The organism is Caulobacter sp. DWP3-1-3b2 (assembly GCF_049896325.1).
Taxonomy (GTDB): Bacteria; Pseudomonadota; Alphaproteobacteria; order Caulobacterales; family Caulobacteraceae; genus Caulobacter.
In genome coordinates this window covers 1-113,039 of sequence record NZ_JAFCUB010000002.1, presented here as the reverse complement: position 1 = coordinate 113,039, position 113,039 = coordinate 1, and the positions used below count along the sequence as shown (strand labels likewise).

The 113,039-nt window shown below is 65.8% G+C and carries 104 protein-coding genes, 1 tRNA gene, 2 pseudogenes and 1 riboswitch (1 of these 108 running past the window's edge); of the genes and pseudogenes, 46 read left to right on the top strand and 61 right to left on the bottom strand.

From position 1 onward, the window contains the following. Nucleotides 1-264 carry the beginning of a phosphoribosylformylglycinamidine cyclo-ligase gene (gene purM, locus ACP7AG_RS01940; protein ID WP_426029605.1) on the bottom strand. 774 nt of this gene lie to the left of the window's left edge, so 264 of the gene's 1,038 nt are visible here — the first part of the coding sequence; it begins with the start codon at nt 262-264; the stop codon falls past the left edge of the window. Nucleotides 265-376: 112 nt separating this feature from the next. Between purM and rnd the strand changes: the two genes are divergently transcribed. Together rnd and ACP7AG_RS01930 are read left to right on the top strand one after the other, a co-directional pair. Further along, nucleotides 377-1,549, top strand: a complete 1,173-nt coding sequence (rnd, locus tag ACP7AG_RS01935; protein ID WP_426011425.1) for a ribonuclease D — start codon at nt 377-379, stop codon at nt 1,547-1,549. Nucleotides 1,550-1,621: 72 nt separating this feature from the next. Further along, nucleotides 1,622-2,224, top strand: coding sequence for a hypothetical protein (locus tag ACP7AG_RS01930; RefSeq protein ID WP_426029604.1), 603 nt, complete (start codon nt 1,622-1,624; stop codon nt 2,222-2,224). A 29-nt stretch (nt 2,225-2,253) separates the two neighbouring features. Here ACP7AG_RS01930 and ACP7AG_RS01925 read toward each other — a convergent pair whose 3' ends face one another. The 7 genes from ACP7AG_RS01925 to ACP7AG_RS01895 form a co-directional block, all read right to left on the bottom strand. Continuing rightward, nucleotides 2,254-3,744 carry a Ppx/GppA family phosphatase gene (locus ACP7AG_RS01925; RefSeq protein WP_426029603.1) on the bottom strand — a complete coding sequence of 497 codons (1,491 nt, stop codon included), beginning with the start codon at nt 3,742-3,744 and terminating at the stop codon, nt 2,254-2,256. Between the two features lie 80 nt (nt 3,745-3,824). Further along, a complete protein-coding gene (locus tag ACP7AG_RS01920; protein WP_426011428.1) occupies nt 3,825-4,283 on the bottom strand; it encodes a hypothetical protein in 459 nt (152 codons plus the stop codon). After that, nucleotides 4,280-6,505, bottom strand: a complete 2,226-nt coding sequence (locus ACP7AG_RS01915; protein ID WP_426029602.1) for an RNA degradosome polyphosphate kinase — start codon at nt 6,503-6,505, stop codon at nt 4,280-4,282. The genes ACP7AG_RS01920 and ACP7AG_RS01915 overlap by 4 nt, the downstream gene beginning before the upstream one ends. A gap of 216 nt (nt 6,506-6,721) precedes the next feature. Then, nucleotides 6,722-7,432, bottom strand: a complete 711-nt coding sequence (locus ACP7AG_RS01910) for a chromosomal replication initiator DnaA (protein ID WP_426029601.1) — start codon at nt 7,430-7,432, stop codon at nt 6,722-6,724. 157 nt (nt 7,433-7,589) lie between these two features. Next, on the bottom strand, nt 7,590-9,377 hold the full coding sequence (locus tag ACP7AG_RS01905; protein ID WP_426029600.1) for a recombinase family protein: 1,788 nt from the start codon (nt 9,375-9,377) through the stop codon (nt 7,590-7,592). A gap of 18 nt (nt 9,378-9,395) precedes the next feature. Next, the gene (locus tag ACP7AG_RS01900) at nt 9,396-9,581 is read right to left on the bottom strand and encodes a hypothetical protein (protein ID WP_426029599.1); all 186 of its coding nucleotides are present in this window, start codon (nt 9,579-9,581) and stop codon (nt 9,396-9,398) included. Between the two features lie 248 nt (nt 9,582-9,829). Continuing rightward, nucleotides 9,830-10,372, bottom strand: a complete 543-nt coding sequence (locus ACP7AG_RS01895; protein WP_426029598.1) for a hypothetical protein — start codon at nt 10,370-10,372, stop codon at nt 9,830-9,832. 1,513 nt (nt 10,373-11,885) lie between these two features. On the opposite strand from ACP7AG_RS01895, the gene ACP7AG_RS01890 reads away from it, so the two are divergent. From ACP7AG_RS01890 to ACP7AG_RS01880, 3 genes are all read left to right on the top strand, one after another. Further along, a complete protein-coding gene (locus ACP7AG_RS01890; protein WP_426029597.1) occupies nt 11,886-12,986 on the top strand; it encodes an alpha/beta hydrolase in 1,101 nt (366 codons plus the stop codon). A gap of 228 nt (nt 12,987-13,214) precedes the next feature. Continuing rightward, entirely contained in the window at nt 13,215-13,736 is a 522-nt protein-coding gene (locus ACP7AG_RS01885) for a DUF2840 domain-containing protein (RefSeq protein ID WP_426029596.1), read from the top strand. Continuing rightward, entirely contained in the window at nt 13,733-14,167 is a 435-nt protein-coding gene (locus ACP7AG_RS01880; RefSeq protein ID WP_426029595.1) for a ribbon-helix-helix protein, CopG family, read from the top strand. The genes ACP7AG_RS01885 and ACP7AG_RS01880 overlap by 4 nt, the downstream gene beginning before the upstream one ends. 11 nt (nt 14,168-14,178) lie before the next feature. On the opposite strand, the gene ACP7AG_RS01875 is transcribed toward ACP7AG_RS01880, so the two are convergent. Beyond that, the gene (locus tag ACP7AG_RS01875; RefSeq protein ID WP_426029594.1) at nt 14,179-16,212 is read right to left on the bottom strand and encodes a DUF3363 domain-containing protein; all 2,034 of its coding nucleotides are present in this window, start codon (nt 16,210-16,212) and stop codon (nt 14,179-14,181) included. Nucleotides 16,213-16,571: 359 nt separating this feature from the next. On the opposite strand from ACP7AG_RS01875, the gene ACP7AG_RS01870 reads away from it, so the two are divergent. Genes ACP7AG_RS01870 through ACP7AG_RS01860 form a run of 3 tightly spaced genes read left to right on the top strand, consistent with a single transcriptional unit; the run spans nt 16,572 to nt 21,756 of the window. After that, complete coding sequence (locus ACP7AG_RS01870) at nt 16,572-20,036, top strand: tetratricopeptide repeat protein (protein WP_426029593.1); 3,465 nt, start codon at nt 16,572-16,574, stop codon at nt 20,034-20,036. Beyond that, the gene (locus ACP7AG_RS01865) at nt 20,033-20,497 is read left to right on the top strand and encodes a response regulator (RefSeq protein ID WP_426029592.1); all 465 of its coding nucleotides are present in this window, start codon (nt 20,033-20,035) and stop codon (nt 20,495-20,497) included. Before ACP7AG_RS01870 ends, ACP7AG_RS01865 begins: the two co-directional genes overlap by 4 nt. Further along, nucleotides 20,494-21,756 carry a response regulator gene (locus ACP7AG_RS01860; RefSeq protein ID WP_426029591.1) on the top strand — a complete coding sequence of 421 codons (1,263 nt, stop codon included), beginning with the start codon at nt 20,494-20,496 and terminating at the stop codon, nt 21,754-21,756. Before ACP7AG_RS01865 ends, ACP7AG_RS01860 begins: the two co-directional genes overlap by 4 nt. 253 nt (nt 21,757-22,009) lie before the next feature. Here ACP7AG_RS01860 and ACP7AG_RS01855 read toward each other — a convergent pair whose 3' ends face one another. Next, nucleotides 22,010-23,263: a TraB/GumN family protein gene (locus ACP7AG_RS01855; RefSeq protein WP_426029590.1), complete on the bottom strand. Its 1,254-nt coding sequence runs from the start codon at nt 23,261-23,263 to the stop codon at nt 22,010-22,012. 635 nt (nt 23,264-23,898) lie between these two features. On the opposite strand from ACP7AG_RS01855, the gene ACP7AG_RS01850 reads away from it, so the two are divergent. From ACP7AG_RS01850 to aspS, 4 genes are all read left to right on the top strand, one after another. Next, complete coding sequence (locus ACP7AG_RS01850; RefSeq protein ID WP_426029589.1) at nt 23,899-24,621, top strand: hypothetical protein; 723 nt, start codon at nt 23,899-23,901, stop codon at nt 24,619-24,621. Next, complete coding sequence (locus ACP7AG_RS01845) at nt 24,618-26,885, top strand: hypothetical protein (protein ID WP_426029588.1); 2,268 nt, start codon at nt 24,618-24,620, stop codon at nt 26,883-26,885. The genes ACP7AG_RS01850 and ACP7AG_RS01845 overlap by 4 nt, the downstream gene beginning before the upstream one ends. A gap of 1,455 nt (nt 26,886-28,340) precedes the next feature. Beyond that, nucleotides 28,341-29,069, top strand: coding sequence for an EcsC family protein (locus tag ACP7AG_RS01840; RefSeq protein ID WP_426029587.1), 729 nt, complete (start codon nt 28,341-28,343; stop codon nt 29,067-29,069). 778 nt (nt 29,070-29,847) lie between these two features. After that, nucleotides 29,848-31,653: an aspartate--tRNA ligase gene (gene aspS, locus ACP7AG_RS01835; protein ID WP_426029586.1), complete on the top strand. Its 1,806-nt coding sequence runs from the start codon at nt 29,848-29,850 to the stop codon at nt 31,651-31,653. Nucleotides 31,654-31,719: 66 nt separating this feature from the next. Here the strand turns inward: aspS and ACP7AG_RS01830 are convergent, their stop codons facing one another. From ACP7AG_RS01830 to ACP7AG_RS01820, 3 genes are all read right to left on the bottom strand, one after another. After that, nucleotides 31,720-32,649: a pentapeptide repeat-containing protein gene (locus ACP7AG_RS01830; RefSeq protein WP_426029585.1), complete on the bottom strand. Its 930-nt coding sequence runs from the start codon at nt 32,647-32,649 to the stop codon at nt 31,720-31,722. Between the two features lie 98 nt (nt 32,650-32,747). Beyond that, nucleotides 32,748-33,239: a pentapeptide repeat-containing protein gene (locus tag ACP7AG_RS01825; protein ID WP_426029584.1), complete on the bottom strand. Its 492-nt coding sequence runs from the start codon at nt 33,237-33,239 to the stop codon at nt 32,748-32,750. Between the two features lie 100 nt (nt 33,240-33,339). After that, nucleotides 33,340-36,087, bottom strand: a complete 2,748-nt coding sequence (locus ACP7AG_RS01820) for a ribonucleotide reductase (RefSeq protein WP_426029583.1) — start codon at nt 36,085-36,087, stop codon at nt 33,340-33,342. Between the two features lie 219 nt (nt 36,088-36,306). Here ACP7AG_RS01820 and ACP7AG_RS01815 point away from each other — a divergent pair, with 219 nt between their 5' ends. Both ACP7AG_RS01815 and ACP7AG_RS01810 read left to right on the top strand, forming a co-directional pair. Then, nucleotides 36,307-36,702, top strand: a complete 396-nt coding sequence (locus ACP7AG_RS01815; RefSeq protein ID WP_426011440.1) for an NADH:ubiquinone oxidoreductase subunit NDUFA12 — start codon at nt 36,307-36,309, stop codon at nt 36,700-36,702. A gap of 1 nt (nt 36,703) precedes the next feature. Beyond that, nucleotides 36,704-37,375 (top strand): DUF2155 domain-containing protein, encoded by a 672-nt coding sequence (locus ACP7AG_RS01810; protein ID WP_426029582.1) that lies wholly within the window; start codon nt 36,704-36,706, stop codon nt 37,373-37,375. Here the strand turns inward: ACP7AG_RS01810 and aat are convergent. From aat to ACP7AG_RS01790, 4 genes are read right to left on the bottom strand one after another with little or no spacing between them, the layout of a single operon-like run. After that, a complete protein-coding gene (gene aat / locus ACP7AG_RS01805) occupies nt 37,312-37,965 on the bottom strand; it encodes a leucyl/phenylalanyl-tRNA--protein transferase (RefSeq protein ID WP_426029581.1) in 654 nt (217 codons plus the stop codon). The genes ACP7AG_RS01810 and aat overlap by 64 nt on opposite strands. A gap of 14 nt (nt 37,966-37,979) precedes the next feature. Further along, nucleotides 37,980-39,323 (bottom strand): acetyl-CoA carboxylase biotin carboxylase subunit, encoded by a 1,344-nt coding sequence (gene accC / locus ACP7AG_RS01800; protein ID WP_426011443.1) that lies wholly within the window; start codon nt 39,321-39,323, stop codon nt 37,980-37,982. Between the two features lie 5 nt (nt 39,324-39,328). Further along, nucleotides 39,329-39,826, bottom strand: coding sequence for an acetyl-CoA carboxylase biotin carboxyl carrier protein (accB, locus tag ACP7AG_RS01795; protein WP_426011444.1), 498 nt, complete (start codon nt 39,824-39,826; stop codon nt 39,329-39,331). 43 nt (nt 39,827-39,869) lie between these two features. Further along, complete coding sequence (locus ACP7AG_RS01790; protein ID WP_426029580.1) at nt 39,870-40,313, bottom strand: type II 3-dehydroquinate dehydratase; 444 nt, start codon at nt 40,311-40,313, stop codon at nt 39,870-39,872. Between the two features lie 80 nt (nt 40,314-40,393). Here ACP7AG_RS01790 and thiS point away from each other — a divergent pair, with 80 nt between their 5' ends. Both thiS and ACP7AG_RS01780 read left to right on the top strand, forming a co-directional pair. Next, entirely contained in the window at nt 40,394-40,594 is a 201-nt protein-coding gene (gene thiS / locus ACP7AG_RS01785) for a sulfur carrier protein ThiS (RefSeq protein WP_426011446.1), read from the top strand. Between the two features lie 57 nt (nt 40,595-40,651). After that, nucleotides 40,652-41,464 (top strand): thiazole synthase, encoded by an 813-nt coding sequence (locus tag ACP7AG_RS01780; RefSeq protein ID WP_426029579.1) that lies wholly within the window; start codon nt 40,652-40,654, stop codon nt 41,462-41,464. A gap of 99 nt (nt 41,465-41,563) precedes the next feature. Here the strand turns inward: ACP7AG_RS01780 and ACP7AG_RS01775 are convergent, their stop codons facing one another. From ACP7AG_RS01775 to ACP7AG_RS01760, 4 genes are all read right to left on the bottom strand, one after another. Then, nucleotides 41,564-41,911 (bottom strand): hypothetical protein, encoded by a 348-nt coding sequence (locus tag ACP7AG_RS01775; RefSeq protein ID WP_426029578.1) that lies wholly within the window; start codon nt 41,909-41,911, stop codon nt 41,564-41,566. Between the two features lie 828 nt (nt 41,912-42,739). Beyond that, nucleotides 42,740-43,237, bottom strand: a complete 498-nt coding sequence (locus ACP7AG_RS01770; RefSeq protein ID WP_426029577.1) for a hypothetical protein — start codon at nt 43,235-43,237, stop codon at nt 42,740-42,742. Between the two features lie 87 nt (nt 43,238-43,324). After that, nucleotides 43,325-43,969, bottom strand: a complete 645-nt coding sequence (locus ACP7AG_RS01765) for a DsbA family oxidoreductase (protein WP_426029576.1) — start codon at nt 43,967-43,969, stop codon at nt 43,325-43,327. A 66-nt stretch (nt 43,970-44,035) separates the two neighbouring features. Then, a complete protein-coding gene (locus tag ACP7AG_RS01760) occupies nt 44,036-45,361 on the bottom strand; it encodes a diguanylate cyclase domain-containing protein (RefSeq protein ID WP_426011451.1) in 1,326 nt (441 codons plus the stop codon). 208 nt (nt 45,362-45,569) lie between these two features. Here ACP7AG_RS01760 and ACP7AG_RS01755 point away from each other — a divergent pair, with 208 nt between their 5' ends. Together ACP7AG_RS01755 and ACP7AG_RS01750 are read left to right on the top strand one after the other, a co-directional pair. Next, the gene (locus ACP7AG_RS01755) at nt 45,570-46,697 is read left to right on the top strand and encodes a CaiB/BaiF CoA transferase family protein (protein ID WP_426011452.1); all 1,128 of its coding nucleotides are present in this window, start codon (nt 45,570-45,572) and stop codon (nt 46,695-46,697) included. 232 nt (nt 46,698-46,929) lie between these two features. Continuing rightward, the gene (locus ACP7AG_RS01750) at nt 46,930-47,880 is read left to right on the top strand and encodes a YihY/virulence factor BrkB family protein (protein WP_426011453.1); all 951 of its coding nucleotides are present in this window, start codon (nt 46,930-46,932) and stop codon (nt 47,878-47,880) included. Here ACP7AG_RS01750 and ACP7AG_RS01745 read toward each other — a convergent pair. The 4 genes from ACP7AG_RS01745 to ACP7AG_RS01730 form a co-directional block, all read right to left on the bottom strand. Next, nucleotides 47,852-48,085: a sulfurtransferase TusA family protein gene (locus ACP7AG_RS01745; protein ID WP_426029575.1), complete on the bottom strand. Its 234-nt coding sequence runs from the start codon at nt 48,083-48,085 to the stop codon at nt 47,852-47,854. The two genes, ACP7AG_RS01750 and ACP7AG_RS01745, sit on opposite strands and share 29 nt — an antisense overlap. After that, on the bottom strand, nt 48,078-48,815 hold the full coding sequence (locus tag ACP7AG_RS01740; protein WP_426029574.1) for a pseudouridine synthase: 738 nt from the start codon (nt 48,813-48,815) through the stop codon (nt 48,078-48,080). The genes ACP7AG_RS01745 and ACP7AG_RS01740 overlap by 8 nt, the downstream gene beginning before the upstream one ends. Further along, entirely contained in the window at nt 48,812-49,729 is a 918-nt protein-coding gene (locus ACP7AG_RS01735) for a class I SAM-dependent methyltransferase (RefSeq protein WP_426029573.1), read from the bottom strand. The genes ACP7AG_RS01740 and ACP7AG_RS01735 overlap by 4 nt, the downstream gene beginning before the upstream one ends. A gap of 20 nt (nt 49,730-49,749) precedes the next feature. Continuing rightward, nucleotides 49,750-49,839, bottom strand: a tRNA-Ser gene (locus ACP7AG_RS01730). Nucleotides 49,840-50,011: 172 nt separating this feature from the next. Between ACP7AG_RS01730 and ACP7AG_RS01725 the strand changes: the two genes are divergently transcribed. The 5 genes from ACP7AG_RS01725 to ACP7AG_RS01705 are packed head-to-tail and all read left to right on the top strand — an operon-like array spanning nt 50,012 to nt 54,240. After that, nucleotides 50,012-50,977 carry a septal ring lytic transglycosylase RlpA family protein gene (locus ACP7AG_RS01725; RefSeq protein ID WP_426029572.1) on the top strand — a complete coding sequence of 322 codons (966 nt, stop codon included), beginning with the start codon at nt 50,012-50,014 and terminating at the stop codon, nt 50,975-50,977. A 42-nt stretch (nt 50,978-51,019) separates the two neighbouring features. Then, the gene (gene tmk / locus ACP7AG_RS01720) at nt 51,020-51,646 is read left to right on the top strand and encodes a dTMP kinase (RefSeq protein WP_426011458.1); all 627 of its coding nucleotides are present in this window, start codon (nt 51,020-51,022) and stop codon (nt 51,644-51,646) included. A 2-nt stretch (nt 51,647-51,648) separates the two neighbouring features. After that, entirely contained in the window at nt 51,649-52,653 is a 1,005-nt protein-coding gene (locus tag ACP7AG_RS01715) for a DNA polymerase III subunit delta' (protein ID WP_426029571.1), read from the top strand. A 4-nt stretch (nt 52,654-52,657) separates the two neighbouring features. Beyond that, nucleotides 52,658-53,437, top strand: a complete 780-nt coding sequence (locus ACP7AG_RS01710) for a TatD family hydrolase (protein ID WP_426029570.1) — start codon at nt 52,658-52,660, stop codon at nt 53,435-53,437. Beyond that, nucleotides 53,434-54,240, top strand: coding sequence for an MBL fold metallo-hydrolase (locus ACP7AG_RS01705; RefSeq protein ID WP_426011461.1), 807 nt, complete (start codon nt 53,434-53,436; stop codon nt 54,238-54,240). Before ACP7AG_RS01710 ends, ACP7AG_RS01705 begins: the two co-directional genes overlap by 4 nt. 18 nt (nt 54,241-54,258) lie before the next feature. Here ACP7AG_RS01705 and ACP7AG_RS01700 read toward each other — a convergent pair whose 3' ends face one another. From ACP7AG_RS01700 to ACP7AG_RS01580, 25 genes and pseudogenes are all read right to left on the bottom strand, one after another. Continuing rightward, nucleotides 54,259-54,456: a hypothetical protein gene (locus ACP7AG_RS01700; protein WP_426029569.1), complete on the bottom strand. Its 198-nt coding sequence runs from the start codon at nt 54,454-54,456 to the stop codon at nt 54,259-54,261. Nucleotide 54,457: 1 nt separating this feature from the next. Next, nucleotides 54,458-54,640: a hypothetical protein gene (locus ACP7AG_RS01695; protein WP_426029568.1), complete on the bottom strand. Its 183-nt coding sequence runs from the start codon at nt 54,638-54,640 to the stop codon at nt 54,458-54,460. Continuing rightward, nucleotides 54,637-54,843, bottom strand: coding sequence for a hypothetical protein (locus ACP7AG_RS01690; protein ID WP_426029567.1), 207 nt, complete (start codon nt 54,841-54,843; stop codon nt 54,637-54,639). The genes ACP7AG_RS01695 and ACP7AG_RS01690 overlap by 4 nt, the downstream gene beginning before the upstream one ends. Before the next feature lie 122 nt (nt 54,844-54,965). Then, a complete protein-coding gene (locus ACP7AG_RS01685) occupies nt 54,966-55,214 on the bottom strand; it encodes a hypothetical protein (protein WP_426029566.1) in 249 nt (82 codons plus the stop codon). Between the two features lie 662 nt (nt 55,215-55,876). After that, nucleotides 55,877-56,545: a response regulator gene (locus ACP7AG_RS01680; RefSeq protein WP_426029565.1), complete on the bottom strand. Its 669-nt coding sequence runs from the start codon at nt 56,543-56,545 to the stop codon at nt 55,877-55,879. 329 nt (nt 56,546-56,874) lie between these two features. Beyond that, nucleotides 56,875-58,026 carry a DSD1 family PLP-dependent enzyme gene (locus ACP7AG_RS01675; RefSeq protein ID WP_426029564.1) on the bottom strand — a complete coding sequence of 384 codons (1,152 nt, stop codon included), beginning with the start codon at nt 58,024-58,026 and terminating at the stop codon, nt 56,875-56,877. Between the two features lie 13 nt (nt 58,027-58,039). Further along, nucleotides 58,040-58,162 carry a hypothetical protein gene (locus tag ACP7AG_RS01670; RefSeq protein ID WP_426029686.1) on the bottom strand — a complete coding sequence of 41 codons (123 nt, stop codon included), beginning with the start codon at nt 58,160-58,162 and terminating at the stop codon, nt 58,040-58,042. A 510-nt stretch (nt 58,163-58,672) separates the two neighbouring features. Continuing rightward, nucleotides 58,673-59,290 carry a hypothetical protein gene (locus ACP7AG_RS01665; protein ID WP_426029563.1) on the bottom strand — a complete coding sequence of 206 codons (618 nt, stop codon included), beginning with the start codon at nt 59,288-59,290 and terminating at the stop codon, nt 58,673-58,675. A 308-nt stretch (nt 59,291-59,598) separates the two neighbouring features. Continuing rightward, nucleotides 59,599-59,850, bottom strand: coding sequence for a hypothetical protein (locus ACP7AG_RS01660; RefSeq protein WP_426011470.1), 252 nt, complete (start codon nt 59,848-59,850; stop codon nt 59,599-59,601). A 330-nt stretch (nt 59,851-60,180) separates the two neighbouring features. Further along, a pseudogene (locus tag ACP7AG_RS01655) lies at nt 60,181-60,270 on the bottom strand (winged helix-turn-helix domain-containing protein); the annotation flags it as partial. Between the two features lie 106 nt (nt 60,271-60,376). Continuing rightward, a complete protein-coding gene (locus ACP7AG_RS01650; protein WP_426029562.1) occupies nt 60,377-61,645 on the bottom strand; it encodes a class I SAM-dependent methyltransferase in 1,269 nt (422 codons plus the stop codon). Then, a complete protein-coding gene (locus ACP7AG_RS01645; protein ID WP_426029561.1) occupies nt 61,642-62,763 on the bottom strand; it encodes a glycosyltransferase family 4 protein in 1,122 nt (373 codons plus the stop codon). The genes ACP7AG_RS01650 and ACP7AG_RS01645 overlap by 4 nt, the downstream gene beginning before the upstream one ends. Next, nucleotides 62,763-63,995 (bottom strand): hypothetical protein, encoded by a 1,233-nt coding sequence (locus ACP7AG_RS01640; RefSeq protein WP_426029560.1) that lies wholly within the window; start codon nt 63,993-63,995, stop codon nt 62,763-62,765. The genes ACP7AG_RS01645 and ACP7AG_RS01640 overlap by 1 nt, the downstream gene beginning before the upstream one ends. Before the next feature lie 62 nt (nt 63,996-64,057). Continuing rightward, entirely contained in the window at nt 64,058-64,339 is a 282-nt protein-coding gene (locus tag ACP7AG_RS01635) for a hypothetical protein (protein WP_426011474.1), read from the bottom strand. A 74-nt stretch (nt 64,340-64,413) separates the two neighbouring features. Beyond that, nucleotides 64,414-65,088: an ABC transporter ATP-binding protein gene (locus ACP7AG_RS01630; protein ID WP_426029559.1), complete on the bottom strand. Its 675-nt coding sequence runs from the start codon at nt 65,086-65,088 to the stop codon at nt 64,414-64,416. Then, a complete protein-coding gene (locus ACP7AG_RS01625) occupies nt 65,085-66,404 on the bottom strand; it encodes a TolC family protein (protein WP_426029558.1) in 1,320 nt (439 codons plus the stop codon). Before ACP7AG_RS01625 ends, ACP7AG_RS01630 begins: the two co-directional genes overlap by 4 nt. After that, a complete protein-coding gene (locus tag ACP7AG_RS01620; RefSeq protein WP_426029557.1) occupies nt 66,401-67,306 on the bottom strand; it encodes an HlyD family secretion protein in 906 nt (301 codons plus the stop codon). The genes ACP7AG_RS01625 and ACP7AG_RS01620 overlap by 4 nt, the downstream gene beginning before the upstream one ends. Before the next feature lie 8 nt (nt 67,307-67,314). Next, on the bottom strand, nt 67,315-68,445 hold the full coding sequence (locus ACP7AG_RS01615; RefSeq protein WP_426029556.1) for an ABC transporter permease: 1,131 nt from the start codon (nt 68,443-68,445) through the stop codon (nt 67,315-67,317). Then, nucleotides 68,442-68,867: a hypothetical protein gene (locus ACP7AG_RS01610; protein ID WP_426029555.1), complete on the bottom strand. Its 426-nt coding sequence runs from the start codon at nt 68,865-68,867 to the stop codon at nt 68,442-68,444. Before ACP7AG_RS01610 ends, ACP7AG_RS01615 begins: the two co-directional genes overlap by 4 nt. After that, on the bottom strand, nt 68,864-69,976 hold the full coding sequence (locus ACP7AG_RS01605; protein WP_426029554.1) for a GNAT family N-acetyltransferase: 1,113 nt from the start codon (nt 69,974-69,976) through the stop codon (nt 68,864-68,866). The genes ACP7AG_RS01610 and ACP7AG_RS01605 overlap by 4 nt, the downstream gene beginning before the upstream one ends. Beyond that, the gene (locus tag ACP7AG_RS01600) at nt 69,969-70,805 is read right to left on the bottom strand and encodes an alpha/beta hydrolase (RefSeq protein WP_426011480.1); all 837 of its coding nucleotides are present in this window, start codon (nt 70,803-70,805) and stop codon (nt 69,969-69,971) included. The genes ACP7AG_RS01605 and ACP7AG_RS01600 overlap by 8 nt, the downstream gene beginning before the upstream one ends. Continuing rightward, entirely contained in the window at nt 70,802-71,170 is a 369-nt protein-coding gene (locus tag ACP7AG_RS01595) for a permease (protein WP_426029553.1), read from the bottom strand. Before ACP7AG_RS01595 ends, ACP7AG_RS01600 begins: the two co-directional genes overlap by 4 nt. Then, nucleotides 71,167-72,075: a hypothetical protein gene (locus ACP7AG_RS01590; RefSeq protein ID WP_426029552.1), complete on the bottom strand. Its 909-nt coding sequence runs from the start codon at nt 72,073-72,075 to the stop codon at nt 71,167-71,169. The genes ACP7AG_RS01595 and ACP7AG_RS01590 overlap by 4 nt, the downstream gene beginning before the upstream one ends. 7 nt (nt 72,076-72,082) lie before the next feature. Further along, nucleotides 72,083-73,480 (bottom strand): aspartate aminotransferase family protein, encoded by a 1,398-nt coding sequence (locus tag ACP7AG_RS01585; RefSeq protein WP_426029551.1) that lies wholly within the window; start codon nt 73,478-73,480, stop codon nt 72,083-72,085. 14 nt (nt 73,481-73,494) lie between these two features. Further along, nucleotides 73,495-74,172 (bottom strand): MtnX-like HAD-IB family phosphatase, encoded by a 678-nt coding sequence (locus ACP7AG_RS01580; protein WP_426029550.1) that lies wholly within the window; start codon nt 74,170-74,172, stop codon nt 73,495-73,497. A 229-nt stretch (nt 74,173-74,401) separates the two neighbouring features. On the opposite strand from ACP7AG_RS01580, the gene ACP7AG_RS01575 reads away from it, so the two are divergent. The 5 genes and pseudogenes from ACP7AG_RS01575 (at nt 74,402) to ACP7AG_RS01555 (ending at nt 79,405) form a co-directional block, all read left to right on the top strand. Continuing rightward, nucleotides 74,402-74,953 carry an RNA polymerase sigma factor gene (locus tag ACP7AG_RS01575; protein ID WP_426029549.1) on the top strand — a complete coding sequence of 184 codons (552 nt, stop codon included), beginning with the start codon at nt 74,402-74,404 and terminating at the stop codon, nt 74,951-74,953. A gap of 112 nt (nt 74,954-75,065) precedes the next feature. Next, nucleotides 75,066-76,061 (top strand): FecR family protein, encoded by a 996-nt coding sequence (locus tag ACP7AG_RS01570; protein WP_426029548.1) that lies wholly within the window; start codon nt 75,066-75,068, stop codon nt 76,059-76,061. Between the two features lie 2 nt (nt 76,062-76,063). Next, nucleotides 76,064-78,484, top strand: coding sequence for a TonB-dependent receptor (locus ACP7AG_RS01565; RefSeq protein ID WP_426029547.1), 2,421 nt, complete (start codon nt 76,064-76,066; stop codon nt 78,482-78,484). Between the two features lie 105 nt (nt 78,485-78,589). Next, nucleotides 78,590-78,709, top strand: a pseudogene (locus ACP7AG_RS01560) (IS5/IS1182 family transposase); the annotation flags it as partial. A gap of 309 nt (nt 78,710-79,018) precedes the next feature. Next, nucleotides 79,019-79,405 carry a hypothetical protein gene (locus ACP7AG_RS01555; protein WP_426029546.1) on the top strand — a complete coding sequence of 129 codons (387 nt, stop codon included), beginning with the start codon at nt 79,019-79,021 and terminating at the stop codon, nt 79,403-79,405. A gap of 135 nt (nt 79,406-79,540) precedes the next feature. On the opposite strand, the gene ACP7AG_RS01550 is transcribed toward ACP7AG_RS01555, so the two are convergent. From ACP7AG_RS01550 to ACP7AG_RS01540, 3 genes are all read right to left on the bottom strand, one after another. Continuing rightward, the gene (locus tag ACP7AG_RS01550; RefSeq protein ID WP_426029545.1) at nt 79,541-81,103 is read right to left on the bottom strand and encodes an alpha-N-arabinofuranosidase; all 1,563 of its coding nucleotides are present in this window, start codon (nt 81,101-81,103) and stop codon (nt 79,541-79,543) included. Between the two features lie 74 nt (nt 81,104-81,177). Further along, on the bottom strand, nt 81,178-82,980 hold the full coding sequence (locus tag ACP7AG_RS01545; protein WP_426029544.1) for an IlvD/Edd family dehydratase: 1,803 nt from the start codon (nt 82,978-82,980) through the stop codon (nt 81,178-81,180). 271 nt (nt 82,981-83,251) lie between these two features. Further along, nucleotides 83,252-83,980 carry a FadR/GntR family transcriptional regulator gene (locus ACP7AG_RS01540; RefSeq protein ID WP_426029685.1) on the bottom strand — a complete coding sequence of 243 codons (729 nt, stop codon included), beginning with the start codon at nt 83,978-83,980 and terminating at the stop codon, nt 83,252-83,254. Between the two features lie 343 nt (nt 83,981-84,323). Here ACP7AG_RS01540 and araD1 point away from each other — a divergent pair, with 343 nt between their 5' ends. From araD1 to ACP7AG_RS01525, 3 genes are all read left to right on the top strand, one after another. Then, a complete protein-coding gene (gene araD1, locus ACP7AG_RS01535; protein ID WP_426029543.1) occupies nt 84,324-85,316 on the top strand; it encodes an AraD1 family protein in 993 nt (330 codons plus the stop codon). Nucleotides 85,317-85,576: 260 nt separating this feature from the next. Continuing rightward, nucleotides 85,577-87,103 carry an aldehyde dehydrogenase (NADP(+)) gene (locus ACP7AG_RS01530; protein ID WP_426029542.1) on the top strand — a complete coding sequence of 509 codons (1,527 nt, stop codon included), beginning with the start codon at nt 85,577-85,579 and terminating at the stop codon, nt 87,101-87,103. A 164-nt stretch (nt 87,104-87,267) separates the two neighbouring features. Beyond that, complete coding sequence (locus ACP7AG_RS01525; protein ID WP_426029541.1) at nt 87,268-88,416, top strand: aldose epimerase family protein; 1,149 nt, start codon at nt 87,268-87,270, stop codon at nt 88,414-88,416. A 352-nt stretch (nt 88,417-88,768) separates the two neighbouring features. Here ACP7AG_RS01525 and ACP7AG_RS01520 read toward each other — a convergent pair whose 3' ends face one another. From ACP7AG_RS01520 to ACP7AG_RS01500, 5 genes are all read right to left on the bottom strand, one after another. Further along, entirely contained in the window at nt 88,769-89,563 is a 795-nt protein-coding gene (locus tag ACP7AG_RS01520; RefSeq protein WP_426029540.1) for a polysaccharide deacetylase family protein, read from the bottom strand. A gap of 9 nt (nt 89,564-89,572) precedes the next feature. Beyond that, entirely contained in the window at nt 89,573-90,418 is an 846-nt protein-coding gene (locus ACP7AG_RS01515; protein ID WP_426029539.1) for a glycosyltransferase family 2 protein, read from the bottom strand. A 143-nt stretch (nt 90,419-90,561) separates the two neighbouring features. Next, on the bottom strand, nt 90,562-92,913 hold the full coding sequence (locus tag ACP7AG_RS01510) for a TonB-dependent receptor (protein WP_426029538.1): 2,352 nt from the start codon (nt 92,911-92,913) through the stop codon (nt 90,562-90,564). Nucleotides 92,914-93,100: 187 nt separating this feature from the next. Further along, complete coding sequence (locus ACP7AG_RS01505; protein ID WP_426011497.1) at nt 93,101-94,069, bottom strand: FecR family protein; 969 nt, start codon at nt 94,067-94,069, stop codon at nt 93,101-93,103. A gap of 94 nt (nt 94,070-94,163) precedes the next feature. Continuing rightward, entirely contained in the window at nt 94,164-94,682 is a 519-nt protein-coding gene (locus ACP7AG_RS01500; RefSeq protein WP_426011498.1) for an RNA polymerase sigma factor, read from the bottom strand. A gap of 178 nt (nt 94,683-94,860) precedes the next feature. On the opposite strand from ACP7AG_RS01500, the gene ACP7AG_RS01495 reads away from it, so the two are divergent. After that, nucleotides 94,861-95,328, top strand: coding sequence for a hypothetical protein (locus tag ACP7AG_RS01495; RefSeq protein ID WP_426029537.1), 468 nt, complete (start codon nt 94,861-94,863; stop codon nt 95,326-95,328). A 51-nt stretch (nt 95,329-95,379) separates the two neighbouring features. Here the strand turns inward: ACP7AG_RS01495 and ACP7AG_RS01490 are convergent, their stop codons facing one another. After that, the gene (locus ACP7AG_RS01490; RefSeq protein ID WP_426029536.1) at nt 95,380-96,168 is read right to left on the bottom strand and encodes a TOBE domain-containing protein; all 789 of its coding nucleotides are present in this window, start codon (nt 96,166-96,168) and stop codon (nt 95,380-95,382) included. Between the two features lie 88 nt (nt 96,169-96,256). Here ACP7AG_RS01490 and modA point away from each other — a divergent pair, with 88 nt between their 5' ends. Further along, on the top strand, nt 96,257-97,015 hold the full coding sequence (modA, locus tag ACP7AG_RS01485; RefSeq protein WP_426029535.1) for a molybdate ABC transporter substrate-binding protein: 759 nt from the start codon (nt 96,257-96,259) through the stop codon (nt 97,013-97,015). Nucleotides 97,016-97,017: 2 nt separating this feature from the next. Beyond that, on the top strand, nt 97,018-97,689 hold the full coding sequence (modB, locus tag ACP7AG_RS01480; RefSeq protein ID WP_426029534.1) for a molybdate ABC transporter permease subunit: 672 nt from the start codon (nt 97,018-97,020) through the stop codon (nt 97,687-97,689). A 191-nt stretch (nt 97,690-97,880) separates the two neighbouring features. Here the strand turns inward: modB and ACP7AG_RS01475 are convergent, their stop codons facing one another. Continuing rightward, nucleotides 97,881-98,780, bottom strand: a complete 900-nt coding sequence (locus ACP7AG_RS01475; RefSeq protein ID WP_426029533.1) for a TauD/TfdA dioxygenase family protein — start codon at nt 98,778-98,780, stop codon at nt 97,881-97,883. A gap of 92 nt (nt 98,781-98,872) precedes the next feature. Continuing rightward, nucleotides 98,873-99,388, bottom strand: a complete 516-nt coding sequence (cobU, locus tag ACP7AG_RS01470) for a bifunctional adenosylcobinamide kinase/adenosylcobinamide-phosphate guanylyltransferase (protein WP_426029532.1) — start codon at nt 99,386-99,388, stop codon at nt 98,873-98,875. Nucleotides 99,389-99,424: 36 nt separating this feature from the next. After that, a riboswitch (cobalamin riboswitch) is annotated at nt 99,425-99,624 on the top strand. Between the two features lie 108 nt (nt 99,625-99,732). On the opposite strand from cobU, the gene ACP7AG_RS01465 reads away from it, so the two are divergent. The 12 genes from ACP7AG_RS01465 to ACP7AG_RS01410 all read left to right on the top strand — a co-directional run bounded on the left by ACP7AG_RS01465 (nt 99,733) and on the right by ACP7AG_RS01410 (nt 112,167). After that, a complete protein-coding gene (locus ACP7AG_RS01465; protein WP_426029531.1) occupies nt 99,733-101,685 on the top strand; it encodes a TonB-dependent receptor plug domain-containing protein in 1,953 nt (650 codons plus the stop codon). A 2-nt stretch (nt 101,686-101,687) separates the two neighbouring features. Then, a complete protein-coding gene (cobD, locus tag ACP7AG_RS01460) occupies nt 101,688-102,674 on the top strand; it encodes a threonine-phosphate decarboxylase CobD (protein WP_426029530.1) in 987 nt (328 codons plus the stop codon). Continuing rightward, the gene (cobO, locus tag ACP7AG_RS01455; protein WP_426029529.1) at nt 102,671-103,276 is read left to right on the top strand and encodes a cob(I)yrinic acid a,c-diamide adenosyltransferase; all 606 of its coding nucleotides are present in this window, start codon (nt 102,671-102,673) and stop codon (nt 103,274-103,276) included. Before cobD ends, cobO begins: the two co-directional genes overlap by 4 nt. Then, entirely contained in the window at nt 103,273-104,118 is an 846-nt protein-coding gene (locus tag ACP7AG_RS01450; RefSeq protein ID WP_426029528.1) for an ABC transporter substrate-binding protein, read from the top strand. The genes cobO and ACP7AG_RS01450 overlap by 4 nt, the downstream gene beginning before the upstream one ends. Continuing rightward, nucleotides 104,115-105,098, top strand: a complete 984-nt coding sequence (locus ACP7AG_RS01445; RefSeq protein ID WP_426011509.1) for a FecCD family ABC transporter permease — start codon at nt 104,115-104,117, stop codon at nt 105,096-105,098. Before ACP7AG_RS01450 ends, ACP7AG_RS01445 begins: the two co-directional genes overlap by 4 nt. Then, nucleotides 105,095-105,889: an ABC transporter ATP-binding protein gene (locus ACP7AG_RS01440; protein WP_426029527.1), complete on the top strand. Its 795-nt coding sequence runs from the start codon at nt 105,095-105,097 to the stop codon at nt 105,887-105,889. The genes ACP7AG_RS01445 and ACP7AG_RS01440 overlap by 4 nt, the downstream gene beginning before the upstream one ends. Continuing rightward, nucleotides 105,882-106,838: an adenosylcobinamide-phosphate synthase CbiB gene (gene cbiB, locus ACP7AG_RS01435; RefSeq protein ID WP_426029526.1), complete on the top strand. Its 957-nt coding sequence runs from the start codon at nt 105,882-105,884 to the stop codon at nt 106,836-106,838. The genes ACP7AG_RS01440 and cbiB overlap by 8 nt, the downstream gene beginning before the upstream one ends. 28 nt (nt 106,839-106,866) lie before the next feature. Next, the gene (gene cobT, locus ACP7AG_RS01430; protein WP_426029525.1) at nt 106,867-107,901 is read left to right on the top strand and encodes a nicotinate-nucleotide--dimethylbenzimidazole phosphoribosyltransferase; all 1,035 of its coding nucleotides are present in this window, start codon (nt 106,867-106,869) and stop codon (nt 107,899-107,901) included. Further along, on the top strand, nt 107,901-108,659 hold the full coding sequence (gene cobS / locus ACP7AG_RS01425; RefSeq protein ID WP_426029524.1) for an adenosylcobinamide-GDP ribazoletransferase: 759 nt from the start codon (nt 107,901-107,903) through the stop codon (nt 108,657-108,659). The genes cobT and cobS overlap by 1 nt, the downstream gene beginning before the upstream one ends. Next, nucleotides 108,656-109,168: a tyrosine phosphatase family protein gene (locus tag ACP7AG_RS01420; protein ID WP_426029523.1), complete on the top strand. Its 513-nt coding sequence runs from the start codon at nt 108,656-108,658 to the stop codon at nt 109,166-109,168. The genes cobS and ACP7AG_RS01420 overlap by 4 nt, the downstream gene beginning before the upstream one ends. A 79-nt stretch (nt 109,169-109,247) precedes the next feature. Beyond that, nucleotides 109,248-109,958, top strand: a complete 711-nt coding sequence (locus ACP7AG_RS01415) for a DNA glycosylase AlkZ-like family protein (RefSeq protein WP_426029522.1) — start codon at nt 109,248-109,250, stop codon at nt 109,956-109,958. 109 nt (nt 109,959-110,067) lie between these two features. Then, nucleotides 110,068-112,167, top strand: a complete 2,100-nt coding sequence (locus ACP7AG_RS01410) for a DEAD/DEAH box helicase (RefSeq protein ID WP_426029521.1) — start codon at nt 110,068-110,070, stop codon at nt 112,165-112,167. Nucleotides 112,168-113,039 lie beyond the last annotated feature (872 nt).

Sequence of the window (113,039 nt, the reverse complement as noted above, 5' to 3'; positions counted from 1 at the left end):
GTCGATCCCGACCGTGGCGTGCATCTTGGCGTCGATGGCGATGCGCAGCTTGGTGCCGACCCCGTCGGTGGTGGAGACCAGCAGCGGGTCGTCATAGCCGGCGGCCCTGAGGTCGAACAGCGCACCAAAACCGCCCAGGCTCCCGTCGGCGCCGGGCCGGCGGGTGGCCTTGGCCAGGGGCTTGATGGCCTCGACCAAGGCAGCGCCTGCGTCGATGTCCACGCCGGCCTGGGCGTAGGTTAGGCCGTTCTGCTGGTCGCTCATGGGTTCGCTCTGGGTCGAGGTTGGCCCAAAGGGCCAATTTGGAAAGGAATATTGCCGCTCACCCCAAGCTTGTGCTTGCAGACTCGGGGGTGCGCGAGGCTATTAGCAGCCGATGACGACGATCACCACCACCGCCGCGCTGGCGGAGTTCTGTAATGAGTTGAAGGGCGCCCCCTTCATCGCCGTGGACACCGAGTTCATGCGCGAAACCACCTACTGGCCCAAGCTGTGCTTGATCCAGGTGGCCTCTCCGGAAACCGAGGCGTGTATCGACCCGCTGGCCGAGGGCCTTGACCTCTCGCCCTTGCTCGACATCCTGCGCGATCCCGCAGTGATGAAGGTCTTCCACGCGGCCCGCCAAGACGTCGAGATCTTCAACAATCTGGGCGCCATGCCCACGCCGCTGTTCGACACTCAGGTGGCTGGCATGGCTGCGGGCTTTGGCGAGCAGATCGCCTATGACGCCTTGGTGCGCCAGATGCTGAAGATCGAGCTCGACAAGTCCAGCCGCTTCACCGACTGGGCCCGGCGTCCACTGAGCGACGCCCAGCTGACCTATGCCGTCGCCGACGTGACGCACCTGGCCACCCTGTTCCCGATCCTGCGCGACCGCCTCGACAATGCCGGCCGCCTGGCCTGGGTTGAAGAGGAGATGAAGGCGCTGAACGATCCGGCGGCCTATGACGTCGATCCCGAAAAAGCCTGGCGTCGCCTGCGTCCGCGCAAGACCGCCCCGAAATATCTCGCCGTGTTCAAGGCCGTCGCGGCCTGGCGCGAGCGCACCGCCCAGACCCGCGACCAGCCGCGCGGCCGCATCCTGAAGGATGAGGCCATCGACGAACTGGCCACCCAGGCCCCGACCTCGCTGGAGGGGCTCAATACCCTGCGCAGCGTACCCAAGGGTTTTGGCGGCTCCAAATTCGGCCCCGACCTGCTGGCCGCGATCAAGGCGGCCCTGGCCGATCCCGAGGGCTACGCTCCGGTTCTCGACAAGGCCGGCCCGCCGCCGCCCGCCTCGGCCGGCGCCGTCGTCGAACTGCTGAAGGTTCTGCTGAAGGCCCGCGCCGAGGAAGCCGGCGTGGCCTCCAAGCTGATCGCCACCGTCTCGGACCTGGAAAAGATCGCCGCCGACGACGAGGCCAACACGCCGGCCCTGCAAGGCTGGCGGCTGGAGGCCTTTGGGTCCGACGCCCTGAAGATCAAACGCGGCGAACTGGCCCTGGTGCTGGACGGCGCGCGCGTGCGGGTCGTGGAAGTGCGCCGGGCGCCGAAAGCGGACCTGTAAGCCTTCGCTGAGTCGTATTTACCACAGCCCTTCACGCCGCCTTCATTGGCCCGGCGCGAGGATGCTGATGCAATGAAGATTTCTCAGATTTCGTCGGCGGGCGCGGGCCAGCCCGCCGCTATCGATTTCCCGGGCGGCGCGTGGGCGGCCGCCGCTGCGCTCAACGACACGACCGGCGCGGCCAGCCTTGATCAACGGCTGGGCGCCTATCACGCGCTGTCGAACCGCTGGGCGGCTGCGGGCCATGGCGAGCGCGCGGCCCTGGGCCAGGCTCTCACCGAGTCGCCCTTCGCCAAGACCGTGCAGTCGGCTCTCAACACTTTCACCCGCGCCGCCTGGGCCGGGTCCGGCGCCGCGCCGCCTGCGCCGCAGCGGCAGGCCAAGGCTGCGTTCGAGGGCCTGTCGGAAACCGACCAGACGATCGTCGCGTCTCTGCAGGTCGGCGTGCAAGGCTCGCCCCCGCCCGCCTCGGTGGACGACTATCGCGCGCGGCTGCAGAGCGACCTCGACGCCGCCCAGACGACCGACGCACGCCCGCAGGACACCGTCACGCTATCGGCCGAGGCCCTGGCGCGCCTGGCCGGCGGGAACGCGGCCGACCCGACTCCGGTCCCCGCAGACGCCACGCCGGAAATGGCCGTGGCGCTCGCGGCCTACGGCAAGGCCGCGCGCTAGGCGTCGATCCGCCCTGGCCGGCGAGACCCCTACAGCGCCAGGATCTTCAGCTTCATCCCCAGCAGCGTCGCCAGGGTGTTGGCCCGCTTGGCGGTCTGTTCGCCCAGCAGCAGGTCGGCATAGCCGGGCTCGGCGGCCAAGGTCAGGTCGCCCCGGTGGATCGTCAGGCGCGATCGGGCCAGCAAGGGGGCGCTGCGGCCCGACAGATCGCAGCCCAGGCGGATGGCCGCGCCCAAGGCTCTGGCGCGCTTCAGGCGAACCGGCGAAAGCAGGCGTTCCAGCACGCCTATCTCCGGCGGGTTGAAGGCCGTGGCGTGGCGGGCGAAGGCGGCGGCGGCCAGGAAGGCGCGCTCGGCGTGGGTCTGGCCGGCGATCGGCGCGCGCAGCACCTGCTCGAACACCAGGTCGGCGCGGTGGTCCGGGTGGAGGCGCGCGCCCAGGTCGGCCAGGCGGCAGGCGGATGAGATCAGAACCCGGTCGCGCACGTCGCCAAAACACGGCGGCAGCTCGGCGAGGGCGGGGGACAGCCAAGTATCCAGCGCCGCGCCCAGCTCGTCGGCCAGGCCCTGCCGAGCGCCCAGCGAAGCGCAGCCTTCGATCAGAGGGTCTAGCCGGCGCACGCCGGGCGGCATGGCCTCGAACAGCAGGCCTTCGCGTACGCCATAGGCGGAGATTTCGATGTGCTTGAAATCCAGGCTCTCGATCAGTTGCTCCAGCACCACGGCGGCATAGGGCAGGGTTTCCGAGCGCTTCTTGCTCATGCCCTCGATGCGGTCGAGCGAGCTGCGCGACTGGTGCGCGACCAGGCGGGCGGCGTCGAGCGCCTCGCTGCGGCTGATGCTGTACTGGTGGACCATGTGCAGCGGATAGTCGCTAAGCCGCATGTGCAGCAAGGCGAGGTTTCGCCAGGCGCCGCCGACCGCGTGGAAGGTGTCGGTCTTGAAGGCCTGGGCCACCGGGGCCAGGCGCTGGGCGGTCAGCTTGCGCACCCGCTCCAGGTCGAAGCCGTCGCTGAGGCCCAGGCTGAACGGGCCCAGCGGCAGGGTGACGCCCAGACCCGCGCCGGTCGGCTCCAGCCGGATCAGCTCCAGGCTGGCGCCGCCCAGGTCGCCGACCACGCCGGTGGCGTCGGGGGCGCCCGCCAGCACGCCCAGGGCGGCGTAGCGGGCCTCTTCCTCGCCCGATAGCACCCGCATGGTCAGGCCCGTCTCGGCCTGGACCAGCCCGACGAAGGCCGCGCCGTCCTTGGCCTCGCGCACGGCGGCGGTGGCGACGACGAAGGTCTCGGCGGGCTTGACCGCTTCGAGCACGGCGCGGAAGCGCTTCAGCGCCGCGAGGGTCTGTGCCATGCCCTCGGGGTGCAGCCGGCCGCCGACGCCCAGGTCACGGCCCAGCCCCGCCAACACCTTCTCGTTGAAGACGGTCCAGATGGCGCGGCCTTCCAGTCGATACACCACCAGGCGCACCGAGTTGGACCCGATATCGATAACGGCCGCGTCGCGCGGCGCCGCAAAAGGCATGGGAGGGGTTTAGCCTATTGGACGGGGAGGGAAAGGTGGCATGGGCAAAAAGCTCGCGCCGCTCCCCAGGGGGTCGACGACTAGGACGCGGGGGGCTTGGCGGTCTTGAACGGTACCAGCGGCACGGGATCGTTTAGGGTTTTTCGGCAGGCCCGCAGGCGCCAGCCGGCCTCGCCCTTCTGGTAATAACAGGCGCCGAAGCTGGTTGGGTGACCGTTCGCCCGCCGTCCGCCCTTGGTCATGGCGTAGCCGTGGTCGGGGCTGATCAGCAGATGCTCGATCGGCTTGGCGCGGACTGGGCAGCGGCCCCAGGAGTGACCGTGGCTCAAGACCTGCCAGCCGGGCCCGTAGATCGCCCCCGACTTGAACAGGGCGCGCTCACCCGCCTTGGCCCAGGCCAGGTCATAGGCGTCGCCGACCTGGCTGTCGCCGGGCACGCCGGGCAGGGCGAAGATCGCGCAAATCCGCGCCTGCTCGGCGGGCTTGGGTCCGCAGGAGGCGAGGGTCAGGGCGGCGAGGACAACGAGAACTCGCCTCAAGAACGGCGCGGTCCGACGTGGTCGAAGGCCTGCGGCAGGTCCTTCACCTTGTGGCCGCGGCCCGACAGGCTGGGATTGGTCATGAAATACTCGTGGGCCGAGAAGGCGCCCTTGCGATCCCAGGCGGGGTCGCGGGTGTAACGTCCTTCAGCATCGAGGGTCCAGCTCTGGGCCTCGTCATTGAGGTTGGCGACCATGATCTGGTTGAGGATCTGCTGGTGCACGGTGGGGTTCTCGACCGGCACCAGGCTCTCGACCCGGCGGTCCAGGTTACGCGGCATCCAGTCGGCCGAGCTGATGAACACCCGGGTCTGCGGGCTGGGCATGGCCCCGCCATTGGCGAAGGCGACGATGCGGCTGTGCTCCAGGAAGCGGCCGACGATGCTCTTGACACGGATGTTCTCCGACAGACCCTTGATGCCCGGCCGCAGGCAGCAGATGCCGCGCACCACCAAGTCAATCTGCACCCCGGCCTGGCTGGCGCTGTAGAGGGCGTCGATGATCTGCGGATCGACCACGGCGTTCATCTTGGCCCAGATCGCCGCCGGCCTGCCTTCGCGAGCGTTGTGGGCCTCGTGGGCGATCATTCGCAGCAAATCCGGCTTCAGCGTCTCGGGCGAGAAGCTCAGCTTCTCCAGCCCGTGCGGCTGGGCGTAGCCGGTGATGAAGTTGAACAGCTTGCCGCCGTCGCGCCCCAGGGCCGGGTCGCAGGTGAACAGCGAAAGGTCGGTATAGACCCGCGCCGTCTGCGGATGGTAATTGCCGGTGCCGAAGTGGCAATAGGTGCGCAGGGCGTCGCCCTCGCGCCGCACCACCACCGACAGCTTGGCGTGGGTCTTCCAGTCGACGAAGCCGAACACCACGTGCACGCCGGCCCGCTCCAGGTCGCGCGCCCATTTCAGGTTATTCTCTTCGTCAAACCGCGCCTTGATCTCGACCAGGGCCGTGACGTTCTTGCCGTTGTCGGCCGCCTCGATCAGGGCCGCGACGATCGGACTGTCCTTGGACGTCCGGTACAGGGTTTGCTTGATGGCCAGCACGCTAGGATCGCGGGCCGCCTGGCGGATGAACTGCACCACCACGTCGAAGCTCTCGAACGGGTGGTGAACCAGGATGTCCTTCTCGCGGATCGCCGCGAAACAGTCGCCGCCATGGTCGCGCACGCGCTCGGGAAAGCGGGCGTTGTAGGGCTTGAACTTCAGGTCCGGACGGTCGGGCGGGATCAGTTCGGCCATCTGAGCCAGGCCCAGCTTGCCGTCGACCATGATCACGTCCTCGGGCGCGGCGCGCAGGCCCTCGATGATGAAGTCGCGCAAGTCTTCGGGCATGGTGGTCTGGATCTTGACCCGCACCACGCGCCCCAGCCGCCGCCTCTTCAGCCGCGCCTCGAACTCGCGCACCAGGTCCTCGGCCTCTTCCTCGATTTCCAGGTCGCTGTCGCGGATCAGGCGGAACAGGCCCCGACCCTCGACCTCGTAGCCGGGGAACAGGTGACCGAGGAACAGGATGATGAAGCTTTCCAGGGCCACGATCCGCCGCTCGCGCTTGCGGGTCTTGGTCCCGGCCGCCTGGCTCAGCTCCCAGAACCGCTGCACCTGGCTGGGCACCGGCACCAAAGCATAGAGGTGCTTGTCGTCGGCGATCCGCCGCAGCTTGAGCGCAAGGCAAAAGCCGAGGTTGGGGATGAACGGGAACGGGTGGGCCGGGTCGATGGCCAGGGGCGTCAGCACCGGGAACATCCGCGACAGGAACAGCTCCTCGGCCCGCTCGCGGTCGGCGTCCTCGATGTCCTTGGCGTCCAGCAGCTTGAGACCCTCGTCCCACAGCTGGATGCGCAGGTCGCGCCAGATCCGCTGGTGCTCGGCCATCAGCTCGGCGGCTGCGGTGTTGATCCGCGTCAGCTGCTCGCCCGGCGTCAGCCCGTCCTGGCTGACCACCCGCACGCCCTCGCGCACCTGGCCCTTCAGGCCGGCCACCCGGACCATGTAGAACTCGTCCAGGTTATTGGCCGAGATCGACAGGAATCGCAGCCGCTCCAGCAGCGGATGGCGGCGATTGGCGCTCTCCTCCAGCACCCGCTCATTAAAGGCTAGCCACGAGGTCTCGCGGTTGAAGAACCGCTCGGGCGAGGCCAGCAGATCCTCGTCCAGCCGCAACCCCGCGAGGTCCGGCGCGGCCGGGGTCGGCGCGGCGGGCAGGTCGAGGGCGACGGCGTCGGTCATGGGGGGCTCCGGTTACTGTGTACAGAGTGACCGAGGGTAGTGACAGGAGCAAGACATTGGCGACGGTGGCTCACCCGCTTGCCCCCTACGGACCGCTTCGCGGTCGTCTTCCCCCATAGGGGGAAGAGCTCAGTCGCCGGCGCCGTACTTAAGGCTCCGCCCCCTATGGGGGCGGACAGACCGCGAAGCGGTCAGGTGGGGGCAAGTGAGTGAGCCTCAGTCCTCGTCGCCCGGAACATCCCCAAAATCCAGCACCGCCAGCGCCAGCGCCTTGTTCACCTCACGCCCCTGATCACTGGCCGCCTCGTCCAACGCCGCCACCGCCGCCAGGGCCGCCGGCGCGGAGCGGGGCAGTCTCGCCATCAGATACGGATAAAGATCCGCCGCCGGCCGGATGCCCGCCGCCTCGAAACCGCGCCGCAGCACCGCCGCCAGCACCAGGTCGTCGGGTTCCTCGATCCGGGCCACGCTCAGCGCGTTGAGCCGCGAGCGCAGGTCGGGCACGCCCGCCTCCCAGGCCACGGGCGCCAGGCGGCCGGTCAGGAGCAAGCTGCCGCCATCGACCCCGGCCATGTTGATCAGGTGGAACAGGGTCTCGTCGTCGACCAGGTCGCCGTCCGCCCGGCGATCGACGTCCTCGACCAGCAAGGGCCGGCCGCGCAGGGCCGCCAGGTCGAGCGGCGCATGCCCGCCAGTGGATTTTGGGGAGGCCGCCGCGATCACCACGGCCCCGCAGCGCCGCGCCCAGTCGCGCGCCAGGTGCGTCTTGCCCGTCCCCGCCGGCCCCACCAGGGCCAGCCGCCCCTCGGGCCAGCCCGGCCAGCCGTCCAGCGCCGCCAGGGCCTGGCCACTGGTCGGCGACGCCGCGAACGACTCCCGGTCCCAGGCGGGCGGCGTGGTCAGCGGCAGTCGCAACTGTCGGGGCAAGGCGGCGTCCGGTTGGGGTTACTCTGGTGGCGGACATATAGGGCGCGTTGCCGGGGAGGGCGAGGTGGGAGGGTGGTTTGGCTGGGGATGAGGGGCGGGGAGGTGTGGATGGAGTGTTCAAACAAAAACGCGCCTGCAATTGCAGGCGCTTAGTGATCTACCACGACAAACTGTTAGCGCTTCGGTGAGCCGTTAGCGCGTGCTTGCGAAAGCTGAGTTTGACTGGTTGTCCAATTTTCACGGACCCGGTCAAGGAGAAACAGGGACACACACCCTTTCCCCCAACGTCCGTCATTCCCGCCCGAGAGTCAGCCGAGACGGATAGCGGTCCCCCTAGAAACCCGCCAACGGCCTTGCGCCGTTGGCCTCCGTCGTCCTGAGCCCACTGGAGAAGCGTCTCGAACTCGCTGCGTAGCTCGGCGAAGATCTCGCCGCGATTGGGTCCGGGCGTGAGGATAATCTCCTTGATCACCGCCCGCAACGCCTGGGCCGCTTCGTTGCGCTCCTCGGGCTGGCTGAGCGCTTCGCTGAGCCGTTCGACCTTGCGCCGGTATAGCTCGGCCATGTTGGGGTGAAGATCGGGCACGTCGGCGACGGGTTCGGCGAGCTTGGCCTCCAACCCTTCGACCTCAGCCTCCAGCCCCTTCAGCCGCTCCATGAGCGGGCGGGTATAGCCGCCGTCCTCAATGGCGCTGACGATGCCGGCGATGGACTTGCGGGCCTTCTCCAAGCGTAGCACGTCACCCCCGCGCGTGGCGCGGCGCTGATGGTTGAGGCGATTGCTCTCCTCGATGAACGACCGCATAGCCTGGGCGATGGCGTCGGGCGTGACCAGACGCTCCTTTAGCCCTTTGAGAACCCGCTCCTCAAGACGGTCGCGGACGATGGTGCGGCCATTGGCGCAACCATTGCCAAGGGCGTTGTTGGAACAGCCGAACCGATTGCCCGATCGCTTGGCGACCGTCCCACCGCAGACACCACAGACGATCAACCCTGACAGCAGGGTCTTGGGCCGCCGCATGGCCGTTAGGGCCGAGCGGTGCTTGGCCATGTTCTCCTCGTAGACGTGGACAAGGCTGGACTGCTTGGCCCGCGCGGCGGCCCACAGCTCATCGCTGACGATCTGGAGGTGCGGCGCCATGACGTGAACCCACTCGCTCTCAGGGTTGAACCGCAGGGTGATCCGGCCGGTGTCGGGGTGTTTCATCCGGCGACGCCGGTTCCAGATCATCTCGCCGACATAGAACTCGTTGTTGATGATCCCGGAGCCCAAGGCCCGGTTGCCCCGGATCGAGGTGTCGCTCCACCGGCCGCCCCACGGCGCGGGCACGCCCTCCGCGTTCAACTCGATGGCAATACGGCGCGGGCTCTTGCCGGTGGCGTAGTCGCGGAAGATACGCCGAATGACCTGCGCCTCATCGGCGATGATCTCACGCTCGCCGGTTGAGACCCGGCCCGCCTCGTCGATGGTGCGGATGACCTTGTAGCCATAGGCGTTGCCGCAACCGACCTTGCCCGCCTCAACGCGCCCCCGGATACCCCGATGGGTCTTGGCGGCGAGATCCTTGAGGAACAGCGCGTTCATCGTGCCCTTGAGGCCGACATGCAATTCGCTGATCTCGCCCTCTGACAGGGTGACGATCGGCACACCCGCGAACCGCAGACGCTTGAAAGCGGCGGCGATGTCCTCCTGATCCCGACTGAGCCGGTCCAAGGCCTCGGCGACCACCACGTCGAACTTGCCGGCCAGAGCATCGCGGAGCAGCGCCTGAAAGCCGGGACGGAAGATCACCGTCGAGCCGGAAATTCCCGCGTCCGAATAGGTCTCGACCACCGGCCAGCCCTGCTTGTCGGCGTGCATCCGGCAGATACGGAACTGATCGTCTATCGAGTGCGGCGACTGCTTGTCGTCGGAGTAGCGGGCATAGAGCGCGACGCGGGACATGATCGAACCTCCAGGCTCTCAGGAATCGCCGTCACCGGCTGGGGCGTTGGCGGCCTCTTGAGCCGCAAGGAATTGCTCGCGAGCCATCTGCCGTCCCAGCAATCGCGCCAGGGTCATGACCACGGCGTCGAACTCGGGAGGGGTGGAAGGCTCATCGTTGGCGGGAATGATCGTCCCTGACGAGGGACGTGGGGCGTCGTCCATGCGGGGCTCCTTGGGGGCAGGAGCCAGAAGCGTTGGGCGCGTCTTGGTATCGGTCAACGCAAGGTCATCAGCCGAAACAAGGGCTTGGATCGAACTGCGGGATACGCCGGGAGGCCCGCCGGATACTGGCGGCGCCTTTGGAAACCGAAAGAGTAAATCGAGATTTTTTCCCACCAGCCCCTCAAGACGCGCCAAACCGGCAACAAACCCGGTGGCGACGCGCAGCATTCTGGGGTTCGCCCCCCAAATCACTGCGGCTCAACCCGCAACGATCCGCTGGGCGCGTAAGCCGCGCCACAGCCGGGACAGTAAGAGCGGGACAGGAACGTCCAAGCCTGTCGCACGAATGGCCAAGCGTCGCCGCGCTCGAAGTCAAGGATGCGATAGGCAATGGCAAGCTGAGCCGAAACGTCCTGAATGGTCTGGGGCGTGAGCTTGCCAAGGGGCTTCAGCGCCTCCTCGCGTACATCGCCAAGACGGCGACATTCGGCGTCGGTGGCGTCCATTTCCGGCCCCATGGGCAAAGCGCTGATCTGAGCGTCGGTTAGCCTGAAGTAGTCGAACTGGCGGACCGCCAAGGTCTCAAGCTGCGACCAGCGCGAAGCGAGGCGATCAATCTCTAGGTCCAACGCGATCCAGTTGGCGCACTGCGCGGGAATCTCGGCCGCCCCTACGGGCGCCAATCCCCGCGCAGGCCCCGCCAACGGCAACGCAGCGGTTGCGCCGATCACGGCGCGACGTGAGATGGCAGGCAGGCGCGTGCTGTCGCCCGCCTTTTGGCGCTGGCCCATAGCGTTGGTCCTGATTCAGAGGTTATGATTTTTCTATCAAATAACGCGTTTCAAATCAATAGAAAATCATCAAACGAGGTGAAAATTGTCATTCCAGCTTACGACGGCGCAAATTCGGGCAGCTCGGGCCCTCCTTGATTGGAGTCAGCCTAAACTGGCCGAGGCCTCGAAGCTGTCATTGCCCACGATCAGTAGAATGGAGGGGCCGCTCGGTCCCAGCCGCAGCACCCCGGCGAATGTTGAGGCGGTCCGTAGGGCATTCGAAGATGCTGGCGTCGTGTTCCTCGGCGCGGATGAACCAACGTCGGGTGGTGGCCTGGGCGTCCGCTTGAAGGCTTAGCTCTGCGGTTAAGCCGCAGGCGCGGAACGCGCCTGATCCGGCTTAAACCGCATGCCGAGCCCAAGCCGGGCGGAGAGCGGCCGGTCAAGGGTGCGCGAAGCGCATCGCCGCAGGCGGCGGCGAAGCCGCCCTTGAGGGGGCGATCTCCGCCCGGCACTTCCTCCGCCTAATGACCGGTGAGCCGACATTCCGAAGGGCGGCTGAGGGGTGGGCAACGGACTGATGCGCCAAATGTCGATAGACCGCTAACGTCGCCCTTATTTCGACACAGCCGACCACAAGCCTAGGTTGGGCTAGGAAGTTGGGTTGGCATGTCTGCAGTTCAGCGGCGGCGAACCCGCCAATCTCTGGTGGTTGGGCTTTCCCTTCTACTCCACCTCGCCGTTTTCGGATGGCTAGCCGATTCCGCGTCACCCAATTTTTTTGGAAACGAGCCAGTACCTGTGACCATGTCGGTCGATTTAGTTCGGCCAAGGCGCTTTGACGTGACGCCAGCCAACACGCCAGAGCGGAGAGCGCTGGCTAGAGATGAGATGCCCACCCTCGAACAATCAGCGTCAGACGGAGGGGTTCAGTTTGCCCCGCCCTCACCCTCGGCGGTCACCACCCTTGGTGGTTCTCCCGGCTCAACAGCGGCCAACGCCCCTTCGTCGAGCAAACTACAGGCCGCGCTCCACACGAGCACAAGCTGCACCAATGCAGGGGCGCGTCTGTCGCGGGATGAACGTGATAAGTGCTTGGAAAAGCTCGGACGTTTGAGCGCATCCGCTCCAAGCTACGATGCGCCGATCGATCCGGCAAAGCGGGCCTATTTCGATGAAGTCGCTGCCGCAGGACCGTCTGGTTCGGTCGTGAGGGATGCAGCCCCAGGTGCAATGACACCGGGCAGCGCAAGCGTATCGTTTTTCAAGTGTTCGGTGCCTTTCGGTATCGGCCGAAAGCCGAAGGACCGGGAGGGCACAGTTCGGCTCGGAAAATCACCTTGCGCCATTCCACTACAGGGCAGCTTCTTTACGCCCGAAGCCAGTGTCCGAAAGCGGTAGCCCGTACCGCGATGAACGTCCGACTAGTTGGTGAGCAGAAATCTCCACCGGGCCACCTTTCGGACATCAAAGACCTCCAGCTTCACCTTGAGATGCAGGAGGGGTTATGCGCAGGACCTTAGCGACTTGCTTGTCGATCGTTCTTGCGGTGCTGGCGTCAGCGGCGGTCGCCAATCCCTTAGCGGTCGTGTCAGAAGCCTCCATTAGTGAGCAGAACGCGACGAGACTCATCGTCCACTCCGACCGGTTGGGCCGCAACTATGAGGTCAGCGTTCAGCTTCCCGATGCCAAAGTCTTTCTGGCCGGCCAGAAATTGGCAGCGATTTATGTGCTGGACGGGGGCTACGAACTAGCCGGATCAAACAGCGTCTTCCTCAGCGGGCGCGCCATGATGGCGCCCGCGATCGTCGTCAGCCTTCGCCTCGCCTCCGGCCAGCCGGCTTCCCGAAACAACGACTTTACCCACCACCCCTTCACCGTGGACGGGAAAACCCTGGGCGGCGGTGGCGCGGCCTTCGAGGCGTTCCTCCTTCAGGACTTGAAGCCGTTTATCGAAGCGAGGTACCCGGCCGATCCGGCAAGTTCTGTGCTCTTCGGCCATTCGCTCGGCGGTGTATTCGCCGCCAACGTCTTCGCGGACAATCCCGACGCCTTCGCTGGCTACATCATCGGCAGCGTTGTGGTCCCGCGCGATCCCGGTCTGGTGGATCGGGTCGCCACGGCGACGTCCAGAGCGCATGGCCCGAGGGTCTTCCTGGCGGTCGGCGGCGCCGAGGACTCCACGGTCGCAGAGAAGCGCTTGATGGGGCAGGGCTTCACCGCGTTGACCGCAGCGTTCAAGGCGAAGCCGGGCATTGCACTGCAGGCCAAATCCTATCCTGGTGAGAACCACCTCTCCTACTACCCGAACCTAATGCTCGACGGGTTCCGCTTCGTGTTGCCGCCCACCGTGCCGATCGACTTGCCGTACGCGGCACTGTCCCCGGAGACGCTGGCCCGGTACACCGGCCTCTACGCGCTGCCGGATGGACGAAGCCTGACCATCAAGCCGGCGTTCAATAATCTCTTGTCGGCCCAGGTCGATGACCAGCCCGCCATATATTGGCTGCCGAATGGCACAGACCGATTCTATGCCTATACGGCCGACCTCGACGTCACCTTCGACCAGCAGGGGTTGACGCTAACGGGACGCGGCGCGAAGGCCCGCGCGGAGCGTAGACCGAACCCGTAGGCCATTTGCGCGGCCACAAAAGCAGACGTTTGAGGCGTCTTAGATGGGTCGGGTCCGGAAATCAGCCCTGCGCCTGTGACCGGACATCGGGCACAATGCCGGAAGGTTGGATAAGGCGATGGTCTATGCGTAGAGAAACCCGCCGTTTCTTTCCTATAGCCTGTCTTTCTACGACGGTGCTTCGCCGCCCCTTGAAGCCGTGAGCGTTGGGCCGACCATGGCGGTGCCATGCCCCCATCCGCTCCATCGCCGCCGACCGAAGTTCAACTGATTTGGCTCAAGGGTCAGTTTCAGCGCTGGATACGTTTCGGCCGTACCGTCGATGAACGCCTGATCGACCGCCGCCGCCGCGTCGTCTCCTTCGCCCCTGGTGCGGTGTTCGCCGTCGTCCACTGGGAAGCCGGCCAGTACGGCACGACCCTATCGCGGCTCTGGGTCCTGCGGGCCGTGGCGACCGGCGAGCCCTTCGCCCCGGTTCCTTTCGTCACCCCCGGCGCCGAGATCCTGCTGGACCTGAAGACCTGGGTGAAGGTCCATGCCGCCCTGGCCGTGATCGACGCCATCGAAGCCCAGGGCCTGCGTCCCGAACGCGTCGCCCCTGATCACTGGCGCCATGTCGGCGGGCGCATCGCCGTGGCGCAAACCCCATCGCCCTACACCCGCGTCCGTCATCGCGCTTGGCTGATGCGCAAGCGCCTGGGACTGACCGACGACAACGACCTCCTGGCGGGCGCCGGAGATCCCCGATGAAAGTCGAGACCAAGGTCTATCTACCGCCAGACCTCGCCAAGGAGCTGGACAAGACGGCCGCCCGCATGCGGCGGCCAAAGTCGGAGATCGTCCGCGCGGCGGTGGCCTCGTTCCTGTCGCCGGACGGCGCCGAACGCACCGAGGCGGCGCTGCTGCGGCGACTGGACCGGATGAACCGGCATATCGAGCGCGTCGAACGCGAGGCCCAGGTCAGCAACGAGGCCTTGGCAATCTTCATCCGCACCTGGCTGGGGACGACGCCGATCGTCACGTCAGGCGATCAAGCCGCCGTGCAGGCGCTGGGGCAAAAGCGCTACGCTAGCTTCCTTGAGGCGCTGGGACGGCGGCTTTCCAGCGGCGCGTCGCTGGCCGATCAGGCTTTCGAGTCCAATGGCGGCCAGTTCGACGAGGACGGCGCGCCCAAGGCCTGACAGGCCCCCGCTTAGATGCCAAGGCCTTGGCTTCGCCCAAGCTGCCAAGTCACGCCGCCGCCGGGTTCCATGATCCCGGCGATCTGCTGACCTCGATGCGGCTCAAGCGCCGGTCGCCACGGCACGAGGCTGAAGTCATAACTCCCCTCGATCACCGCGAACTTGCCGGACGCCAATTGAACGCTGTCTGCAAGCCGGCCCTTCACCGTCTCGCCGGCCTCTGGGACGTGGAACGGCAGGTTCTTCTCCCTGGCCAAGGCCGCCCCGACCTTGGCGACCTCCTGGCGCTCCAGGGTACGCAGAAGGTCCGGCTTGGCCCGCCACCCGCCGTCCCGGGTGTGGCTGGCGTGACCCTGGCGGACGAGTATGTCGCGGCGACGCTCCAGCGCTCGCCCGACCTCGCCGCCGAACCCGTTCGGTGCGGCCTCGGGCGGGGTCTTGCCGACCAACTGGCGATCCAGCCAGGTTGCGCCGTCGCTGCTGACTTGGCGGTCCAGGTCGAAGGCCGACAGCAACCGCACTTGGGCGCGGCGGCCCTGTGCGGCCTCGAAGGCTTCGGCGCGGGCCAGGAAGTCGTCGGGGACGCTCCAATGGTCGGCGTCCAGGCGCTCGACGACCTCGGCCCGCCGTAAGGCTTCCAACCGGCGCACATGGGACTCGACGAGATCGTCGGCGTTGGCGCCGGGTGGGAGTCGCATCTCGCCGCTCTCCAGGCGCTGGCGGTGGTCGCTAGGCCGATAGACGCCATCCTCGGCGAGGCTGGCGATGGCGCGGTCGGCTGGTCGGCTGGCCGGCCGCGCGCCGGTCTCGACGATGGAGCCAATGGGGATGGTGGTCGCCGCGTCGCCATCGACCTCGACGTGACGGACCCGGCCGTCGAGACCATCAACGATCAGGCCCATGCGGTCGTCCAGTTCATCGACCAGACGCTTGTCGATGACGCGGCCAACCTTGGGTGTCGAGCCTTCGCCATCGGTGTCGATGACCAAGGCCTCGGCCGGGCGCGATTGCCCCCGGCGGCTGAGCGCCCGGCTCATGGCCTTGATGATGTCGCCGCGCTCGCCCAGCGCCTGCAAGGTCGGCTCGATATCGTTGGACAGGGTCCAGACGCCGGGCGCGGTCTGCTCGGCCAAGCCCATGCCTTCCAGGGTCTTCAGCCGGCCAAGCCGTAAGGTGGCGTCGGCCTCGGCGCGGACCTGTCCCGAGGCCGGGCGAAGGTCGAGGGATCGGCTGGCGTCGAGATCCTGGATCATCGCCCGATCTATGCGGGTCAGGCGCTCGGCGGCGATCTCGGCCTGGAGTTGGCGCCTGACCTCAAGCTCGGTCTCTTGGCCTAGCTCCAGGGTGGCCAGGTTCTCGGCGCGGTGGCGAAGGCCGGCGGTGATGTAGTCCTGGGCGATGATCAGGTCCTTGCCCCGATCATCGACACCCCGGATGACGATATGGGTGTGCGGGTGAGCGGTGTTGAAGTGATCGACGGCGACCCAGTCCAGGCGCGTGCCCAGGTCGATCTCCATCTGGTCCATCAGCTCGCGGGTATAGGCCCGCAGGTCCGACAGCTCCGCGCCGTCCTCCGGAGCCACGATGAACCGGAACTGGCGACGGTCGCCGGCCCCGCGCTCGATGAAGGCGGCGCCATCGACATTGTCGGAGTCCGCGCCATAGAGTCTGGCCGGCTCGCCGTCACGGCTGACGCCGTCGCGGACGAGGTAGCGAAGGTGCGCGCCAGCCGCCTTGCTGCCGGCCTTCAAGCCGACGATGCGGCCCTTCACCACCACGCGGCGCGAGCGATAGCCGCTGGCATGGCGTTGGGCGGCCTGACGCTTGAGGCCGTTGGCGGCGTCCTGGCCTCGGCCGATCCGCGAGCAGCGGCCGGGGGTGTTCGGCGCCCTGGTCTTGCCGCCGGTCCGCGTCGGTCCGCGTTGTCCGCTGCCCCCACGCTTGGCGACGACGCGGCTTAGACGGCCTGCGCGGCCCACCGTTTGCCGGCCGTCGTTGCGGATGCGGCCGGGGCGCATCTCGAAATCCAGCAGGTGGTCGTCCATGGCCAAACCATGCGCCTGCTTGGCCGGGATTCAATGGCGAACGAATTTAGGGAGGGTCGTCGCGTTGAAAAAGAAACTCTCGGCGGTTTCGCCAAGACCACGCCCCAGGGGGTGTCCCCGGAAAATCCAGTGTGCAGACAATCGCATCGCGCCCACATGGGCCGGATGCTTCAATCTTGCCGTCAAGAAATTGGCTGGTTGGCTGGTTCGCGGCCGCTCTACCGAACACACGCCAGCGTCGTAAATGTGGATACTGCGTAGCTTGGCTTGCAAAGCTCCGAAATTGAGACAATCTCGATGAATCTTCAAAGAGGCACTTCGGGCGTTGCCTTGTCGTAGGGCGTAGGTCGTAGGTAGGAATGAAATCGCGAAAACGAGCTGACAAAGCCAAGCGCACGACCCTGGATGGAAGGGCCATCCGCAATGCCCTCTTCTCCTTCCCAAATCTGCGCCTCGGCTTGAGCCGGGTAAGGCAGATGCTATCTGCTAAGGAAATAGGTCCATTTATATCAGAGTACTGGCGAATCCCTTCGGTGCGTTCGCAAATCGTAAAGCTTCCCTTTCCCTCAGCCGATGCGCCAGCGACTAAAGAATATGTTCTGGCGAGGACTTCCATTGAAAAAGCACTGGTGTGGGACGCCTGCGCTTTGCGACAGTACGGTGATCAGCTTGGAAGGTTCTCTAACCTCGAGCGGGAATTCTACAACCAATTAATGGGCGGCAAATTGGCGGCTGCTGCGCTCACCCTGGACCGCATCAGCGCCGAATTCGGACAATCGAAATGGCTCATTGAACAGAAGATTCACCTTCTATCTGAAATTGGCGACATTACACAGCTCGAAGCTTTTGTGAGTTCTGTGGCTGCAAATAGCGACAATGGTGTAGCTGAACTTATAGCGTGGTTTCAATCGCAAAAGGTCGATCCTGAAGTATCAATAAGCCGATTTTACTCATATGCGGATCGGTATGCGCAGGCCATCAATGATGACTCTGGCTACGGAGCGTTTTTAAGGTGGAATATCGATAGATATCATCGCTTCGATGTTCAAAACATAACTGGGATTATCGCATTTAGCGAGACGTCGTCAGTCATAGACAGATACGTCGCACTAAAAGACGTTCTTTCACGGCTAATCGCGTTGGGTCAGAGCATCCCAGAGGTCGCTCTCCCCGACTTATCGATGCTTGCCAATGCGTTGCCTGGCAGCGATCTATCAAATATCATCGCGATTGCAGATGGAGCCCGAAAAGATACTCCTTTAGCAGAAACTGCCGAGCTTGAAATCTTCGACGAATATTCTTTGGGGCGATATGAGAGCGCGCTACAGAAGTGCCTAATCATTCTGACAAGCGAGCCGTCTAAGGCGCACCTTTACGAGATTTGTGCGCGATCATTTGGTCGTTGCGAAGATGCACCCGCGCTCGACCAGACCGCTCCTTGGGCTCGGATTGTTGCCGATATGGCAGCGATATTCCTCAGAAACTCCTCTTACGAAGAGGCGCTAAATCGCTTACAGCGCACCTCTCACGTCGCCACGGTCCCCTACGTCGTTTGGGCTACGGGTTCATTCCTGGCCCGAGAGGTTGAGCCGGACAAGGAAGATCATTGGTCGCAAGTCGATGCTCAATCGGCAGCGTGTAGCCAAACTGGATCCCCCTGGCACTGGGCGGCGCTGGATCGAGCCTTCCCCGATGCTGCAGCCTTGGGGCGCGCCTATAGATCCAATCCAAACTCTTCTGCGATCAGACTTCAAAGGGCCCTTGCGGTCCTCGCCGAGAGCGACCTGCAAGCTGCAGTCGAGCTTGGCGTACCCGAAGTGCGGATCGACATATATCGAGGCCATCTTGCGCGAAAGAGGGGCGAGTTTCGCCAGGCCGCTGAAGCGTATTCTCGCGCACTCAAGGCGAATTGTATGCCCGACCGCTTGGCTGCCGCCAAGGGCAAGGCCGTCTGCCTTCGCGCGCTCCAGGACCATACAGATGCACTGGCCCTAGTGGCCACCCAGTGCCTGGAAATCCCAACCTCTTACCGGCTGTTTGACCTTCCTGCATTGCTGCTGGAAACCGAACGCACGGGCCTTCCGGCAGCCTACTCGACCATTGCCCTTCCAATTCTATATAATATCTACAGCAAATATTATGCTGCAGACCGCGATATGAAGAAGTCGGACTCGGCCGAGGAATATGTATTTGCTAAAGGAGCCCGTTTACCTTCAGAGCTTGAAACACCCGAAGGCGAGATCGCGCTTTCGGAGCATGTATACTTTCTGCGGTATGTTTGCACGCCAAGAGCGATAGATCCTTTTATCGACCTTGAAAATACCTCAGCCGTTGAGCTTGAACGGATCGCAATCTGCCAGAAGCTTGCAGAGATCGATCCGGGCGATCTGGACGCCTACACAGATGAAATTCGCGAAATTACACGTCGTCGCATCGTGCGCGAGCGGCTAAAGCAGGTTGAAAAGAGTAAAATATTCGTCGATGTTCCAAATATAAAGCGGAATGCGGAAAAGCTACTGAAGGAGAACTACTCGCGCTTTCAGGAATCCATATCGCGCCCCGACTATGACCAGGCATTTATCGGAATGGTCAAGACGATTAGAGAGCTCGTCGGTGACAAGGAAAATATTGTTCACTTTCCAGATCATCCGATTGATGAGCGTGAGCAATCCTTCCGGAAGCTATGCGGTGAGGTCATAAATCTCCTACTTTTGAGCCAAGAGTATGGATTCAAAACATACCTAAGCACGCGCATCAAGCACGGAACTTTGGCGGCTCAACTATCAAGCCCATTTTCGCTCAACAACCTGCTTTTGGAAGCAAACGACGGCGTATACACGCAGAGTAACTATTGGCAAAAACAATTGTCGTTAGACGATATGCAGGCCGCGACGCTGCATTTGCTTATATCGGAATTTTCGCGAGACATAGATGGTATAATTGAGTCCCTCAAGGATCAAAATATCCAAATACTAAGCGATGCATTTCCGGAGGCTTGGCTGGATTTTACCTTCTTCCGCAACGAGATCCTGTTTCTGCAAGCGCAAATTGATACCGGAACTACGTTTGAGCAGTTCTTCGACATAGTGCTGACTCGGTTCTGGCGAGCCTTGAACGATAACCTGACAAATGTTCGCTCCAAGCTCGATGGAGTCGTAAAGCCCGCTTTGGCTCAAAGGTTGGACCTGTTGCAGCAGGAGGTGGTGAAGTCCCTACCTGGCGCATCGACGGCCCCGCTGCACTCAGCAATCGCAGCGGCCCGCACCGAGGCGCAGAACTCTGTTGATGTGATCATCGGCTGGTTCAAGCTGACACAGGCAGCGGATCGACCGGACTACGAGTTTGGGATCGCGGTCGATGTGGCGGCTGAAAGCATCAATAGTTGCTTTAAGAGTAAGCAGATTACTGTGGTCCGCGATATAGAGGTTAACCGCGAACTGAAAGGCACAACGCTTGAGAGCATGGTGGATATTCTTTTCATTCTATTTGAGAATGCCATCACACACTCGCATGGAGGCAGCGGCTCCACGGTGACCTTGCGTGCTGCTGGCGGGGAGAATGTGCTGCTCTTGGAAGTGGAAAACAGCGTTATTCCACAAACTGATTTCGAGCCACTAAACGTCGCCCTTCGTGAGCGTCTAGGCAAAGTCTCATCCGCATCCGGGCAAGCCATGGTCGCCCAGGAGGGTGGATCTGGATTTCCAAAAATCGTCAAAATACTGAAGCACGACCTAAGCGGCACAAGCGTTATCAGGGCTAAATTCGTAAATAGCACGACATTTAGAACTGATATTGAATTTGAGAGTGCAAGGATATTCATATGATCGTCGCAGTTATTGAAGATGATGCATTTAAGTGTGCGAAGATCATCGAATTTTTACGCGAACAACTTCCCGATGCAGAGTTCCGGACGGCCCGCTCCTACAAATCCGGACTGCGAACGGCTATATCGAGTGATCTAGACCTTATAATCTTGGATATGACCCTCCCCAGCTTTGATATTAGCGTCGATGAGGAGGGCGGGCCTCCACTTGTTTACGGAGGTCGTGAGCTCCTTCGTCAGATGAAGAGGCGTGCGGTCGCAACTCCTGTAATCGTCGTCACTCAGTTCGAGCAATTCGAGACCACCGGCGACGCCGTGACGCTCGATGAATTGACGAGCGAAATGAAAGAGGAGTTTTCGGACATACTCATAGACTCGATTTACTATAACCCCACTCAAAGTAGGTGGAGAGAACTTCTTAAATCGGCAGTGTCTATCGTGATTGAGGGGCATTCACGGTGATTTCTATCCTCATAGTTGAAGACAGACCTGAAAAACTGAAAAATATTGTAAACGCCGTTCAATCCGTACCTGGCATTGTGCAAGAGGGCATCTTTGCCGCTGAGTGCGCGCAAACGGCACGACGTTTAATGTCCGAACGGCGCTTCGACCTTCTAATCCTGGACATGCATCTGCCGCCACGGCTTGGCGATGAAGCAAGAATGGATGGTGGGCTTGAGTTGTTGCAGAGCCTGAGGGAGGGCGGCCGGTTCAAGCCGCCGTTCCATATTGTCGCGTTGACCGCGTTTGAAGAGGCGGAACGCCTTTCCAGAAGTGAAATGGAACTCCAACTCTGGAGTACCCTTGTTTACGAGGAAAACGGTGGTGGTTGGCGAGATCGGCTGCGCGCAAAAATTCGCTATCTAATAGAATCGAAACGATCTTTGGTCGAGGAGGCGTCCTCCGAGAGCTTAGTACGCCTCGCCGTTGTCACTGCGCTCGGCGAAGAGTTCGACGCGGTGATAGCCGCCATGCACGAGGTCTCTGAGCGGCAATTCCCCGGCGATCCCACGTCATACTTTGAGGGTGTATTTCGAGAGGGCGAGAAGGCCATTTCTGTTGTCGTCGCCACCAGCAACCGCATGGGCATGGCGGCGGCGGCAACCCTCACTACTAAGATTTTATCCAAGTACCGGCCGAAATATATCGCCATGGCTGGCATCGCTGCGGGCATACCAGGAAAGGTTTCGCTCGGAGATATTTTGATAGCCGACCCATCTTGGGATTGGGGTGGTGGAAAATTTGAAGTCGTAAAAGGTACGGCAAAGTTTTCCGCAGACCCAGAGCAGCTCCGCATTGATGCAAAACTTCGAGCCCTGCTCGTACGCGCGTCTAGCGATGCTAATACATTATTTCAGATTCGCAAAAACTACCGTGGGCCTCAGGTAACCTACGATTTGCGAGCGCATGTTGGAGGCGTTGCTTCTGGCGCTGCGGTGATCGGTGATGGCGCGGTGGTTGAATCAATTCGCGAGCAGAAGCGAAAAATGATTGGGGTCGAGATGGAAGTTTACGGGGTAATGGTTGCTGCGGACAATTCAGCCGACCCGAGGCCCCTAGCATTTTCGGCGAAGAGCGTGAGCGATTTCGCGGATACTGACAAAGGTGACTCAAACCGTCATTATGCTACCTACACAAGTGCTGCTTTTATCCGGGAGTTTGCGCTTAGTTACCTTTTGGATGACCTAGCGGTGAGATTTAGTCGCTTGGGACCCGCCTAAATCCTTCTCGGGAAAGGGATCGAGCAATTTCCAGAGGGACTCAAGCGTCTCGTTCTATCCACTAGGTTAGTACGCATACAAAGTAGACTTATGGCGGACTATCGCGAAGAAAGCTTAGATCTTCGCCGCGAGCAATTGTCGTTCCCGGCCAACTCCCGCCCTAAAACGACGGGGATAAACCGACGCTGGCAAAGGCCGGCCGCCTGCGCCGGAAGCGGACATGATGATCGTCTGTTCAGGGTGGATTACGGACCTAAGGCCCTTCGACTTCGAAGCCCCGCTTGCGCAACATTCGCGGCAGTCCGTCCGGCCCAGCCAAGTGTGCGGCCCCGACCACCACTAAAACGTTGTCACCTCCATTCAACCAAACATCGATCTGCTTCAACCAGCGTCGGTTTCGATCGACGATCAGGTCGCGATATTGCGCGTCAGTCATGCTGGCGCGGATGCTGGACAGCAGTCCATCTGGATCGCCCTCAAGCCAGAAATCCAGCGCCTTATCGTAAGTCACGCTTCCCGGATCATTCTCCAGCATGGCTAGCGATCTTTCGAGCGATGCGATTTGCTCAGCGCGAGATGCTCTGGATCTCGCCGTAAGTGTTTCCGCAGAGGTCTCCAGTCCCACAATGCGCGTCCCCGCTTTAGCGCTGGCCGCGATCTGCCCCTCGACTCCTTGTGCCATGGGGGCAGAACCTCGCCGTACAGACTTAATCGTCATGTCCGCGAGCCATGGTTGCATGCGATTTACGGCGGCAATCGGCAGCTTGGCCCCAATCGCGATCCGCTCCAGCCGCTCGCGTCCACGCGCGCTCATCATCGCCAACAGGCTGTCGCCTGGCGGCAAGCGGCCTTGCTCGGCCATGTGACGGACGGTGTCGTCGTCCGATGCAGCGTCGGCATGGATTTCGAATGCGATGACATCAGCGCGGGCCACCGCATCTTCCAATGCCTGGGTCCGCCAATGTATTTGAGGCGGCAGTTGGTGAACCGAGCCGAATAGCATGACCTCCCCGCCGCGGCCGCGCACTCGCCATAGGCCTGGCGCGCCGGAGCGAGGCGGCGCGGGCGCGCATCGGGCGGCTAGTTTCATTGCGGCATCGGAGCCAGGGCCAGCAAAGTCATGGGATTGGTGGGAGAGCGCCACCGTGATCCGGCTCGCGAGGCCAAGATCTTCGAACCAGCCCGTCGGCGGGTCGAAACTCGCCTGAAGAAGGGGGTCGTCGACCTTTGACACGCTGTGAGCTGTTACAAGTTTTCCATCCAATTGCACGGCGACGTCTCCGGCTGCAGAACCCCTAAGATAGTGTGTCCCCACCACGACTTGGCCGGCATCGCAGCTCAGGGTCAGTATTGTGACTTCTGAAAGACTGTCGTCGCCTTTCAGTAACAGGCCTTTTTCTGTTTCCCGCCATGAGCCACCGATAGTCGTTCTACTCTCCGCTTGGACATGGCTTCCCGAGCAGGTCCAGGCGGCGACCAGGGCGATCAGAAAACGGGCGTAAGGCATGCTCGACTCCACATCCGACCGATCAAACGTTTCACAACCTGAACGCAAGCGCCAGCACGCGTCCGAACGTCTGTAGCGGGTCGAAGTTTGCCATGGGCTTCTGGCCCGTATCCGGACCTTCAGATCACGACCGCCAGGCATTGTCGGTCTCGGTGCATTCCCGCCCTAAAACGACGGGGATAAACCGACGCTGGCAAAGGTCGGCCGCCGGCGCCGAGAGCGGACCTGCTGATCGTCTGTTCAGGGTGGTTGGCGGACATGGGCTCCAACCATTGTCAAAGTCGCCTATGCACCGTGAGCGGAACTTGGATCCGCTCCAGTACGCGGACGGTCGCCGTCTGCACGAGAATGGTGTCGTGCATTTGAACGTCAGGGCGACGCCTTTACAGGGCCGATCGTCACGCCACTACCGCTGCGCCACCCAGGGGTGAAACTCTATTGCGACAATCGCTGGAGTCGCGCATGGGTTATAGCTTAGCTTCGCCTTGGGCCGGTGGCTCGATGAGTCTGCTGACTATGGGTGGGACTTGATAAAACACGCAGAGACGGAACGCGTCCCCCACCAGCAGTCCGCCGGTCAGGGTGATATCGTGAGGCTCGAATGGCCGGAGGGATCCTCTGGTCCTACACTCGGCGTGATCATCAATGCCGATTGCGATCTTGCGAACCGCAAGACGGACGGGGTCGTCGCGATACTCCCGATCTATCCGTTCGATGACTACCTGGCGCAGTTCTGGGCCCCAGGTCATGTTGCTGAAGTTGCCGCGCAAGCCACACAATCCGTCTTGGATCTCATTGATGATGAGGACGGTTCAGCCTTGCAGGACTGGCTCAGGGACACCGATGCTGAACAGGTAGCGGATGCTTTGACACAGCGAGCAGGTTTGAAGAAGGCCCAGGCCTTGAAGCTGGTGAGCGAACTTGAGAGGCTCGCAATCTGCCTCGCTGCCGACAAGACGTTCATTGCCCGCTTCAAGGAACTCTGTCGTGCAGCGCAGAACCCTCAAGCCTATGCTCGAACACAGATCACCAGCGCAAAGAAGACGATGGGTGAGGGCCATTTTTTCATCAGCGACCTAGTCGATCATCCTGCCGTTGGGTTCGTAATCAGGATGCGACGGATCTACACCCTTCCTGATCAAGACCTGTTCACCTCCACAAGCGCGCAGCGGTCAGGCAGTGGTGGAGACCAGGCCACAGCGGTGCGTGTCGCCCGTCTGACCCCCTTATATCAGTTCAAGGTCCTTCAGGTGTTCGCCCAGCAATATTCACGCATCGGACTACCCGACGAAATCAGTGCCCTCGGCACTTTGGCGATTGATGACCTGGTCGCGACGTTCACCGGAGCTGCGCAGTGAAAGCCCTTGTTCTGACGCCAAAGACCCTCTTCCGGCTATCGCAGTTTTCGATTGAGGGGGACTGGTTCAAGGAATTCGGACTACCGGATGAAACAGGGATAAAACGGGTTGTCGTAGGCGCGATCGTCTACCTTCTCGAAAGAGAGCTGGAGACGGACGATACTCCGATCGTCGTGCTTAACCTCGGAGTCGACGGCTTGTTCTCCGACGAAGCGACGCGGGGCGCGACACTCGAGCGCATAATCACGACAGGGCGATCGATCTTCACGGATAGCGTGAGCATTCCCACCGGCTGGAAGAAGCATCACGAGGGGAGCCTCTTCTCAATGCTGGCAACGTCTCGCAACCTCGGTTGGCGCGCCAGGATTCACTTTGACATGAACCCAAGAGGTTCAAAGGATCTGTTTGGTTTTGCTCGGACGACAGACACAGTTCCATTCGGCGATATCGACCGTCATCTTGAAATCTACGATGAAGCGCGCGCTCATCTCGTCGATGCGGTGTTGTCAGTGTACGAGCCCGCTCCCGCTCCAGCCAGCTCCGGCTTGGGCATCACTCTAAGTCAGCGCCTTCCGCAGGGCTTTGTTCAGGGGGCGACGCTAGATCAATGGTACAAATCCAAGCTGACCTCCGAACAAAGAAGTTTCGTCGACAAGCCTCACGACGGTCCGGTCCGACTGCGCGGTTCGGCGGGGACGGGCAAGACAATCTCGCTGGTCATTAAGTTCCTCCGCGACGCGATCGGAGCCGAGAATGACGGACGAGCGGTCAAGTTCGGATTTCTCACCCACAGCTTTGCCTCGGTGGACCTGGTGACCTCGATTGGCGAAAGCCTCGATCGCCAAGGCCTATTCTACGGAACCGGCAAGAACGTGAAGCTGGAGGTCAGAACGCTTTATGATCTTGCCCACAAAAACCTGAACTTCGAACTCGATCAGCTCGACCCTCTCTCTCTGGACGGCCGTGAGGGGCGACGACTCCAGCTGGAGCTGATTGAGTCAGCATTGGCGGAGGTCGCCAAATCTGCTGTCGCCAGCGCGCGTTTCCAGACCATAACACCCGCCATCAAAGAACGGTGGGACGAAGCTGTCGCCAAGGCGAACAAGCGCCTCGTGGTTGAGATCATGAACGAGTTCGCCAGCGTGCTCGACGCAGAAGGCATCCGGTCGGGAGAAGAGAAGGGCGAGCGCTACGCCAAGGGGACGACGGCCCGCCCCGCTTGGCTCATGGATCTGCCGACCGAGCTCGACCGTCGCTTCATCCTAGACGTCCACAAGAGATACCGGAAATACCTTGGCGACATGAACACGCTGAGCGTCGATCAAATGATCGGCGACTTTGATTCATTCCTCGATTCCAACCGGTGGGACCGCATCCGCAATCGCGAAGGCTATGATGTTCTGTTCGTCGATGAACTGCATCTGTTCACGTCGGTCGAACGCCAGACGCTACACAAGCTGATCAAGCCTAGCTTCGAGGACGGTGGTCGCCCGCGACGCCCCCCTATCTTCATGGCCTATGATCTCAAGCAAAGCCCTAGAGACACCTTCGCCGACTATTGGGAAGGCGATCACAACCTCTTTGGCGTCTCGACCGGCCTTCAGGGGGCAGACCTAATCAAGCTTGAGACGGTCTTCCGATACACCCCTCAGATCGCAGAGTTTCTAGCGGACCTCGACGCCTCCTTCCCGGCCATCAATATCCCAGAAGAGTGGGACGCCTATTGCGGCAAGGCGGAACTAGGGAACGGTGAACGCCCCACTCTGACCGTCTTCACCGATGAAGTGACACTTTTCAGCACAGTCTTCAATGCAGCCCAGGCGATTGCGCGCTCGACACCCGGAGGCGGCCGCCGGGTGGCTGTACTCTGCGCGAGCGAAGAACAGTTCGACAAATATCTGGTCGCGGCTGCAGGGCAATTCGCCGGGAATCATATCGCGATCACCAGCCGGGAGCCGTCTTCGCAACTCCGACACGCAGGCAAGCGGTTTGTCTTCAGTATGCCGGAGTACGTCGCCGGACTGCAGTTCGACACCGTTTTCCTGATCCATGTCGATGCATCTGAGGCTCCACTCGACAGTTCCAGCGGAATGAGACGGCGCTTCGTCTCCAACATCTATCTAGGTGCCAGTCGCGCTGAAAACACACTCAACCTCATCGCCTGTCTTTCACGTGGCGGAAAGTCCGACATCCTCGATATCGCGCTCGAGCGCCACAGCCTCGCGGAACTTGCACCGCCCGTGCCGAAGACGCGCCGAACCTGAAGCCTTCCGTGCCGTAGAGCGAACGTTGCAAGCGCCTCGGCGGCTGCCCAGAAGCAGACCTTTCCAAGGTCAGCAATAAGTTAGGTTTATCCGATCAGTGAGGCCAACCCAAAGGTCTGACAGGGGTGGTGAACCGTCGTTAGGGCATGTTGTACTTCGCGTACCCAGCCCTCGACTCTCGGTAGAGGGTTGGTAGGATGACCGCCTTTACGGCGATGCGCCTTAAGCTATTGCGCTGAGGCCTTGAGGGGGCAGACGTGCAACGAATCGACGGTGCGTATCTATACAAAATGGGTGCCGTTATCCGGCCTGTCAGCAATATCGCTGAGCAAGACACAAGTACGATTGATCTATTTCTTGCGCTGTCTGCCGTTAGGCACGAAATAAAAGAATTTATACATTCAAGTGTATTCAGCGGAAGTTTAAAGACCGTCTTGAATTCGGCGAATGTTCTATTGGCTGAAATAGACAAACTGGTCCCAGAGCCAGCTTCCGACACTGATTGGTCTGAGGTAGTCCCGGGCTGGAACATTGGCAGCCTGAAAGCAGTATTCAGAACGTTTGAAGCAGTTCTTCTAGAATAACTGCAGACCTTCGCGCTCTATCATGTCGCCCCCAAGGGTGGATTGGACACGGCCTGCCTGACAGATCGTGGCGAAGCGCTATTCCCCGCCGACTTGATTAGGAAAGTTCCAGAGGCGGTTCCAGACGTTGTTGTTGGGGCGCGCTGCATGGCCTTTGGCTTATGGACGGCGATGGGGTTTCATTTCCACAGGGCCAATGAAGCAGTTCTGAGGCGCTACTATGCTTCAGTGATTGGCACTACCAAGCAACCAAAATGCCTAACCTTGGGCGCTATGATAAAATCCAAGAAAGACAATAAGGTTGGGGACGTAAATATAATCGCCGCCCTAGATAACATCCGGGAATTTCATCGCAATCCAATCGCACATCCAGACCACGCTCTGGAAACGGAAGAGGAGGCGCTAAGCTTGTATGCGGCCATACGCGCGGCGGTAGGGTACATGCTTGGCAAGCTCCCCCTCGTGGCCCCCCTTACTACGATCCCTTCAACGCCGTTGAGTTTGGCCCCGTAGGGGCGAGCCGATAGAAGGCACCCCAAGCTGGGTGTGTTCCGACAGGGTCCGCGCCCGACACCGGACATTCGACCTCCAGCCCGGCGGACATAGTTAGGGGCCGCAACGGGTCGAAGTTTGCCATGGGCTTCTGGCCCGTATCCGGACCTTCAGATCACGACCGCCAGGCATTGTCGGTCTCGGTGCATTCCCGCCCTTGTGGCGGGAACCCCTCGCGCCGTCGCACGGGCAGGGGTGGGGCGCGCCAGCGCGCCGCACCGTTGGCTGAATCAGGGGTTCCCGCCACAGGGGCGGGAATGACGGACGTCGGGGGCGCTGGGAAGATTGGTAGCTCGGCGGAGCACGCTATATTTCCTCCATGACCACGAGCCCCCAAGACCTCACCGCCTGGCGCGCCCGCATCACCCGCCCCGCCGGGCCCCTCGGCAACGCCTCTCGCGCCGTCCAGCGGCGGATCAACACCCTCATCCCGGAGAAGGTCCACGCCGCCATCACCGCCGCCATGTCGGGGATGACCAAGGCGATCCTGACCGGGGCCGACTTCACCACGGCGTCGCCGCTGCTGGGCGCCAGCCTGGAGGACCGCGAGGCCAAGGTCACAGCCGCCATCGACGGCTGGAAGACCGCCGCGGGGGCCGAGGGCGGGGCGGCGGGGCTGGGCGGGTTCGCCCTGGCCCTGGCCGATTTCCCGCTGCTGATGAGCTTCAAGTTCAAGCTGCTGGCGCAGATCGCCGCCCTCTACGGCCATGACGGCCGCGTGCTGAGCGAGCGGCTCTACATGCTGCACATCTTCGAGTTGGCGTTCTCGGACGTCGAGCACCGGATCAAGGTGCTGGCGGCCATGGACGACTGGGACGCAGCCGAGCATCCCGCAGACCTGAAGGACTTCGACTGGCGGTCGTTCCAGCAGCAGTATCGCGACCACATTGATCTCGCCAAGCTGGCCCAGATGCTGCCCGTGGTCGGCGCGCCGGTCGGGGCCGTGGTCAACTGGCGGCTGACGGCCCATCTGGGGAAGACGGCGATGATGGCCTACCGGATGCGGTGGCTGGCGACGAGGCAGGGCGAGGTGGTCCCCGCGCGCTGACGGGACACGCCCTTGCGGTGGTCCTCAACGCTCGCACGGAACCCAGGCCTGATGAGCCCGGCGGGTCGGTCGGGGACACGTCGCAAGGGCTTGTCCCCAGTCTCGCGGTGGTCAGACCCATGAAATCACTCGGCTAAATCTTTATTCCCAGCAGTCACTCCGGCCACCCGTATCCTTGTCTTACCTCGCCGCACCGGAAAGGGCGCATGGCCAGCGACCGATGCGGCGGCGGGGGGCGATCGAGCGGGACTGGGCGTGAGGGGGTTACTCACGTGTGTCCGGGGAGCCTGGCGTTGCAGGCCCCGCCCGCCGTCGGCGTCAGCTGGGGAATCGGCGTGCGTGTCTTCTGGATCCGCGTCCCCCGGCGCCGGAGCTCGTCGGAAACGGCGAACCGGTCATCCGGCTAGGCCTTAACAGGGCCGCCTACCGGACGCGGACGGATAACGATGGCGCGGAGCGATCGGCTTCGTCGAAACGGTACACACTAGACAACACTCCGGACGGTGTCCGGCGCTCCGCGACCCTTTCCACCTCTTCAGCGGCCGTCCGCGTGAAGTCCTCCCCCCGTGGCGGAGATGTCGGCGAAGCCGACGGTGGGAGGAGTAGTCGGACGATGGCCAGACCCGATCATCAGCCGCAAACCTCCCCCCACCGGTCGCTGCGCGACCGCCTCCCCCACGGGGGGAGGACTTCCGACCCAGCCCAGAATCCTTGACATCGCCGCCCCCCCATGTCCCTTTCCGCGCCTCGCAAATCGCCCCTTCGAAGACGCTTTTCCATGACGACGATGCACGCCTACCGCTCCCACACCTGCGGCGCCCTGCGCGCCAGCGACACCGGCGCCGGTGTGCGCCTGTCGGGCTGGATCCACCGCAAGCGCGACCACGGCGGCCTGGTGTTCATCGACCTGCGTGACCATTACGGCCTGACCCAGCTGGTGCTGCACCCCGAGACCCCGGGCTTCGCCATCGTCGAGCGTCTGCGGGCCGAGAGCGTCATCAAGATCGACGGCGAGGTCGTGGCCCGCGACGCCGCCGCCGTGAACCCGGGCCTGCCGACCGGCGAGGTCGAGATCCGCGTCACCGCCGTCGAGGTGCTGAGCGAGGCCGCCGAGCTGCCGCTGCCGGTGTTCGGCGAGCCAGATTACCCTGAGGAAATCCGCCTCAAGCACCGGTATCTCGATCTGCGCCGCGAGACCCTGCACAGGAACATCGTGCTGCGCAGCAAGGTCATCCAGTCGATCCGCTCGCGGATGTTCGGCCAGGGCTTCAACGAGTTCCAGACCCCGATCCTGACCGCGTCGTCGCCGGAAGGGGCCCGCGATTTTCTGGTGCCGTCGCGCCTGCATCCGGGCAAGTTCTACGCGCTGCCCCAGGCCCCGCAGCAGTTCAAGCAGCTGCTGATGGTCAGCGGCTTCGACCGCTATTTCCAGATCGCCCCGTGCTTCCGCGACGAGGACCTGCGGGCCGACCGCAGCTTGGAATTCTACCAGCTCGACGTCGAGATGAGCTTCGTGACGCAAGAGGACGTGTTCGCGGCCATCGAGCCGGTGATGCAAGGGGTTTTTGAAGAGTTCGCCAACGGCAAGCGCGTCTCGACCTATCCGTTCCAGCGCATCCCCTATCGGGAGTCGATGCAGAAATACGGCAGCGACAAGCCGGATCTGCGCAACCCCATCGAGATGCAGGACGTCTCGGAACACTTCCGGGGCGGCGGCTTTGGGCTGTTCGCCAAGATCCTCAGCGCCGATCCCAAGAACGCCATCTGGGCCATCCCGGCCCCGACGGGCGGCAACCGCGCCTTCTGCGACCGGATGAATTCCTGGGCGCAGGGCGAAGGCGCGGCGGGCCTGGGCTACATCTTCTGGCGGGCCGCCGACGAGCACGGCAATGAAGAGGGCGCCGCGGGGCCCATCGCCAAGAACATCGGCGGGGAGAAGGCCGCGGCCATCGCCGCCCAACTGGGCCTGAAGACTGGCGACGCCGCCTTCTTCGTGGCCGGCGATCCCGCCGTCTTCGCCAAGTTCGCCGGCAGCGCCCGCACCCGGGTCGGGACCGAGCTGAAGCTGGTCGACGAGGACCAGTTCCGCTTCTGCTGGATCGTCGACTTCCCGATGTTCGAATGGAACGAGGACGAGAAGAAGGTCGACTTCTCGCACAACCCGTTCTCGATGCCGCAGGGCGAGATGGCGGCCCTGGAGAGCCAGGACCCGCTGTCGATCCTGGCCTACCAGTACGACATCGTCTGCAACGGCTACGAGCTGTGCTCGGGCGCGATCCGGAACCACAAGCCGGAGATCATGCTCAAGGCCTTCGAGGTGGCCGGCTACGGCGCCGAGGTGGTCGAGGAGCAGTTCGGCGGCATGCTCAACGCCTTCCGCTATGGCGCCCCGCCCCATGGCGGCTTGGCCCCCGGCATCGACCGGATCGTCATGCTGCTGGCTGAGCAGCAAGCTATCCGGGAAGTCATCGCCTTCCCGCTGAACCAGCAGGGCCAGGACCTGCTGATGAACGCCCCTGCCGAGGCCGCCGAGCGGCAATACAAGGAACTGCACATCCGCTCGGCCCCGCCGATCAAGGTGTAGCGGAATAAAAAAGCCCTCCGGTCCATTGGGATCGGAGGGCTTCCTGATTTTCAGGCCAGGTCGGGCCTAGTATTTCGGCTCTTTTGGCGGCTTGGGCGGACTAGGGGCCCGGGGCGGCTTGGGCGGCTTGCTCAGCGCGGCGGCGGCCGCGACCACGGCGCGATGGGCCTCGGCCTGGGCGCGCTGGAAGTCCTGGCTGACCCGGATGTTTCGGTGGTCGCCGGAACAGTTTCGAACGCTCAGCCCGGCCGGCAGGCGGGTGCCTTGGTCACCGCAGGTTTCGTCGAGCTGGTCCTGGTCCAGGCCCTTGGCGCCCGACAGATCAGCCCCGCCGAGATTGGCGCCCGACAGGTCGGCGCCGCGGAAGTCGGCCCCGTTGAAGATCGCGCCGCGCAGGCCCGAGCCGTTGAACTCGGCATTTCGAAACACCGCCCGCTCGAAATTGCCGCCCATCAGATTGCTGGCGTTCAGCTCGGCCGAGGTGAAGTTCGCGCTGCGGGCGTTGACGCCCTGCAGATTGGCCCCGTTCAGCTCGCTGCTCGACAGGTTGGCGCGCTCCAGATTGGCCCCGACGAAATTGGCCCCTTGCAGCTCGGACGACGACAGGTCGACGCGGCCCAGGTCGGCGGCCTGGAAATTGGCGCCGCTGCTTTCGATGCCGGACATCTTGGCGTCGGTGAAGATGGCGTGGACGAAGTTGGCGCCGCGCATCTCGGCGCCGCGCAGGTCGGCCCGCGACAGGTCGGCGGCGACGAAGTTGGATCCGAAGAAGCTGGCGCCGCGCAGGTCGGCGCCCATCAGATTGGCCTTGGCGTAGTTGGCGCCGGTGAAGCGCGCGCCGGTCAGCTTGCGTCCCGCCAGTTCGCAGTTCACGCAGGTCCCGCCGAGCGAGATCATCCGCGGAACGTCCTTGTCCTCGACCCCGGCATGGGCTTGGGCGCCAAAGACGGACAGGGCCAGGGTCAGGGCGGCGATAGTGATCCCCAATCGGGACATCGAGACCTCCAACTCGGTCAAGAATAAGCGACCGTGTGAGTTACGATTTGGGGCCGCGAGGCGCCCAGCGCCACTTAAATCGCGGTAATGACGGAAGTTTAACGGCAGGTGGGCAGCGACAGGCCTCGCGGAAGGCGGGTCGAATCGTCGCCGCAGGCGCGGTTCAGTTGGAGCTGGGTGAGGCCTGCGGCGCGGTCCATCTCGGCGCCCGAGAAGTTGACCCCAGCCAGGGTGGCGCTCCTGAAATTGGCTCCTTCCAGATAGGCCCCGACGAAGCTGGCGTTGGTCAGGTTGGAGCCGGCGAAGCTGGCTCCGCCAAAGACGCCGCCGTAGAAATTGACGTCGCGCAGGTCGCCGGCGGCGAAATTGGTGCGGTTCATCTCGGCCAGGCTTAGATCGGCCTGCCGCAGCCGGGCGCCGGCCAGGTTTTTGCTCTTGAGCACCGTGTTGCTCAGGTCGGCCTGGAACAGGTTGCAATGCGGGCAGTTGGCGCCGGCCCGGACCTTGGCGATCTGGCTGGCGTTCTGGGCTGCAGCCGGGACCGCGAAAGCCAGGGCGGTGACGGCGAGGAGCGAGGCGATCGTTTTCATGCAGGCACGCGTCTTTCGGCGGGAAAGTCGATTAAGCATGGCCCTGCAAGCTTAAGGCCAAGCAAACGCGGGTTCCGACGGGGCGCCACCTTTGAAGGCGTTAGTTGATAATGCCGTCGCTGCCGCTCCGGCCGTTGGCCTGGGTTCCACAGCTGTCACAGACCACCAGCCCGCCCTTGCGGCTCAGCGCCAGGTCGCCGCAGGCGGGGCAAACCTCGCCGGAGGCTCCCGACGCCGGCGCTTCGTCGGTCCGGCGGCCGCCGAATGGCAGGAACACCAGGTTGTCGGGCGCCGCGCCGCGCGAGAAGCCCTTGGAGATGAATTTGCTGGCGGGCAAGGGCTCGGCCTCGCTCTCGGCGACGCCCTCGCCACGGCCCAGGCCGTCGGCGTTGAACTCGCCAGGGTCGGCATTGGCGAGGTCGTCCCGGTTCAGATAGGAAACCCCCAACTCGCGGAAAATATAGTCGAGGATCGAGGTCGCCGAACGGATGGAGTCATTGCCGGTGACCGGTCCGGCGGGCTCGAATTTCGTGAACACATAGGCTTCGACATATTCGTCCAGCGGCACGCCGTATTGCAGGCCGATCGAGATGGCGATGGCGAAATTGTTCATCAAACTGCGGAAGGCGGCGCCTTCCTTGTGCATGTCGATGAAGATCTCGCCGACCTCGCCATCCTCGTATTCGCCGGTATGCAGATAGACCTTGTGGCCGCCGACGGCCGCCTTCTGGATATAGCCCTTGCGGCGGTCGGGCAGCTTGCGGCGGGCGGGGCCGCCGCGCTGCACGATCCGTTCCACCACGCGCTCGACGATGCGTTCCTTGACCACAGGCTTGGATTCGGGGGCGGTTTCCAGGGGACGCGTCGGCTTGGCCGCCTCGACCTCGGCCTCGGGCAGGGCCAGCGCGAAGCCGATGGGCGGCGCAAGGCGGTTCAGACGCAGGGCGCGGACTCCAGCCCGGGCGGCCGCGGCCTGCAGGCGCGCGGCGTCGGCGGGGCGAGCGTCGAACGGCAGGTCCAACGGGGCCGGGGCGGCCAGGCAGGTGAAGGTCTCCACGGCGGCGATCATCGCCAGGCGGTCGGCCAGGACGGGCGTCTCAATGGCGGCGAACAGGGCGCGGATGTCGCGGTCCAGGCCCTCGCAATCGGCCAGGCGGCGGGCGCCGAGGGCGTGGCGCTCTGCGGCGTCGATCTCGACGGGCGAAAAGCCCGCGAAGGCCAAGGTGTCGAAATTCGGATCAGCGAGCGCGCTGGCGGGCGCGCCAAGCACGTCGCCGAGGAAGCCCGCGCCGATCACTGCGGGGGCGAAGGCGGCGCGCAGGCCGTCGGCGTGGCGCAGGGCGTCCTCGGCCAACTCGATCTCGTGGGCGGTGAAGCCTCGGGCCTGCAGCGTCATATGGTCGATGGCCGGCGCCTCGGTCAGGGTCCCGTGGCCCATGGCGTGGCGCCGGGCGGCGTCGAAATCGGCCCCCGCGCCGGTCAGGCAGGCATGGGCGGCGGCGCTGAAGGTCGGGATCTGAAAGCCGTCATCGGTCTGGGCGGTGGCGATCGAGGCCGCGGCGGCGGCATGGCCCAGGGGCTTGCCGCCAAGGCGCAGGGCGGCTTCGGGGTCGCTGAAGGCGCTGATCAAGCGGGCCGAGCGCAGGCCGTGCTTGCGGGCCAGGCCATGGGCCACGGCCAGGGCGGCGGCGGCTTCGGCGGCCAGCGGCGAGCGCAGGGCGGCGGCGCGCACGCGGCGCTCGGCCAGGCTGCGCAGCAGGGTCTGGCGCTCCTGGGCGAAGATCGGATCGACCCCCAGCAGGGCGGCCGCCTCGGCGCTCGCGCTCAGCGCCGCGCCGACGGCCAGGGCCCACAGGGCGGAGGCGGCGTCGCGGCCCGTGTCGGTCGCCACGGACAGGCCCTGGGCCAGCAGCCAATCGCCGACCCCCGCGAGCCCCAGTTCAGCCGGACCTTCGCCGCGTTCGAGTTCCAAGGCCGTGGCCCAAAGACCGACCACCTGGTTGAAGCCTTCGAAGTCGAAAGCTCCGTCGTGTTGGAAGGCGGTGACATCTATGGCGGCCCGGAGGGCGGCGCCCCGGGCCAGGCTTTCCGCGTCTTCCGGCGACATGGCCAGGACCAGGGCGCTGGTCTCCCAGCCGACCTGGGCGGCGAAGCTGGCCGCCTCGTCGACCGCCGCGACGGCCTGGCGCGAGGCCGAGGCGACCAGCGGGGCGGGGGGCGGGGTCTCGGGATCGATCAGGGCGGTGGAAGAAGCTCCGGCCAAGGCGATCGCGTCGAGGATCATCCGGTCGTCGGCGCCCAATTCACGAGCCCGGCGAGCGGCGCGGCCCAAGGCGGTGTTCTTGAGGGGATCGCCGCAGGCCTTGGCGTCGCCGTGGCAGCGCGCAACGGCGTCGCCGACCTGGGTCAGGGCCGCGTCCAGCCGCGCGGCGGCCCTGGCGGCTAGTTTCGTCGACCGGACCTTGGCCAGATGACCCTCGGCGAAGCGCTTGAACTCGATCTCGCTGATGTCGGCCACATGTTGCGAGGCCACCCGATCGCCGGCTGGCGTGGCGACCCCGGTCAGTATGGTGGCCAGCAAGGCCTCGCGGAAGGCCTGGGCGTCGGCCGCATCGCCAAACAGCCCCTCGTCGAGCCCGACCTGGGTCAGGCGATCAGCGTAGCGAGCGGGGCCGCCGCCTAACGGCTGATCGAGTTCGAGGGGGCCGTCCATCCAATCCAGCCAGGCCTCGACCCGGGCGTCGGTCCAGTCCCCGGGCGCGAGCACCTCGATGACGCAGTCGCTGCGTTCCAGGTCGCGCGGCTCCATCCTGGGGTCGGGGCCGGGATGTCGGGACTGAATGCGCATGAACGATTCCGCGACCTGAGCGCCAAGAATGGATCATCCTAGTTCGCTCCACAGGCGCCTTCAATAGATGTGGGGCGTCGCACCCCCTTGATCCACAAGATGTTGATGTCGCCGCGTTGCGCCCGATGCTGGACGCTGGCGGGCCGCCGACCTATAGTCCGGCCGCTTCGCCATGCTTCCCGCGTGGTGCGAGCCAGTCTGGAATTGGGTGCTGAAGCGGTGCTGAAAGCGATCTTCACGTGGTGGAACGGCGCGACCATCGGTCAGCGCTTCCATATTAGCCGTCGTGGCGTGTTCATTGGCCAGGACGACTACGGCAACCGCTATTTCGAGGCGCGTGACAACAGCGACAGCTATGACGCCCGCAAGCGCCGCTGGGTGATCTATGACGGCTATGCCGAGGCCTCCAAGGTGCCGCCCGAATGGAGCGGCTGGCTGCACTATACGTTCGACGAGCCGCCGACCACGGCGCCGCTGATGCGTCGCGCCTGGGAAAAGGATCACCATCCCAACCTGACCGGCACGATCTACGCCTGGCGTCCCAAGGGCTCGCTGGCCCGGGGCGGCGAGCGCTCGGCCGCCACCAGTGACTACAAGCCCTGGTCGCCGGAATAGGATGACCACGCCGCGGACATGGACGGGCGTCGCGGCGATGGCCGTGGCGGTTTCGCTGGCGGCTGGCGGAGCCAGGGCGTTGCAGAACGCCCCGCAGGCCCCAGTCGCTCAGCCCGCTCCCGCCGCCCCGGCGCCGATCGTCGTGCCGCCGGCCTCGCGCCCCGTGCCGACGCCGGCCCCCCAGGCCGCGCCACAAACGCCAACGGCGGTGGGAACGACCGTCGCCACCCCCGCCGTACCCGCGCCGGCCCCGACCAAGGCTCCGACGCCAGTCGCCAAACCTCCGCCCGCGTCCGCAAAACCTGTAGAGCCGGTCAAGCGCGCCCGCTCGTCCGTCGCCATCATCCAGGCGCTGGACAAGGTCACCACCGAGACCATGAAGTTCGAGGCGCCTGTCGGCCAGCCGGTCCGCTACAAGACTCTGGTGTTCACGGTCCGCGCCTGCGAGACCACCACGCCCGACGAGGACGCCCCGGACTCGGTGGCCTATCTTACGGTCGACACCCAACCCAAGGCGCTGCCAGGTCGAGTGGCGCCGGCGGGGCGGCAGATCTACAAGGGCTGGATGTACGCCAATGCGCCGGGCCTAAACCCGCTGCAGCACCCCGTCTATGACGCCTGGCTGATCGCCTGCAAGACCTCGACCCCGGCGGCGCCCGCCGCCAGCCGGTAGAAGTCCGACTGAATGTTCCAGGCCCGGCCCAGCCGCCGGCGATAGTCGGCCCGGGTGATCTCGGTCGTGCCAAACTGTTCCAGATGGTCGGTGATGAACTGGGTGTCGAGCAGGCGGTAGTCGCCGACGATCAGGCGACCGACCAGATGCACCAGCGCCACCTTGCTGGCGTCCCGGCGGGTCGAGAACATGCTCTCCCCGAAAAAACAGCCTCCATGAGCCACGCCATAGAGGCCGCCGACCATCTCGTCGTCGTCCCAACACTCGATGCTGTGGGCCAGGCCCCGCGCGAAAAGCTGGCTGTAGAGCCGCTGGATGGGGTTGTTGATCCAGGTCTCGAGGCGGCCCGGCCCCGAGGCCGCGCAGGCCTCCACCACGGCGTCAAAGGCGCTGTCGATGCGGACCTCGAAGGGATCGGCGCGGACCGTGCGCGCCAGCCGCCGCGGCACATGCACGCTGTCCAGCGGCAGCACGCCCCGGCGCTCGGGATCGATCAGGAAGATGCTCTCGTCCTGGCGCGCGTCGGCCATCGGAAAGACGCCGCGCTGGTAGCAGGCGATGAGATCATCGACTGTAAAGGCGTCGTCCATCCCGATCTCGCAGCCTAACCCTGCGCCTTGATCCAACGCTCCAGCCAGTGGATGTCGTAATCGCCGGCCAGGATGTCGGGTTGCACCAGCAGGTCCTGGAACAGCGGGATCGTGGTCTCGATGCCGCCAACCACCATCTCGCCCAGGCAGCGCTTCAGGCGCGCGATGCACTCCTGGCGGTCGCGGCCATGAACGATCAGCTTGCCGATCAGGCTGTCGTAATAGGGCGGGATCGTATAGCCGGTGTAGATCGCCGAATCCAGCCGCACGCCCAGGCCGCCGGGGGCGTGGAAGTCAGTGATGGTGCCCGGCGACGGCGTGAAGGTGCGGGCGTTCTCAGCATTGATACGGCACTCGATGGCGTGGCCTTCGAACACCACGTCGGCCTGGGTAAACGAGAGCGGCAGGCCGGCGGCGATGCGGATCTGCTCGCGCACCAGGTCGATGCCGGTGATGGCCTCGGTCACCGGATGCTCGACCTGCAGGCGGGTGTTCATCTCGATGAAGAAGAACTCGTCGTTCTCCCACAGGAACTCGATGGTGCCGACGCCCAGATAGCCAATGGCCTTGATCGCATCGACCACGACCTTGCCGATCTTCTCGCGACCGGCGGCCGGGAGGGCGGGCGAGGGGGCTTCTTCCAGCACCTTCTGGTGACGGCGCTGCAGCGAGCAGTCGCGTTCGCCCAGATGCACCACATTGCCGTGGCTGTCGGCGATGACCTGAATCTCGATGTGGCGCGGCTTCTGGAGGTAGCGCTCCATATAGACCGTGTCGTCGCCGAACGCGGCGCGGGCCTCGGCGCGGGCGGTTGAGACCGCCTCGGCGAGGTCCTCGCGGGTCTCGGCGACCTTCATGCCGCGACCGCCGCCGCCGGAAGCGGCCTTGATCAGCACGGGGAAGCCGATCAGCTCGGCCGCCGCATAGGCCTCTTCTTCGGTCGTGACGCCGCCGTCCGAGCCGGGAACGACAGGAATGCCCGCGTCCTTGACGGCCTGCTTGGCGGTGATCTTGTCGCCCATCATCCGGATGTGCTCGGGCTTGGGTCCGATGAAGGTGTAGCCGTGCGCGCCGACGATCTCGGCGAAGCGGGCGTTTTCCGACAGGAAGCCGTAGCCCGGATGGATCGCCTGGGCGCCGGTAATTTCGGCGGCCGCGATGATCGACGGGATGTTCAGATAGCTCTTGGCGGCCGAGGCCGGGCCGATACAGACGCTTTCGTCGGCCAACCGCACCCACATGGAATTGGCGTCGGCCTCGGAATGGACCGCCACGGTGGCGATGCCCATTTCCTTGCAGGCGCGGTGAACCCGAAGCGCGATCTCGCCTCGGTTGGCGATGAGGATCTTGTCAAACATGCCGATTACTCGACGATGACGAGGGGCTCGCCGAACTCGACGGGCTGGGCGTCTGCCACCAGGATTTCGACGACCTTGCCAGCCTTGGTGGCGGCGATCGGGTTCATGGTCTTCATCGCCTCGACGATCAGCAGGGTCTGACCGGCGGTCACGGTGTCGCCCACCTTGATGAAGGCGTCGGCGCCGGGCTGGGACGACATGTAGACGGTGCCGACCATCGGCGACTTGACGATGTCGCCGGCGGCGCGGGCGGCGGGCGCCTCAGCCGCCGGCGTCGCAGCGGCTGGAGCGGGCGCAGAGGCCTGGGCGACGGGCGGGGGAACATAGGTGGCGGGCTGGGCGGCCAGGGTCAGCTCGCGGGCGACCCGGATCTTCAGGCCGGCGTGCTCGACCTCGATCTCCGACAGGCCCGTGTCCTTCAGGATGTCGGCCAGCTTGCGGACCAGGCGGACGTCGATCGACGGGGTCTCGACCGGATCGGCGGGGGCCTTGGGAATGGACATGGAAGCTTACCTTGCTGTCTTTTTCAGGAGCCGGGGTGGCCGGCTAGTTGGCGCCGACCAGGCCGGCGGCGGCCTCGATCGCCAGTTCATAACTCGCCGCGCCGAAGCCGGAGACTATTCCGGTCGCAGCGAGCGAAACATAGGTGTGGCGGCGGAAGTCTTCCCGCGCCGCCGGGTTAGACAGGTGGCACTCGATGATCGGGATGTTCAAGGCCTTCAAAGCATCAAGCAAGGCGATCGAGGTGTGGCCGTATCCGGCCGGATTGATCACCAGCGCGCAGGCGTCCAATCGGGCCTCATGCACCCAATCGATCAGCACGCCTTCGTGATTGCTTTGCCTGAAGACAACGGAAAGGCCCCGAGCGGCCGCCCGCGCCTCGCAGCGCGCACGGACATCGTCGAGCGTGTCCTTGCCGTAGATCTCGGGCTCACGCGTTCCCAACAGGTTGAGGTTGGGTCCGCTCAGCACATGGATCGGTTTTAGCATTCGGCTCCCGCCGTCGATTCCGGGAGGTCTTGTATAGCCGGTTCCGCCAGGTCACAAGCAGGGCTCGCTTCGGAGGTGATATGCGGCTGCTGTTGAATGGTGAGGACCGGGCGTTCGAGGGCGTCTCGACGCTCGCGGATCTGGTGTCGGTCCTGGGCCTGGACGCCCGCAAGGTGGCTGTCGAGCGTAATCTCGAGATCGCCCCGCGCTCGACCTATGCCGCCACGGCGCTGACGGACGGCGACCGGATCGAGATCGTGACGTTCATAGGGGGTGGGTAGACGGCAGGGGCGTCCTGCGCGTTTGAAACCCGAGCCCCACAGGCGTAAACCCACCCCATGAACGCGCACGTCCCCCCCGAATCCGCCGCCGCCGTCGCTGACGCCGATACCTGGACCGTCGCCGGCCGCACCTTCACCTCGCGGCTGATCGTCGGCACCGGCAAGTACAAGGACTACGCCACCAACGCCGCCGCGGCCAAGGCTGCGGGCGCCGAGATCGTGACGGTGGCCGTGCGCCGGGTGAACCTGACCGACCCGACCCAGCCGCTGCTGGTCGACTACGTCAAGCCCAGCGAATTCACGTTCCTGCCGAATACAGCGGGCTGCTTTACCGGCGAGGACGCCGTGCGCACCCTGCGCCTAGCCCGCGAGGCCGGCGGCTGGGACCTGGTCAAGCTGGAGGTGCTGTCCGACCCCAAGACCTTGTATCCGGACATGGAAGAGACCCTGCGCTCGCTGAAGCTGCTGGTCTCCGAGGGCTTCCAGGTGATGGTCTATTGCTCGGACGACCCCGTTTATTGCCGCAAGCTGGAAGAGGCGGGCGCGGTCGCGATCATGCCTCTGGGCGCGCCGATCGGCTCGGGTCTGGGCATTCAGAACCGGGTCAACCTGCGGATCATCATCGAGAACGCTGGGGTGCCGGTGTTGGTCGACGCCGGGGTCGGCACGGCGTCGGATGCGGCCATCGGCATGGAGCTGGGCTGCGACGCCATCCTGATGAACACCGCCATCGCCGAGGCCAAGGATCCGATCCGCATGGCGCGGGCCATGAAGCACGCGGTGATCGCCGGTCGCGAGGCCTATCTGGCCGGCCGGATGCAGAAGCGGCTCTATGCCGATCCCAGCTCGCCGCTGGCGGGGCTGATCTAGAGCATTTTTCGAGCGAAGTGGTTCCGGTTCGCGTGAAGAAAAATGCGTCAAAACAAAGGTTAGAGCTCACGGCCTGACGCAGTCAGGTCGGGAAATGCTCTAGGCCTTCACGTCGAGGAACGAGCCCTGCTTCATCTCGGGGTCGTTCTCAATCTGCGCCTTGATCTGGGCCTTCAACTGATCCTCGATCTTCTGGCGAGCCTTGGGGTCCATCGCCTTCAGCTGTTCCTCGGTGAGGCCCATCTTGCCCAGCATGGCCGCGCGCATCTTCTGGGCGGGTGTCAGCTTGGCGTAGTCGAGGAAGTCGTCCTTGGCGGTCTTCGCGGGCGCGGCGGCCATGCCGAGGGCCGAGGTCGCGTCGGCCGGCTTGGCGGCTGTGACCTTGTTGATCTTCGCCAAGGTGGCGCTGGCCAGCGAGGCCAGAATGCTGGGACCGGAAATGAGCATGGGAACTCCCGCCTTGAACTCAGGCGGGGCGCGCGCTGCAAGCGCCGTGCGCGTGGACGGGGCCAGGCTTTTCAGGGGCTTAGCGTCGAGGGGCGACACTGGCGGCAAGGATCGCCTAGCAGAGTGTTCCCGGTGAGCAGAAAAGGGTCAAGCTTGGCGAATGCCGCCTTCTCCTAACGGAAAAGCGTGTCGACGCGGGTGGGTACGAAACAGAATCCATCAAAATCAACGCTCTAAACTTTCTCGATCTTTTTGACACCCACCCCCTTCTGGCGCCCGCATACTCTGCTCACCCCATCGCACGGGGAGGGACGTCGGCCGGCGACCTGACGGGCGGTAGGGGGTGGTCGAGCGGGAAGGCTTGGCCGCCGTGTCTTCTTCGGGAGACGCCCCAAGGTAGGTTCGGAGCAGGTTCGCCCCCGCGGCGACAAAACTTCGGCGCCCGGGTAGGCGGCCGTTGCCAACAGGTACGGGCTGAAATCGCCTGTACGGTCCGGAGGGTCAGCCAACCCTCCGCCCGCCGAGGGCCCACTTCGGAAGCGGGTTAAGACCCCGCGCGCCGATGGCTCTCGTCTGAAGGCCGCGCGAAGCGCTCGTCTTCGTCGAAACGGTATCAAATCTGCAAAACCTCCGGGCGGAGCCCGGGCGCTTCGCACCCTCCCCAAGCTCTTCCGCGGCGATCCGCGTGAAGTCCTCCCCCCGTGGGGGAGGTGTCGGCGCAGCCGACGGTGGGGGGCGTGATTGGATGCCGGCCAGACCTGCGATCGAAGACCCTAAACCTCCCCCGCCGGTCGCTCCGCGACCACATCCCCCACGGGGAGAGAAGTTTCAGGCCCCCGCTCGCGCCGCCTTGGCCGCCCGGGCCTGTTTGAGCAGTCCCCACGCCCGCAGCGCCATCTCAACCCGCGACACCGCGAACAGGCCCACGCCCAGCACGATGAAGCCGTCATTGAGCAACACCAGATTGACATGCCAGGCCGACGCCTCGCCCTGCAGCACGGCCCGCAACCCGAAGCGCACGACGAACAGGCCCAGCAGGAACAGGATGGCGGCGGGCGAGGGCTTGGTGTTGAGCAAATGGGTCTCGGGATCGATGGCGATCGGGATCAGCTTGCCGCGCCACCAGCCGATCGCCGCCCCGACCAAGAAGATCCCCGCCAGCCACAGCCAGTCGAGACCTTGTGGCGGAAACTGGGTGAGGGTGGCGGCCATGCCGACCAGCATGACGGCGGGCAGCACCCACATCCATTCCAGCTTCAGCCGGCGCTCGCGGTTCATGCTTCGAAAGCGCAGCGCGAAGACGACGGCCACGACGGCGATGGTCACCACCATCTGGGTGTTGGACTGGTTGATGAGACGCCCCGATATACCGGCCGCGAACGCCGCAGCTCCCCTGGCTCACACCTGTCCGCGTCAGGCCGCCGCTTCAAGCGCCCTGTCGATGGCCTGGGCGATGTTTTCGCGACTTTCGGCGCCGACGACCGCGAGGCGACCACCGAAGATCGCGAACGGCACACCGGTGATCTCACCTTGCACGGCCATGGCGTGTTCGCGAGCCACGGTGTCCTTGTCGGCGCCCTGGGCCAGCAATTGCAGGATCACCACCGGATCCATGCCAGCGGCCTCGCCGATATCCGCCAGAACCTGGGGATCGCCGATGTCGCGACCGTCGGTGAAATAGGCGGCGAACAGGCCCTCGACCACGTCGTCCTGCTTGCCCGCCCCGTGCGCCCAACGGATCAACCGATGGGCGGCGCTGGTGTTGGGCGACAGGGCGATGTCGGCGAAATTGAAGACGATGCCTTCCTCGGCTCCCGCCTCCGTCAGGGCGGCGTGCACGGCCTTCAGCTTGACCGGATCCTTGAACTTGCCGGCCATATAGGCTTTACGATCAACGCCTTGTTCCGGAAGCGTCGGGTCCAACTGGTAGGGGCGCCAGACGATCAGTGGCTCGACGTCGGGCCGCAGGGCCACGGCCGACTTTACCCGTCGCCAGCCCAGATAGCACCAGGGGCAGACAACGTCGGCGACAAGGTCGATCAGCAGGGGCTGGCCCATGGCGCGGCCTTTCGAATAACTGGCGTCGCAGGCCACGTAAGACTGCGGCCGGTCTTGGGCAAGCCTTCAGGCGCTGTCGCGTTGCAGGGCTCTAGCGGCGGCGCGTTCCAAGGCGTGGACGGCGCTTTCGCCGCTCTCGATCTGGGCCACGCCGATGTCGAACTCGCAGACGAACGGCGCGCGATCGTCGCCGGCGTCGAAGGCGGTGCAGCCGATCACCGCAGCGATCCGTTCGGCCGCCGCGCGTCCCGCCGCCTGGTTGGTGGCGGGCAGGGCCAGGGCGAAGACCTCCGGCGCCAGGCGGGCGGCGGTGTCCTCCACGCGGACCAACCGCCCAACCATCGAGCCGATCTGCGGGATGGCGCGGTCCAGCCAGCCGTTCTTGCGGGCCCAGACGGTGTCGGGCTTGTCGGCGACCCGCAGCACGCAGATCGACAGCGGTCGGACCCGTTCGCGCGCCGCCCCGGCCAGCCGCACCAGGTGGGCGGCGAACAGGTCGCGGGTGAACAGACCCGTGGCCGCGTCCATCAGGCCCGAGCTACGGGCCTTTTCCAGCGCGCCTCGGATCGACTCGCCACGCCGATAGTTGCGGGCCAACTCGATGACGCGCCGGGCGGTCTCGATTTCGGGGGTTTCGGGAGAAGCGACGTCGGACACGCCGCGATGGAAGGCCTCCGATGTGGTCACATAGCTCTCGGCCTTCAAATAGAGCAGGGCCGGGATGTGGAACAGCCGGGTGTTGCGCCGCATGCCGGCCGCGATCGACAGGGCTTCCTGCTGGTTGTCTCCGGCCCACAGCACGACGGCGTCGAAGGCCCGCTCGTGAAGATAGTCGAAGGCGGTGTAGGCCGTGAAAGCGCCGACCACGTCGGCCCCACTACGGGTCAGGGCGTTGGACAGGGCCAGGAACTGCGGCGCGGGCTCGCCGATCGCCAGGATCCGGAAGGGCTCGGCGTGGGGTTCCGGCAGGTCCAGGCGGCGGCCGCGGTCGCCGAAGGTGGCCAGGCGAAGCTCGAACTCCTCCTCGGCGATGGCGGTGCGGACCAGGGATTCCAGGCGCAGCACGGCCTGGGCCGGGTGCAGCGGCGGCGACAGGGTCAGGTCGAAGGCCTGGTGGTGGGCGTCGGTCCCGGGCTCGCCGATGGCGATGACCGGCAGGCGACGCGGAGCCACGGCGGCCTTCAGGCGACGCGACAGCGAATGGGCGTCAGGACCGGCGCTCTCGAGATCGACGATCACGGCTTCGATGTTCAGGTCGCCGAGAGCGGCGAGGGCGGCATAGGGGCCACGGGCGGTGATGGTCCGCCAGCCGAGCTTGTCGAGCCCTTCCGACAGCGGCCCAGCCCGGGAATCGTCGCGCGCAACGATCAGAATTCGGGCGTTCACCGTCAACTCAAGCCTCCGCCCCGGATACCGGTATCGCTCGACGACGCAGCGCCGTCGAGATTCGACGCCGCAACATAGCAGAGGCGGACGGCGCTCATAGGTACGCATCGCCGCAGGGGCCAAGCGAGATGGGGATCAAAACGGGACTTGCATGACGAAGGGTCAGGATCGTTCAAGTGCTACGGAAAGCCGCGAGATTCGGCAGGAGGAAGACATGGCCCAGGGACCGCTATCTGGCTTGAAGGTGCTGGAATTCGCAGGGATCGGTCCGGGACCGTTCTGCGGGATGCTGCTGTCGGACCTCGGAGCCGACGTGGTGCGCATCGACCGCAAGGGCTCGGGGCGCAGTTCGCCCGCCGACGTCACGGCCCGGGGACGCCGCTCCGTGGCCCTGGACCTGAAGTCGCCGGCCGCGGTCGAGACCTGCCTGAAGCTGATGGAAAGCGCCGACGGGATCATCGAGGGCTTCCGGCCCGGCGTGATGGAGCGGCTGGGCCTGGGGCCTGACGTCGCCTTGGCTCGCAATTCAAAGCTCGTCTATGGCCGGATGACCGGTTGGGGCCAGACCGGGCCCTACGCCAAGGCCGCCGGCCACGACATGAACTATATCGCCATCACCGGCGCCCTGGCGGCGATCGGCACGACGGACAAGCCGGTGCCGCCCCTGAACCTGGTCGGCGATTTCGGCGGCGGGGCGCTCTACCTGGCGTTTGGCCTGTTGGCCGGGGTGATCCATGCCCGCTCGACGGGTCAGGGCCAGGTGATCGACTGCGCGATGAGCGACGGCGCGGCTTCGCTGATGGCCATGTTCTACGGTTTTAAGGCCGGCGGGATGTGGGGCGAAGGGCGGCGGTCCAACCTGCTCGATGGCGGAGCGCACTTCTACGACACCTATCAATGCAGTGACGGCAAATGGATCTCGATCGGCTCGATCGAACCGCAGTTCTATCTACTGCTGCTTGAAAAGACCGGCATTACCGACCCTCAGTTCCAGCACCAGATGAGCCGCGAGGAGTGGCCAGAGCTTCACGACAAGCTGGCCGCCGTCATCGCCACCAAGACCCGCGACGACTGGTGCGCCCTGATGGACGGAACCGACGTTTGCTTCGCTCCGGTATTGACCATGGACGAGGCTCCCTCCCACGCCCACAACGCCGCCCGCCAGACCTTCGTCGAGGTGGCCGGCGTCATCCAGCCCGCGCCGGCCCCGCGTTTTTCGGCCACACCCGGCGTCATCCAGGGTCCGCCGCCCAAGATCGGCGCCGACAACGACCAGGCGCTAAGCGACTGGGGCTTCTCCGCCGAGGCGATCGGGGCGCTGCGGGAGCAGGGGGCGCTCTAGGCGAGACCTGACAGTCAGGCGCCATTCCCGTTCAGCCGCCATTCAGCCGCCGAGCCCTAGAACACACCTGCAACCGGCCGTCGCGCCACCCGTCCCTCGATGCGGCGATCGGTTCAGGTTCGTCCTGCGGAGCCCCGTCGCTTTCCCTGAAGCGGCGGGGCTTTGTGCTCCAGAACTCCGGTATCTCAGGCTTGACTTGCTTCAGCGGGATGACGCGGGCAGTTTCCGCCGAATGAAGCCACCCGCAGACCGCCTTCGCTTTCGGGATCTCGACCTCGATCCGATCCACTGGGTGCGAGAAATCCTGCGCGTCATGGGCTTGGCCCTGCAGCGGCTGTGGGGCCGCGATGTCATGCTCTATGTCGGCGGGGTTTCGTTCTTCGTCCTGCTGGCGGTGTTCCCCGGCCTGGCGATCCTGATCGGCCTTTACACCTTGCTGTTGACGCCCGAACAGGCCGCCGCCCAGGCCGACAAACTGTCCTATCTGATGCCGTCCGGCGCGCGACCGATCTTTCAGAGCGAACTGGGTCGGCTGGCCCATGCGCCGGAGCAGGCGATCTCGGCCCAGAGCGCCGTGGTGCTGGTCATCGGCCTGTATGCCGCCCACCGGGGCTTCAAGGCCTTGCTGGCCGGCCTGTCCTTTATCCACGACGAGGAGAACCAACGCGGCTTCCTGGGCTTCAACTTCATGGCCCTCGTCGTGCTGGTCTGCGCGTTCGCTCTGCTGTTCGTGATGTCGGGCGTCTTCCTGACCTTCCGCCTGCTGTCCAGCACCCTGGACCTTCGGCCGCTGGAAGGCGCCTCCTGGATCCAGAGCGAATGGACCTGGGCCAGCCTGGGCCTGATGGTCGGCATGACCCTGGTCTATCGCTACGCCATGTCGCGCGTCCCTGTCGGATGGCGCGCGTCGATCGCCGGGGGCGCGGCGGCGGCGGTGCTTTGCGTCTTCATGTCCTGGGCCAGCGCATTCTATGTCGAGCAGGTGGCCCATCTGGGCGCGACCTACGGCTCAATCTCGGCGGTGATCATTTTCCTGATCTGGCTGTCCTGGAGCGTCAATGCGGTGTTCTTTGGCGGGGCCCTGGCCACCGAGATGGAGATCGCCCTGGAAGAACGGCCAAGGGCCTTGCTCGAAGGCCCCAAGGCAGTGCTGCTTAAAGCGCCTTCGCCACCAGAAAGCTGATCGCCCCGTTCGGCGCGTCGACAACCTCAACGACTGTGGCCCCGGCGCTGGCGGCGAAGTGGGGCACGTCGATGCGCGCCAGCGGATCGTCGGCGATCAGGCGCACCTGAGCTCCAGGCGCGGCCTCTTCCAAAGCGCGGCGCAGGCGTAGGGTCGGCACCGGACAGCGGTGACCCCGGGCGTCGACCAGGCGGGCCTCAGCCATCGAACACCGCCTCGGCCTGGGCCGTGGACAGGATGCGATACCCGCCTGGCGCCAGGTCAGTCGGCAGGGAAAGACCGCCGATTCGCTCGCGATGCAAACCCGTCACGTGATTGCCGACGGCGGCGAACATCCGGCGCACTTGGTGATAGCGGCCCTCGGTGATCGTCAGCCGCGCCCCGCGCTCGCCCAGCACTTCAAGCTCGGCCGCGAGCAACGGTTTTTCTTCGCCTTCCAGCATCAGGGTTCCGCTGGCGAAGGCCGCGACCTCGGTTCCGGTCAGGGGCCGATCCAGGGTGGCGTGATAGACCTTGGGCACGTGGCGCTTAGGTGAAATCACCCGATGCAGGAAGTCGCCGTCATCGGTGATCAGCAGCAGGCCGGAGGTATCCTTGTCCAGCCGCCCGACGCTCGACAGGGCCGGGTCGCGAATCTGCCAGCGCTTGGGCAGCAGGTCATAGATCCGCTCGCCGTCCTCGCGGTGCGAACAGACCAGGCCCAATGGCTTGTGCATCAGCAAGATCAGCGGCGCGGGGGGATCGACCGGGACGCCGCGAATCTTCATTTGGCTTGGCAGATCAGCAGTGACGGCGATCTTTTGACCGGCGTCCTTGATCGGAACGCCGTCGAGCGTGACCTTGCCGCCCGAGACCAGGGCCTGGACGTCGCGCCGGCTGCCGTAGCCAAGATTGGCCAGCAGACGATCCAGGCGCGCCATCAAGGCTTTTGTCACTTGCGGGCCTCGTAGACCTTGAAGCCGCCGGCGTCGGCCACCGGGCGAACGGTCTTGAAGTGCTCGTTCAACACCGCCTCATAGGGCAGGTGGCGATTGGCGACGATCCACAGCACGCCGCCCTTGCGCAACATGGCCGCCGACGCGGTGATGAAGGCTTGGCCCAGGCCCTTGTCCTCGCCGACTGCGTCGTGGAAGGGCGGGTTGGTGACCACGAAGTCCAGGCCGGTCAACAGTTCCGCGCCGCGGCGGGCGTCGGCCCAAAGCACTTCGACCCGCAGGTCGGCGACATTGCGCTTGGTGGCCTCGACTGCCCGGCGGTCAAGGTCGACCAGGCTCAGCTTGGTGACCTTGGGCGAGGTCAGGATGGCGTGCGCCAGCACGCCGACGCCGCAGCCCAGATCGACGCCGACGCCGCTCATCGGCGGCAGGGACTTCAGCAGCAGGGCCGAGCCGGGGTCCAGCCGATCCCAGCTGAACACGCCCGGCTGGGTCCAGAGGCCGTCGCCGTCCAGACGACGCGGCGCGCCCTCGGCGATCGCGGCGTCGATCCCTGTCAGGCTCGTGGGCTTCAGGGTCACGCAGATGCGCTGGTGGCGCTTGGCGCTTTCGCCGATCGAGCACCCGAACGCCGCCAGTTCCTTGTTCATCCGCAGGCCACCACGATCCTTCGGGGCCAGGGCGGTCAAGCGCCCCTCGACCTTCAGCACGCGCAGGGCCTGGGCCAGAACATAGCGCCGCTCGGCCACGCCGGGAGGGGCCTGGATAACGATCTCGTCCAGCGCGCCTTCGGCCAGGTCGGCTAGGTCGGTCGAGTCCGTCACCAGGGGCGAGACCTGAACCGCGCCGCCGGGCACGTCGACTATATCAAGAAGCGGAGAACCATAGACGGCGACGCGAGGAATATCGGACATGAAACGGATCTCGGGAGATGTGGCGGGCAGGGTGGGATTCGAACCCACGGTGGACTTTCACCCACGGCGGTTTTCAAGACCGCTGCCTTAAACCACTCGGCCACCTGCCCGGAGCATGGGCCTATATCAGCGGTCGCGCGCCGGCTCTAGTCGATTTCCAGTCTGTTTGGTCGCACCCTGGATTAACCAGACCTCAAACCTCCTGCACGATCTTGTCACCTGAGATTGTATGGTTGGAGCGGTTTGTTGGACCTGCGGCGCGAAAGTCGAGGCGGAAGGCGCGTGCTGCGCGGACTGGCCATGGCCGCCCTGGGCTCGGCCGGGCTGGTGGCCTGCGCCACACCGCAACCGCGTCTGGCGATCCACCAGGCTCCGTCGGCGAGACCCTATTCCGGTCCACCGGCGCCCGGTTCGACCACCGGTTTGCGTGGCACCGAAAAGCCGTATCAGATCAAGGGCGTCTGGTACTATCCCAAGGCCGATCCGCGCTATGACGAGCAGGGGATCGGTTCCTGGTACGGTGAGCAGTTTCATAATCGCCGCACCGCCAATGGCGAGATTTTCGACATGGACATGCCGTCGGCGGCGCACAAGACGCTGCCGCTACCGAGCGTCGTCGAGGTCACCAATCTGGACAATGGCCGCAAGATGAAGCTGCGGGTTAATGACCGCGGGCCGTTCGTCGACGGCAGGATCATCGACCTGTCCAAAGCCGCCGCCGAACAGTTGGGCTATGGCCGAGCCGGCGTCGCTCACGTCCGGGTTCGGTACATAGGGCCAGCGGGCAAGACGCCTTTCGATGAGCGTCGAATCATCGCCGCCGCGCCGCCACAGTCTGAATCGCGTTACGCGCCGCCCACCAAGGCCCGGGTCTATGCTGGCGGTCTGCCACCAGCTCAGCCAGCCTACGGCGCGACGCCCCCGCCGAAGACCCCCGATCGGGACTATGCCGCGTCTCTTCCCATGGTCGACGCGCCCCCTGCGCCATCCGCGCCGCCCGCGCCATCCGCGCCGATCGCGACGAGCTATCGCATCCAGGCCGGCTCCTTCGCCAATCTCGACAACGCCGAGCGCGCCGCCGCGCAGCTGAGCGGAGCGGGGCGGGCCTCGATCGAGCCCGTAGAGCGCAGCCAAGGCGTCCTGTACCGCGTGGTTGTCACGGCCGGATCCGACGAGGGCGAGGCCTTCGGCATGCGCGATCGGGTCGCCGCCTTGGGCTTTTCAGACGCGACGGTTCTTCGACCTTAAAGGGGTCTGGACAAGAGGCGCGATCCGGCCGAATTGAAGCCGGTGACCAACGGTGTTTTCATCAGTTTCGAAGGCGGCGAGGGGGCTGGAAAGTCCACCCAGATCCGTCGTCTGGCCGAGCGACTGAAGGCGGACGGCGCCGACGTGGTGCTGACCCGTGAGCCGGGCGGCAGCCCCGGGGCCGAGCAGATTCGCGACCTGATCCTGAACGGCGAGGTCGATCGCTGGTCGCCGATCACCGAGACCCTGCTGATGTACGCTTCGCGTCGTGATCATCTGGAACGGGTGATACGCCCCGCTTTGCAACGCGGAGCGATCGTGCTGTGCGATCGCTTCGCCGACAGCACCCAGGCCTATCAAGGCGCGGGGGGCGACGCGCCGCTCTCGCTGATCAAGGCGCTGGAGGACCATGTCCTGGGCGGCACGCTTCCCGACCTGACCCTGATCTTCGACCTGCCCGCCCAGGCGGGGCTGGAGCGCGCCATGGCGCGAGGCGGCGAGGCGAGGTTCGAGTCCAAGGGCATTGAATTCCATGAACGCCTGGGCGCGGCCTTCCTCGAGATCGCCCGGCGCGAACCGGAGCGCTGCGTGGTCATCGAGGCGGCCGGCGATATCGACGCGGTGTGGACCGATGTCTGGAACGCCGTTTCCACGCGATTGGGTCTCTGAACGTGGACGCGCCGCCGCATCCTCGCGACGTCTTTCGCATCGACGGCGTGGAGAGCGCCGAACTGGCCTTCCTCGACGCCCTGGATCGCGGCCGGCTCCACCATGCCTGGCTGCTGACGGGGCCGGAGGGCGTCGGCAAGGCGACCCTGGCCTATCGCATGGCCCGCCGTCTGTTGGGCGCCAGGCCCGATCCCGCCTTCGGGCCGCTGGGCGCCTCGCCCACCGACGTGGTCAGCCGCCAGGTCGCCGCCCGCTCTCACCCCGACCTGATGGTGCTGGAGCGCGAGACCGACGACGGCAAGGCCCGCAAGTCGATCCCCGTGGACGAGGCGCGCCAATTGCCGGCCTTCTTCGCCAATTCGCCGGCTGTTTCGCCCTACCGGGTGGCGATCATCGACGCGGCCGACGACCTGAACGTCAACGCCGCTAACGCTGTTCTGAAAACGCTCGAGGAACCGCCGGCCAAGGCCGTGATCCTGCTGGTCAGTCATTCGCCGGGTCGGCTGCTGCCCACCATCCGCTCGCGTTGCCGCCGCCTGGTGGTGCCCGCCCCCGACATGGCAAAAGCGGCCGCCATGGTCGAGGAACGGGCGGGGGTCTCGTCACATGACGCCGATCGCCTGGCCCGCATGGCCAAGGGCGCGCCGGGACGAGCCCTGCAGCTGGCCGCTGCGGGAGCCCTGGCCGCCGACGACGCGGCCGGTGAGATCCTGCGCAAGCTGCCGGACCTGGACGAGGGCGCGTTGCTGGCCCTGGCCGACACTTTCAAGGGCGCCGAGGGCGCGGGCCGCTTCGAGTTGCTGTTCGATCGGCTGGGCGACCAGATCCACGCCATGGCCACCGGCATGGCCGGCGAGGGCGTGCCTGCGGGCCTGGACCGCTGGGTGGCCGCTTGGGAGAAGGTCATGCGCGCTCCGGGGGAGGCCGAGGCCATCAACCTCGACCGCGCCGACGTCTTTTGGACCGCGATCATGGACTTGCGCGCCGCCGCCCGAGCGGCGAACTAGCGCCATGCTGATCGACAGTCATGTAAACCTGCACGCCAAACAATACGACGAAGACCGCGACGCGGTGATCGATCGCGCTCGCCTCGCCGGCATCCAACTGATGGTGACGATCTGCGACAAGATCCCGTCCTTCGAAGCCGTTCACGCCATCGCCATGGCCCAGGACGACATCTGGTGCACGGTCGGGGCTCATCCGCACGAGGCCAAGGATCATATCGACCTGACGACCGAGCGCCTGGTCGAACTGGCGGGGCGACCCAAGGTGATCGGCATCGGCGAGACCGGCCTCGACTTCCACTATGATTTCAGCCCGCGCGACGTGCAGGCCCTCGTGTTTCGCGCCCATGTGGAGGCGGCGCGCCAGACCGGCCTGCCGCTGGTGGTTCACACCCGCGAAGCCGACGAACTCATGGGCGACATCCTTGAGGAGGAACACGCTCGCGGACCGTTCAAGATCCTGATGCATTGCTATACCAGCGGGGCGGACCTCGCGAAACGGATGGCGGCCTTGGGAGCGTGGTTCTCGGTTTCGGGTATCGCCACCTTCAAGCAGGCCCAAGACGTGCGGGACATCGTCGCCGACATGCCGGAAGGCAAGATCATTCTTGAGACCGACTGTCCCTACCTGGCGCCCGTGCCGATGCGTGGTCGGCGCAATGAGCCCGCTTACCTGCCTCATGTCCTCGACAAGCTGGCCGAAATCCGTGGCTGGAGCCGGGCGGAAGCCGAGCAACGCACCGAGGACGCCTTCTTCGCATTGTTTGACCGGATTCCTCGCCCATGACCGCAAGGCTGGAGTTCACGATCCTGGGCTCCGGCTCGTCCGGCGGCGTGCCACGCGCGGACGGCAACTGGGGTGATTGCGATCCGGCCGAGCCTAAGAACCTGCGGACGCGTTGTTCGATGCTGGTCCGCCGGCCAGGCGGGCAGGGCGCTACCGAGGACACAACCGTGGTGGTCGATACCGCGCCGGATTTCCGGTTGCAGGCGGTGAGGGCGGGGGTCAAGCGGGTGGACGCTTGCCTGTTCACCCATGACCACGCCGACCAGGCCCATGGCATTGACGACCTGCGGCCCTTCTTCCTCAACCAGCGACGGCGAGTGCCGACGCATATGGACGAGGCCACCTCGATCAGCCTGCACAAACGCTTCGACTACATCTTCGAAAGTCGCGGAGGTTATCCCGCCATCTGCGAGGCGAGACCCGTGCCGTCTTTCGGTGAGGCCTGGTCCATTGAAGGTCCGAGCGGGGCGATCCCGGTGACGACCTTCGATGTCGATCATGGCGAGATACGGGCCGTTGGCTACCGGTTTGGCGGCGTGGCCTATACGCCCGACGTGCTCGACATCCCCGACGAAAGCTGGTGGGCGCTGGCGGATCTGGACGTCTGGATCGTCGACGCCCTACGCTGGACTCCGCATCCTACTCACGCCCACGTGGCCAAGGCGCTGGACTGGATCGCACGCGCCAAGCCGCGTCGCGCCATCCTGACCAATCTTCACATCGATCTGGATTTCAACGCCCTGGCGGCGAAACTTCCGCCTGGCGTTGAGCCGGCCTATGACGGGTTGCGGTTCGAGGTCTGAGAGCCGTCGGGTCCTGAATCAGTCCGAGCCCTTGTCACCCGCCGCGAGCGCTTGAATACCGGCCGGCGTGATCACCCATCCGGCCCCGGTCCGCTCGGCCAGGCCCAACTCGGTCAAGGCGCGCGCGTCGGCGATATTGATCCAGTCGACATGCTCCCCCGCCTTTTTGCGAGAAAGGTTCGCCAAGGCGGTGAATTGGCCTGAAGACAGCGTCATTCTACTCCCCGCCTGACAGTTGACCATGAGCGGCGACGACGCGACGGCCGCTGACGCGTTCAAGCTCCTGATGCATTCGCAGGATCTGGCCGCCAAGGCTGGTGACGTCATCTTGGAATTGGGCGTTGCGGCGTTTGAGGTCGTCGTTTTCTCGGCGGATGATCTGCGCGTCATCGTCGGTCATAGGTCAGCGCCGCTTGTGTCGATCATGGGGGTGTGTCGAATCACCGCGCGAAGCAGCATCGCCCGCCGCGGTGTCAGGTCCGCAGCTTTCAGCTCCAGCCGAGCGCCCTCGACGATCTGGCCCTTGTGGCGATTGCCCAGGAAGAACGCCTCCGCCCGGATTTCCCGCGCGGACACCTTCTGCCTTCCGATGGACTCCAGCAACGCGCTCCAGGGCGTCATCCGCGGACCACATGCTCTGTCGCTCGCGGCCGTGGAAGGTCGGACATGACGTCCTTTCAGGCCAGCGATCCCGCGAAACGCGGGGCGAACACTGACGTCACCTTCTATAACGCGATCCTACCCCAATAGCTTCCGACGGTTTCACCGGGTAGGCGCCGCGCCTCCTGAAGCCGCCCGCAGCCGGCCAGGAAATTCGTCGGGCTCGCCGGGTAGCGCGCCGCCAGCGCCTTGACCGTGTCGTCCAACGTTCGGTCGCCATAGGCCGCAGCAACGGCCGTGAATAGCAGCAGGGCTTCGGGCGCGGCCTCTTCGGGCTTCAACTCGGGATAGGGAAAGCTGGCCTCGCGGCCCACTTAGGGCGCCCAGGAAACTGAACGCCGCGCGCGGGCCACGGCCGTCCTCGGTTTGATAGCGCCACAGATCAAGGTCCACGCAGCGGCCGAACTGCGCCGTGCCAACCAGCGCCTCCAGCGCGAAGCGAAGCCGGCCAACGGCGCGCCATAAGCAGGTTGCGGCCGTGAAAACCCAGGCCATTCCTCTGGCCTGAGCCCGGTCGACGATCGCAGGGATTTTATCGCGCCGGACCTAGGGTTTAACCCCATGGCGGCCAGTCTTGGTCAACGGCAATCTGGAATGGCTCGCGGTCGAGGCGTCACCCCCGATAGCCCTTGACGGCCGTGGTTTGCTCATCCCCCAAGAGCCGAGCCACGGTGGCGGGTCGAGAGCCGATCGGCGTGTCCCGACGCATGCCCGGTCGGCTCTCTCTACCGCTAATCATCGGTCACGCTGAAGATAAGGTGCTCGGACCCCATGGCCGGGCCCGGCTCGCTGTGCGCCGTTGCATCCAGGCATCTCGATGAAGCGAGGTTGGCCTTCGATGCATCGGGGGGGGGCAGCGGCGCAGCCAGTCGCTAGAGCATTTCCCGACCTGACTGCGTCAGGCCGTGAGCTCTAATCTTCTGTTTTGACGCATTTTTCTTCACGCGAACCGGAACCACTTCGCTCGAAAAATGCTCTAGACCTCGATCAGCCTGTTGCGAATGGCGTAGCGCACGATGTCGGCGAGCGAATGCGCGCCCAATTTGCGCATGATGTTTCCGCGGTGGCTCTCGACCGTCTTGACGCTGATGTCCAGCATCGAGGCGATCACCTTGTTGCTGCGGGATTCCGCTAGCAGCTGAACGATCAGCAGCTCGCGCGTCGTCAGCGCCTCCGAGCCCTCAATGACCCCGCCAAGGCCGTGTCCTCTAGGGGATGGATAGCTGCGCAGAACAGCGGCGGTTATGCCGGGACAGAAGTAGGGCTTGTGGTTCAATAGGGACGCCACGGCGGCGATGATGTTTTCCGTCGACGCCGACTTCAGTACGAACCCTCGCGCGCCGGCGCTCAGCACTTCGCGAACCAGTTGCTCGCTGTCATGCATCGTGAAGATGAGCAATTCGGTGTGGGTCTTCAGCTTCCGGACGTCTCGCGCAACGATGACGCCGCTCAGATCCGGCATGCTGATGTCCAGGATCATGACGTCGGGCGTTAGTTCCTTGGCCATCCGCACCGCGTCTCGGCCATTTGAGGCCTCACCGCAGATCGTCCACCCTGGCTGGGACTCGAGCGCCTCGCGCAAACCCGCCCTGACGATGGAATGATCGTCGGCCAGCAAGATTGTGGGCGAACTTGTCGATAGCATCGAAAACTCTCGGTGGAATAGTGATGACGCGCGTTAATTCTCTACTTTCGTTTGAAATAGATGGTGAATTCGCCGCGCAAGGTTGCAACAAGCTGCAGCATTGAGATTAGGAATCGCTTGGGGGCACATATTGGTAGGTGCAAAAGGCGTTCGATCTGGCGGGTCTCGCGGGAGACCCTTCTGTTCACCGGCGGCTTGCTGCTGCTGATCGGCTCGTTTCAAGATCTTGTCGAGTGTCCTGGCGCCGCACGCAGCACTCGCGCCACCGCCCGCGCCGCTGGCCGAACGACCGGTCGGCATCGTGATTTCCCCCTTGCAGCGGCGACCGCCTATCGCGAGCGCCCCCGGGCCGAGACGTGCCACAAGGCCACAAGGGTGTCGCCATCCACCACATGATAGGTGTCGTAGAGGTTTACGGTGGGATCGCAGTGCGGCGCGCCCAGGATCACCCGGTCGCCCAAGGCGGGCGCCGCTTGGCCTGAGGGTGGCAGGATCGCCCCGTGCTCGTCGCCCATGAAAAAATAGCGCGAGCCTTCCGGCGCGCCGCCCAGCACTTTTGGCGGTTCGGCGTCGGTCGACATGGCCTTGAAGCCCGCATCGACAGTGGCCATGCCGGGGGTGTTGGCGCTGACCACTCGGGCGTCGATCAGCAGCGACGCCTCGTAGGGACTGGCGTCCGCGCCGTCGCCGGCGATGTCGCAGATCAGGTACTGGCCGTCCATGAACACGTAGGAGCCGACCTGGAACTCGGTGAAGATTCCAAGCTCGGCGTCGATGCGGTGTGAACCCGTACCCGAGCCAGATACGATGGGCGGCGGGCCTCCAGCGGCGGTCAAGGCTTCGATCACCGAGCGGATATAGGCGCCGCGGTCCTCCAGGTTGGCCTTGCGGTCGGCGAAACTTTCGATGTGCTGCTGCATGCCGCAATAGCATTGCAGCCCGGCATAGATCAGTCCGGGCTGGCCGCCGATGGCCTCCAACAGCGCGACCGCGGCCTCGGGCGAGGCGACGCCGGTGCGGTGGATGCCCGGATCCAGATCGATCATGACCTTCAGCGGCTTCCCGGCCGCGGCGGCGGCCAGGCCGAGCGCCGCGATATTGGCAGGGTGATCGGTAACGACCATCAGGTCGGTCGTCACGGCGTTGAGGGCGATCAGGCGCGCGATGGCCAGGGTTGAAACCACGGGCGAGGTGATCAGCAGGCCGTTCGTCACCCCGCCTTCGGCAAGGGCCTCGGCCTCGCCGATCTTGGCGCAGCACAGGCCCACGGCGCCGGCCGCAAGTTGCAGCTTGGCGATGTCGACGCTCTTGTGGGTCTTGGCGTGGGGACGCAGCTTCAGACCCTTGCCAGCGGCAAACTCGGCCATGCGGGCGATATTGCGTTCCAAGGCAGGCTTGTCGATCACCAGCACCGGCGTGTTGAGATCACGACGCGAGCCTTGGGCGCCGATCAGGTGGGCGTGCAGGTCGTGGTCGGTCATGGCGCGGTTCCGATCAGAGGCCGAAAAATTCGGTCAGGTGTGTATTGGCGAACTTGCCGGTCGGGTCCCAGGTCTTGCGCGCGGCCAGGAAATCGGCGGCGCGCGGATAAAGCCTGTGGACCTCGGCGGCGGTCAGCGTGTGTCGCTTGGCCCAGTGTGGTCAGCCCGCGCCGTCGCGCAGCACCGCCTCCATCTCGGCGAAGGCTGGCCGCCAGGGCGGCTTGGCGTATTGATGGAACGAGATCGAGGCGCAGGTCCAGCGTTGAACGGGCTTATCCAGATGTCGTCACCAGCCGCGAGGCGAAACTCGAACGGAAAGCTGATCGGCAATCTGCGCTTGCGGATGTGATCGATGGACGGCATCCACCACGATCTGCGAAGAAACCCAAGGGCGCTCGAGGGCGTAAGGGGAGGGTAGGCATACCTCCTGGGCATAGTCGGGAATATATTCCTAACACCCTAGCGCGCCCGGGATTGTCCGCCTTGCCGACCAGTGAAGATAGGACAATATTCCTAACGATCCACTTTGCATACCTAGAATATAGTCCTATGGTCGACACCGACAGTCGGGCGCTAGAAGAGATTAAAATTACTCCCGAGATGATCGAGGCGGGGGCTGACGTCGTATGGCGGGCTCTCGGCGACATCATGCCTTTCGGGAGTGAGACTGGCGGAGCGACGGCAGTCGTGGTCTTTCTGGCCATGTTGCCTCTATCACCGTTAGAGCGGTGACCATGGCGTCGGCGTAGAGCGCCAGCGCTCGCGCGGTCTCGGCATACCAAGTGAACTCCTTGTGCAGGTTCTTTTGGCTTAGCTTCGAGGCTCGTGGGTTTCCTAAGAAATAGGCCGGGCCTACCTCAATCGCCTGCGAAAGATTGCCGTCCCTATCCTCAAAAATACCCACCCCCAATTCGCATGGGGCATGCAGGGCGTCGTTGCGCCGTTCCGCAAGCGTTCCCGATACATAGTCGGTCAGCCATTTGATTTCGGCCTTGGCCTTAGGTCGTATCTCCCAAACGTCCTCTTTGTTGGCGCGCAGTGCAGCTAGCAGCATTCCGCGCTGCCCTCGGTCGCTTTGCACGGAGTACCAGACGGCCATTCCCACTTGATTGTTGATGGCGGCGGCTATGCTGAACAGGACGCCCAAGCGCTCATGCAGCAGATTCCAGTAGTAAGCGACCTCGCCTACGACGCTAGTGTGCCTAGCGAAGGCGCGCTCTATGGCCTCCTGGGCGCTCATCTTTTCGCCCGCGTCCGCACTCATGCTAGCCTCCTGACATGAAAGACGATCAGCACCTAGAAGACGAAACCGCGCGCCGCCGTGACAGGTGGTCAAGCGTATGCTCGACACCCCGCCACAGCCTAAGGTGAGTCCCAAGAAGCGGAAGCCTTCCGCCGACGCTTCCGCGCCTGCCGCAAAGCCTGAAACCTAAACGTAGGCTTCGTCAGCTTGTCGGTACGTCAGGCGCTTGCCGATCGTACCTTTGGTCGCAGCGTCCGTCCGTTCCCCATCGTTGAAGCCCAGCAGGGCGCCGGTGTTGTGGCGGAACCCAAACTCAGTGACGTAAAGGTTCAGGTGCTTCTCAGAGCAGCGCTGATACACGCGACCGCGACGTGAAAGACCTTGGCTCGACGCTGGCTGAGCATCCGCTTCAGGGCGTCGGTGCTGGGATGAGCCGCGTGCCAGCCCTGGACGATCCAGGCTCGGGGCCGCAGCGCTCGCACGACATCCGCCCCCGAGGCGTCGTACATGCCGTGATGCCCCGCGACGGCGACCTCGACCGGGCCCGCGACTTGGGCGGCGGGGGTCTCGGCGTCGCGCAAAGGCGGGGCGCCGTCGAAGGTGGCGAAAGCGTGAGAATCATTGTTTGTCTACGCGCCTAAGTAATATTATCAGAAATAATGCCATGACTCCTAGCCACCGAATTTGAGGTTTCCAAGGCAAACCGCCGGCTTTCACGACGTTCCCGCTTGAGAATGTCCCAACGTACTGACGTGACTCCATAATCCATGAGAATCTCAGTCTCAGATTTTGGAGTCAGAACCCGGACCAATTGGAGTCAGTTGCGGAGTTTGGAGTCAGCCACCCCCGCGCGCCCAAAGGTTTTCGCATTCTCAGGGTTTGGAGTCTTTTGACACGCTCTCACTAACGGAATGAAAATCCCAGACGCTCTCCAGCAGCATGGTGCGGGTCACCAGCCGGCTGGCGTGGCGCATCAGATATTCCAGCAGCTGAAATTCCCGCTTCAGATAGGCGGCGGCTTTCTTGTCGTCCTCGGCCAGCAACAGCTTCATGCGATCAACCTGCCTCTATTCCCGCGGAGAGGAAGGGCAAATCGCCTAGGAGGCGTCACCAATCGCCTAGCCGCTCGCCCGAGAAGACTGCGGCTTTGCGCGCTCTCAGCGTGGCTTTCGCGTCGTTCAAATAGTCACGAGTCATCGGAACGGCGTCTTGCCGGCGGGCGAGCTGCACCTGGAACACCACGACCTGTTCGTAGCGAAAGGCTGTCTCCGACATCGCCAGATAGTACTCCCACATCCGACAGAAGCGCTCGTCGAACATCGCCACCGCCTCGTCGCGGCGGACCATGAAGGCCTCCCGCCAGGCCCGCAAAGTCTCGGCGTAGTGCAGCCGCAGCACCTCGATGTCGGTGACCACCAGGCCCGACCGCTCGACCGCCTTGAGGATATCCGACAGCGACGGCAGATGGCCGCCCGGGAAAATGTAGCGGGTGATCCATGGATTGGTGACGCTGGGCTCGTCCGAGCAACCGATGGTGTGCAACAGCATCACGCCGTCATCGGTCAGGCGCTCGCGGCAGGTTCGGAAGAAGGTCTCGTAGTTTCCCAGGCCGACATGCTCGAACATCCCGACCGAGACGATGCGGTCGAACCGGCCCTCGACCGCGCGGTAGTCGGTCAGGGCGAAGCGGGCCCGGTCCGCCAGCCCTGACGCCCGGGCCCGAGCTTCGGCACGCGCGATCTGTTCCTCGGACAGGGTGACGCCCAACACCTCCGCCACACGCGCGACGCCGGACAGATAGAGCGCCAGGCCGCCCCAGCCGCACCCGATGTCCAGCACCCGATGGTCCGGTTTCAGCAGCAGCTTGGCGGCGATATGGCGCTTCTTGGCCCGCTGGGCGTCGGCCAGGCTCTGGCCCGGATGCTCGAAATAGGCGCAGGAATATTGCCAGTCCGGATCCAGGAACAGGGCGTAGAACGCGTCGCCCAGGTCGTAGTGATGAGCGACATTGCGGCGCGATCGACGCGGATCATTGCGCTGGCGCCAGAGCTGGGTCGCGATGCGAAGGCGGTCTAACGCCCGGACGATCGGCGATGGGTTTGGCGGGCCGTCATTGTCGAGGATCAGGCTGAGGAAGTCGTAGATCGAGCCGTGCTCCATCACCAGCCGACCGTCGGTGAACAGCTCGCCGGTCCGCATGTCGGGGTCTAGCAGCAGGATCCAGACAGCAAGGTTGTCGATCAGGCGGGCGATGATCGGCTCGCCTGCGCCATCGCCGAACACCAGGCGCTCGCCGGAAGGTGCGATCAGCGTCAGGGCGCCGCGCGGGACCAGCGGCGTCAGCGCCTTGCCCAGCGCCCAGGCCGCCAGGCTCACGAGGCCAGGCTCGTGAGCGCTGTGACAGCCCGATCCCGCCTGACCGGAAGGCGGGCGAAGATCTCCGCGCCTGTTGCCGCAAAGCGCGCCTGGCCAAACCGGTCCAGCACTCGTGAGCGCGCGACCTCGCCCATCGTCGCCAGCTTGTCCGGCGCAAGCAGCAAGCGCTTCAAACCCTTGGCCAAGTCCTCGCTATCGCAGGGCGCGACGACCCGTCCCGTCAGCCCGTCCACGACGCTGTAGGGCATCTCGCCCACGGCGGTGACCAAGGCCGGCAGGCCGGTTTGCATCGCCTCGTGCACCGCGATGCACAGGCCCTCGCGCCGCGAGGGTTGCAGATAAAGATGCAGTCCGCTCAGGAACTCGCGCGGCGTGTCGCAAAAGCCGGTTAGGAACACATTGTCCAGGCCCGCCTGGTCAATCATGGCCTGCAGCCGTTCTCGCTGCGCGCCCTCCCCGGCGATGCGAACCTTGAACGGTGTCGGCGAGCGAAAGCCGGTCGCGCGCAGGTGCGCCAGGGCCTTGATCAGCACGTCGTAGCCCTTGGCGGGGTGCAAACGGCCGAGCGCGCCCAACTGAAGCGTCTCGCCTGGCCGCCAGGGCGTCGCCTGTGGCGCGCTCGCATCGGCGGCGAACAGCGGCCAGGTCGCGAGGCGATCGGCCTTCACATTCAATCGCGAGGCGGTCAGGGTCGTGACGCTCTGAGAGTCTCCGATCCACAATCCCGAAAGTCCCTGGGTCGCGCGCAGCAGCAGCCGATTAGCGGGCTTCAGGAAGGCGTTATGCTGCCAGCTGACGACGGGCACGCGGCGGCGCAGCCCGACGATCTGACCCAGCAAGGTGGCGCGGGTCAGCGAGGTCCAGATCAGGTCTGGCTGTTCCTCGGCGACGATGCGGTCGAGCCAAGCCAGGGCGTCGACCTGATCGCGCTCGCCGCCCTGCCTGACATGGACCTTGAGCCCCTGGCGGGTCATCGGCGGCAGAGCTCGGCCGTCACGTTGCGTCAGGGCGAGAATCTCAACGTCCGCGCCCTGGTCGGCCAAAACCTTGGCCACGGCCGGAACCGGGAGGGCCGCTCCGCCGCCCTCAAGGGAGTTGATCACGTAGAAGATGCGCATCAAAACGCCCCTGTTCCGATGCGCGCCGGCTCGTGTTCAACAACCGCCGATCCGATCGGCAGATCGAGCCAGGCCTGCCCCGCGAACCGCGCAACGGCGCGCGCCGCGCGCTCGGACGAGGGTTCGTCGGTTAGGTCGAAACTCTCGTCGAAGAGGGCCTCCTGGACCGGCCGCCAGACGGTCTCATGCTCCTGACGGGACTTGGTCATGGCTGCGCCCAGATCGGCGACATCCTCGATCACCGGACCCGCGCGCCAATGACCGAAGTTGGGGTCGCCGGTCCAGGCGAAACGGTGGCTATCGAGGAAGACGCACGGCCGGGGCTTGAGCAGGAACTCGTAGACCTGGCTGCTGGCGTCGCCGAGATAGAGATCGGCGCGCTGTGTGTAGGCCATGGTCGTCGAGGCCCGGCTGCCCAGGTCGATATGGATGTTGGGTGCGCGCAGGTAGCGCTCCTCGATCCGGCCGGCGCGGTCGAGCCGCAGCTTGTCGATCGTCGCCACGAACGGTCGCTCGAACAGCATGACGTGGGGGGCGAAGACCAGGTTGTGGTCATCGTGCTCGACGAACCAGTCCAGCACCTGGCGACCGGCCTCGTACCAGGACGACAGGTGTGGTGAGACGTGAGGGTTGTACAGCGCAACGGGCCGGCCGTCGTCGAGCAGCGGATGGGTCGACGCCTTCGCGGGCAGCAGGTCGAACTTGGGGTAGCCGACGATCGAGATCCTGGTCGGATCGACGCCGGTCTCATGGACCAACCGGTCGCGGATCTTGCGGCCGGAGACCAGCACATGGTCGAACCCGGCGCTGGCCTTGTCGAAACCGATGGCGCGATCGCCGGCCCCATGGCGGGTGTGGACGATCTTCAGGTCGCGAAGGCCATAGCGGGTCTTGAGGATCAGCGAGGTCTTCTCGGCGACCACCAGCACGTCGAGCGACCGAAAGAAGTCGAGGTTGTCGCTGTAGACCAGCAGTTTGGTCGCTGGCAGCACCGCCTCGGTCGTGGCGGCCAGCAGCCTGGACGTACGCCGGGTCAGGCCCAGCTCGACCAGGTCCACGCCGTGGCCGATCAGGCCCCCGCCCAACCGGATCACTTCGGCGGTTAGGCGGCGATTGGTGGTGGCCACCACGATGTCCAGGTCAGTGCCGCCGCGCGCCAAGGCCAAGGCGATCGGCAGGCTGTGGGCGATCTGATGGACCTGATCGTGGTTGAAGAGGAATCCAATGCGCATAATCCAACGACGCCAGGCCCAGGAAAACCCCTCACCGATTTTTCAACCGCAGCACGGGCTGGTCAGGCCGCTCGGCGTGGCAAGCTTGAGGGAGGCGAGACGCGGGCCTTGAGACGGTCCATCAGCGCGCCGAGCGTTGCGCAGTCGGCGCCGACGAGGTCGTCGATCTCGACATGGAAATGGTCCTCGATCTCGACCAGCACCGCCATATAGGCCTCCAGCGGCAGGCCCAGGTCGCAGATCCGGGTCGGGCGCTGCAGACCGTAGCGGCCAGTCTTGCTGGAGATCAGGTTGGCGATGTCGTCGTCTGTCAGGAAGGCGTGGGCGAAAAGGGCGTCGGTCATGGCGCGATGCTCCCGTGGAGGTCTGGCCCAATGACGCCGCACGCCCTACCGCCCCTCACCGATTTACGCGTCGCTCACGCCAGCATCCTGCCGTCTTCCATGCACAGGACCTGATCGGCCAGGTCAGCGAGCCGAGAGTCGTGGGTCACGCACACCACCGTGGCGCCGCTGGCGTGCGCCTCGGCGCGGAGGAGAGCGGCGATCTGCCGTCCGTTCTCGGAGTCCAGGGCCGAAGTCGGCTCGTCGGCGAAGATCAAGGCGGGCCGCTTGGCCAAGGCGCGGGCGATGGCGACACGCTGCTTTTCGCCACCCGACATCTCGCCGGGTCGATTGGACATCCGCCGCTCCAGACCGACCGCCGCCAGGGCCTGGGCGGCCCGTGACCTCGCCTCCCGCGCCGGTACGCCCAGTCGCCGCAGCACAATCTCGACCTGTTCGCTGGCGGTCAGGGCGGGCAGCAGATGGAAGCCCTGAAAGATGAAACCGGAATGGGCCAACCGAAAGCGGTCGCGCTGGTCGCCGCTCATCGGCGTCAAGGCGCTGCCCAGGGCCTCGACCGATCCCGCATCGGGGCTCAGCAGTCCGGAAAGAATCGCCAGCAGGGTCGACTTCCCCGATCCCGATGGGCCGGTGATCATCACCATCTCGCCGGACCTCAGGCTCAGACTGACGGGGTGCAAGGCATCAACACGCTGGACACCTTCGCCGTAGTGTTTCCGCACCGCTCCGGCGCGCAGCGACACCGTCATGTCGCTTGGCCGCCCAAGGTCAACAGCAGATCGACATAGGCCCGGGCCCGGGCGGCCTGGGCGTTGGTCAGCGCCACATCCGCGTCCACGGCGCGCGCCTCCAGCGTGGCCAGGGCGACCCCGTCCATGTCGCCGTCCTGATGCCGCGTCTGGCCCGCTCCGAACCCCGCGACCGCCTGGGTCCAGGCCTTCCTCGCTAGATGCTCGGCTGCGCTGGCGTCCTGCAGCGTGGCCAGATCCAATCGCGATTGGCCCCAGGCCTCGCCGACCGCCTTGCGATAGGCCAGTTCGGCCAACGCCGCTTCAGCCTCGGTGCCGCGCTTGCGAGCCTTGGCCGCGCCGCCGTCCAGCAACTCGTGAGACAGCCCACCGGCGACCGCCCAAGCCAAGGCTCGGACGTCCAGCAGATAGAGTAGGTCGGGATCGCCCGACCCGATCCCGGCAGTCAGCATGAAGCGGGGTCGCGACGCGGCGACGGCTTCGGCCCGACGCGCGTCGGCGGATTGCAGTCGGGCGAACGCGGCCTGGATGTCAGGACGCGCCAGCACGGCCTCGGACGAGATCGTGTGAACTGACGGGGTGACCGGGATTTCGTCGCCCGCATAGGCCGGCTCGTCGATGGGCGCCTCTTGCCCGAGCAACAGCCCCAGTCGCAGACAATCGGCCTCGACGATGTGACCGGCGACTTCAACCTCGGCGCGCGCCTGGGCCTGAGCCGAGCGGGCGGTCGTCAGGTCTCCGTCCGTGGCTGAACCCTCCAACGTCCGGTGGCGGATCAGATCCGCAGTCCGTTGGACCAGGGTCGCCTTGAGCTCGGCGGCGATCCGGTACTCCTGGTCGGCACGCAGGGTCACATAAAACCTGGCCACTTCCGCCAGCACCAGCCGGCGCGCGGCCGCGGCGTCCTGCAGGGCGGCGGTCTCATCGGATCTGGCCGCATCCAGGCCCCGCTTGAGCCGGTGGAAGAGGTCGACCTCGTAGCTGCCGAGCACCGGGGCGCCGACCCCGGAGGTGCTCGACGAGAAATCGGCGCCGCCGATCGCGGCCTCGGCGCCGATCGTCAGGTGCGGCCGACGCCCGGCCTGGGCCAGGTCGACATCGGCGCGGGCCTTCTCCAGCCGCGCCAGGGCCATGCGAATATCCAACGAGCCCAGTTCGGTGCGGATCAGCAGATCCGCCAGAACGGGATCGGCGAGATCTGGAGACCAGGGCCGCTCCAATTGTGCCGAGGCCACAGGCGCATCCATCCCACCCCTTGCCGCCGCGAACGCCATCGCGGGTGTTGCGACCAAGGCGGCGGCCAGATGCCCGATCATTGTCCTATCCTCGCCAGCACGCGCTGGCCCAGTCGCAAGGTGTTTGGCTCTTCGATGGACAGGATCAGGCGCAGCACCCGACCGTCGGCGCGTCCGCCCGGCTGGTCGTCCAGGGCCGCAGCCTCGAACGCTGGCGAAATCCTCACGACCCGCGCCTTGAAGACACGCCCGCCGCCGCTCGCATCGGTGACCCAAGCGCTGGCCCCGGGGCTGATCCGTCCGACGAAGGCTTCGTCGAGCTCGGCGCGGATGATCCGGGGGCCGTCTGGGGCCAGAACGAACAGCGGCGTACCGGAGGCGGCGACCGCAGCCGCGCCCACCGCTGCTGTTCGGCGCAGAACCAGGCCCGACATGGGCGCGCGGACGGTGCGGACGGTCCGTTCCAGCTCGGCCAGGCGCTGGCGGGTTCGCGCCACGTCCACGGCGCGGGCCGCCTCCTCGCTCTGGGCCAAGGTCAACGTCGCCGCCTGCCTGGCCTGCTCGGCCTCGTGCTCTGAAACGGCGTCCGCCGAGGCCAGGCGCGCAAGGCGCGCGGCTTCGGCCTGGGCGGCGGACGACCTGGCCTGGGCGCCGCGCCAAGCGGCTTCTCCCTGCGCGGTCTCCGCCGCGGCTTGGGCCGCCAGCAGGACGCTGCGGTCGGTGTCGAGCTGGGCCAGCACCGCCCCGCGATCGACGTGTGCGCCCTCCTCGACATTGACCTTGGCGATCAGGCCGTCACGCGGCGCGGCGATGGGGATCAAGCCCCCTTCGATGGCGACCACGCCGCGGGCCACGGCCGCAGCCGCTGGACGGTTTTGGGCGTGAGCGGCGTCAGGTCCCCGCTGGCAAGCGGTTAGCAACGCGCCTGTCGCCAGCAGGATCGGTAAAAGGACGCGGCCGGACGGCGCGTGGCGAAGGACCATGAAAAACCTCATAGAAGCAACGCGGCGGGATCGGCCCGCGCGACACGGCGCAGCGCCCAGAGACCGGAACCGAAGGCGACCAGCGCCACCAGACCGATCGCGCCCGCGACCATCGGCGCGGTCATCACCAGGGGCGTAGATGACGCAGTCGCCACCGCCGCCAGGATCGCGGCCAGGACGCCGGCCAGAAGCACGCCGGCCGCCGCGATCCAGGCGGTCTGGGCCAGGACGATGACGCGCAGGGCGCCGATGGTGAACCCCAGGGCCCGCAAGGCCGCGTAGTCCTTGAGAGAGGCGGCCACGGCGGCCGCCAAGGTCTGGCTGGTGACGATCACCGCCACCAGAATGGCCACGGCGCTGCCGAACACGAAGGCTACGCCGGCTCCTGACTCGCTCAGCCAGTAGCGGACGCTGCGATCGGCGAAGGCCTGGCGGGTCATCGACTCGAAGCCCCGCTGGCGTCCCACCTCGCGCAGATCGGCGACAGCCGCGGCGGCCTGGGTAGGATCGTTGAGCCGGGCGGTGAAATAGGCCGCGCCCTCCCCGTCACCAAGGGCGGGATCCAGCCGATGGGCCGTGGCGGCCGAGGCGATGACATTGACACCGCCCAAGGCGCGCAGCCCCTCGGTGACCCCGACGATCCGCACCCGCCGGCCGTTGATCTCGGCGAGACCCCCGACGCTCGTCTCCAGCTTGCCCAGGTCGGCGCGATCCACCAGCACCGCGTCCGGCTCGGCCAGGGCGGCGCGCAGGTCGGTCGACAGGACGTCGGACAGCACCATCGCGCCAGGCATAGGGTCCAGGCCGACAATGTAGACATTGACCATGCCGTGCCGGCCGGTGCGCCATTCGCCCGAGCCCCAATAGAAGGGCTCGACCTGGGCGATGCGCGGGTCGGCGCGGAGGAAGAGCTCGGTGGCCCCGCCGATCGGCCGGCCCAGATCGATGCTCTGCACGCCCGGAAATCCAACCCACAGGTCAGCCGAGGACTTGGTCACGTAGACGCTGGCCAGAGAGAACACGCCCAGGATCAATCCGGCCTGCAGCAGCACCAGAAGGCCGGAAAAGCCCACCGCCACGGCCGCCGGCGCGAAACGACGCCACTCGAACAACAGGGTCTTGAGCGCGATGGAGGTCATGCGTCGGCTTCCGACGCGGCCAACTCGACCGTCTTGGCGCCGCGGCCGATCAGCAGGACGCCGAGCAGGATCGCCAGGCTGCCGACCACCTGCAGCCCGCTGATAGGCTCATGAAAGACCACCGCGCTGGCGGCGATGATCAGCACATAGCTGACAGCCGACAACGGGAACGCCGCGCTGAGCGGCATCTCCGCCAACACCGTCATCCAGGCCGCGAAGGCGGCGATCTCCAGCGCCACCAACAGCCGAACGCTGGGCATGCGCGCGGCGGCGGCCAACCACGCCAGATCGAACCGCGCGTGCGCCAGTTGGTTGGCCGAGGTCTTGGCGGTGATCTGGTAGGCCAGACTGATGATCGGCAGGATGGCGAACAGGATGGCCGGCGCGAAACGGCGGCGCGGCTTGTGGATCGCGATGGTCATGCGGCCAAGCCTTCGAGCGCGTCGCCCATGAGCAGCGGCGCCAGCAGGCGTAGCGCGCCGTTGACCAGCCCATTGCGATGCTTGAAATACATGGCCACGGGGGTCAGCCGACTGCCCAGTCGCAGCTTGTCGCCCAGATTGGCCTGGCCGCTTTGATAGCGCTTCAAGCCAAGCTCGAGGCAGCGCTCCAGATTGAAGAACCAGCTGAGAAAATAGAGGTTGTGGGCGCGGCCGCGTGCGGCCTCCATGCAGAAGAACTTGTCGAGCAGGACCTCGCCGTCTTCGAGCAGCAGGTTGAAGGCTAACAGGTCATCCTCGACATAGTAGAGGGCGAACACCGCCCGGCCGGGCATGCGCTCGGCCACGGCCTTGAAGAAGCCCGGCGTCAGGGTCTCCAGCTGCGCGTCGGCCCGGGCAAGGGTCTGGCGATAGAGCGCCATGGCCCGAGGCAGGTCCGCGCCTAGCTCCACGCGCAGTTCGATCCGCACCTTGCCGCGCGACCTCAGCTTGCGGCGCATGTCGCGACGAGCGCCGCTGGACAGCCGCGCCAGATAGGTTTCGAGATCGGCGAAATCGATGGCGAGATCGGCGATCGCCTGCCCGGGCACGGCGCTGTAGCCGGTCGACGCCATGGCGCTTGACCACAGGTCGGCCTGCGCGGGATCGGCGTCCTTGACGCCCATCAACGAACACCCGGCCCTCGCCGCGTCCTGCTCGAAGGCCGAGATCAGGGCCTTGAGGACGGCGAGACGATCGGCTTCGGATAGTCCCGCCGCGAAACCGACGGTCGCGGTCTCCGCGCAAGGTGATCCCAGGCAGGCCAGCCTTGGCGTCATTACGCCCGGCGCGAGCCGACGGATCTGTTCGGCCACCTTGCGACCGCCCCCTTCGAAGGTGGTCTCGAGCCGATAGTCGGTGATGAAGGCCGGCGCTGCGCCGACCAGACGTCCGTCGCGCTGAACCAGGACATAGCGCCAGCCAAACCCCTCCAGCGCCGCGCTCTCGACCGCCCGCAGATAGTCGAAGCCTTCCAGCGCGCCGCCGAACAGGGCGTCCCAGCTGGCGCGCGGCAGGTCGTCCAGGCTAGTGAGGACACGGGTCTCAAACATGCGATCGCCGTCCCAACACCGGGTCGCCCTGGGGCTCGACGGCGCCGAAGAAGCTGGCGGTCATGGCCGCGACCACGTCGCGCTCCTGGTCGACGTGGATCATGTGGTAGCTGTCTTCCAGCAGATGCAGCCGCGTGGGCCCGCCCAAGGCGCTCTGCAGCCGGTAGGCGTTGCGCGGATGGCTCATGTCGTCGTCGCGCGCGTGCAGGATCAGGGTCGGGGTCGTGATCGCCTTGCCCATCCGCTCCAGATGCCGGCCCAGGCGATACATCTGGAACAGCGCCCCGAGCGGCAGGCGGTCGATCGCGCCCTCGATCAGGCTGTCCGGCGCGCGTTGGGCCAGGCTGCGCAAGCGTTCGTCCTTCAGACCGAACGGATGGGTCTCAGCCCAGGCCAACCGGCGCACGCCAGGGAGGTTGGCGGCCAGTTGGATCACTGGCGCGGCGACGGCGAAGCGCGGCATGTTCCAGCCGTCATATTCGAAGGTCATCGAATAGACCGCTGCGGCGCGGATGGCGGGGCGCTCGGCGGCCAACATCAGGCCCAGGGCTCCGCCGACGCAGATACCGGCCACGTGCACCGTATCGACCTCTGCGGCGAAAGCGTCATAAGAGCGGCACAGGCCATCCAGCCAGTCGCGCCATGTGGTCTTGAGCAGGGTGGCCTCGTCGACGCCGTGTCCGACCAGCAAGGGCGCGGCGACCTCGAAACCACGACGCGCCAGGCGCTTGGCCAGGGGTTTCATCTCGGCCGGCGCGCCGGTTAGGCCGTGGACCAGCAGGACGCCGTGGCCGGACTTGCCCGCCAGTCTGAGCGGTTGAACGGTCATAGCCCCGACAGCCCCACGAAGGTGACGCCGACGGCGACCAGGGCGGCGCCCGCGATCTGCATCGGGGCCAGGCGCTCCTTGAGGATCAGGGTCCCGGCCAGGGGCACGCCGGCATAGGTCAGGGTCATGATCGGGAAGGCCAGACCCAGCGGCGTGTGCTGCAGCACCAGCAGCCAGGCGATCATCTCGACGAACCAGAAGACGATCCCCAGCCACAGCACCGGCTGCAGGGCCAGGGCGGCGAGGTAGGCCGGCTTGCCCTCGGCGCCGTCGGACGCGGCCTTGAAGCTGAGTTCGCGGCCGATCTCGGTGACGATACAAAAGGCGAGCAGGCCCGCGCTGGCGGCGGTCAGGGTCGAGCTCACGACGCGAGCTCCGAAAACAACGACAGCAGCCGCAGGTTCGCCGCCTCGTTGGTCCGCGCCAGGTCCCCCGGAACGCGCCCGCGCGGCTGGTCGAGGAAGGCCTCGCCGCGTTTGAGCAGGTTCGACAGCAGGTCCGGGCCATAGCGCGGCGCGGACCAGTCTCCGACCACGTCGGCCCCGATCACGCGCGCCCGGCCCGCCACCGCGCGGATCAGACGCTCCAAGCCATCCAAGCTCAACTCGCCTTGATCCCAGTTGGTGACGGCGTCATCGGCGCGCAGCACGTCCTTGTCGATGGTGATGTAGACGGTCTGGGTCGTGATCCTGGACACCAGCAGTTCGAGGAAACCGCCCTCGCCCATCGCCGCCATGGATGGCCAGCCCTGGTCGCCGATCCGCAGGACCGGGCCGCCATCCGGGGCGCGCCAGGGGTAGAGCTCGACCCGACCTTCGGCAACCAGATCAAGATCCGCGCGCTTGGTTTCGGGACGGTCGATGTCGCCACTGCAGACGCCCACGGTGATCACCTTGGTCACGCCCGGCAGCCGCGCCGCGCGTCCGACCCAAGACCCGCAGTGAAGGCCGTTCTCGAACCGCACCCAGTCGGGGTGGTTGTCGAAGTGGACGACGGTCACGGGTCCGGCCTGCGCCCTCTCAATGGCCCGCTCGATCAGCAGCGGCGTGACGTGATGGAAGTCCCCCGAGCCGGCGAACACCATCTCGGGTCCTGGCCCGATCGGTTGCTCGCGCAGGCGATCGGCGAGCGCCGCCAAGGCCCGGGGGCGGCTCCACAGGCGTAGAGCCGGCCCCAAATCACGCGCTTCGATCGCCCGCCCGCCCGCCTGGCCAAGCAAGGCGGGTTGCTCGCCCAAGGCGCCATCCAGGTTCAGGAATACGGGACGCATGCGTTGATCAGTCGACGCAGCGACGGAGGATTGCGTCGAGCAGCTTCAGGCCCAGGTCGATTTCGCCCTTGCTGATCTCCAGCGACGGGGCCAGCGTGATGACGTTCTTGTGGTAGCCGCCGACGTCGAGGATCAAGCCGTAGCGCTTGCCGTCGACCTCGATGTCGCCCTTCATCCCTTCGGCTTCCATGCGGTTGAGCAGGGCCTTGTTGGGGGTGAAGCCGTCGGCCTCGCAGATCTCAGCGCGCAAGGCCAGGCCCAGGCCGTCCACGTCGCCGATCTGCGGCCAGCGCTTTTGCAGGTCCTTCAGGCCCTCCAGGAAGTAGGCGCCCTTCTCCAGGACCTTGGCGCCGTAATCGACCTCCGAGGTCATCCGAAGGACTTCCAGCGCCACGGCCGTGCCCATTGGGTTGGAGTTGAACGTCGAATGGGTCGAGCCCGGAGGGAAGATTTCTGGATTGATCAGCTCTTCGCGAGCCCAGACGCCCGACAGCGGGTTGAGGCCGTTGGTCAAGGCCTTGCCGAACACCAGCACGTCGGGCTGCACGCCGAAGTGCTCGATCGACCACAGCTTGCCGGTCCTCCACATGCCCATCTGGATCTCATCGACCACCAGCAGGATGCCGTGCTGATCGAGAACCTTCTTCAGCTCGATGAAGAAGTTGGGCGGCGGGATCACATAGCCGCCGGTGCCCTGGATCGGCTCGATATAGAAGGCGGCGAATTCGGCCTGGCCGGTCTTGGTGTCGAGCACGCCGTTATATTCAGTCTCGAACAGGCGGGCGAACTTGGCCACGCAGGCCTCGCCGTACTCTTCCTTGCTCATGCCCCTGGGGCCACGGAAGTGATACGGAAATTCGATGAACTGGGCGCGGTCGCTGAGGTGACCGAAGCGCCGGCGATAGCGGTAGGACGAGGTGATCGCCGAGGCGCCCAGGGTGCGGCCGTGATAGCCGCCCTCGAAGGCGAACATCAACTGTTTGCCATTGCTGGCGTTGCGCACCAGCTTGAGCGAGTCCTCGACCGCCTGGGCGCCGCCGACATTGAAGTGGACCCGGCCCTTGCGGCCGAACTTCTTCTCGGCGTCCTGGGCGATCATCGCCGCCAGCTCGACCTTCTCGCGATGCAGGTACTGGCTGGCGACCTGCGGCAGGGTGTCGAGCTGACGGTGGGCGACGGCGTTCAAGCGCGGGTTGCGGTAGCCGAAATTGACGGCCGAGTACCACATCTGCAGATCAAGAAACTGGCGCCCCTGAGCGTCGTACATGAACGAGCCTTCGCATCCGTCGAAGAACTTCGGCTCCGGCAGATAGTGCACGGTGTCGCCGTAGGAGCAGTACTGGGCCTCAAGTTCGCGCAAGGCGGCTTCGTCTAGGACTTCGGGGGTCTGTTCAGCATCGTACATGGGATAAACTCCGGTCAGATGGCGGCGCGGCGCGCCAAGCGGCCGTGGGCGGCCGCGAGCGTCGTCGTGATGGTGTGGAAGTCGGAGAATTCGTGGTGCGGCATGGCCCGCGAGCGGGCGTAGGCGGCCAGCTTGTCGCGCGCGAACAGCAGGTCGGCGCGGCTTGAGACGCAGAAGTCGGAGCGCCCGTCGCCGATGAAGACCATCAGGTCCCCAGGATCGCTGGCCCGCTCGTCGGACTTGTCCGCGACCTGGCACTTACAGACGCCCGAGCCGGCGGCGCAGCCGGCGCGCGACCAAGGCTGCTCCAGCCGTCTACCCATCTCGGCGCTGCCGACCAGATGATTGGCGATCACCGGCAGATGACCCAGGCGGTGGCGGCCCAGGATGCGAGAAATGAAACGATCGACGCCGTCACTGACCACGGTCAGCGAAAGGGCGTTGGCCTGGCACCAGGCGACGAACTCCGAAAAGCCGTCGGCCAGTTCCACGGTGTCGAGCACGGCGTCCAGCGCCGCATCGTCGCCACCGATCAGCGCGACCTGGCCTCGCATGCACTCGGCGGCGGTGATCTCGCCCCGGGTCCAGCGCTCTTCGAGCTCTTCCCAGGCCGGCTCGGCCAGACGGGTCAGGACAAGGTCGGTCGTGTCGACCTTGGCGATGGTCCCGTCGAAATCGCAAAATATCCGCATCGCACCGACTTGGCTCCAGACGCCCCCGCGCCGTTCGAGCCAATGACGCCGTGTGTACTGAGCCCCCTCATCGAATTTTCACCGGCGGCGGGGCAGCCGTTCCGAGCCTTGCCTTGAAGTCGCCGCCGCGCGATGTCTCTTGGCCCCGCCAACTCCCTCCAACCGGACCGATCGTCTTTGTGATGAACACCGACGCGTCCGTTTCGTTTTCCAGCGCCGCCTTGGCGCGGTGCCTGGCGCGGATGCGCGGCTGACCATGGAGGACCTGCAGGACCTTTCGCCGCTCGCGGCCGTCTATCTGGAGCGGCGCGAAGACACGCGGCGGTTCTTCCAGGCGCGCCTGGGCGGTCAAGCCGATGTCGAGGATCTGGTTCAGGAGCTGTATCTGAAGGTTCAGGCGGTCGCGGACGAGTCGATCGACAACCCGCCCGCCTATCTTTACCGCCTGGCCTCCAACCTGATGCTGGACCGACTGCGCCGCGCCAAGCGGGCCGGCGCGCGCGAAACCGAATGGCGGCGCGCCAACCACACCACGGTCGGCGCTCTGGATGTGGCTGAAGAGCCCGACGCCGAGAGCGCCGTCATCGCCCGCCAGCGTCTGGAGAAAATCTCCGAGGCGATGAAAACCCTGTCGCCCGTGACCCAGCAGGTGTTCCGCCTGCACAAGTTCGAGGGCCTGACACATGTCGAGACCGCGACGCGAATGGGCATTTCTCGAAGTTCGGTCGAGAAGCATGTCAGCCTGGCTCTGAGCCATCTGGTCAGCAGGGTCGGCCGATGACCGTGTCTTTTTGGCATCACCTCCTGAAGAACCGAGGAGGGACTTTTCCGGTCATGGCGTCATTGTGGCAAGCGCCCTCCCCAGCCCGGTGCCAAGGAAGCACGACCCGTCGATGACACAGTCCGTCACCACCGATTCCATCCAACAGGCGGCGAGCGACTGGTTCGCGCGCCTGCAGGGTGACGCCGGTCTGGAAGACTGGACCGCGTTCCAAGCCTGGCTCGAAGCCGACCCTGCCCACGCTGCGGCCTATGACGAGGTCGAGGCGCTGTGGATCGAAATGGAAGACTTGCCTGCCGGCGAGATCCCCGCCGCCGTTGCGCCCGAGGTCGTGGCCGGAAACGTCCTGCCGTTCACCCCCCGCCCCAAGCCGCCGGCGCGGCGCTGGGTCTGGGCCGGCCTGGCCACGGCCGCGGCGGCCGCCGCCGCCGTGGTATTGGCCGTGCTGCCGCAACTGAGCCGCTCGACCTTCACCGATTATGCGACCCAGCGCGGCGAGACCCGGGAGGTCGCCCTGGCCGACGGCACGCGCCTGACCCTGGGCGGCGCCACGACCTTGCGGGTAAGGCTGACGCACGCCGAGCGTGACGTGACCCTGGTCGACGGCGAGGCCAGCTTCGATGTCGCCCACCTGGAAAACCGACCCTTCGTGGTCGCGGTGGCTGGCCGGGAGATTCGTGTCCTAGGCACCGAATTCAACATCCTCAGCCATGATAACCGCCTGGCCGTCACCGTGCGGCGGGGTTTGGTCTCGGTATCGGGCGGGCAGCAGGGCGCTGTGCGCCTGGCCAAGGGCCAGCAATTGGTCCAATCGCCCGGCCAAGCCACCTCACTGATTCGCACCACGGATCCGAATGCAGCCTTCGCCTGGAAATCGGGCAAGCTCGTCTATCGTGACGCCTCCTTGGCAGAGGTGGTCGCCGACCTAAACCGCTACGTCGCCACGCCGATACGGGTTGATCCGAACGCCGCTTCGGTCAAAGTCTCCGGTGTGCTATTGGTTGACGAGGAAGCGGCGATGATCCGGCGTTTGGAATTGTTCGCACCGATCGTCAGCCAGCGCAGCGGCGGCGAGATCGTCCTCAAGGCCAAGGCGACCCGACGCTGACCATGCGACGCAAGTCGTTGATCCGCCGCCACGGAGCTTGGCCCTTCGTGTTGATGGCCGGCCTGGGCGCCGGGGCGGCGCACGCCGCGCCCGCCGAGAGGCCATCCGCTCCCGTGCGCCTGCAGATTCCAGCCAAACCCGTCCGTGCTTCCCTGATCGACTTCGCGCTGCAGGCGGACCTGTCCCTGGGCGGCGACCTGGAAGCCTGCGTCGGCGCCGCGCCGGCCCTCTACGGCCGGATGTCTTCTCAGACGGCGCTGGAACGGATCCTCGAACACAGCGGCTGCAACTATGTCATGCCCGACCCGCGCACGGTGGTGATCCGCAAAACCGCGCCGCCCCGGGCCCGCCCCGCTTCCGTCGTCGCTCCAACCACGAGCCTAGGCTGGGGCGAGGTCGTCGTCATGGCCCAACGCTACCCTAACCTGCCCGGCCGCACGCCGTACGCCATTTCCGTCGTATCGGGATCTACGATCGCTCGCGAGACCCTCACCAGCCTGGCCGATCTCACCGGGCAGGTCGCTGGCATGACCGTGACCAACCTGGGCCCCGGGCGCGACAAGATCCTGCTGCGCGGCCTCTCGGACGGCGCCTTCACAGGCCAGGCCCAGTCGATGGTGGCGCTCTATCTGGATGACGTGCCGATCACCTACAGCGCGCCGGACCCGGACCTGCGCCTGGCCGACATCGAGCGAGTCGAGGTCATGCGCGGCCCCCAGGGCACGCTCTATGGCGGTGGATCGTTGGGCGGGGTCCTGCGCATCGCCACGCGTAAGCCCGACCTCGACCGCTATCAAGCCAACGTCCTGGCGGGCCTGGCCTATATCTGGAACGGCGGGGTGGGCGACGAACTGGAGGCGACGGCTAACATTCCCCTCATCCCCGGTCGGGTTGCCCTGCGCGCGGTCGCCTATCGCGACAGCCAGACCGGTTACATCGCCAACCCGACCCTCGGCCTCAAGCACGTCAATGGCTCCAAGCGCGAGGGCGTGCGGGCTACCCTGCGGGCGGCGCTCTCGCCGCATTGGACGGCCACGCTGGGTCTGACCACCCAGTCGATCAACAACAGCGACACTCAATACGGCCTGCGTCGTCTGGGGCCGCGTCTGCGCGACAACGCCGTGCGCGAGCCGCACGACAACGATTTCGACGACGTCTCCCTGACCCTGGCGGGAAACGGCGGCTGGGGGCGGTTGACCGGATCGGTGTCGCGCCTGTCGCACCATTTCGACAGCCGTTATGACGCCACTTCGGTAGCGACACTATACGGGCTCCGCGGCGGCCCGGCGGCGTTCGACGAGGAAAAAGCCATTGACCTGACGGTTGGGGAGGTCACTTACGCCACGCCGAGCGAGCATCGGATTCATGGCCTGGTCGGCGCTTTCGGCTCGACCGGGGCGATCCACCTGCACAGCCTGCTACACGGGCTCACGGCGTCGGGTCTGACCGGCTACGACGAGCAGCGACGCGACAAAATCAACGAGACAGCGCTCTATGGCGAGGTCACGTTCGACGCCACCAAGCGTCTATCGGCGACCGCCGGCCTTCGCTGGTTCGACTTCCGGTTCGACACCGACTCCCGGATCCTCCAGACCACCGGCCAGCGCGTATTCAGTGGCTCGGACAACGCCACAGGCCTCTCACCCAAGATCCTGCTGAGCTACGCAGCACGGCCTGGTTTGCTGTTCTACGCCCAAACCGCCGAGGGCTACCGACCCGGCGGGTTCAATACCGCTGGCCGGATCAACCAGGCCTTCGACGTCGCCGGAGCGCCAGCGCGTCGATACCAGGCCGACGAGCTTTGGAACTATGAGCTCGGCGTCAAGCTGCGGGGCTGGGACGATCGCCTACAGGCGCGGGTCGCCTTATTCTACGCGACTTGGGAAGCGGTGCAAAGTGACCAGTACCTGGCCGACGGCACGGCCTTCACGGCCAATATCGGCAACGGAGCCAACCGGGGTGTCGAGGCGGAGGCCGCCCTGCGCCTGAACGACCAGATCGACCTGCGCGCCGCCGCCCTGCTGAACGATCCGCAGATCACCCGCCAGAACCTCGACTTCAGTTCACGCCACGACGCCAGCCTTCCTGGCGTGGCTCGGACCTCGGCCAGCATCGCCGCCGACTATCATCGCCCCCTGCCCCATGAGCTGACCCTGCGCCTGCAAGGCCAAGCGACCTATGTCGGAGCTTCTTATGTGACCTTCGACGCCGACAACATGCATGAGATGGGCGAATATCTGGGCCTTCGCGGCGTCGCCAGCCTGGAGGCCGGGGCCTGGACCCTCGCCGCGACGGTGGACAATCCGTTGGGCGCGCACGCCAACAGCTTCTCGTTCGGCAATCCGTTCCTGATCACCCGCGACCAGATCATCACCCCGCCTCGGCCGAGGACCATCGCCCTGCGAATGTCCGCACGCTTCTAGACCAGCCGATAGACCAGCCGAGGCTAGGGTCTGTGTTCAGTTAGGGGATTCCCAAATATGCGGCTGAGTGATTCATAGGAGGTCGGCTTCGAGGAGAGCTGGCTGATGCGACGCTATGGACTGCGGGACGACCAATGGGAGTGGGTCAAGGATAGTCTTCCGGGCCGTGAAGGTCATGTTGGCGGGACGGCGAAGGACAAACGGCTGACGGTCGTGTGCGCGTTATAGATTTGGAGACAGCCGGGTCGTCCGCCCAAGACGTCTGCAAGATCGGCTGGCAGGACGTGGCGCTCGGAGGCGACGGGCGGCGGGCCGTCAACGATGAGCGCGGCGCCGTCTTCCTCGATCCTGGCCGCCCCATCTCGTCGGCGACCATGGCGGTTCATCACATCGTCGATGCGGACGTCGCCGGCGCGAAGTCCTGGAAAGACGCCGCACCACCCATCCTGAAGCCGCCGGGCGGCGTTCAAGCAACGGTATTGCACGCCGCGACTGGCGGACGGCGCGCGTTGGATCTGCACCTGGAAATGCGCCTTGCGGCTCTGGCCCGACCTGCCGGGATTTTCGAACCAGATGCTGCGCAACGAGCGGATGCCCGAAGGCTTGAACCGCCAGCTTTGCCTGCCCGCTCATCGCGCCATGCCCGACGCCTATGTCACCGCCCCTCACCTGCGAGACATGCTGGACATCGTCTCGGTCGAGCAATTGCTGGCCTGGAACGACGAGCCGGGCCTGTTGCCGCGCATTCCAAAGGGGGCCAATCGCGGCAATCCCTGGTCGCGCCTGGGCGTCGATGCGCTCATCGGTTTCACAAAGGATCGTGACGTCGACATCCGATTCAGCGCGAAAATCGAGCTACGCCGCAGAGGCGAGCTTTCCGATCTTGCCTCGAAGGTCCCCGTGCAACAGAGCCTGCTCTGAGACGTCATTGGCGCCCTCGGCGGAATGAGCGCGACGCTTCCGAACCTCGATCCGAGACATTCGAGTCTCTGGGCGAGACCAGCCGGCGCCGCCTCCAGCACGGGGATGGCGGCGCCGGGCAGTCGTCGCCAGACCCTAGGTCAGGTCCAGCACGACCACGGCCTTGGCCGGCAGGGTGACGGTCAGCGTGGCGCCCTTGATCTGCGCGTCGTTGAAAGCGGCGGGCTTGACGACGTTTGGCGCGTCGAACGTGTTGTGAGCGCTCATGGTCGAGGCGGTCAGCACCCTGCCCTTCGCGCTCTTGCCGGCCACACCCGCGAGCTTGATCTTCACGGTGGCCGGCGTGTTCGGATTCAGATTCACCAACGCCACGTGCACCACGCCAGCCGTGTCGCGTCCCGCCGAGGCGCTGACGGAAGGCACGCTGTCCTTGCCCATCACATAGGCGGGGCCATCAACCTCGAGCGGCAGCGACGTCGCGCCCTGGAACGGCTTGTACAGATCGTAGACCCAGTAGGTCGGGGTCAGGACCATCCTGTCCTTGTCGGTCAGGATCATCGCCTGCAGCACATTGACCATCTGGGCGATGGCGGTCAGCCGCACCCGGTCGGCGTGCTTGTGGAAGATGTTCAGGGTCGCGGCGGCCGCCACGGCGTCGCGCATGGTGTTCTGCTGATAGAGGAAACCCGGATTGGTGCCGGGCTCGACATCATGCCAGATCCCCCACTCGTCGACGGCCAGGCCGACGCGCTTCTGCGGGTCGTACTTGTCCATGATCGCGCTGTGTTTGGTGATCATCTCGTCCATGCGCAGCGCCTGCACCATGGTGTCGGCCCAGACCTGCTCGTCGAACTTCGTGGCCGAACCCTTGATCGACCACCGGCCGCTGGGGATGGTGTAATAGTGGACGCTGATCTGGTCCATGTTCTTGGCCGCGCCGGCCATCATGGTCTCGGTCCAGCTATAGTCGTCGCTATTGGCGCCGCCTGCGATCTTCTGGGTCTTGGTTCCCTGAGGCACACGGATGAATTCGGCGAAGTTGCGATAGAGGTCGGTATAATGGGCCGCAGTCATCTGGCCGCCACAGCCCCAGTTCTCATTGCCAACGCCGAAATAGTCGAGCTTCCACGGCTGCTCGCGGCCGTTGGCGCGGCGCAGGTTGGCGATCGTCGATTTGGTGGGCGAGACCATGTATTCGACCCACTCGGCCATCTCCTGGGGCGAGCCGGTGCCGACGTTGCCGGCGACATAGGTCTTGGCACCAATGAGTTCGGCGAATTCCATGAATTCGTTCGTGCCGAAGGCGTTGGTCTCTTCGACCCCGCCCCAGCTCACATTGACCTTGGTCGGGCGCTTGTCGCGCGGGCCCACCCCCTCGCGCCAGTGATAGTCGTCGGCGAAGCAACCGCCGGGCCAGCGCACCAGCGGCACCTTGATGGCTTTCAGCGCCGCGACGACGTCGTTGCGGTAGCCCTTGGTGTTGGGGATCTTGCTGTCCTGCCCAACCCAGACACCCTCGTAGATGCCCCGGCCCAGATGCTCGGCGAACTGGCCGTACACCTCGGGCTGGATGACCGCGCCGGGCTGGTCGGCGTGCAAGGCCGCGGTGACGGCGGTCTGGGCGCTCGCGACGCCGGTGGCGAGGATCGCGATGGTGGCGCCCGCGACGAGCGCGTGCTTCAGCGTGGTCAGCTTCACGTAGTTCCCTCCAGGTTTCCCCGCCGGTTGACCGGCTCGTTGGCGTTCGCGACCGGGGCGAGGCCCCCGTCGCCTTAGTGGTTGTCGCGCGGCAGGCCCTTGGTTTGGGCGATGCGCTGGTACTTGACCGCAGGCTCCAGCACCGCACCGGTTTCCATCTGGCCGACGATGGCCCGTTGGATCTCCTGCCAGGGCGTCTGGCTTTCGGGATAGACAAAGCCCCCTGCCCGATCGAGCGCCGCGCGACGCGCGACGATCTCTTCCGGCGTCACCAGCACATCGACCCTCGACTTGCGCAGGTCGACTCGCACCCGGTCGCCGGACTTCAGCAAGGCCAGGCCTCCGCCAGCGGCGGCTTCGGGTGAGGCGTTGAGGATCGACGGCGAGCCCGAAGTGCCCGACTGGCGCCCGTCGCCGATGCAGGGCAACTGATGGACGCCGCGCTTGATCAAGTAATCAGGAGCTCGCATGTTCACGACCTCGGCCGCGCCGGGATAGCCGATCGGTCCGGCGCCGCGCATGAACAGCACACTACGCTCGGTGATGCCCACCGATGGATCGTCGATCCGCCGGTGATAGTCCTCCGGCCCGTCGAACACGATCGCGTCGCCTTCGAAGGCGTCTGGATCGTCGGGGTCGGAAAGGTAGCGATCGCGGAATTCGGCGGTGATGACGCTGGTCTTCATGACCGCCGAATTGAACAGATTGCCGCGCATGACCACGAAGCCGGCCCGCTGGACCAGCGGCTTGTCGAAGGGCCGTATGACCGCCTCGTCTTCGATGATGGCGTCCCGACAGGCGTCGCCCAGGCTTTGACCCGAGACCGTCAAGGCGTCCTCGCGGATCAGGCCTTGGCTCATCAGCTGATTGACCACGGCCGGCACGCCGCCGGCCCGGTAGTAGTCCTCGCCGAGATATTCGCCAGCCGGCTGCAGATTGACCAGCAGCGGCACCTCTTCACCATAGGTCTGCCAATCGTCGACGCTCAGCTCCACACCGATGTGGCGGGCCAGGGCGTTGAGATGGATCGGGGCGTTGGTCGAGCCGCCGATCGCTGAATTAACAACCACGGCGTTGAGGAAGGCGTCGCGGGTTAGTATGTCGGACGGCTTGATGTCCTGGCTGACCAGATCGACGATCCGAAGGCCCGTCTCGTAGGCGTTCTGTTGCCTGTCGCGGTAGGGCGCGGGAATGGCCGCCGAACCGGTCAGCGACATGCCCAGCACCTCGGTCAGCGAATTCATGGTCGTGGCCGTGCCCATGGTGTTGCAGTAGCCTGTCGAGGGGGCCGAACTGGCGACCAGCTTGATGAAACCGGCGCGGTCGATCTCGCCGGCCGCCAGCAGCTCGCGGGCCTTCCAGACGATGGTGCCCGAGCCGGTGCGTTCGCCCTTGTACCAACCGTTCAGCATGGGGCCGACCGACAGGGCGATGGCGGGAATATTGACCGTGGCGGCGGCCATCAGACAGGCTGGGGTGGTCTTGTCGCAGCCGATCGTCAGTACGACGCCGTCGATCGGATAGCCGTAGAGCGTCTCGACCAGGCCCAAATAGGCCAGATTGCGGTCCAGGCCGGCGGTCGGTCGCTTGCCGGTTTCCTGGATGGGGTGGACCGGGAATTCCAGGGCGATGCCGCCTGCCGTGCGGATGCCCTCGCGGACGCGCTCGGCCAGGACCAGATGGTGACGGTTGCAGGGCGAGAGGTCGCTGCCTGTCTGGGCGATGCCGATGATCGGCTTGCCCGACTGCAGCTCGTCCAGAGACAGGCCGAAATTCAGGTAGCGCTCAAGATAGAGCGCCGTCATGTCCGCATTGTCCGGGTTGTCGAACCAGGCGCGCGAACGAAGGGCGCGGGGCGGAACAGCGTTAGAGCTCATGACGATCCTTGGCACGGCGACACCGGAAGGGTCCGTCGCGACGTACTGACTATTGGTCCGCCACGTCAGCGGGTCAGCGACATCCGACCGTCTCATTCCAGTTCATTTGTCTGACTATACCGAGCACTCCCATGCGTCAACGCGGAGCCACGCCGCTGACAACGGCCATGAGCCGCTTTCTCAAAGGGAAGGCAGCGCCACCTATTTCCGGCCGATGGGCAATCCAAGGCAATTCACGCGGAAATCCGCCTGCGTAGCGCAGCTTGCGCGTCTACCTCTTCGGATCGATCGCCGCGCGGGTATCCTGCAGCGCCAGACTGACCAAACGCTCCATGGCTTCACGAGCCTGGTCGGGGCGAGCCGCGGCGATGGCGTCGAACACCATCCAGTGCTCGGGCATCGGATCGCGCGGCAGCTCGCGCTTGCGCTGCTTGAAGATCGTCGTCCAGCGGACGGCCGCTCCGATGCTGCTGCTCAGCGTGAACAGCGGCGCATTGCAGGTCGCTTCCAGCACGGTGTCATGGAAATCGCGGTCGGCGGCCTGGCCAGCCTCGGTGGCCAGGGTCTCGTGCTGCATCTGGATCAGGGCCTGGCGCATCCGCTCCAATTGCCGCGCGTCGCGGCGCTCGGCGGCCAGGGCGGCGGCCGCCGGCTCGACGATCATCCGCAATTCATAGAGACCCTTGAGGAACTCCTCGCTTGGCTCCGACACGAAGAGCCAGGCCAAGACCTCCGGGTCCAGCAAGCTCCATCGGGCGCGGGGGGTGACCCGGGTGCCAGTCTTCGGCCGGCTCTCGACCAGGCCCTTGGCGGCCAGGATGCGGATGGCCTCACGGTAGGCGCTGCGGGAGACCTGCAGCTGTTCGCTGGAATCGATCTCATTGTTGAGAATGTCGCCCGGCGCATATTGCCCCGAGACGATGGCCACGCCGAGTGTGCGGGCGATCGAGCCGTGGATGCGCCCCCGATGCGGCTCGCGCCCCGGATCGCCGTCGCCCATCGTGTCTTTCGTCTTTCGCACGTGCCCTCTGCTCCGCCTCGGCCCCTCGGGCGGACGGCTATCGTCCATCGCTTCCGGCCATCTCGCGGCGACACTAGGAAGACAATTTGTCTGACGACAAGAAAATTTCAGCGTCGACCACGGCCCGGCCGCGATCCGGCCAGACTCGCGAGTAACACAATGATTACGCCAGGCGACAGGTGGTGGTTCTTTACCAGGGTCGAAATTCTAAGCGTTTTTCTTTCCTGTTTTTGCGGCCTCCGCTACGGAAGCTAGTTTGACAGCTCATCTAAATTGCTATTTGTCAGACTTAATGGCGGACGGCGCGTGAGGCGGATAGAGCATGGTGTTTCGGTTCGTGCAGTTGAAGGAACCGAACCGACGAACCCTCGCCGCGGTCAACGACGCCGGCCTGGCCCGCCGCGTGGAGGTGGCCGATACGCTTTATGATCTGGCCCAGATGGCGCTTGGCGTCGGCGCCACCCTAGTCGAGGCGGCGCAGTCGAGCCCGCTGGGCGAAGAGATCGACATCCCCTCGGCGCTCGCCGATGGCCGGGTCCTGGCTCCCATCGACCATGTTGACCCCGCCCACCTCATCCTGACCGGCACGGGCCTGACCCATCTGGGTTCGGCCGAAGGGCGTGACAAGATGCACAAGGCCGCCCAGGCCGGAGAACAGCTCACCGACTCCATGCGCATGTTCCTGATGGGCGTCGAGGGCGGAAAGCCCGCCCCAGGCGCCGTCGGAGCGCAGCCGGAATGGTTCTACAAGGGCGATGGCTCGCACGTGGTCGGGCCGGGCAGTCCCCTCACCTCGCCCGCTTTCGCCCAGGACGGCGGCGAGGAGCCCGAGATCGCGGGCGTCTATCTGATCGGATCGGACGGTTCGCCCCACCGCCTGGGCTTTTGCCTGGCCAACGAGTTTTCCGACCATATCGTCGAGCGTGGGAACTATCTGTGGCTGGCTCACTCCAAGCTGCGCCAAGCTGCCCTGGGTCCCGAGCTGCTGACCGGCGAACTGCCCGCCGACGTCCGCGGCGCCAGCCGCATCCTGCGCGGCAATGAGATCGTCTGGGAAAAGCCTTTCCTGTCGGGCGAGGTCAACATGTCCCACACCATCGCCAACCTCGAACATCACCATTTCAAGTACGACCTGTTTCGTCGCCCAGGCGATATTCACATCCACTTCTTCGGCGCCGCCACCCTGTCGTTCTCCGAGGGGTTCCAGACCAAGCTGGACGACATTTTCGAGATCAGCGCCGCGCCCTTCCTCTACCCCGCCCGAAACAGCCTGGCCCAGGCGCAGCCACGTCAGGTGACGGTGCGCAGTCTGTGACGGTCTGAAAGCTCGGCATCGCGATTGAAACGTGCAGGGCCAGTTGAAACTGTCACACGGCGCCGCCAAATTGTGGACCGATGTGACCCCGATCCTTGAGGCGCCTGGCGCCGAGCCTCCCGGTCGCTACAACGCCTTCGCCAATCTGATCGCCAACCGTCAAAAGCGACGTGGATATCAGCCCGTTGCGCCACGTCCGCCGCCCCCCTGTTGGGGCGAAGGGCGTTGCGCCAGCCCTTGTGGAACAAGCGAGTATCCAAATGTCAGACGCCGCGCTGCGAGCTCTCAATCCCGCCACCAACGAGGCCTTCGGGCCAAGCTTCGTCGAGCCGGACGCGGCGGCGATCGCCGCAGCCTGCGCCGCCGCAGCGGCCGCCTTTGACGTCTATCGCGAGACCGACCTGGAAACCCGCGCGGCGTTTCTGGAGACGATCGCCAGCGAGATCGAGGCGATCGGCGACCCACTGATCGAGACCGCCATGGCCGAGACCGGCCTGCCGCAGGCCCGGCTGACCGGAGAGCGCGGCCGCACGACCGGTCAGCTCCGGCTGTTCGCGCAAGTGGTGCGGCGCGGTGATTGGATCGGCGCGCGCATCGACCCGGCCCAGCCCGACCGCAAGCCCATGCCGCGCTCGGACCTGCGCCAGCGTTTCATTCCGCTGGGTCCCGTGGTGGTGTTCGGCGCCAGCAACTTCCCACTGGCCTTCTCGACGGCGGGTGGTGACACCGCCTCGGCCCTGGCTGCGGGCTGCCCGGTGATCGTCAAGGGCCACCCCGCCCACCCCAATACCGGCGCCCTGGTCGGCGGGGCGATCGCGCGCGCTGTTGCGTCGGCCGGACTGCCGAGCGGCGTCTTCGCTCTGCTGACGGGGCAGTCGCACGCGCTGGGCGGCGCCCTGGTGCGCGATCCGCGCGTAAAGGCTGTGGGCTTCACCGGCTCAAGGGCTGGCGGCGTGGCCCTGGTCAAGATCGCCGCCGAGCGACCCGAACCCATTCCGGTCTTCGCCGAGATGAGCAGCGTCAATCCCGTGGTCCTGTGTCCGAGCGCCCTGGCGGCGCGAGCCGAGGCCCTGGGGGCGGCGTTCATCGGCTCCCTCACCTTGGGCGCGGGCCAGTTCTGCACCAATCCCGGCCTGATCTTCGCGCTCGCGGGCCCCGACCTGGAGCGCTTCACGGCTTCCGCCAGCGCGGCGCTCAACGCCGCCGCGCCGCATCTCATGCTGACCCCCGGGATTTTCGGCGCCTATGAGCAGGGTGTCGATCGCCTCGCCGGCCGCGACGGCGTCCGCCTACTGGGGCGTGGTTGCGTCGGGGACGGCGTCAACCAGGCGGTCGGCGCGCTGTTCGAGGTCGACGCCAAGACCTTCCTGAGCGACGCGGTGCTAGGCCACGAAGTCTTTGGCTCTTCCTCGCTGATCGTCCGTGTTCGGGACCTTGAGCAGCTTCAGATGCTGCTCGAAAGCCTGGAAGGCCAGTTGACGGCCACTCTGCACATGGACGCCGCCGACTCCGATCTGGTGCGGAGCCTGCTGCCGATCCTGGAGCGCAAGGCCGGGCGAATCCTGGCCAATGGCTGGCCGACCGGCGTGGAGGTGTCGCACGCCATGGTCCATGGCGGCCCCTTCCCGGCCACCTCCGACCCGCGCGGAACGTCGGTCGGCACCCGAGCGCTCGAACGCTTCCTGCGGCCCGTTTGCTATCAGGACATTCCGGGTAATCTGCTGCCGGCCGCTCTGCAGGACGGCAATCCGCTGGGCGTCGCGCGCGCGACCGACGGCGTTTTTTAGAACAGCTCTGAAGATCAGGTCGCCGATGCGCGGCGACCTGGTTGCATCGGTCCATGGTCGACTGCCGACAAGCCGGATTGCGTCTGAATTATTTGTCTGAGTATATGACCTGAAGCGACCGTTCCGTCGGTTAGAGTCGCGCAGTCCGCTCTGGAGAGGAATTCATGAAAGCTCGGCGTCGCGCCTTCTATGGCGCCATCCTGCTGACCGCCGCTGTCTTGCCGACGACCGGTCTGGCGGGGGACTACGCCCGCAGGTCGTTCGGCCAGACACCGTCTGGCGAGGCCGTCGAAGCCATCACCTTGAGCAATGGTCACGGCGTAAGCGCCACGGTGATCACCTATGGCGCGACGCTGCAGGCCTTGATCGCTCCGGACCGGAGCGGAAAGTCCGCCGACATCGCGCTGGGCTTCGCCGACGTCGGCGCCTATGTCCGTAACGCCAGCTATTTTGGCGCCTCGGTCGGTCGCTTCGCCAATCGCCTTGGCAAGGGGCAGTTCAGCCTGGACGGCAAGACCTATCAGTTGGCCCTGAACAACAACGGCGTCGCGGCCTTGCACGGTGGGACCAAGGGGTTCGACAAGGTCGTGTGGAAGGTCCAAGAGGTCAAACGTGGCCCGGTGACCTCCGTGACCTTCAGCCATGTCAGTCCGGACGGCGACGAGGGCTATCCCGGAACCCTGACCGCCACGGCGACCTATGCGCTGAACGAGAACAACGAGCTGACGATCACCTATGCCGCGACGACCGACAAGCCGACCATCGTCAATCTAACCAATCACGCCCTGTTCAACCTCGCCGGTGAGGGCGCGGCCGAGGGGGCGATGGGCAATGTCCTGACCCTGACCGCCGATGGTTATACCCCCGTCGACGCGGAGCTCATTCCGACCGGCGTAATCACCCCCGTGGCGACGACGGCGTTCGACTTTCGCGCTCCAACGGCCGTCGGTGATCGGATCCGCGACGCTGGCGACCCCCAACTGGTCATCGGCCGAGGCTACGACCACAATTACGTCCTGACGGGAACCTCCGGCGCGGCGCCGCGCCTGGCCGCCCGCCTGTCCGATCCCAAGAGCGGCCGGGGGCTGGAAATCCTGACGGATCAGCCCGGCATTCAGTTCTACTCGGGGAACTTCATCGACGGCACGACGGTCGGCAAGAGCGGGCGGATCTATCGTCAAGGCGACGGTATCGCGCTGGAGCCGCAACACTTTCCAGACGCCCCCAACAAGCCGAGCTTCGCGTCGGCGCGTCTGGATCCGGGCCAGACCTATCGGAACACAATGATTTTCAGGCTGACGATCGACAAATAGGTCCAGCCGCTTCATCCGCATCGACGGCGGCGGGGGCTATTCGACGGAATCCGGGCCGCCGCGGCATTTCCTTGGGATCGCCGGGAAAAGACATCTCGTCTGTCGGGGTTCTGGCGAGACCCGCCTAGGGAAATCCCCCGATATACCGCCGTGAGCGGCGGGGTCATTCTGCCGGCTCTTCAGACCATATTGGCTGGGAGGCAAGACGCCGTGAGCATTCTTCGAGGTTGCTCAACGGTGATCGTCAACGGCTTGAGCTACTCGCAGGTGCGGTAGCACCTGGCACGCGCCCTAATATTCGCGGACGACGGTCCAATATATCGTGGTCAATCCATCATGGTGACGCGGAGGCCTAGCCGACTTTCAGCGACGGCGTTGTCGCGGAGGCGAGCGCGCCCATGCCGACGGGGCCGCCGGCCAATGAACGGCGGCTGACCGGCTTGACCACGGGCAGCAGGGCCTCAAGGAAGCGCCATGCCGCTTCGTCATGATCGAGATGATGGGTCAACAGGCCCACGGGCTCGTCCCATAGCGTCTTGAGGCGGCGTTCGGCGAGAAGACGACGGGTTCTCAGAAGAAAGCGAACCGCGCCCCGAAAGCGGGCGCGAGGTTTCCAGCGCATGATATCCAAATGGGTGTCCAGGCGCGCCGTCGGTTCGTGCTCGTCGCGCATCTCGCCGTAGCAGGACAGCGTCAACCCCCGCAAGCGGAGCGCGGTCTTCAGGGTCGGATGGGCGTTGTTCCATGGCGGCACGAACAGGCTGGCCCTGACACCCGCGCGACGGAACACCTCGATCGCTTCGCCGAGCTCCTGGATGACGTCGGTCAGCAGGTCGAGTTCGTTGACCTCGCCCGAAGGCTGGCCAGGCGGAGCCCTGTTCTCGTGGCGGAACCCGTGGATGGCGAGTTCGACGCACGGCGTCTCGCGACAGGTCTTCGACAGGGCCGGTATGTCGCCGTCCGGCACTGCGGCCAAGGTGATGGGTGCATCGAAGCGGCGCGACAGGGCGAGTAGCCGGTCAAGGGCCGGGCCTGGCTGGCGGGCATCGTCATCCCGCCACCAGACCAACGGTCCATGGCCGCCAGCTTTCCAGCGGGCGAGCTCGGGACCGAGGATGACCGCGATCAGAAGACGATTTGGCAACATGGCGAAAGCCTAGGCCGAATGACCCAGTCTGGCGTCCTCGCTAGCGAGGCTTACCAGGGTTGAATGGCCCAATCGCACCGTGGTGAGGTCCTGGGCGTTCAAGAAGCGGATTTCGCGGGCCTTCAGGTTGGACAATAAGGGGTAGAGCGCCGCCATGACGGCGATCAGGAAGCCCAGATCGCCCTCCTTGTAACCCTTGCGCGAAACGTAGCATTTGTAGAAGCGGCGCACGCCACGGAACAGGTCGTCCCACAGGCTCTTGATCTTGCCGCTTTCCGCCAGATCCTGGCCGCGCAGCGCCGTGTAGCGATTGAGACGCTGGATCATGTCGGCGATATCATCATCGACCTTGTGCAGGATGGCGTTGCTCAAGCGCCCGCCGTAGACGCCCGTAAAAATGGTGCCGGGATGGACCCGCTCGCTCTTCCAGCTCTTCACGCCCTTGCGGAACAGTCGCGCTACCGACGAGGCGCCGAACGAGCCGCCCCAACCGTGCCGCACCAGTTGCTCGCCGACGAAATTGTCGACCGGGACTTGGTACCAATCGCCGGCCTCCGGACGGGCGACGGTCTCGCGGATCTCCTGGGCCAGCGCCGGCGGCACGGCCTCGTCGGCGTCCAACTCAACGATCCAGTCTCCTCGGCAAGCGGCTACGCCGGCTTCCTTGCGAAGGCCCTCGACGGGGAAGATGCCGGAGACGACCCGCGCGCCCATGCGGCGCGCGATGGCCTCGGTGCGGTCGGTGCAGCGATCGGCCACCACGACAATTTCATCGCAGAACGCCAGACGCGCCAGGCATTGCGCGATACGCGCTTCTTCATTATGGGCGCAAACGAGCCCCGACAGCACAGGCATTGATCTTCCCCGACCTTGGGGATCGCGGTTCCTGTCGCAATCCCGTCATGGGGTAGACGCCGCCACGGCGGGGGAACCTCATAAGAACCATCGCGTTTGCGCGCGAGGAGCTGTCGAGATATGCCCAGGTCGAAGCCTCGCCTCTAAAACGCGCGTGAAATATCCAGGCTCCACGTGCGGGGCCGCAGTGGGGTGACCTGTCGGACCTGCCCAAAGCTGAACGGATTGCCATAGGCGAAGGTGTCGCTCGAGGCGTTGGCCGGATTGGTGACCGCCAGGGTCACACCCCAATCGGCCATCGCCATTTCCGCCGACAGTCGGCCCGTCATGTAGCCCCCCATCGACGGGGAAAGTCGGCGATCGAAGGTCAATCGCGATTGGCCGACGTACTCCATCTCGGCGGTCATGATGAGCCGTCGATCGGCGGACAGACTCTTCTCGTAGCGCGCCAGTCCGCCCGCCGAGACGTCGGGGACGCCGGGCAATTCGCTCTGCGCGGCCGAAGCGAAATTGCGGTCCACCTTGCTCAGGCGTGGCCGGTTGAACAAGGCGTTCACCTCGATGGTCAGGCCTGGTCGCGGGCGGACCGTACCCTCGATCTCCAGGCCGGTGTTGCGACCGTCACCGACATTGGCGGTGTAGGAGAGTCCGGAGGGGCTTAGGTACTGGTCGGTCTGGATGTCGGTCCAGACATCATGGAACAATGCCGCGCGCAGGACCACGCGGCCTGCCAACGGGCTGACGCTGGCGCCGACTTCATAGTTGCGCAGGTGGTCCGGCTTGAACGAGCCTCGGAGCGCCGAGGGCGCGGCAAGGCCGCCAGAGTTGAAACCGCCTGACCTGTATCCCTCCGAGGTCAGCACATAAACCATTGCCTGCTTTCCAAGGGTCCTTTGCAGGGAGAACTTGGGTGAAATGCCGCTGAAGCGAGCCTTGCGATCGAGCTTGCGTGTGAGGGCGGGGGGAGCCTTGACCGCCGAAGTGGTGTGAACTTCCGTCTGAAAGGCGCGACCGCCCAGGCTGACGGTCCAACCGCCGCCCAACAGGTAGAACGCTTCCCCGTAAGCCGCCAACTCGCGGCGCCGGTCGCGGCGGGCCTCCAGATAGATCAGCCGCGACGGGTTGAACGTGGTGCGCGCCCGGAGTTCGCCGTCGCTATCTTCCAAGCTTGCTAGCCCATAGAGGCCTATCAACCAGCGGAACCGATCATTGTCGGGCGATGACAGGACAGCGTCCTCGACCAGCAGCCGGACTTTGCTTGCCTCGTCGAACAGGCCGATGTCCACGCCCCCCGCGCCGGCGCCGTTCAGCGCCGCCGTGGCGTCGAACCGGCTAGCGAACCGGTGGCGGACATAGCCTGTCGAGGACTCGAACCGTCCCCAGTCGCCGGAACCGGCGACCGTCACCGCGCCTTGCAGAAGAACGTTGTCGTGGGTTTCACGCACCTGATTGGCGCGCTTTTGTCCGCCGAGGCTGGGCGTCGTATACTGGCTATCGGTGGCGTGCAGATCCTGGTGCGCGCCGGACACCATTACGGTCCAGTTGTCGTCGAGCCGAACCGATAGCGCCGCACGCCCCCCGCTTCGGGTCGTCCGATCGACGTTGGAAAGGCGCAGATTGACGTCATCGACATAACCGCCTTCCGCATCGCTATAGAGCGCCAGTCGCAGCGCCGCTCGATCGTTGACGACCGGCAGGTTGACCACCCCCTCCAGGCGGCTGCTGGGCGAGCCCGACTCGGTGAGCGCTCCGCCCACGAGCACCGAGCCGGACCATTCGTCCAGCACGGGCTTGCGTGACACGATCCGATAGACGCCGCTGAGCGATCCACCGCCGTACAACGCGCCCTGCGGCCCGCGCAGGATTTCCACCCGTTCGATGTCGATCAGACGCAGGTCGGGGTCCGGCGCGTTGTAGGTCAGAGGAATGTTGTCGAGATAGGTGCCGACCGTCTGCTGTGTGCGCCCGGTGAAGGCGCCGTCCGACAGTCCGCGTAGCATGATCTTGTTGCGGGCCGCGCCGAGGTTGGTGGTGATGAAGCCGGCCGTCTGCTGCGAGATGCCGCGGGTGTCGACCGCGCCCGTGTCGTTGAGCTGGCCCGCGCCAATCACGCTGACGCCCCCCGCCGCCGATCCCAGGCGGGTCGGCCGTTTGGTGGCGGTGACGATCACGCTTTCAAGCAGGGAAACCGGCTCCACCACGGTGGTGACCGACGACGCGCGCGCCGTCGGTCCGCCGCGCAGGATGCTGACCGTGGCGTCGTCGAGGATCTCAAACCGGCATGGCGCGCCTGCGGTGATCGCATCCAGGGCTTGCCGCAGGCTCATGGCGCCGACGACGGCAGGACTGCGTCCAGGACAGGACGACGCCCCGCCCAAGGTCACCCGGGCCTGGACGCCCAGGTCGATCAGCGCTTCCGAACGCGCCTTGGCGGGGATCGCGATGGCGTATCGCGCCTGCGCCGCACGGGCCGCATCGGCCGAGGCCCACGTCAAGGCCAATGCGAGGGGGAAAATTAAGCTGGAGGCCAGCGCGCGCGCGGCGACGCTCGCCCTCGGAGGACCGAGGTCGCTAAATCGGCGTCGAAACGGAATATCCGCTTTCGAGGTCATCGCGCTCCAGCTCTAGACCCCTAGAGCCCAAGCTTCGCGCTTCGAACGATTCCGTTCCCGTCAGCAAGGCCTAGCGCGCCCGGATCACGATAGCGTCTTTGGTCGTCGTCGTTCGGACGGGAAGCAGATGTGACAGTCGGCCGACCATCGCATCCTGCTCATCGACGATCAACACACCGGAAAGTCGCATATCCGCCGCCTTCGCGTCAGCCAGCTTCACCGGACGAGGGAAAAGACGGTTCAGATCGCCGACAACCTGCGACAAGGGCTGGTCCCGATAGATCAGTCGGCCCTGGCGCCACCCGGAGACCTCTTCGATCGCCACGGTCGCGAGGCGGGCGTCCGCCTGGCCCTCGGCGTGCGAAAGCCCCTGCCCCGGACGCAGCCGGAAGGGGTTCGCGTCGGCGGGACGCACCTCGACCTCGCCGCGCTGGACGGCCACGGCGACCTGGCCGTCGCGATGACGGACGTCGAACGCCGTGCCCACCACACGCACCTGGGTGTCGCCCGCTTCGATCAGGAACGGACGCTTGGGGTCCTTTGCGACGTCGAAGAACGCCTGGGCGTCACCCAGGGCGACGTGGCGGGTCTTGCGTTCGAACCGCACGGTCAGGCTTGAGGCGGCGTTCAGCTCGATCCGGGTGCCGTCGTCCAGCGCAATGGTCTTCCGCTCGCCAACGCCCGTGGAATAGGTGGTTTCTTGGCCGCTCATCACACCGCTGGCTGGAACCAGCACGGCGCCGGCGACCAAGGCCGCCGCGATCGCGGCGCCGGCCGACCAAGCCCAGGCGCGATGGCTTTGGCGCAGCGGCACAACATTGTCTGTCGCAGGGTCGTCGGCCGGCGCGTGCTCGGCCAGGCGAGCGTCGAGGTCCAGGCGCTGATCGAAGGCCTGGGCGGCGTCATAGGCTTCGGCATGGACCAGCGACGCCGTCAGCCAGGCGTCGAACGCATGCCAATCGCTTTCGGTGGCGGCTTCCCCCTGTAGGCGGACAAGCCAACCGATCGCGGTTTCGATATCTGCCTGAGACCGCGTCATCGTGCTCCGCCCCGGCGCCGTGTGGCGCCCTGTGGGTAAGACGCCACCGAAGGCCCGGAACCTCCGAATCTTGTTTCCGTGCGGTTGGAGTCCCTCATGGCAGTTTCGCTATCAGCGCCTTGAGGGCGGCGCTTACATGTTTCTCGATCGAGCTACGGCTGACACCCATCTGCGCGGCGGTCTCGGCGTGACTCAGGCCTTGCAGCTTGTGCAGGGTGAAGGCCCGCGCGATGGGAGCCGGCAGGGTTTCCAGCGTGGCCATCATCACCTTCAGCCGCTGGCGACTGGTCACCACGTCCTCGGCCGAGGGCGCATCGATCGCCTGCTGGTCGCCCAAGGTGGTGACCTGCAGACTGCGCCAGCCTTCATCGCGCGCTCCGGCTCGCGCCTGACTGCGCAGACGATCGAGCATCAGATTGTTGGCCATGCGAAACAGCAGCGCGGAGCCGTCGCCTTCGACCTCCAAGTCGCCCAGGGCCTGAACCTTGAGAAACAGGTCCTGGATCAGGTCCTCGGCCTCTGCGACCGACCGCAGGCGGGCGGCGAACACGCGCGCCAGATTGGCCCGCTTCTCGCCGTACAGCCGCATCATCGGCGTGATCGATCGCGGCACGGCGGACAGAAGAGAGCTCCGGAACGGGATCGGCGACAATCCGATCGTGGCGAACGGCCAGCCTAGGCTGTCAAGGATCGACGGTCCAGTGTCGCCCAGTTGCGATTGACTCGCAACTATGGGGGCCGTAACTATTGCGGACGGTTTTGAATTTGTCGCGGGACCGTTTGGAGGCCTGATGTCCCTTTCGCCCACCACATCTCACGAAATACTCGCTCCGGCCGTCGGGGAGAGGCTGCTGCTCGGGGCTATCCGCGATTGGGCTGGCGCGCGCTCGACCGACTCACGCCCCAATCGCCGCGTGGCTCAGCCCCTGGCTTGCAAGTCGTCAGACCGTGTCGCCGGCCTGTTCATCGCCTGGATGCAAACCGTGGAAGCCGCGTTGCGCAGACCGATCCAGATCCGCTGCCCAGTCTGCGGTGGGATTTCGACTGACGAGCAACGGCTGATCGTCTCCTGCGGTCTGGCTGGAACCGCCAGCGCGTTGGGCGAGGAACTCCTCAAGCCCCTGCTCACCGACGGACGGTCGGTCATGGTCCTGTCGCGGGCCCTGAACGCCGCGCTTCGCGCCGAGGGATATCCCCTGCCCGTCAGGCTGCAGAACAGGCCAGCCGAGCATCAGGTTTCCTACCCCACTGTCCATTAAGCGCGGAAGTTTCGCCAGACGAGTTCGGCAAACCGCACGCAAACGGCGTTCCTATTCAACGGCGAGTATGATGTTGGCGGGTTCGATGATCGCCACGACTCGCGCGCCAACCGAGGGTGTGGTGGCGTTCAGTGGCACGGTCGCGACCAGGGTCTTGCCGGTGGCCAGGGACAGGCGAATCTCGCTGGCGCTGGCGCCGTCTTCGCGGTCGGCGACGAGCCCCGACAATCGATTGCCGTCCGCGCTCGAGGCGGGCTCGGCCAGCACCACGAAGCTGGACTTGATCAAGGCCACGGCCGGCTTGCCGACCCTCAGGCCCAACTCGTCCAGGCTTCGCCGTGTGATCACCGAGACGATCTCGACGCCGTCACCGAGCGAGAGGGTCACACGGGCCGTCACCGCGCCGAGCTCGATCCCCATGACTGTTCCACGCGCGGCGTTGCGAGCGCTGGTGCGCAGACCCAGACTCCAGAACAGATCACCCAGGTTCTCGCTCGGCGCGGCGAGCCCGGTCTCGAGACGCGCGAGGGCGGCGCCGATCTCGCGCTCGACGTCGCGGAAGGCCTTGATCACCGCACGGCCCCTGGCCGTGACGCTCGCGGCCCCTCCGGCCTTGCCACCCGCATTGGCGACGATCAAGGGTGCGTCAAACAGGTTGTTGAGCGCCTGCACCCCGTCCCAGGCGCCCTTGTAGCTGAGGCCCAGCTTTTTGGCGGCGGCGCTGATCGAGCCCAACTCGGCCACAGCCTCGATCAGCGCCACACGCTCCAGTCCCACGCGGGCCAAGGCGCCGCGTCGCAGGATCAGGGAGGCGCTGAGATCGCCATCGATCGACATCATGCGCCCGAGCCCCGCAAAAAACCCTCAACGTCCGGCTAAACACCGTTATGTAGTCTTGCTACATATCCCCTTGATGAGGATGCCGTCCATGCGCAACCCCCACCCCTTCCTGATCGCCGCCCTGGCTGGCGCCGTGTCGCTTATGATGGTCGCCTCAGCGCTCGCCGCCGAGACCAAGGTCGCGGTCGCCGCCAACTTCACCGAGCCCGTCAAGGAGATCGCCGCCAAGTTCGAGGCGGCGACCGGCCACAAGGTGACGCTGAGCTTTGGCTCGTCCGGCCAGTTCTACACCCAGATCGCCAATGGTGCGCCGTTCGAGGTCTTCCTGTCGGCCGATAGCGAGCGCCCGATCAAGGCCGAGGCCGGCGGTCTGGCCGTACCTGGAACGCGCTTCACCTACGCCACCGGCCGGCTGGTGCTGTTCAGCAAGACCCCGGGCCTGGTCGACCCCAAGGGCGCGGTGCTGAGGAAGGGTGGCTTCGAGAAGCTGTCGATCGCCGATCCCAAGGCCGCGCCCTATGGTCAGGCGGCGGTCGAGACCCTGACCAAGCTCAGGCTCTACAATGTGCTGAAACAGAAGATCGTCACGGGCTCGTCGATCACCCAGGCCTATCAGTATGTGCAGACCGGCGCGGCCGAACTTGGCTTCGTGGCGCTGTCGCAGGTGATCAACGAGACGGGCGGCTCGCGATGGATCGTGCCGAGCGCCGACCATACGCCGATCGACCAACAGGCCGTCTTGCTGAGGACCGGCGTCGACAACCCCGCCGCCAAGGCCTTCCTGCAATATCTGGAGAGCAAGGACGCCAAGGCCATCATCAGGCGCTACGGCTACGAGGTGAAGTGACCATGGTCGAGGTGGCGTGGCTGACGATCAAGCTGGCGGGCATCACCACGATCCTGCTGCTGATCCTGGCCACGCCCCTGGCCTGGTGGCTGGCCCGCGGCCGCTCGCGCTGGAAGGCGCCAGTCGGGGCGCTGGTCGCCCTGCCGATCGTCCTGCCGCCGACCGTTCTGGGCTTCTACCTTTTGATCGCCCTGGGCCCCCATAGCCCCTTGATGCTGCTGCTGCATCCCTTCGGGATCCGCACCCTGGCCTTCACCTTCGAGGGCCTGGTGATCGGTTCGCTGATCTATTCCCTGCCCTTCGCGGTGCAGCCGCTGCGCAACGCCTTTATCGCGGTCGGGGACGAACCGCTGGAGGCCGCCGCGACCCTTGGCGCCTCGTCGTGGAGCACCTTTCGCCGGGTCGCCCTGCCGTTGGCGCTACCGGGCTACGCCGTCGCCGCCATCCTCGCCTTCGCCCATACGGTCGGGGAGTTCGGAGTGGTCATGATGCTGGGCGGGGGCATTCCGGGTGAAACCCAGGTGCTGTCGATCGAGATCTACCGCTTGGTCGAGGCCCTGGAATGGGATAAGGCCCACCAACTGTCGGCCGCCCTACTGGCCTTCGCCTTCGTCGTGATGTTGACCCTGCTGCTGATGGAGCGTCGGGTGACAGAGCGGGATGGGCGGGGTTGAGGTTTCATTGTCAGGTGCGGCCCCCGCCCATACCAATCATCCCGGCGAAAGCCTGGAGCCAAGCAGAGCCCAGTGGTTTCGCTCAGACAAGAAAGCCCATTCGGCTTGGGTCTCGACTTGCGTCGGGATGAAGGAAGTCAAGAGAGTCAATGTGCTGTGATAATACTCTGAAAATGCTATCTATTTTGGCTCTAGCCTAACGTCAGAAACGGCGCATCCCCCTGGATGGTCACCCGTTCGACGATGCGCTCTTGAGGCCAATAGTCGAGGATGGCGTAGTGCTGGGTGGCGCGGTTGTCCCAGAACACGATGGCGTTGGCCGTCCAGCGGAAGCGGACCTGGTATTCCGGCGTCTTCACCCGGTCCAGCAAGTCGGCCAACAGGGTCTTGGCCTCATCGTCCGGCAAGCCCAGTATCCGCGTGGTGAAGACCTTGTTGACGAACAGATGTTGCTCGCCGGTCTCCGGATGGGTGCGGACCACGGAGTGGATCTGGGGTGGATAGGCCGCGCGCAATTCTGCGCGCTTGGCCTCGTCGACGCGGTAGCCATAGCTTTGAAGAATGTCGTGCTCTGCGGTCAGGGTCAGCAACCTCGCCTTCAACGTCTCGGGCAGGTCGCGATAGATCGCGGCGGTGTCTGCGAACAGGGTGTCGCCGCCCAGCGGTGGCAGGTGGCGCGCCCGCAGCACGCCGCCCATGGACGGAGCAGGCCGGAAGGTGACGTCGGTGTGCCACTTGTTGGCCGCCCGAACCAGCGGCACGATTTCCTCGCGCAACTTCATGCCGTCGGCGGCCTCGATGTGCAGAATTTCGGGAAAACCCGGGACGTGGGCGGTGACAGGATGTCCTTCCAAGTCCCCGAAATAGCGGCCAAAACGGACATGATCCTCGTGGCTGATATCCTGGTCGCGGAAGAACACCACCTTGTGGCGGAGCAAGGCCGCGCGGATCGCCGCGACACGCTGCGGCGTCAGGGGCTGACGCAGGTCAACGCCAGAGATTTCCGCGCCGAGCACCGTACCGACGGGCGTGACGGTCAGGCCCGCATAGTCGGGGGCTTCGGCTGCGATGATGGGGGCGATGGCGTTCATGGCTTCCTCCCGGAGCGCCGCTCGTCCACGCGAGCCGCGTCTTCCCTAGCCCCACCTTAGTCGCGGGATATCGGCGCTCAACGGAGTTTTTCTCACTTCATTCGCAGCGTGAGGCCGGCCACGACTAGAGTTACGTTGTCCGCCGCCTGGGCCAGCACCTGGTGCAGCCGCCCGGCTTCGTCGCGGAAGCGTCGAGCCAGGGCGTTGTCGGGCACGATGCCGAAGCCGACTTCGTTGGCCACCAGCCACAGCGCGCCGTCGAAGCCCGCGGTCGCCTCGACCAGTTCGGCGGCCGCTGCGGGGATATCCTGCTCGGTCAGGATCAGGTTCGAGAGCCACAGGGTCAGGCAGTCGACCACAACGATATCGGATGCGCTCAAGCCAGCCAACGCTACGCTCAAGTCGATCGGCGCCTCTAGGGTGACCCAGGCCTCTCCGCGATCCAGACGGTGTCGGGCGATACGCTCGACCATCTCGTCGTCGAAGGCCTGGGCGGTCGCGATCATCACCAAGCGACCACCGACGAGCGCCGCTTGCGCCTCGGCCTCGCCTTGCGCGCAGGCGCTCTTGCCGGACCGGGCTCCGCCGAGGACGAGGGTGAACGACAAGATACGCTCCGATTGACCGTGTGCGACGCAGCATATAGTGCAGCCCCTGCGACAGGTTCCTCGAAAGAGGATGAAAAGGGAACTCGGGTGTGAAGCCCGGGCTGCCCCCGCAACTGTAAGCGGCGAGCCCGCGTGTCATATGCCACTGGACGTCTTCCTCGGAAGACAACTGGGAAGGCGACGCGCACCGGCATTGACCCGCAAGCCAGGAGACCTGCCCGTCGCAGTCGTCCTTCGTCCGGCCGGGGTGCGCCGAACGATGGGGTTCTTTCCCCCGAGGCGACATCGTCAGGCCGGTCCGAATCCTCGGGCCAGCCTTCGTTGCCGCGCACGGAGGATTTGAAATGCGCCACTATTCCGTCTTGGCCGTACTGGCCGCCACCACCGCCCTCACCCTGCCCCACCTGGCGCTGGCCGCCGACACGATCGACGCGACCAACGAGGTCGACCAGATCGTCGTCACCGCCGGCCGCGCCGCCGACAAGCTGTCGGAAGTACCCGTCAGCATGACCATCATCGACGCCGAGCACCTGCGCTCGCACCAGGCCGTGGTGATCTCCGACCTGCTGTCACGCACCCCAGGCGTCACCGTCACTCGAAACGGCGGTGTCGGCGGCTCGACCCAGGTGCGTATCCGCGGCGCCGAGAGCGACCAGACCGCCGTGCTGATCGACGGCGTCAAGCTCAACGACCCCTCCTCCACCGGCGGCGGCTACGACTTTGCCACCCAGCTGGCCGGCAATCTCAGCCGCATCGAGGTGTTGCGCGGCCCGCAGTCCACCCTGTGGGGCAGCCAGGCGATCGGCGGCGTTGTCAACATGATCACCGAGACGCCCAAGGGGGCGCTCTCGACCTCCGTCGCGCTGGAAGGCGGTTCGCGCGCCACGGCCTATGGCCGTGTCGGGGTCGGGGCCGGCGGCGACTGGGGCGGCTGGCGACTGGCGGCCGGCTCCTACACCACGGCCGGGATCTCCAACTTCAACGAGACCCGCGGCGGCAAGGAGAAGGACGGCTACCACAACGCCTCGATCAGCGGGCGCCTGGATCTGAACGTCACCAGCGACCTGGCCCTGGACGCACGCGCGTCCTACGCCGCCGGTCGCAACGAGTACGACGGCTCCTCGCCTGCTCCGCCCTATGCCTTGGGCGACAGCGCCGAGTACGGCAGGACCAAGGAATTGGTGAGCTATCTGGGCGGCCGGCTGTCCAGCTTCGGCGGCGCGCTGAACAGCCGCCTGGGCTTCAGCTACACCCAGACCGACCGCGACAACTACGATCCCACCTACAGCCCGTCAAAAACCTTCGACGCCAAGGGCACCGACGGGACGCTGCAGTACCAGGGCACCTGGACCATCAACCCGATCTGGCGCGCGGTGGTCGGCGCCGAGACCGAACGCTCGTGGTTCCGCTCCATCTCGCCGCAATACGACACCGTCGCCGACCGTCACGCGACCGGTATGGACAGCGTCTACGGCCAAGTTCAGGCCAAGCCGATCGCCGGCCTGACCCTGACCGGCGGCGTGCGTCACGACGATCACGACACCTTCGGCGGCGCCACCACCTATCAGGCTGGCGCGGCCTATTCCCTCAATGCCGGCGCGACCGTGGTGCGGCTCAACTATGGCGAAGGCTTCAAGGCCCCGTCGCTGTACCAGCTGTTCAGCCCCTACGGCCCCGACGCGATCAACCGGCTGAAGATCATCCAGGTCGCCGACCTGATGCCCGAAGAGGCCAAGAGCTGGGACCTGGCCATAGAGCACACGCTGCTTGAGGGCCGCCTGCGCGGCTCGATCACCTACTTCGACCGCGACACCACCAACCAGATCGACTTCCTGTCCAACTACGACCTGCCGACCTACGGCTACTACGCCAATACCGCCAAGACGCGGGCCAAGGGGGTCGAGCTGGACGGCGCCTACGAGATCAATACGATGGTCACCGTCTCGGCCAACTACACCAATATGGACGCCACCAACCGCTCGCCGGGCGCCAACTACGGCAAGGACCTGGCGCGCCGCGCCGGCGAAACCGGTTCGGGCGACGTGACGGTCAACCTGCCGGGCGGCCTCAACGGCGGGGTGACGATGCAGTATGTCGGCCACAGCTTCGACAACGCCAGCAACAGCCGGCGGCTGAAGAGCTATGTGCTGACCGACGTGCGGCTCGCCTATCCGATCAATGACACTTTCGAGGTCTATGGCCGGGTCGAGAACCTGTTCGATCAGCAATACGAGACGCTTTATCGCTATGGGACCCTGGGGCGCGGCGCCTTCGCCGGCGTGCGAGCCCGGTTCTAGCCATGGCGACGCCGGCGGCCCTGTTGGGTCACGGCGGTCGGCTGGGCGCTGCGCGGACGGCTTTTCCGGCCGCGCCGACGCCCTGGCTGGACCTGTCGACGGGAATAAACCCCTGGCCCTATCCCATGCCGAACCTTGGGCCGGAAGCCTACTCGCGCCTGCCGGATCCGGAGGCCTTGCGGTCCTTGGAGCGCGCAGCGGCCTCGGCGTTCGGCGTAGATGATCCGGCCCGGATCGTGGCGGCGGCCGGCAGCGAGGCTTTGATACGCCTCCTGCCGCGCCTGCTGCCAGCCCGGAAGATCGCCGTCTCTGCCCAGACCTATGGCGGGCACGCCCAGGCATGGCGGTTGGCGGACGCGGACCTGACGGATGAAGCAGACCCGTCGGCTCACCTGCGGGTGCTGGTCAATCCGAACAACCCGGATGGCCGGATCGTGAAGCCCGCGCAGCTTCTCGCCTCGACCGACGGCCCGCTGATCGTCGACGAGGCCTTCGCCGACACTTCCCCCGCTTCGTCTGCGGCGGCGCAGGCCGGTGCGCCTGGCCATGAGCAGCTGATCGTCCTGCGGTCGTTCGGCAAGTTCTATGGTCTGGCCGGCGTGCGGCTGGGTTTCCTCGTTGCCGAGCCTCGTCTCGCCGCGCGCGTCCGCCAGGCGCTGGGCGATTGGCCTGTGTCGGGGCCGGCGCTCACGGTAGGGATGGCGGCCTATGCCGATCCCGCCTGGGCCGCGCAAACCCGGGCTCGCCTCGCTGCGGACGCCGCTCGCCTAGACGCCCTGCTGATCACAGCCCGGTTCGAGATCGTGGGCGGAACCGCGCTGTTCCGACTAGCCCGCGCCGCCGACGCGCCACGCCGTTTCGAGGCCCTGGCCCGCGCTGGAATCCTGACCCGACCCTTTCCCTGGGATGAGACGCTGATCCGCTTTGGCCTGCCTGGCCCGCAAGCCGACTGGCTCCGTCTGGCCCAAGCCCTGGAGACTTTCCGATGAGCGAAGATCTCAACGCCAAGCATGCCGAGGTCATGCGCGCCCTCAAGGCCGAGCGCGAGGCGATGATGGAGACCAAGACCCTCGAAAAGGGCCTGCTACTGGTTCACACCGGCGACGGCAAGGGCAAGTCCTCGGCGGGCTTCGGCATGGTGGCGCGCCACCTCGGCTGGGGCCTCCAGGTCGGGGTCGTCCAGTATATCAAGGGAAAGTGGAAGACCGGCGAGCGCCTGTTCTTCAAGAAGTTTCCCGACCAGGTCCGCTACGAGGTCATGGGCGAGGGCTTCACCTGGGACACCCAGGACCGCGCGCGCGACGTCGCCGCCGCCCAGGCCGCCTGGCTTGTTTCCCAAGAAATGATCGCCGATCCCAAGCTCGACTTCGTGCTGCTGGACGAGATCAACATCGCCCTGCGCTACGACTATCTCGACATCGACGAGGTGGTGGCGGCCTTGAAGGCCCGTCCCAACGACAAGCACGTGTGCCTGACCGGCCGCAACGCCAAACCGCAACTCATCGAGATCGCCGACCTGGTCACCGAGATGACCTTGGTCAAGCATCCGTTCGAGCAGGGCTTCAAGGCCCAGCGCGGGGTCGAGTTTTGACCGGCCTGACCCGAAGAGCCGCCGTCGGCGCCGGCCTGGCCGTCGGGCTGACGGCCAGCGCGCGCGCCCTGCCGCGCGTCGTCTCGCTCAATCCCTGCATCGACGCGGTGCTGGTCAATGTCGCCGACCGAAGCCAGATTCTGGCGCTCAGCCACTATGCCCGCGACGGCCGGCAGTCGACGATCGCCGCAGTCGCCCGAACCTATCCAATGACCTACGAGAGCGCCGAGGAGGTGATCGCCCTGCGGCCCGACGTGGTGTTGACTGCGGCCCACTCCTCGCCCGCCACCCGCGCGGCGCTGAAACGGCTGGGCGTGCGCACCGAGCTCTTCAAGGTGCCCAACAGCTGGGTGGAGAACCAGGCTCAGATCCGCCGGATCGCGCAGGCGGTTGGGCACCCCCAGCGCGGCGAGACGCTGATCGCCCGGGTCGAGGCGGCGATGGCCCTGGGCGCGCCGCGTCCTGGGACCCGGCCGATCACCGCCCTGGTCTTCCAGCCGAACGGCTTCGCCGCAGGCCACGGCACGCTGGTCGACGAGATGATGCGCCGCGCCGGCTTCGTGAACGTCGCCGAGCGCTATGGCCTGAAGAAGTGGGGCAATGTCTCGCTTGAGCGACTGTTCGACGATCCGCCCGAGGTGCTGCTGGCCGGCCAGGCCTCGCCCCACGCCCCGACCTGGGCTGAACGCATTCTGAACCATCCGGCCCTGGCCAGCGTCGGGCCCCACATGAAGCGGGCGGTGTTTGCCGAGCGTCTGCTCTATTGCGGCGGGCCCGTGCTGATCGAGACCGCCGCCGTCCTGGCCACCGCCCGGCGACAGGTTCTCGGAGAGGCGGCATGATAGGCAAACGGCCTCTGCTGATTGGAGGGCTGTGCCTCCTCGTCATCTTGCTGAGCGGGTTATCCCTTATGGCCGGACGGGTCTGGGTGCCGTGGAGCGCCTGGTCCCCCGCCTCGCACGATCCGCGCTGGGCGATCATCTTCGAGCTTCGTGTGCCGCGCACGATCCTGGCCATCGCCGTTGGCGCCGCCTTGGGCCTGTCCGGTGCGGCCATGCAGGGCTATACGCGCAACCCCCTGGCCGATCCTGGGGTCATGGGCGTCTCTTCGGCTGCCGCCCTCGGCGCCGTGATGACCATGTACCTGGCCGCCAGCCTGGCCACGCCTTGGATGCTGTTCGCCGCCGCCATGGCCGGGGCGGGGATCGGTGTGGCGATGACGTTGCTATTGGCCGGTGGGACGGGTGGGACCATCACCTTCATCCTGGCGGGCATGATCCTCAACGCCGTCGCCAGCGCCGGGGTCGCCCTCGCCTTGAGCCTGGCCCCCAGCCCTTGGGCGGCGCAGGAGATCATCAACTGGCTACTGGGGTCGCTGGCCGATCGCAGCACGGACGACGTGTTCATGGCCCTGCCCTTCATCGGGGTCGGCTGCGGGATCATGCTGCTGCTGGGCCGGGCGCTCGATGCCCTGACCCTGGGTGAGACCGGAGCCAGGGCCCTGGGCGTGAACCTGACCCTGGCCCGCGTGTTGCTGGCGATCGGGGTGGGCATGGCGACCGGCGCCAGCGTCGCCGTCACCGGCATGATCGGCTTCGTCGGCCTGATCGTGCCGCACCTGATGCGACCCTTGGTCGGGAATCGACCTGGCGCGCTGCTGGCGCCCAGCGCTGTCGCCGGCGCGGTGCTGGTGCTGGTGGCCGACATCGTGGTGCGCCTGACGCCCTCGGTCGCGGAGGTTCGGCTGGGCGTGGCCATGGCCGCAGTGGGCGGGCCGTTCTTCCTGGCCCTGTTGATCTCGCTGCGCCGGAGGATGGCATGACCGGAATGAGCGAGAGTGACCTGGTCGCCGATAATGTCGCCGTCACCCTGGGCGGTCGATCGATCCTGGCCGGGATCAACGCCCGGTTTCGGCCAGGCGAGGTCACCGCCATTGTCGGTCCCAACGGCGCGGGCAAGTCGACCCTGCTGGCCTGCCTGGCGGGCCTTCGAGCCCCGGACACTGGGCGGGTCACGCTCGGCCACGCGCCGCTCCTCGCCCTGGCTCACCGCGAGCGCGCCCGCCGTATCGGCTTTCTGCCTCAGACGCCGGAGGTGGCCTGGGCCGTGGATGTCGAGACCTTGGTGGGCCTGGGCCGCACCCCGCACAGCGGCGCGCGCGGCCTCACGGAGGCCGACCGTCTCGCCGTGCGGGCCGCCCTCGTTCGGACCCACACGACCGACCTGGCCCGCCGCGACGTCACCACCCTGTCGGGCGGTGAGCGGGCCCGAGCCCTGCTGGCGCGTGTCCTGGCCGGCGAGCCCGCTTGGCTGCTGGCCGACGAACCCCTCGCCGGTCTCGACCCCGGTCACCAGTTGGACGCCGTCGACCTGCTGCGGGGCTTCGCGGCCGAGAGCGGTCATGGCGTGGTCATGACCTTGCACGACCTGGGCGTGGCCTTGCGCCTGGCGGACCGCGTGATCGTGTTGCAGGGCGGGTCCGTGATCGCCGACGCCGCGCCGCTGGCCGCCCTGACGCCGGAGGTGCTGGCTCGGGCCTATGGCGTCGAAGCCGCCGTGGTGGCCGGAACCGCCGGTCCGCTGATCGAACTGATCGGGCGACGGGATGGCTGACGCCCCGCCCTGGCCCTGGGTGGTCGCCCTGGCCCTGGCGCTGGAGGCGGCGCTCGGCTATCCGGCCTGGCTGCTGCGCCTCGCGCCGCATCCGGTGGCCTGGCCGGCTGCCTTGATCGAGATATTGGAGCTAGGCTGGAACCGTCCGGCGTTCGGCGACCAGGGCCGTCGCTTCCTGGGCGTGGCGGTCATGGTCATCGTGGCCGGCCTCGCGATCGGTCTGGGCCTGGTCCTGCACCGCGCGCTCGCCGGGCACTGGCTCGGCCTCCTGGCGATCGCGCTGATCGCCACGGTCGGCCTGGCCCAGCGCAGCCTTCACCAACATGTCGCCGCAGTCCTGACGGCGCTGCGGGCCGACGACATTTCGACCGCCCGCGTGGCCTTGGCGATGATTGTCGGACGCGACACCGAGCGGCTCGGCGCTCACGAGATCGCGGCTGCGGCGCTGGAAAGCCTGGCCGAGAGCTTCAACGACGGCGTCGTCGCGCCGGCCTTCTGGTTGCTGGTCGGCGGTTTGCCAGGCCTTTTCGCCTACAAGGCCGTCAACACCGCCGACAGTCTGATAGGCCACCGCGAACCGCGCTGGCGGATGTTTGGTTGGGCCGCCGCCCGAGCCGACGATGTGATGAACCTGGTCCCGGCCCGCATAGCCGGCCCGCTGATCGCCCTGGCGGCCGGACGCGGCTGGGCGATCATGTTCCGCGACGCCCGGTTACATGCCTCGCCCAACACCGGTTGGCCCGAGGCCGCCATGGCCGGCGGGCTGGCGGTCAGGCTGGGCGGCGAGGCGCGCTACGAAGGTGTGACCAAGCTTGGAGCCGCGCTCGGCGACGGACCCGCTCCGACCACCCTCGACCTCGAGCGCGGCTTGTCATTGTATCGCCGGGCCTGCGTCCTGCTGTGGATGATCCTCCTGATGATCGGCCTGATCGCCAGGCTTGTGCGATGACACCGCCTCACCTGTCCTGGATATCGCCATGACCGCCCTGCCCGTCGTCGTCCCCGTCAACGCCGCGCTCGAGCCGCAGTTGCGCGCTTGCCTGGACGCGAAGGCCAAACCGCCCGGCTCGCTGGGCCGGATCGAGGATCTGGCGGTGCGGATCGGCCTGATCCAGAACCGGCTCGACCCGCGCATCGCCCGCACCGACCTCTATGTGTTTGCCGGCGACCATGGCCTGACCAACGAGGGGGTCTCGGCCTATCCGTCCAGCGTCACCGCCGCCATGGTCGAGCTCTTCCTGTCAGGTCGGTCCAGTGTCAGCGTCTTCGCCAAGGCGACCGGGGTTCGGGTTCGGGTCGTCGACGCCGGGGTCGACGCCGATCTGCCGGAGCATACTGAAATGATCTCCGCCAAGATCCGGCGCGGAAACCGCAATGCGGCGCGCGAGAGCGCCCTGACACAGGACGAGGTCCTCGCCGCCATCGCCAAGGGCGGAGAGATCGCCCGTGCGGCCGCCGAGGACGGGGCGGACGTCATCGCTCTTGGCGAGATGGGCATCGGCAACAGCTCTTCGGCCGCCCTGATCATGCATCGCCTGGCCCCCGCCGCGCTCGACGACTGTGTCGGCCAGGGCACGGGTCATGACGCCGAGGGCATGGCGCGCAAGCGCGCTGGCATCGTTCGCGCCGCCCTGCGCTCCGACGCCAGCGCGCCACTGGCCGTGCTGACGGAATTCGGCGGTTGTGAGATCGCCATGATGGTCGGCGCCGTGCTGGGCGCGGCGGCCGCGCGGCGGGTGGTGCTGATCGACGGCTTCATCAGCACGGCTGCGGCCCTGGCGGCGGTGCGTCTGGTCCCGGCGGCATTGGACTACTGCGTCTTCGCCCATGGTTCGGCCGAGCGCGGCCACCCGTTGATGCTCAGAGCCTTGGGGGTTCAACCGTTGCTGGACCTCGATCTTCGGCTGGGCGAGGGCACCGGCGCGGCCCTGGCGGCTCCGCTGTTGGTCGCCGCCGCAAACCTGCTGACGGAGGTGGCCGACCTGGCCGACGTGCTGGCGGGACCAGGCTGATGCTTCGCCAGATCAAGCTCTTTCTGTGCGCGGTGCAGTTCCTGACCCGTCTGCCCGCGCCGTCCTTCGCAGACTTCCAGGCGGACTGGATCACCCGTTCCGCGCGCTACTTCCCGCTGGTTGGCATCCTGGTCGGGGCCTTGAGCGCAGGGGTGCTGCTGGCGGCTGGGCAGCTGTGGAGTGGCGCCCTGCCCGCCCTGCTGGCCTTGGCGGCCGGCGTGCTGATCACCGGCGGCTTCCACGAGGACGGCCTGGCCGACACCGCCGATGGCCTGGGCGGCGGCCAGACGCCCGAGCGACGCCTGGAAATCATGAAGGACAGCCGGGTTGGAACCTACGGCGTGTTGGCGCTTGGCCTGGCCCTGGCCATCAAGGTCGCGGCCCTGGCGACCTTGCCCCTGACGACCGCCGCCCTGGCCCTTGTCGCCGCCCACGGGGCTGGTCGCACCGCCGCCGTCGCGGCGATGGTAATGCAACGGCATGTCAGCGATCCGTCCAGCGCCAAGTACAAGCCCGCGCCGGAGGGCGTCCGGCCGTCCGAGCTTTTGATCGCGGCCGTGCTAGGCCTGTGGCCCCTGGCTTTTCTGGGCGCCTCCGGACTGGTCGGCGCGGCCGTTGGCGTTAGCCTGGCCGCGCCGCTGGCTTGGGCGGCGAGACGGCTGATCGGCGGCTATACGGGCGACGTGCTGGGCGGCGTCGAACAGGTCTTCGAACTGGGCGTGCTGATGGGCGTATCGGCCATGGCGGTGGCGCGATGAGCCTGCTGGTCTGTCCGCTCAGCCAAGTCGAGACGGCGCGAGGCCTGCACCGGCCGTCTCACCTGATCAGCCTGCTGTCGCCGACCTCGCCTGCGGACCTATGGCCCGCCGACCACGTCGGGCCTCACCTGAAGCTCGCCTTCCACGACATCGCCGCACCGGCGCCCGACCTGGTCGCGCCCGACGCCGCGCTCGTCGATCAACTGCTCGCCTTCGCCGCGACCTGGGACGAGACCCGACCCATGCTCGTTCACTGCTGGGCGGGGGTGAGCCGCTCCACGGCCGCCGCCTTCATCGTCGCCTGCCAGCACGCGCCTGGGCGGTCCGAACATCAGATCGCCCATGCCCTGCGCGCGGCTGCCCCCTATGCCACGCCCAATCCGCTGATGGTCGCTCTGGCGGACGTCGCGCTGGAGCGAGACGGCGCGATGTCCGCCGCCATCGCCAGCATCGGCCGGGGCACCGACACCTTCGAAGGCGTGCTGTTCGAGTTTTCCGACTTGTCATAGCGCGCAAGCACCAGGCCGTCGTCGCCTCGCCTCGCCTCGCCTCACCATCGGCCGTGAAGCGCAGCCTCGACGATCCTGAGTGGCGGGCGCCTTATTGTCTTGGACCCAAGCCTCGCCTCACGCCGCGCGGCCATGCTCCCTCCGGGGATGGTCCAGACCCTGTCTCACAAGGAAGCCCGCCGCGACCCCGTCGCGCGACGAAGCCCACCGCGTGCTGCTTCGCCGCGCTGCCTGGGCCATGGGCGTGGCCACCGAACGCGACCTGCGCGACTATTTCCGCATGGGCCTGGCCGACGCCCAACGGGGCGTTGCGGAGCTGGTCGAGGCCGGTGAGCTGACGCCGGTCCAAGTCGACGGTTTGGACCAGGTCGCCTATCTGGCCCCGAACGCTCAGAGACCGCGCGCCGTCAAGGCCAACGCCCTGCTGTCGCCGTTCGACAACCTGATCTGGTTTCGCGAGCGGGCCGAGCGCCTGTTCAACATCCGCATAAGGCTCGAAATCTACACGCCCGCCCACAAGCGCACCCACGGCTATTATGTGCTGCCGTTCCTGCAGAGCGAGGCGATCACCGCCCGGGTCGATCTGAAGGCCGACCGCAAGGCCGGCATCCTGCGTGTGCTCTCGGCCCACCGAGAGCCCGCCGCCGACGCCCTGACCTCCGCCGTCCCGGCCGTCGAACTGAGATTGATGGCCCGCTGGCTCGGCCTTGCTGGGGTCGCGGTTGCGACCAGCGGCGACCTCGCCCCCAGCCTGGCCTTGGCCCTGGCCGACGAAATCGCCAGCGATTGACTTTGGCCGGCCAGAGCCTATTTATCCCAAACTTCTGGAGCAGGTCTGGCGAATCCGCGCCGCCCGTTCGCCCAAACACGGGCGGCTCTGGACTTCAGACCAGCGTGATATGACAGAATTTTCCGAACTCGGGCTTTCGCCCACGACCCTCCAGGCGGTCGCAGACACCGGCTACACCACGGCCACCCCAATCCAGGCCGCCGCCATTCCAGTGGCCCTGGCCGGTCAGGACGTGCTGGGCATCGCCCAGACCGGCACTGGCAAGACCGCCGCCTTCACCCTTCCCCTGATCGACAAGCTGATGACCGGCCGCGCCAAGGCCCGCATGCCGCGCGCCTTGGTCATCGCCCCGACCCGCGAACTAGCCGACCAGGTCGCCTCCAGCTTCGAGAAGTACGCCAAGGGCACCAAGCTCTCGTGGGCGCTGCTGATCGGCGGCGTGTCGTTCGGCGACCAGGAAAAGAAGCTGGATCGCGGCGTCGACGTGCTGATCGCCACCCCTGGCCGCCTGCTCGACCATTTCGAGCGTGGCAAGCTGCTGATGACCGGCGTGCAGTTCCTGGTCGTCGACGAAGCCGATCGCATGCTGGACATGGGCTTCATTCCGGACATCGAGCGCATCTTCAAGATGACGCCGCCGAAGAAGCAGACCCTGTTCTTCTCGGCGACCATGCCGCCGGAAATCACCCGCCTGACCAAGCAGTTCCTCAAGGATCCCGTGCGGATCGAGGCCACGCGCCCGGCGACGACCAATGTCAACATCACCCAGTTGATGGTCAAGGTGCCCTCCTCCGACCCCAAGGCCAAGCGCCTGGCGCTGCGGGCCCTGATCGAGAACGCCAAGATCGAGACCGGCATCGTGTTCTGCAATCGCAAGACCGAGGTCGATGTCGTCGCCAAGTCGCTGCGCTCGCATGGCTTCGACGCCGCCGCGATCCACGGCGACCTGGACCAGAGCCAGCGCATGAAGACCCTGGCGGCCTTCCGCGACGGCTCGCTGAAGATCCTGGTGGCCTCCGACGTCGCCGCGCGCGGCCTGGACATCCCGGCCGTCAGCCACGTGTTCAATTACGACGTCCCGCATCACGCCGACGACTATGTCCACCGCATCGGCCGCACCGGCCGGGCCGGGCGCTCAGGCGTGACCTACATGCTGGTCACTCCCGCCGACGACAAGGGCTTCGACAAGGTGGTCAAGCTGATCGGCTCGACCCCGGTCGAAGAGAAGCTGGACCTCGACTATTCCGGCGCCGTGACCGTCAAGCGCGAAGGCGACAAGCGCGGCGGCGGTCGCGACCGTGATCGTGCCCCCCGTGGCGGCGAACGGGGTGGCGGCGGTGGTGGCCGTGACCGCGACCGCAACCGCGCGCCCACCGAGCCCTCGGACGTCGCCGCCGCCAATCTGGAAGCCGCCATCACCGGCGTGCCCGCCGCGCCGGTCGCCTCGACCGTGACCAGCGACCCGGTCGTCAAGCGTCCTGCCCGCGTGCGCAAGCCGCGCGGTGGGAAGGCCGAAGCCGCCCCCGCTATCGACGCTGTCGCCGACGCGCCCGCGGTCCAGGCCGAAGCGCCCGTGGCCGTGGCGGCTCCCGCCGCGCCGGACACCGAAACCGGCCGTCGCGATCGCGGCGGTTCGTCGCGCGATCGGGGTCGCCAGCCGCAGGCAGAAGGCGCCGACGACGACCAGCCGCAGGTCGAGGCCGAACGCGCGCCGCGTCCCGATCGGACTGAAGGCGAGCGCTCCGGTCGTGGCCGCGATCGTGGCCGTGGCCGCGATCGCAACCGCGGCGCGGAACGCACCGAGCAGCCCAGCGTCGAGGCCGTCGAACAACCCTCGCCGCGGGTCGAGGCCGAGCGCGCGCCGCGTCCTGAACGCGCGCCCGAACGCCCCGCCGAACGCGTCGAAGGCGACCGTCCCCCCCGCGAACGCGGCCGAGACCGTGGCCGCGATCGTGATCGTCGTCCCGAGCGCGCCGAACAGCCGCGCCCGGAACAGCCCCGTGTCGAAGCCGAACGCGCCCCCGCTCCACGCAGTGAGCCCGACAGGGCTCCCGTTCGTGGCGCGCCGCTGCCGGTGCGCGGCGTCCAGCCGATCCGCGGCCGTGAAGACGACGACGACCGCCGCGTGGTCGGCTTCGGCAACGAAACCCCCGCCTTCCTGATGCGCGCCCCGCCGCGCCTGCCGCCGGCCAGCGACACGGAAGACTAGAGCATCGCGCGGAAAAGTGGCCACCGGTTTTCCGCAAAAGCGATGCGAAAACAAAAGTCTAGAGCAAGCCGTGCGATTCCTATATCGCGCGGCTTGCTCTAGGCCCGGCCCAACCGCCCAAGATCACGCCCGCCGCTCCAGACCGGAGCGGCGGGCTTTTTCGTGTTGGGCGGACGCGCTTGACTAGAGCATTTCCCGACCTGACTGCGTCAGGCCGTGAGCTCTAATCTTTTGTTTTGAGGCATTTTTCTTCACGCGAACCGGAACCACTTCGCTCGAAAAATGCTCTAGCCCGCAAAAGGTCCGCTTTTCGAGCCGCTGCGCGTTTCTGCTTTCGAGCCGTTGTGGACCTTGCGGCGCCGCTGACCTTGACCCTCTGCCCTCTGGGAGAGGGTCCGAGAAAAGCGGGCTCACGGGGATCGCCTGCGCTCCATCCCCATAAAAGGCCTCCCCAAACCTCAATAATTCCAACGCCCTATAAAATAATCAGCGTCACGACCGCTGGCGCACCCACCACGGCCTCATACTGGACCCTGTCTCCGTCGCGGAGGAGGGCGCTTGGTACCGACCCGAAGCGGCGATGGAGGTGGAACCGAGCGGGGCCGTGCAGGGCCACGCGCGAGGCAGGTGTGGGTTGTCGGAGAAATCCGCCGCCCATCAAAACCTCGCCGGGATCTGCGCGGGTCGACGGGGCCGGGAGTCAAACCGGTCTGTTCCAGGATCTGTCGGAGTCGCTGACGGCCCCTTCCGGGCGACTTTGATCCTGCCCGTCCGAGGGGGAACGTCGATCGGGATGAAACAAGCCCTCAATCGCCGTCCCTCGAGACAAACGGTTTCGCGGAGCGGTCGGTCCACGCCGAAACGCAAACTCT

Bases quoted from the DNA above. Each gene is read 5' to 3' on its own strand.
- cobO (WP_426029529.1), top strand. From the start codon at position 102,671: ATGAGCGAAGATCTCAACGCCAAGCATGCCGAGGTCATGCGCGCCCTC.
- ACP7AG_RS01580 (WP_426029550.1), bottom strand. From the start codon at position 74,172: ATGCGGATATTTTGCGATTTCGACGGGACCATCGCCAAGGTCGACACG.
- ACP7AG_RS01515 (WP_426029539.1), bottom strand. From the start codon at position 90,418: ATGCCTGTGCTGTCGGGGCTCGTTTGCGCCCATAATGAAGAAGCGCGT.
- ACP7AG_RS01755 (WP_426011452.1), top strand. From the start codon at position 45,570: ATGGCCCAGGGACCGCTATCTGGCTTGAAGGTGCTGGAATTCGCAGGG.
- ACP7AG_RS01930 (WP_426029604.1), top strand. From the start codon at position 1,622: ATGAAGATTTCTCAGATTTCGTCGGCGGGCGCGGGCCAGCCCGCCGCT.
- ACP7AG_RS01440 (WP_426029527.1), top strand. From the start codon at position 105,095: ATGACCGGAATGAGCGAGAGTGACCTGGTCGCCGATAATGTCGCCGTC.
- ACP7AG_RS01530 (WP_426029542.1), top strand. From the start codon at position 85,577: ATGTCAGACGCCGCGCTGCGAGCTCTCAATCCCGCCACCAACGAGGCC.
- ACP7AG_RS01870 (WP_426029593.1), top strand. From the start codon at position 16,572: ATGAAATCGCGAAAACGAGCTGACAAAGCCAAGCGCACGACCCTGGAT.
- ACP7AG_RS01600 (WP_426011480.1), bottom strand. From the start codon at position 70,805: ATGACCGTTCAACCGCTCAGACTGGCGGGCAAGTCCGGCCACGGCGTC.
- ACP7AG_RS01565 (WP_426029547.1), top strand. From the start codon at position 76,064: ATGCGACGCAAGTCGTTGATCCGCCGCCACGGAGCTTGGCCCTTCGTG.
- ACP7AG_RS01710 (WP_426029570.1), top strand. From the start codon at position 52,658: ATGCTGATCGACAGTCATGTAAACCTGCACGCCAAACAATACGACGAA.
- ACP7AG_RS01875 (WP_426029594.1), bottom strand. From the start codon at position 16,212: ATGGACGACCACCTGCTGGATTTCGAGATGCGCCCCGGCCGCATCCGC.
- ACP7AG_RS01540 (WP_426029685.1), bottom strand. From the start codon at position 83,980: ATGGGCGACGGCGATCCGGGGCGCGAGCCGCATCGGGGGCGCATCCAC.
- ACP7AG_RS01745 (WP_426029575.1), bottom strand. From the start codon at position 48,085: ATGGCTGAGGCCCGCCTGGTCGACGCCCGGGGTCACCGCTGTCCGGTG.
- accC (WP_426011443.1), bottom strand. From the start codon at position 39,323: ATGTTTGACAAGATCCTCATCGCCAACCGAGGCGAGATCGCGCTTCGG.
- ACP7AG_RS01525 (WP_426029541.1), top strand. From the start codon at position 87,268: ATGAAAGCTCGGCGTCGCGCCTTCTATGGCGCCATCCTGCTGACCGCC.
- ACP7AG_RS01905 (WP_426029600.1), bottom strand. From the start codon at position 9,377: ATGTCCCGCGTCGCGCTCTATGCCCGCTACTCCGACGACAAGCAGTCG.
- ACP7AG_RS01695 (WP_426029568.1), bottom strand. From the start codon at position 54,640: ATGACCGACGATGACGCGCAGATCATCCGCCGAGAAAACGACGACCTC.
- ACP7AG_RS01925 (WP_426029603.1), bottom strand. From the start codon at position 3,744: ATGCCTTTTGCGGCGCCGCGCGACGCGGCCGTTATCGATATCGGGTCC.
- ACP7AG_RS01465 (WP_426029531.1), top strand. From the start codon at position 99,733: ATGCGCCACTATTCCGTCTTGGCCGTACTGGCCGCCACCACCGCCCTC.
- ACP7AG_RS01635 (WP_426011474.1), bottom strand. From the start codon at position 64,339: ATGACCGACGCCCTTTTCGCCCACGCCTTCCTGACAGACGACGACATC.
- ACP7AG_RS01645 (WP_426029561.1), bottom strand. From the start codon at position 62,763: ATGCGCATCTTCTACGTGATCAACTCCCTTGAGGGCGGCGGAGCGGCC.
- ACP7AG_RS01735 (WP_426029573.1), bottom strand. From the start codon at position 49,729: ATGTCCGATATTCCTCGCGTCGCCGTCTATGGTTCTCCGCTTCTTGAT.
- ACP7AG_RS01790 (WP_426029580.1), bottom strand. From the start codon at position 40,313: ATGCTAAAACCGATCCATGTGCTGAGCGGACCCAACCTCAACCTGTTG.
- ACP7AG_RS01680 (WP_426029565.1), bottom strand. From the start codon at position 56,545: ATGCTATCGACAAGTTCGCCCACAATCTTGCTGGCCGACGATCATTCC.
- cobS (WP_426029524.1), top strand. From the start codon at position 107,901: ATGCTTCGCCAGATCAAGCTCTTTCTGTGCGCGGTGCAGTTCCTGACC.
- ACP7AG_RS01775 (WP_426029578.1), bottom strand. From the start codon at position 41,911: ATGCTCATTTCCGGTCCCAGCATTCTGGCCTCGCTGGCCAGCGCCACC.
- ACP7AG_RS01475 (WP_426029533.1), bottom strand. From the start codon at position 98,780: ATGAACGCCATCGCCCCCATCATCGCAGCCGAAGCCCCCGACTATGCG.
- ACP7AG_RS01885 (WP_426029596.1), top strand. From the start codon at position 13,215: ATGCCCCCATCCGCTCCATCGCCGCCGACCGAAGTTCAACTGATTTGG.
- cbiB (WP_426029526.1), top strand. From the start codon at position 105,882: ATGGCTGACGCCCCGCCCTGGCCCTGGGTGGTCGCCCTGGCCCTGGCG.
- ACP7AG_RS01820 (WP_426029583.1), bottom strand. From the start codon at position 36,087: ATGCGCATTCAGTCCCGACATCCCGGCCCCGACCCCAGGATGGAGCCG.
- ACP7AG_RS01605 (WP_426029554.1), bottom strand. From the start codon at position 69,976: ATGTTTGAGACCCGTGTCCTCACTAGCCTGGACGACCTGCCGCGCGCC.
- ACP7AG_RS01445 (WP_426011509.1), top strand. From the start codon at position 104,115: ATGATAGGCAAACGGCCTCTGCTGATTGGAGGGCTGTGCCTCCTCGTC.
- ACP7AG_RS01520 (WP_426029540.1), bottom strand. From the start codon at position 89,563: ATGTTGCCAAATCGTCTTCTGATCGCGGTCATCCTCGGTCCCGAGCTC.
- accB (WP_426011444.1), bottom strand. From the start codon at position 39,826: ATGTCCATTCCCAAGGCCCCCGCCGATCCGGTCGAGACCCCGTCGATC.
- ACP7AG_RS01825 (WP_426029584.1), bottom strand. From the start codon at position 33,239: ATGAAAACGATCGCCTCGCTCCTCGCCGTCACCGCCCTGGCTTTCGCG.
- ACP7AG_RS01625 (WP_426029558.1), bottom strand. From the start codon at position 66,404: ATGATCGGGCATCTGGCCGCCGCCTTGGTCGCAACACCCGCGATGGCG.
- ACP7AG_RS01915 (WP_426029602.1), bottom strand. From the start codon at position 6,505: ATGACCGACGCCGTCGCCCTCGACCTGCCCGCCGCGCCGACCCCGGCC.
- ACP7AG_RS01880 (WP_426029595.1), top strand. From the start codon at position 13,733: ATGAAAGTCGAGACCAAGGTCTATCTACCGCCAGACCTCGCCAAGGAG.
- ACP7AG_RS01750 (WP_426011453.1), top strand. From the start codon at position 46,930: ATGAAGCCACCCGCAGACCGCCTTCGCTTTCGGGATCTCGACCTCGAT.
- ACP7AG_RS01855 (WP_426029590.1), bottom strand. From the start codon at position 23,263: ATGCCTTACGCCCGTTTTCTGATCGCCCTGGTCGCCGCCTGGACCTGC.
- ACP7AG_RS01665 (WP_426029563.1), bottom strand. From the start codon at position 59,290: ATGAGTGCGGACGCGGGCGAAAAGATGAGCGCCCAGGAGGCCATAGAG.
- ACP7AG_RS01585 (WP_426029551.1), bottom strand. From the start codon at position 73,480: ATGTACGATGCTGAACAGACCCCCGAAGTCCTAGACGAAGCCGCCTTG.
- aspS (WP_426029586.1), top strand. From the start codon at position 29,848: ATGACGACGATGCACGCCTACCGCTCCCACACCTGCGGCGCCCTGCGC.
- ACP7AG_RS01780 (WP_426029579.1), top strand. From the start codon at position 40,652: ATGAACGCGCACGTCCCCCCCGAATCCGCCGCCGCCGTCGCTGACGCC.
- ACP7AG_RS01590 (WP_426029552.1), bottom strand. From the start codon at position 72,075: ATGCGTCCCGTATTCCTGAACCTGGATGGCGCCTTGGGCGAGCAACCC.
- araD1 (WP_426029543.1), top strand. From the start codon at position 84,324: ATGGTGTTTCGGTTCGTGCAGTTGAAGGAACCGAACCGACGAACCCTC.
- cobD (WP_426029530.1), top strand. From the start codon at position 101,688: ATGGCGACGCCGGCGGCCCTGTTGGGTCACGGCGGTCGGCTGGGCGCT.
- ACP7AG_RS01615 (WP_426029556.1), bottom strand. From the start codon at position 68,445: ATGACCTCCATCGCGCTCAAGACCCTGTTGTTCGAGTGGCGTCGTTTC.
- ACP7AG_RS01895 (WP_426029598.1), bottom strand. From the start codon at position 10,372: ATGGGCCAGCGCCAAAAGGCGGGCGACAGCACGCGCCTGCCTGCCATC.
- ACP7AG_RS01840 (WP_426029587.1), top strand. From the start codon at position 28,341: ATGACCACGAGCCCCCAAGACCTCACCGCCTGGCGCGCCCGCATCACC.
- ACP7AG_RS01900 (WP_426029599.1), bottom strand. From the start codon at position 9,581: ATGGACGACGCCCCACGTCCCTCGTCAGGGACGATCATTCCCGCCAAC.
- ACP7AG_RS01765 (WP_426029576.1), bottom strand. From the start codon at position 43,969: ATGGGCCAGCCCCTGCTGATCGACCTTGTCGCCGACGTTGTCTGCCCC.
- modB (WP_426029534.1), top strand. From the start codon at position 97,018: ATGGTCGAGGTGGCGTGGCTGACGATCAAGCTGGCGGGCATCACCACG.
- ACP7AG_RS01620 (WP_426029557.1), bottom strand. From the start codon at position 67,306: ATGGTCCTTCGCCACGCGCCGTCCGGCCGCGTCCTTTTACCGATCCTG.
- ACP7AG_RS01675 (WP_426029564.1), bottom strand. From the start codon at position 58,026: ATGACCGACCACGACCTGCACGCCCACCTGATCGGCGCCCAAGGCTCG.
- ACP7AG_RS01705 (WP_426011461.1), top strand. From the start codon at position 53,434: ATGACCGCAAGGCTGGAGTTCACGATCCTGGGCTCCGGCTCGTCCGGC.
- ACP7AG_RS01505 (WP_426011497.1), bottom strand. From the start codon at position 94,069: ATGACGCGGTCTCAGGCAGATATCGAAACCGCGATCGGTTGGCTTGTC.
- ACP7AG_RS01810 (WP_426029582.1), top strand. From the start codon at position 36,704: ATGACCACGCCGCGGACATGGACGGGCGTCGCGGCGATGGCCGTGGCG.
- ACP7AG_RS01570 (WP_426029548.1), top strand. From the start codon at position 75,066: ATGACACAGTCCGTCACCACCGATTCCATCCAACAGGCGGCGAGCGAC.
- cobT (WP_426029525.1), top strand. From the start codon at position 106,867: ATGACCGCCCTGCCCGTCGTCGTCCCCGTCAACGCCGCGCTCGAGCCG.
- ACP7AG_RS01495 (WP_426029537.1), top strand. From the start codon at position 94,861: ATGTCCCTTTCGCCCACCACATCTCACGAAATACTCGCTCCGGCCGTC.
- ACP7AG_RS01830 (WP_426029585.1), bottom strand. From the start codon at position 32,649: ATGTCCCGATTGGGGATCACTATCGCCGCCCTGACCCTGGCCCTGTCC.
- ACP7AG_RS01410 (WP_426029521.1), top strand. From the start codon at position 110,068: ATGACAGAATTTTCCGAACTCGGGCTTTCGCCCACGACCCTCCAGGCG.
- ACP7AG_RS01630 (WP_426029559.1), bottom strand. From the start codon at position 65,088: ATGACGGTGTCGCTGCGCGCCGGAGCGGTGCGGAAACACTACGGCGAA.
- ACP7AG_RS01610 (WP_426029555.1), bottom strand. From the start codon at position 68,867: ATGACCATCGCGATCCACAAGCCGCGCCGCCGTTTCGCGCCGGCCATC.
- thiS (WP_426011446.1), top strand. From the start codon at position 40,394: ATGCGGCTGCTGTTGAATGGTGAGGACCGGGCGTTCGAGGGCGTCTCG.
- ACP7AG_RS01545 (WP_426029544.1), bottom strand. From the start codon at position 82,980: ATGAGCTCTAACGCTGTTCCGCCCCGCGCCCTTCGTTCGCGCGCCTGG.
- ACP7AG_RS01490 (WP_426029536.1), bottom strand. From the start codon at position 96,168: ATGATGTCGATCGATGGCGATCTCAGCGCCTCCCTGATCCTGCGACGC.
- ACP7AG_RS01420 (WP_426029523.1), top strand. From the start codon at position 108,656: ATGAGCCTGCTGGTCTGTCCGCTCAGCCAAGTCGAGACGGCGCGAGGC.
- rnd (WP_426011425.1), top strand. From the start codon at position 377: ATGACGACGATCACCACCACCGCCGCGCTGGCGGAGTTCTGTAATGAG.
- ACP7AG_RS01865 (WP_426029592.1), top strand. From the start codon at position 20,033: ATGATCGTCGCAGTTATTGAAGATGATGCATTTAAGTGTGCGAAGATC.
- aat (WP_426029581.1), bottom strand. From the start codon at position 37,965: ATGGACGACGCCTTTACAGTCGATGATCTCATCGCCTGCTACCAGCGC.
- modA (WP_426029535.1), top strand. From the start codon at position 96,257: ATGCGCAACCCCCACCCCTTCCTGATCGCCGCCCTGGCTGGCGCCGTG.
- ACP7AG_RS01640 (WP_426029560.1), bottom strand. From the start codon at position 63,995: ATGCGCATTGGATTCCTCTTCAACCACGATCAGGTCCATCAGATCGCC.
- ACP7AG_RS01700 (WP_426029569.1), bottom strand. From the start codon at position 54,456: ATGACGCTGTCTTCAGGCCAATTCACCGCCTTGGCGAACCTTTCTCGC.